This window comes from Pseudorhizobium flavum, assembly GCF_044142885.1.
GTDB lineage: Bacteria > Pseudomonadota > Alphaproteobacteria > Rhizobiales > Rhizobiaceae > Neorhizobium > Neorhizobium flavum.
Genome location: NZ_JBIOKZ010000008.1, coordinates 112,150 through 203,484 on the forward strand (window position 1 = coordinate 112,150; position 91,335 = coordinate 203,484).

The 91,335-nt window shown below is 61.8% G+C and carries 89 protein-coding genes, 4 tRNA genes and 1 other annotated feature (1 of these 94 only partly in view); of the genes, 35 read left to right on the forward strand and 58 right to left on the reverse strand.

The window, feature by feature from the left end:
• Nucleotides 1-2,245 carry the 5' portion of a ComEC/Rec2 family competence protein gene (locus ACEPP2_RS15895; RefSeq protein ID WP_395517149.1) on the reverse strand. 248 nt of this gene lie to the left of the window's left edge, so only the first 2,245 of its 2,493 coding nucleotides appear in the window; its start codon is at nt 2,243-2,245; the stop codon falls past the left edge of the window.
• Nucleotides 2,246-2,520: 275 nt separating this feature from the next.
• On the opposite strand from ACEPP2_RS15895, the gene gltA reads away from it, so the two are divergent.
• Complete coding sequence (gltA, locus tag ACEPP2_RS15900) at nt 2,521-3,810, forward strand: citrate synthase (RefSeq protein WP_077547327.1); 1,290 nt, start codon at nt 2,521-2,523, stop codon at nt 3,808-3,810.
• Nucleotides 3,811-3,841: 31 nt separating this feature from the next.
• Here gltA and lpxB read toward each other — a convergent pair whose 3' ends face one another.
• The 14 genes from lpxB to ACEPP2_RS15970 form a co-directional block, all read right to left on the reverse strand.
• Nucleotides 3,842-5,017 carry a lipid-A-disaccharide synthase gene (lpxB, locus tag ACEPP2_RS15905; RefSeq protein WP_395517150.1) on the reverse strand — a complete coding sequence of 392 codons (1,176 nt, stop codon included), beginning with the start codon at nt 5,015-5,017 and terminating at the stop codon, nt 3,842-3,844.
• Entirely contained in the window at nt 5,017-5,895 is an 879-nt protein-coding gene (locus ACEPP2_RS15910) for an LpxI family protein (protein WP_395517201.1), read from the reverse strand. The genes lpxB and ACEPP2_RS15910 overlap by 1 nt, the downstream gene beginning before the upstream one ends.
• A 6-nt stretch (nt 5,896-5,901) precedes the next feature.
• The gene (gene lpxA / locus ACEPP2_RS15915; RefSeq protein ID WP_281977320.1) at nt 5,902-6,717 is read right to left on the reverse strand and encodes an acyl-ACP--UDP-N-acetylglucosamine O-acyltransferase; all 816 of its coding nucleotides are present in this window, start codon (nt 6,715-6,717) and stop codon (nt 5,902-5,904) included.
• Nucleotides 6,714-7,181, reverse strand: a complete 468-nt coding sequence (gene fabZ / locus ACEPP2_RS15920; protein ID WP_052638227.1) for a 3-hydroxyacyl-ACP dehydratase FabZ — start codon at nt 7,179-7,181, stop codon at nt 6,714-6,716. Before fabZ ends, lpxA begins: the two co-directional genes overlap by 4 nt.
• Nucleotides 7,174-8,238: a UDP-3-O-(3-hydroxymyristoyl)glucosamine N-acyltransferase gene (gene lpxD / locus ACEPP2_RS15925; protein ID WP_395517151.1), complete on the reverse strand. Its 1,065-nt coding sequence runs from the start codon at nt 8,236-8,238 to the stop codon at nt 7,174-7,176. The genes fabZ and lpxD overlap by 8 nt, the downstream gene beginning before the upstream one ends.
• 50 nt (nt 8,239-8,288) lie before the next feature.
• Nucleotides 8,289-10,622, reverse strand: coding sequence for an outer membrane protein assembly factor BamA (gene bamA, locus ACEPP2_RS15930; protein WP_395517152.1), 2,334 nt, complete (start codon nt 10,620-10,622; stop codon nt 8,289-8,291).
• Between the two features lie 187 nt (nt 10,623-10,809).
• Nucleotides 10,810-11,934, reverse strand: coding sequence for an RIP metalloprotease RseP (rseP, locus tag ACEPP2_RS15935; RefSeq protein ID WP_281977317.1), 1,125 nt, complete (start codon nt 11,932-11,934; stop codon nt 10,810-10,812).
• A 45-nt stretch (nt 11,935-11,979) separates the two neighbouring features.
• Nucleotides 11,980-12,813, reverse strand: coding sequence for a phosphatidate cytidylyltransferase (locus tag ACEPP2_RS15940; protein WP_395517153.1), 834 nt, complete (start codon nt 12,811-12,813; stop codon nt 11,980-11,982).
• Nucleotides 12,813-13,556: an isoprenyl transferase gene (locus ACEPP2_RS15945; protein WP_395517154.1), complete on the reverse strand. Its 744-nt coding sequence runs from the start codon at nt 13,554-13,556 to the stop codon at nt 12,813-12,815. Before ACEPP2_RS15945 ends, ACEPP2_RS15940 begins: the two co-directional genes overlap by 1 nt.
• A 44-nt stretch (nt 13,557-13,600) precedes the next feature.
• Nucleotides 13,601-14,161, reverse strand: coding sequence for a ribosome recycling factor (frr, locus tag ACEPP2_RS15950; protein ID WP_281977314.1), 561 nt, complete (start codon nt 14,159-14,161; stop codon nt 13,601-13,603).
• 43 nt (nt 14,162-14,204) lie between these two features.
• Complete coding sequence (gene pyrH / locus ACEPP2_RS15955) at nt 14,205-14,927, reverse strand: UMP kinase (RefSeq protein ID WP_395517155.1); 723 nt, start codon at nt 14,925-14,927, stop codon at nt 14,205-14,207.
• A gap of 95 nt (nt 14,928-15,022) precedes the next feature.
• Nucleotides 15,023-15,949, reverse strand: a complete 927-nt coding sequence (gene tsf / locus ACEPP2_RS15960; RefSeq protein ID WP_395517156.1) for a translation elongation factor Ts — start codon at nt 15,947-15,949, stop codon at nt 15,023-15,025.
• A gap of 165 nt (nt 15,950-16,114) precedes the next feature.
• Nucleotides 16,115-16,894, reverse strand: coding sequence for a 30S ribosomal protein S2 (gene rpsB / locus ACEPP2_RS15965; protein ID WP_052638219.1), 780 nt, complete (start codon nt 16,892-16,894; stop codon nt 16,115-16,117).
• A gap of 189 nt (nt 16,895-17,083) precedes the next feature.
• Nucleotides 17,084-17,617, reverse strand: coding sequence for a hypothetical protein (locus ACEPP2_RS15970; RefSeq protein WP_281977312.1), 534 nt, complete (start codon nt 17,615-17,617; stop codon nt 17,084-17,086).
• A gap of 216 nt (nt 17,618-17,833) precedes the next feature.
• Between ACEPP2_RS15970 and ACEPP2_RS15975 the strand changes: the two genes are divergently transcribed.
• Together ACEPP2_RS15975 and ACEPP2_RS15980 are read left to right on the forward strand one after the other, a co-directional pair.
• On the forward strand, nt 17,834-19,048 hold the full coding sequence (locus tag ACEPP2_RS15975) for an NADP-dependent isocitrate dehydrogenase (RefSeq protein WP_077547317.1): 1,215 nt from the start codon (nt 17,834-17,836) through the stop codon (nt 19,046-19,048).
• Between the two features lie 125 nt (nt 19,049-19,173).
• Nucleotides 19,174-19,800: a glutathione S-transferase family protein gene (locus ACEPP2_RS15980; RefSeq protein WP_077547316.1), complete on the forward strand. Its 627-nt coding sequence runs from the start codon at nt 19,174-19,176 to the stop codon at nt 19,798-19,800.
• A 34-nt stretch (nt 19,801-19,834) separates the two neighbouring features.
• On the opposite strand, the gene ACEPP2_RS15985 is transcribed toward ACEPP2_RS15980, so the two are convergent.
• The 3 genes from ACEPP2_RS15985 to ACEPP2_RS15995 all read right to left on the reverse strand — a co-directional run bounded on the left by ACEPP2_RS15985 (nt 19,835) and on the right by ACEPP2_RS15995 (nt 23,261).
• Complete coding sequence (locus ACEPP2_RS15985; protein WP_395517157.1) at nt 19,835-21,457, reverse strand: ABC-F family ATP-binding cassette domain-containing protein; 1,623 nt, start codon at nt 21,455-21,457, stop codon at nt 19,835-19,837.
• 78 nt (nt 21,458-21,535) lie between these two features.
• Nucleotides 21,536-23,032: a trigger factor gene (gene tig, locus ACEPP2_RS15990; protein WP_152340292.1), complete on the reverse strand. Its 1,497-nt coding sequence runs from the start codon at nt 23,030-23,032 to the stop codon at nt 21,536-21,538.
• 144 nt (nt 23,033-23,176) lie between these two features.
• Nucleotides 23,177-23,261: transfer RNA gene (locus ACEPP2_RS15995), tRNA-Leu, on the reverse strand.
• Between the two features lie 543 nt (nt 23,262-23,804).
• Here ACEPP2_RS15995 and ACEPP2_RS16000 point away from each other — a divergent pair.
• From ACEPP2_RS16000 to trmFO, 3 genes are all read left to right on the forward strand, one after another.
• On the forward strand, nt 23,805-23,951 hold the full coding sequence (locus tag ACEPP2_RS16000; RefSeq protein WP_065814521.1) for a DUF1127 domain-containing protein: 147 nt from the start codon (nt 23,805-23,807) through the stop codon (nt 23,949-23,951).
• 231 nt (nt 23,952-24,182) lie between these two features.
• Nucleotides 24,183-24,326: a DUF1127 domain-containing protein gene (locus ACEPP2_RS16005; RefSeq protein ID WP_065814520.1), complete on the forward strand. Its 144-nt coding sequence runs from the start codon at nt 24,183-24,185 to the stop codon at nt 24,324-24,326.
• Nucleotides 24,327-24,436: 110 nt separating this feature from the next.
• Nucleotides 24,437-25,900 (forward strand): methylenetetrahydrofolate--tRNA-(uracil(54)-C(5))-methyltransferase (FADH(2)-oxidizing) TrmFO, encoded by a 1,464-nt coding sequence (gene trmFO / locus ACEPP2_RS16010; protein ID WP_395517158.1) that lies wholly within the window; start codon nt 24,437-24,439, stop codon nt 25,898-25,900.
• Here the strand turns inward: trmFO and ACEPP2_RS16015 are convergent.
• From ACEPP2_RS16015 to yajC, 4 genes are all read right to left on the reverse strand, one after another.
• On the reverse strand, nt 25,855-26,310 hold the full coding sequence (locus ACEPP2_RS16015; RefSeq protein ID WP_235864218.1) for a hypothetical protein: 456 nt from the start codon (nt 26,308-26,310) through the stop codon (nt 25,855-25,857). The genes trmFO and ACEPP2_RS16015 overlap by 46 nt on opposite strands.
• A 71-nt stretch (nt 26,311-26,381) precedes the next feature.
• Entirely contained in the window at nt 26,382-27,224 is an 843-nt protein-coding gene (locus tag ACEPP2_RS16020; RefSeq protein ID WP_395517159.1) for a phytoene/squalene synthase family protein, read from the reverse strand.
• A 6-nt stretch (nt 27,225-27,230) separates the two neighbouring features.
• Nucleotides 27,231-27,617, reverse strand: a complete 387-nt coding sequence (locus tag ACEPP2_RS16025; RefSeq protein WP_142587344.1) for an Mth938-like domain-containing protein — start codon at nt 27,615-27,617, stop codon at nt 27,231-27,233.
• Nucleotides 27,618-27,686: 69 nt separating this feature from the next.
• Nucleotides 27,687-28,037, reverse strand: coding sequence for a preprotein translocase subunit YajC (yajC, locus tag ACEPP2_RS16030; protein WP_052638212.1), 351 nt, complete (start codon nt 28,035-28,037; stop codon nt 27,687-27,689).
• A gap of 195 nt (nt 28,038-28,232) precedes the next feature.
• Here yajC and ACEPP2_RS16035 point away from each other — a divergent pair, with 195 nt between their 5' ends.
• Nucleotides 28,233-29,105 carry an ATP-binding protein gene (locus ACEPP2_RS16035; RefSeq protein ID WP_395517160.1) on the forward strand — a complete coding sequence of 291 codons (873 nt, stop codon included), beginning with the start codon at nt 28,233-28,235 and terminating at the stop codon, nt 29,103-29,105.
• 51 nt (nt 29,106-29,156) lie between these two features.
• Here ACEPP2_RS16035 and ACEPP2_RS16040 read toward each other — a convergent pair whose 3' ends face one another.
• The 14 genes from ACEPP2_RS16040 to ACEPP2_RS16105 all read right to left on the reverse strand — a co-directional run bounded on the left by ACEPP2_RS16040 (nt 29,157) and on the right by ACEPP2_RS16105 (nt 45,179).
• Nucleotides 29,157-30,701, reverse strand: coding sequence for a peptidoglycan DD-metalloendopeptidase family protein (locus ACEPP2_RS16040; protein ID WP_077547308.1), 1,545 nt, complete (start codon nt 30,699-30,701; stop codon nt 29,157-29,159).
• 135 nt (nt 30,702-30,836) lie between these two features.
• Complete coding sequence (locus tag ACEPP2_RS16045) at nt 30,837-31,478, reverse strand: protein-L-isoaspartate(D-aspartate) O-methyltransferase (protein ID WP_395517202.1); 642 nt, start codon at nt 31,476-31,478, stop codon at nt 30,837-30,839.
• Nucleotides 31,479-31,486: 8 nt separating this feature from the next.
• Nucleotides 31,487-32,263 (reverse strand): 5'/3'-nucleotidase SurE, encoded by a 777-nt coding sequence (gene surE / locus ACEPP2_RS16050; protein WP_077547307.1) that lies wholly within the window; start codon nt 32,261-32,263, stop codon nt 31,487-31,489.
• Nucleotides 32,263-33,546: a serine--tRNA ligase gene (gene serS / locus ACEPP2_RS16055; RefSeq protein ID WP_077547306.1), complete on the reverse strand. Its 1,284-nt coding sequence runs from the start codon at nt 33,544-33,546 to the stop codon at nt 32,263-32,265. Before serS ends, surE begins: the two co-directional genes overlap by 1 nt.
• Before the next feature lie 54 nt (nt 33,547-33,600).
• Complete coding sequence (tatC, locus tag ACEPP2_RS16060; RefSeq protein ID WP_052638206.1) at nt 33,601-34,425, reverse strand: twin-arginine translocase subunit TatC; 825 nt, start codon at nt 34,423-34,425, stop codon at nt 33,601-33,603.
• Nucleotides 34,422-35,084 (reverse strand): Sec-independent protein translocase protein TatB, encoded by a 663-nt coding sequence (gene tatB / locus ACEPP2_RS16065; RefSeq protein WP_395517161.1) that lies wholly within the window; start codon nt 35,082-35,084, stop codon nt 34,422-34,424. Before tatB ends, tatC begins: the two co-directional genes overlap by 4 nt.
• Before the next feature lie 32 nt (nt 35,085-35,116).
• A complete protein-coding gene (locus ACEPP2_RS16070; RefSeq protein WP_052638204.1) occupies nt 35,117-35,323 on the reverse strand; it encodes a twin-arginine translocase TatA/TatE family subunit in 207 nt (68 codons plus the stop codon).
• Nucleotides 35,324-35,353: 30 nt separating this feature from the next.
• Entirely contained in the window at nt 35,354-36,463 is a 1,110-nt protein-coding gene (locus ACEPP2_RS16075; protein ID WP_395517162.1) for an ABC transporter ATP-binding protein, read from the reverse strand.
• Nucleotides 36,464-36,513: 50 nt separating this feature from the next.
• Complete coding sequence (scpB, locus tag ACEPP2_RS16080) at nt 36,514-37,203, reverse strand: SMC-Scp complex subunit ScpB (protein ID WP_244665773.1); 690 nt, start codon at nt 37,201-37,203, stop codon at nt 36,514-36,516.
• A gap of 16 nt (nt 37,204-37,219) precedes the next feature.
• Complete coding sequence (locus tag ACEPP2_RS16085; protein WP_142588389.1) at nt 37,220-38,026, reverse strand: segregation and condensation protein A; 807 nt, start codon at nt 38,024-38,026, stop codon at nt 37,220-37,222.
• Between the two features lie 53 nt (nt 38,027-38,079).
• Nucleotides 38,080-39,096, reverse strand: a complete 1,017-nt coding sequence (gene nagZ, locus ACEPP2_RS16090; protein ID WP_395517163.1) for a beta-N-acetylhexosaminidase — start codon at nt 39,094-39,096, stop codon at nt 38,080-38,082.
• Between the two features lie 102 nt (nt 39,097-39,198).
• The gene (locus ACEPP2_RS16095) at nt 39,199-42,081 is read right to left on the reverse strand and encodes an SPOR domain-containing protein (protein ID WP_395517164.1); all 2,883 of its coding nucleotides are present in this window, start codon (nt 42,079-42,081) and stop codon (nt 39,199-39,201) included.
• A 67-nt stretch (nt 42,082-42,148) separates the two neighbouring features.
• Nucleotides 42,149-43,906 carry an arginine--tRNA ligase gene (gene argS, locus ACEPP2_RS16100; protein WP_395517165.1) on the reverse strand — a complete coding sequence of 586 codons (1,758 nt, stop codon included), beginning with the start codon at nt 43,904-43,906 and terminating at the stop codon, nt 42,149-42,151.
• A gap of 55 nt (nt 43,907-43,961) precedes the next feature.
• Entirely contained in the window at nt 43,962-45,179 is a 1,218-nt protein-coding gene (locus tag ACEPP2_RS16105) for a deoxyguanosinetriphosphate triphosphohydrolase (RefSeq protein ID WP_395517166.1), read from the reverse strand.
• 138 nt (nt 45,180-45,317) lie between these two features.
• Here ACEPP2_RS16105 and erpA point away from each other — a divergent pair, with 138 nt between their 5' ends.
• Nucleotides 45,318-45,650 (forward strand): iron-sulfur cluster insertion protein ErpA, encoded by a 333-nt coding sequence (erpA, locus tag ACEPP2_RS16110; protein ID WP_395517167.1) that lies wholly within the window; start codon nt 45,318-45,320, stop codon nt 45,648-45,650.
• 88 nt (nt 45,651-45,738) lie between these two features.
• A complete protein-coding gene (xth, locus tag ACEPP2_RS16115; RefSeq protein ID WP_395517168.1) occupies nt 45,739-46,533 on the forward strand; it encodes an exodeoxyribonuclease III in 795 nt (264 codons plus the stop codon).
• Between the two features lie 15 nt (nt 46,534-46,548).
• Here xth and exoR read toward each other — a convergent pair whose 3' ends face one another.
• The 5 genes from exoR to ACEPP2_RS16140 form a co-directional block, all read right to left on the reverse strand.
• On the reverse strand, nt 46,549-47,337 hold the full coding sequence (gene exoR / locus ACEPP2_RS16120; RefSeq protein WP_395517169.1) for an exopolysaccharide production regulator ExoR: 789 nt from the start codon (nt 47,335-47,337) through the stop codon (nt 46,549-46,551).
• 484 nt (nt 47,338-47,821) lie between these two features.
• The gene (locus tag ACEPP2_RS16125; protein WP_395517170.1) at nt 47,822-49,060 is read right to left on the reverse strand and encodes an OmpP1/FadL family transporter; all 1,239 of its coding nucleotides are present in this window, start codon (nt 49,058-49,060) and stop codon (nt 47,822-47,824) included.
• A gap of 341 nt (nt 49,061-49,401) precedes the next feature.
• Nucleotides 49,402-52,317, reverse strand: coding sequence for a valine--tRNA ligase (locus ACEPP2_RS16130; RefSeq protein ID WP_395517171.1), 2,916 nt, complete (start codon nt 52,315-52,317; stop codon nt 49,402-49,404).
• Between the two features lie 115 nt (nt 52,318-52,432).
• Nucleotides 52,433-53,236, reverse strand: coding sequence for a PopZ family protein (locus ACEPP2_RS16135; RefSeq protein ID WP_395517172.1), 804 nt, complete (start codon nt 53,234-53,236; stop codon nt 52,433-52,435).
• Between the two features lie 172 nt (nt 53,237-53,408).
• Nucleotides 53,409-54,059: a protein-L-isoaspartate O-methyltransferase family protein gene (locus ACEPP2_RS16140; protein WP_395517203.1), complete on the reverse strand. Its 651-nt coding sequence runs from the start codon at nt 54,057-54,059 to the stop codon at nt 53,409-53,411.
• A 219-nt stretch (nt 54,060-54,278) separates the two neighbouring features.
• Between ACEPP2_RS16140 and ACEPP2_RS16145 the strand changes: the two genes are divergently transcribed.
• Nucleotides 54,279-54,352, forward strand: a tRNA-Cys gene (locus tag ACEPP2_RS16145).
• Nucleotides 54,353-54,700: 348 nt separating this feature from the next.
• Here ACEPP2_RS16145 and ACEPP2_RS16150 read toward each other — a convergent pair.
• Both ACEPP2_RS16150 and ACEPP2_RS16155 read right to left on the reverse strand, forming a co-directional pair.
• Entirely contained in the window at nt 54,701-54,850 is a 150-nt protein-coding gene (locus ACEPP2_RS16150; protein WP_395517173.1) for a hypothetical protein, read from the reverse strand.
• Between the two features lie 164 nt (nt 54,851-55,014).
• Complete coding sequence (locus tag ACEPP2_RS16155) at nt 55,015-55,293, reverse strand: hypothetical protein (protein WP_395517174.1); 279 nt, start codon at nt 55,291-55,293, stop codon at nt 55,015-55,017.
• 176 nt (nt 55,294-55,469) lie between these two features.
• Here ACEPP2_RS16155 and ACEPP2_RS16160 point away from each other — a divergent pair, with 176 nt between their 5' ends.
• On the forward strand, nt 55,470-56,111 hold the full coding sequence (locus tag ACEPP2_RS16160; protein ID WP_395517175.1) for an exopolysaccharide biosynthesis protein: 642 nt from the start codon (nt 55,470-55,472) through the stop codon (nt 56,109-56,111).
• Here the strand turns inward: ACEPP2_RS16160 and ACEPP2_RS16165 are convergent.
• On the reverse strand, nt 56,108-56,401 hold the full coding sequence (locus tag ACEPP2_RS16165) for a hypothetical protein (protein WP_077547289.1): 294 nt from the start codon (nt 56,399-56,401) through the stop codon (nt 56,108-56,110). The genes ACEPP2_RS16160 and ACEPP2_RS16165 overlap by 4 nt on opposite strands.
• A gap of 137 nt (nt 56,402-56,538) precedes the next feature.
• Here ACEPP2_RS16165 and ACEPP2_RS16170 point away from each other — a divergent pair.
• The 9 genes from ACEPP2_RS16170 (at nt 56,539) to ACEPP2_RS16210 (ending at nt 61,850) form a co-directional block, all read left to right on the forward strand.
• Nucleotides 56,539-56,613, forward strand: a tRNA-Asn gene (locus ACEPP2_RS16170).
• A gap of 152 nt (nt 56,614-56,765) precedes the next feature.
• Nucleotides 56,766-57,158: a DUF1236 domain-containing protein gene (locus tag ACEPP2_RS16175; protein WP_395517176.1), complete on the forward strand. Its 393-nt coding sequence runs from the start codon at nt 56,766-56,768 to the stop codon at nt 57,156-57,158.
• A 115-nt stretch (nt 57,159-57,273) separates the two neighbouring features.
• Nucleotides 57,274-57,537: a hypothetical protein gene (locus tag ACEPP2_RS16180; protein WP_281977285.1), complete on the forward strand. Its 264-nt coding sequence runs from the start codon at nt 57,274-57,276 to the stop codon at nt 57,535-57,537.
• Between the two features lie 96 nt (nt 57,538-57,633).
• The gene (locus ACEPP2_RS16185) at nt 57,634-57,888 is read left to right on the forward strand and encodes a hypothetical protein (protein WP_077547283.1); all 255 of its coding nucleotides are present in this window, start codon (nt 57,634-57,636) and stop codon (nt 57,886-57,888) included.
• A 190-nt stretch (nt 57,889-58,078) separates the two neighbouring features.
• Entirely contained in the window at nt 58,079-59,116 is a 1,038-nt protein-coding gene (locus tag ACEPP2_RS16190) for a cysteine synthase A (protein ID WP_395517177.1), read from the forward strand.
• 8 nt (nt 59,117-59,124) lie between these two features.
• Entirely contained in the window at nt 59,125-59,859 is a 735-nt protein-coding gene (locus ACEPP2_RS16195) for an alanyl-tRNA editing protein (RefSeq protein ID WP_142587319.1), read from the forward strand.
• Nucleotides 59,860-59,882: 23 nt separating this feature from the next.
• Nucleotides 59,883-60,758, forward strand: a complete 876-nt coding sequence (gene sseA, locus ACEPP2_RS16200; protein WP_395517178.1) for a 3-mercaptopyruvate sulfurtransferase — start codon at nt 59,883-59,885, stop codon at nt 60,756-60,758.
• Entirely contained in the window at nt 60,755-61,312 is a 558-nt protein-coding gene (locus tag ACEPP2_RS16205; protein WP_395517179.1) for a GNAT family N-acetyltransferase, read from the forward strand. Before sseA ends, ACEPP2_RS16205 begins: the two co-directional genes overlap by 4 nt.
• Nucleotides 61,313-61,382: 70 nt before the next feature.
• Complete coding sequence (locus tag ACEPP2_RS16210) at nt 61,383-61,850, forward strand: DUF1203 domain-containing protein (protein ID WP_395517180.1); 468 nt, start codon at nt 61,383-61,385, stop codon at nt 61,848-61,850.
• Between the two features lie 69 nt (nt 61,851-61,919).
• Here the strand turns inward: ACEPP2_RS16210 and ACEPP2_RS16215 are convergent, their stop codons facing one another.
• Both ACEPP2_RS16215 and ald read right to left on the reverse strand, forming a co-directional pair.
• Nucleotides 61,920-62,591: a PadR family transcriptional regulator gene (locus tag ACEPP2_RS16215; protein WP_395517181.1), complete on the reverse strand. Its 672-nt coding sequence runs from the start codon at nt 62,589-62,591 to the stop codon at nt 61,920-61,922.
• Nucleotides 62,592-62,744: 153 nt separating this feature from the next.
• The gene (gene ald, locus ACEPP2_RS16220) at nt 62,745-63,863 is read right to left on the reverse strand and encodes an alanine dehydrogenase (protein WP_395517182.1); all 1,119 of its coding nucleotides are present in this window, start codon (nt 63,861-63,863) and stop codon (nt 62,745-62,747) included.
• A 155-nt stretch (nt 63,864-64,018) separates the two neighbouring features.
• Here ald and ACEPP2_RS16225 point away from each other — a divergent pair, with 155 nt between their 5' ends.
• Both ACEPP2_RS16225 and ACEPP2_RS16230 read left to right on the forward strand, forming a co-directional pair.
• A complete protein-coding gene (locus ACEPP2_RS16225) occupies nt 64,019-64,480 on the forward strand; it encodes an Lrp/AsnC family transcriptional regulator (RefSeq protein WP_077547276.1) in 462 nt (153 codons plus the stop codon).
• Between the two features lie 117 nt (nt 64,481-64,597).
• Nucleotides 64,598-64,915: a PilZ domain-containing protein gene (locus tag ACEPP2_RS16230; protein ID WP_395517183.1), complete on the forward strand. Its 318-nt coding sequence runs from the start codon at nt 64,598-64,600 to the stop codon at nt 64,913-64,915.
• 10 nt (nt 64,916-64,925) lie between these two features.
• Here ACEPP2_RS16230 and ACEPP2_RS16235 read toward each other — a convergent pair whose 3' ends face one another.
• On the reverse strand, nt 64,926-65,123 hold the full coding sequence (locus tag ACEPP2_RS16235) for a hypothetical protein (protein WP_395517184.1): 198 nt from the start codon (nt 65,121-65,123) through the stop codon (nt 64,926-64,928).
• Nucleotides 65,124-65,227: 104 nt separating this feature from the next.
• Here ACEPP2_RS16235 and ACEPP2_RS16240 point away from each other — a divergent pair, with 104 nt between their 5' ends.
• Entirely contained in the window at nt 65,228-67,213 is a 1,986-nt protein-coding gene (locus ACEPP2_RS16240) for a bifunctional 2',3'-cyclic-nucleotide 2'-phosphodiesterase/3'-nucleotidase (protein ID WP_142587314.1), read from the forward strand.
• A gap of 30 nt (nt 67,214-67,243) precedes the next feature.
• On the opposite strand, the gene ACEPP2_RS16245 is transcribed toward ACEPP2_RS16240, so the two are convergent.
• Nucleotides 67,244-67,804, reverse strand: a complete 561-nt coding sequence (locus tag ACEPP2_RS16245; protein WP_281977281.1) for a DUF2087 domain-containing protein — start codon at nt 67,802-67,804, stop codon at nt 67,244-67,246.
• Nucleotides 67,805-68,002: 198 nt separating this feature from the next.
• A complete protein-coding gene (locus tag ACEPP2_RS16250; protein ID WP_395517185.1) occupies nt 68,003-68,956 on the reverse strand; it encodes a LysR family transcriptional regulator in 954 nt (317 codons plus the stop codon).
• 142 nt (nt 68,957-69,098) lie between these two features.
• On the opposite strand from ACEPP2_RS16250, the gene ACEPP2_RS16255 reads away from it, so the two are divergent.
• On the forward strand, nt 69,099-69,713 hold the full coding sequence (locus ACEPP2_RS16255) for an FMN-dependent NADH-azoreductase (protein ID WP_395517186.1): 615 nt from the start codon (nt 69,099-69,101) through the stop codon (nt 69,711-69,713).
• Nucleotides 69,714-69,800: 87 nt separating this feature from the next.
• Here the strand turns inward: ACEPP2_RS16255 and ACEPP2_RS16260 are convergent, their stop codons facing one another.
• On the reverse strand, nt 69,801-70,124 hold the full coding sequence (locus ACEPP2_RS16260; RefSeq protein WP_077547269.1) for an HlyU family transcriptional regulator: 324 nt from the start codon (nt 70,122-70,124) through the stop codon (nt 69,801-69,803).
• 103 nt (nt 70,125-70,227) lie between these two features.
• Between ACEPP2_RS16260 and ACEPP2_RS16265 the strand changes: the two genes are divergently transcribed.
• A complete protein-coding gene (locus tag ACEPP2_RS16265) occupies nt 70,228-71,259 on the forward strand; it encodes a glycerophosphodiester phosphodiesterase family protein (protein WP_077547268.1) in 1,032 nt (343 codons plus the stop codon).
• A 6-nt stretch (nt 71,260-71,265) separates the two neighbouring features.
• Here the strand turns inward: ACEPP2_RS16265 and ilvA are convergent, their stop codons facing one another.
• Nucleotides 71,266-72,531, reverse strand: coding sequence for a threonine ammonia-lyase (gene ilvA / locus ACEPP2_RS16270; protein ID WP_395517187.1), 1,266 nt, complete (start codon nt 72,529-72,531; stop codon nt 71,266-71,268).
• An 88-nt stretch (nt 72,532-72,619) separates the two neighbouring features.
• On the opposite strand from ilvA, the gene ACEPP2_RS16275 reads away from it, so the two are divergent.
• Both ACEPP2_RS16275 and ACEPP2_RS16280 read left to right on the forward strand, forming a co-directional pair.
• Nucleotides 72,620-74,074, forward strand: coding sequence for a TrkH family potassium uptake protein (locus ACEPP2_RS16275; protein ID WP_395517188.1), 1,455 nt, complete (start codon nt 72,620-72,622; stop codon nt 74,072-74,074).
• Nucleotides 74,075-74,142: 68 nt separating this feature from the next.
• A tRNA-Leu gene (locus tag ACEPP2_RS16280) sits at nt 74,143-74,227 on the forward strand.
• A 36-nt stretch (nt 74,228-74,263) separates the two neighbouring features.
• On the opposite strand, the gene ACEPP2_RS16285 is transcribed toward ACEPP2_RS16280, so the two are convergent.
• Together ACEPP2_RS16285 and wrbA are read right to left on the reverse strand one after the other, a co-directional pair.
• Nucleotides 74,264-74,728 carry an MgtC/SapB family protein gene (locus ACEPP2_RS16285; protein WP_077547266.1) on the reverse strand — a complete coding sequence of 155 codons (465 nt, stop codon included), beginning with the start codon at nt 74,726-74,728 and terminating at the stop codon, nt 74,264-74,266.
• A 599-nt stretch (nt 74,729-75,327) separates the two neighbouring features.
• Nucleotides 75,328-75,927: an NAD(P)H:quinone oxidoreductase type IV gene (gene wrbA / locus ACEPP2_RS16290; protein WP_281977278.1), complete on the reverse strand. Its 600-nt coding sequence runs from the start codon at nt 75,925-75,927 to the stop codon at nt 75,328-75,330.
• Nucleotides 75,928-76,142: 215 nt separating this feature from the next.
• On the opposite strand from wrbA, the gene ACEPP2_RS16295 reads away from it, so the two are divergent.
• The gene (locus ACEPP2_RS16295) at nt 76,143-76,916 is read left to right on the forward strand and encodes a competence/damage-inducible protein A (RefSeq protein ID WP_152338431.1); all 774 of its coding nucleotides are present in this window, start codon (nt 76,143-76,145) and stop codon (nt 76,914-76,916) included.
• 95 nt (nt 76,917-77,011) lie between these two features.
• The gene (locus ACEPP2_RS16300; RefSeq protein ID WP_077547262.1) at nt 77,012-77,848 is read left to right on the forward strand and encodes a universal stress protein; all 837 of its coding nucleotides are present in this window, start codon (nt 77,012-77,014) and stop codon (nt 77,846-77,848) included.
• A gap of 43 nt (nt 77,849-77,891) precedes the next feature.
• On the opposite strand, the gene ACEPP2_RS16305 is transcribed toward ACEPP2_RS16300, so the two are convergent.
• Both ACEPP2_RS16305 and ACEPP2_RS16310 read right to left on the reverse strand, forming a co-directional pair.
• Nucleotides 77,892-78,137 (reverse strand): DUF982 domain-containing protein, encoded by a 246-nt coding sequence (locus ACEPP2_RS16305; protein WP_077547261.1) that lies wholly within the window; start codon nt 78,135-78,137, stop codon nt 77,892-77,894.
• Nucleotides 78,138-78,210: 73 nt separating this feature from the next.
• Nucleotides 78,211-78,852, reverse strand: coding sequence for a hypothetical protein (locus ACEPP2_RS16310; protein ID WP_183950072.1), 642 nt, complete (start codon nt 78,850-78,852; stop codon nt 78,211-78,213).
• 279 nt (nt 78,853-79,131) lie between these two features.
• Here ACEPP2_RS16310 and gpt point away from each other — a divergent pair, with 279 nt between their 5' ends.
• The 5 genes from gpt to ACEPP2_RS16335 all read left to right on the forward strand — a co-directional run bounded on the left by gpt (nt 79,132) and on the right by ACEPP2_RS16335 (nt 86,676).
• A complete protein-coding gene (gene gpt / locus ACEPP2_RS16315; RefSeq protein WP_077547911.1) occupies nt 79,132-79,629 on the forward strand; it encodes a xanthine phosphoribosyltransferase in 498 nt (165 codons plus the stop codon).
• 675 nt (nt 79,630-80,304) lie between these two features.
• Nucleotides 80,305-84,123, forward strand: coding sequence for a vitamin B12-dependent ribonucleotide reductase (locus tag ACEPP2_RS16320; RefSeq protein ID WP_395517189.1), 3,819 nt, complete (start codon nt 80,305-80,307; stop codon nt 84,121-84,123).
• Between the two features lie 486 nt (nt 84,124-84,609).
• A complete protein-coding gene (locus tag ACEPP2_RS16325; protein ID WP_395517190.1) occupies nt 84,610-84,945 on the forward strand; it encodes a hypothetical protein in 336 nt (111 codons plus the stop codon).
• Nucleotides 84,946-84,953: 8 nt separating this feature from the next.
• On the forward strand, nt 84,954-85,490 hold the full coding sequence (locus tag ACEPP2_RS16330) for a DUF6680 family protein (protein WP_395517191.1): 537 nt from the start codon (nt 84,954-84,956) through the stop codon (nt 85,488-85,490).
• A 52-nt stretch (nt 85,491-85,542) separates the two neighbouring features.
• On the forward strand, nt 85,543-86,676 hold the full coding sequence (locus ACEPP2_RS16335; protein WP_395517192.1) for a hypothetical protein: 1,134 nt from the start codon (nt 85,543-85,545) through the stop codon (nt 86,674-86,676).
• A gap of 28 nt (nt 86,677-86,704) precedes the next feature.
• Here the strand turns inward: ACEPP2_RS16335 and ACEPP2_RS16340 are convergent, their stop codons facing one another.
• The 3 genes from ACEPP2_RS16340 to ACEPP2_RS16350 form a co-directional block, all read right to left on the reverse strand.
• On the reverse strand, nt 86,705-87,313 hold the full coding sequence (locus ACEPP2_RS16340; RefSeq protein WP_395517193.1) for a hypothetical protein: 609 nt from the start codon (nt 87,311-87,313) through the stop codon (nt 86,705-86,707).
• A 134-nt stretch (nt 87,314-87,447) separates the two neighbouring features.
• On the reverse strand, nt 87,448-89,001 hold the full coding sequence (locus ACEPP2_RS16345) for a DNA cytosine methyltransferase (RefSeq protein WP_395517194.1): 1,554 nt from the start codon (nt 88,999-89,001) through the stop codon (nt 87,448-87,450).
• Nucleotides 89,002-89,121: 120 nt separating this feature from the next.
• Nucleotides 89,122-90,066: a PAN domain-containing protein gene (locus ACEPP2_RS16350; RefSeq protein ID WP_395517204.1), complete on the reverse strand. Its 945-nt coding sequence runs from the start codon at nt 90,064-90,066 to the stop codon at nt 89,122-89,124.
• Between ACEPP2_RS16350 and ACEPP2_RS16355 the strand changes: the two genes are divergently transcribed.
• A protein-coding gene (locus tag ACEPP2_RS16355; RefSeq protein ID WP_395517195.1) for an IS3 family transposase occupies nt 90,065-91,296 on the forward strand; the annotation gives its coding sequence in 2 pieces (ribosomal slippage) (nt 90,065-90,356 and nt 90,356-91,296; 1,233 coding nt in all). The two genes, ACEPP2_RS16350 and ACEPP2_RS16355, sit on opposite strands and share 2 nt — an antisense overlap.
• Nucleotides 90,349-90,465 (forward strand) — a sequence feature (AL1L pseudoknot). Its footprint overlaps the gene before it by 117 nt.
• Nucleotides 91,297-91,335 lie beyond the last annotated feature (39 nt).

Genomic DNA, 91,335 nt, shown 5'->3' on the forward strand with positions numbered 1-91,335 from the left:
GAGCAACAACCAGTGCCGCCAGATCGCAGGCGCTTCCTGCTAGTCGCGGATCCTCGACCACGACAATACTGACTCCGCCCTCATGGGCTACCGCCACGCACCAGAGCTTGGGCAGGCAATGGAACCGGCCCGCATCAGCTGCGGCGAGAGCGAGCATTGACGACATCTCCGACCGGACACGGTCACGCTGCTCGTCCGTTAGCGCGGCTTTCACAGAAGGATCGCCTGCCGCCGCAATGCCAATGTCACTTGCCGGAGACATGACCGGAGCGACGGGCTCGGGAAGCAGCAGGGCGCGCTGCCACTGGTCGAAGATGAAGGCTGGCGGGCGCGTGCGGTTGGTGGCAACACCAGCGCTCACCAGGGCTACCAGCGCCCCGTCGTCGGAGACCAGGACATCGGATGGGGGCAGTCGGTTCGCCTGCCAACTCAGCGCGAAGGCGAGCGCCATGATCGGTACGCCGACCAGCCGAAGCCGAGTACGCAACAGGGCGAGGATCAGGAAGCCGATGGAGGCGATCGACAGGAACCAGGGGTGCTGCCGGCCGGTGCCGACGTCTCCACCCCAGGCAGCCACGTGTTTCGCGACAGCGATGACCGCCTCCAGCCCCAGACCCATCAGTTTCAGGAGGGGCGCATCGAGCCCGAGCGGCATCAGCAACATACCGAGCAGGCCAGCTGGCATGACCACGAAGGAGATGATCGGCATCACGGCGAGGTTGGCCGCCAGGCCATAGCCGGCAAGCCGGTGAAAGTGCTCCATCGAGTAGATCGCCGTCGACAGGCCGCCGATCAGCGAGGTCGCGAAAATCCCCGCCATCCAGTGCCAGCCGGTCAGCATCGGCGCGAGCCTGCCGCGGGCGAAGATCGAGGGTTCCGAATCCTCCCCTGCGCCGCGCCGGCTCCAATAGGCATAACCCGCGACCAGCGCGGCCGTCGCCGCGAATGACATCTGGAAGCTCGGCCCCATGATCTCGGAAGGGGCCATCGCCAGCATGATGAGCGCCGCCAGCGCGATATTGCGAAGGCTGATTGCCGCGCGATCGAACCACACAGCGATGAGCATCACCGCCATCATCAGGTAGGCTCGCTCTGCAGAGACCGCGAAGCCGGAGACGAGATAGTAGGCAGTGGCCATGAGCAGCGCCCCGGTGGCGGCGATCTTCTTCACCGGCCACGCCTGGGCGAAGCCGGTGAACAGGCAGAGGCAACTGCGCAGTCCGACGAAGAAGATACCGGCGGCGAGCGCCATGTTGAGCCCGGAGATCGCCACGATATGGGCAAGGCCGGAGATGCGCAGGGCCTCCGTCGTTTCTCGGGAGATCGCACGTCTCTCATCGGTGACAATGGCTGCTGCGAACGCACCCGCGTCCCCTGGTACTACGCTGCGGATCCGGTCGGCGATCATGCTGCGTAGGGAGAAGATCCATCTCTCGAGGGCCCGACCCCAGTCCAGCGCTGCGTCCTGCGAAGGGACTGCCGCCTGTGGCGCACCGTAGAAGAAGCCAATCGCCCCGATGCCATCATGAAAGGAGCGGAAGGCAAAATCATTCAGGCCGGGGAGCGCAGGCCCGGAAGGCGGAGACAGACGGGCGCGCCCCCGGATAGCCGCGCCTGCCTCGAATGGCCGGTGCTTGCCGCGGGCGAGAAGAACCACGTCGCGCGGCGGTCGCCTGAGGGTCGGCTGCTCCGTCTGCTGAACACGAATGAAGTAGCGCCACCGGCCTTCACCCGCCGGCTCGCGTCGATGCACCTCGCCTGCAATGGTCGTAGTGACGGGGGAGTCGAGGATAACGGTGGCATGCCGCCACGTCTCGAACTGCGCAAGGGCCATTCCTGCCAGAACAAGCGCCGGCGCAAAGAGAAGCAGCGGGAGCCTTCCGGAACGTTGTTGGACGACGATCGTCGCGATTGCAAACGCGACGAAGAGCACCAGCGGGATTTGCGCCGGCGGATCGCGGGGAAGCGTGAACCAAAAGACCGCACCGGCCCCGACAAGCACGGGCACGAACAGGAAGGCGTGGCCATGGGCGACTTCCTCCTCCAGCAGCCTGCGCACCTGCGCCGGAAGGCGTTCCATCAACCGCGCGACGTCGCCCAGGCTCAACGACGCCGGTCTTCGAATCCGGCTATCGGCAAGGACCGGCGCCGGCCTCTCGCCAGTATCACGGACGCTGCCTGCCGCTGCGGGAGCGGAAACCACACCCGGCCCGGACTGCTCCCGAAGTAGGCCCTGTTGCGGCATCCGCGTCCACCCGCCCCACCGGAGGAAGAATGCAACCAGGGCAGGCGAAATGCAATCCATAACTGCAAGCCGGTTGCAGCAACCTCCAGGTCATGCTCCGTTCCGTTGGCGTCTCGTTAACCGCATCCAAGGCTCGACAGCAGAAGCGATTTCGGCACCGCACAATTAGACCTCCGCAGTGCTTGGCAGCGGCGACCGGATCATATAGCAACACACTACGCTTAATTCTTGTGGCGTTTTGAGACGCCCCGCCGCCAACAGTTTGGAGGATCAGCATGACGGATAAGAGCGCAAATCTGGTACTGGGTAACAAGAACGTCGAGTTGGGCGTGAAATCCGGAACGATCGGTCCGGACGTTATCGACATCGGTGCCCTCTACAAGGAAACCGGGGCCTTCACCTACGACCCCGGATTTACCTCTACCGCTTCGTGCGAATCGAAGATCACCTACATCGACGGGGACGAAGGCGTCCTGCTGCATCGCGGCTATCCGATCGAGCAGCTGGCCGAGCACGGCGACTTCCTCGAAACCTGCTATCTGCTTCTCTACGGCGAACTGCCGACCGCTGCGCAGAAGAAGGACTTCGACTACCGCGTCACGCATCACACGATGGTGCACGAGCAGATGACGCGCTTCTTCACCGGTTTCCGCCGCGACGCCCATCCGATGGCCGTCATGTGCGGCTGTGTCGGCGCATTATCGGCCTTCTATCACGACTCCACCGACATCACCGATCCGCACCAGCGGATGGTGGCTTCGCTGCGCATGATCGCAAAGATGCCGACGATCGCCGCGATGGCCTACAAGTACCATGTCGGCCAGCCGTTCGTTTACCCGCAGAACGATCTCGACTACGCATCGAACTTCCTGCGCATGTGCTTCGCCGTCCCGTGCGAGGAATACAAGGTGAACCCGGTTCTGGCCCGTGCCATGGACCGCATCTTCATCCTGCACGCCGACCATGAGCAGAATGCTTCCACGTCGACGGTCCGCCTCGCCGGTTCGTCGGGCGCCAATCCGTTCGCCTGCATTGCAGCCGGCATTGCCTGCCTCTGGGGCCCTGCGCATGGCGGCGCCAACGAAGCGGCGCTCAACATGCTGACAGAGATCGGCAGCGTCGATCGCATCCCGGAATTCATCGCCCGGGCGAAGGACAAGAACGACCCGTTCCGCCTGATGGGCTTCGGGCATCGCGTCTACAAGAACTACGACCCGCGCGCCAAGATCATGCAGAAGACCACGCACGAGGTCCTGGCCGAACTCGGTCACAAGGACGATCCGCTGCTGCAGGTCGCCATGGAGCTGGAGCGCATCGCCCTGACGGACGAGTACTTCGTCGAGAAGAAGCTCTACCCCAACATCGACTTCTATTCGGGCATCACTCTGAAGGCGATGGGCTTCCCGACGACCATGTTCACCGTGCTGTTCGCTCTTGCCCGTACCGTCGGCTGGATCGCTCAGTGGGCGGAAATGGTCGAGGATCCGCAGCAGCGCATCGGTCGCCCGCGGCAGCTCTATACCGGGGCACCGAAGCGGGACTATGTTCCCGTCTCCAAGCGCTGATCTGCAACCTATCGAAATGAAAAAAGCCCGGTCATCGACCGGGCTTTTTTCTTTCCATCACCTCAAGGACTACGCCCGCCGCCGCCTCTCCAGGCGGCACCTGTGTCTGCAGGCGCTGCCAGGTGAGGTCGAAACCTTCGAGCATCGCGCGCCGCTGCAGGGTGTCGCCAGCCAGTCGCTCCAGCCAGCGGGACAGGCTGCCGGGGCGCACCACCTCGTTCAGATACTCCGGAATAACCGGGTAGTCGGCAATCAGGTTGGGAAGTGCGGCGGACCAGATTTTGATGCGCTTCGACATCAACGTGATCAGCCAATCAGCCTTGTAGGCGGAAACGGCAGGCACACCGGACAGGGCCAGTTCCAGAAGCACCGTGCCGGAGGCAGCCAGCGCGGCATCCGCCTCGGCGAATGCCTTCCACTTCTCCTCTGGCGAAACGGTAATCTCCACGCTGACAGGCAAGGTCGCAGCGATCTCGCCGACCAGCGCCTCCTGCCGCGGCACAGTCGGCAGGAGAGTTCGTACCGGCCCCACCCGCCCGGCTAGCTCCGCCACCGCCTGGCCGAAAATCGGAAGCAGCTGGCGGATCTCGGCGGCGCGTGAACCGGGGAGCAGCAACAGCGTATGCGTGTCGTCCGGCTGCTTCTGTGCCCGGGCGCGGCGGACATCGCGAACCTTGAGAAGGGCGGGGTCGCTCGTCAATCGGTGGCCAATGAAGGTTGTCGGAGGACCACCAAGGCGCTGCATGGCGGCCGGCTCGAACGGCAGTACCGCCAGCACATGGTCGACATAGGGCACCATGGCTTTGGCGCGGTACTCCTTCCACGCCCAGACGCTGGGGCAGACATAGTCGATGATCGGCAGGTCCGGCAGCGCCGCCCTCACTCGTCGTGCGACCCGATGCGTGAAATCCGGACTGTCCACGATGACGAGGACATCTGGGTTTGCGGCGATCACGGCGTCCGCCGTCTGGCGGATGCGGCGGAGAAGTTGCGGCAGACGCTTCAAGACCTGGGTCAGGCCCATGATCGACAACTCGGAGAAGTCGAACAGCGACTGAAGGCCCTCAGCCTGAAGAGCCTCTCCACCCACGCCAGCAAGCTCTACCAGGCCTGGATGGGCTTTCCTCAACGCGGCGACGAGGTCGGCGCCCAGCAGATCGCCGGAGACCTCACCAGCGATGACAGCAACTTTCAATGCGCCCACCATCAAAGCCCTCCCTTCGGAAGCCCGGTGTCGATCCCGCAGACGAATATTCCGGCGTGATCGGCCGCCGCAACCAGCGCCTGCTCCTCCAGTATGAGCGACCGACCAGCCTCGACCGCAATGCCGGCAAGGCCGGCGCGGGCTGCATTTTCCACCGTCGAGAGCCCGATTGCCGGTAGATCGGCCCGGACATCCTGCTGTGGCTTGCACAGCTTGACGAGAACGCCTCTCCGGCGCTGGGAGATCCGCCCTTCCCGGCGAAGCTCCACAACGCGCTCGAGCATTTGATCGGTCCCCTCGGCACCTTCCAGCGCGACGACGCGCCCGCCGACGCTGACAGCGCCTTGCCCGACATCCAGCCGCCCCAGAGCCAGGGCCGCCTCGACCGCCTGCTCAATGTCGCGCAGATCATCTGCCGCTGGCCGGGCGGTCGTCAGTGGGCCGGTGCGCGCTAACAGTCCAGGAGCTATCTCGTGCGCGCCAAGCACCCGGCATCCCATGCCCTCGAACAGCTTGATGACCATCTGGAGGACAGCGTCGTCGCCGCCGGAGACGAGTGTGCGGATAACTGCCGGCACCTGCAGCAACGTCCGGAAGGTCGGGCGGATATCGCGCAGCTCGGGACGCCGCCTGACCGCTCCCGACATCACCACCCGATCGACCCCCTTTTCGCGGATGAATCGTTCGATTCCGGCAAGATCGCCAACGCCTGCGCTCAGCGTCTCGAAGGCTTCGAAACTCCGGTCGGCTTCGTCTGTTAGTGCGACGATGACCGGATCTTCACCCGCCTCGCGGGCGGCTTCCGCAAGATAGAGAGGCAACTGCCCCCAGCCTGCGACGACGGCAAGCCGCCCCTTGCCGATGGGGGCCGGGCGGACCATCATGGTTCAGGCTTTGCCGCGGAACGGAGAGGAAATCGCCCGATCGCTGTCGGCCGCGATGAAGTCGAGGATCTCCACGACTTCGCGACAATCGGCATATTCATCCCGGATCGCCGCAGCATTGGTGCGGATATTTCCTTCGCCCTCGAAGATCTGCTTGAAGGCCTTGCGAACACGATGGATGGTCGCGCGGTCGATGCCAGCACGCGTCATGCCGACGATATTCAAGCCCGCCAGGATGCCGGGATTGCCGTTCAGCATACCGTAAGGGATGACGTCGTAGTTCACGGCAGTCAGGCCGCCGATGAAGGCGTTGCGCCCAATGCGGTTGAACTGGTGAACGGCGGAGCCTCCGCCGAGAATTGCGCGGTCATCGACCTTCACGTGCCCCGCCAGCATGACGTTGTTCGACATGACGATGCCGTTGCCGAGGATGCAGTCATGGGCGACGTGAGAATTAGCGAGGAAGAGGCAGTCGTTGCCGATCACCGTCCTGCCGCCACCGCCGACCGTGCCCATGTTGATGGTCACCCCTTCACGCATCGTGCAGTTGTCGCCAATAGTCAGGGTCGATTCTTCGCCGGCTTCGTGAAGGCTCTGCGAAAGCCCCCCGATGACTGCCATGGGGAAGATGCGACAGCCCTTGCCGATCTCGGTCTTGCCCGTCACGACCGCGTTGGAGACAACCTCGACATCGTCCTTGAGCACGACGTCCTTGCCGATCGTGCAGAAGGGACCGATGGTGACGTTCTCACCGATCGTGGCACCGTCCTCGACGATCGCCATCGGGTGGATGCGGGCGGTAGACGCGATCCGGCTCATTGGTCACCCTTTGGGCGGATCATGGCACCGATATCAGCTTCCGCGACCAGCGCGTCATCCACATAGGCGTCGCAGTGGAACTTCCAGATATTGCCGCGCTGCTTCTGCTTCTTCACACGGAATTCGACCCGATCGCCGGGCACGACTGGCTTGCGGAAACGGGCATTGTCGATGGTCATGAAATAAACGAGGTCGCCGCCCTGCCCTTGCTTGCGGGCGCAGATGGCGCCCGCCGTCTGAGCCATGCCCTCGACCAGTAGGACGCCCGGCATGATAGGCTGCTCAGGAAAGTGGCCGGTGAAATGCGGCTCGTTGGCGGTGACGTTCTTGATGCCTATCGCGGAATCGTCGCCATCGATCTCGATGATCCGGTCCACAAGCAGGAATGGATACCGGTGCGGCAAGAGCTTCATGATCTCGAGAATATCCGCCGACCCGAGCGTCGTGGCCGCCTGTTCACTCATTCCTGTCTCCTCTTCGCTTCGCACGCTCGTCGGACCGCGCCATTGCTGCGGCGACGTCACGGAAGAAATCCTTGAGCGGCCGGGCAGGCACGCCACCTACTCGGGCGCCGGGCGGGAGATCCGACATGACACCGCTCATCGCCGCAATCTGGGCACCGTCCCCCACGGTTATATGGCCATTGACGCCGCTGGCGCCGCCAATCATCACGCCGTTGCCGATGGTGGTAGACCCGGCAATGCCGACGCCGCTGACGATGCCGCAATGCCGCCCGATGCGGACATTGTGGGCGATCTGCACCTGGTTATCGATCTTCGTGCCCTCGCCGATGACCGTATCATCCATCGTGCCGCGATCGATCGTGGTATTCGCGCCGATCTCGACATTGTCCTGGATGATGACCCGGCCGATCTGCACGATCTTCAGCATACCTGCAGGACCCGGCGCATAGCCGAAGCCGTCCTGTCCGATCCGGGCGCCGTTGTGGATGATGACGCCATTGCCGATCAGCGACGCAACGACCGAAGCGCCGCCTGCAATCGTGCAATCGCGGCCGATCTTCACGCCAGATCCGACGAGCGCTCCCGCCCCGATGCGGGTTCCCGTGCCGATCTCCGCCCGGGCGCCGATCACTGCCATGGGCTCCACCTCGACCCCGGGCTCCAACTTTGCAGTAGGATCCACGAAGGCCGAGGGATGGATGCCACCCGCCTGCGACGTGAACGGCGAGGGCCGCATGGCAATCGGATGAAGCAACGCGCCCGCCTGGGCAAAGGCGGTATGGGGAGTGGCTATGCGAAGGACAGCTATATGGTCAGGTATCAGCGACTGCAGGGACGCGTCGCAAAGGATCGCAGAGGCCCTGCAGCTTGCGAGTTCCTCGCGGTCCTTGCGGGAGCGCAGGTAGCACAGTTGCCCCTCGCCAGCACGTGACAGCGGGGCGACGGAACAGATGATCCGGTCTCCGGCGGAAGAATCAAGCAGTTCGGCCCCAAGATGGACAGCCAGCTCGCGCAGGCTGACCCCCTCGTGGGGCGGAAAGAACTCATTTGAATCCATCAGGCCATTTAACTCCAGGTCAGATCTGGCCGCAGTCCTGACAGCCGTGGTCAGAACTGGTTTGCCATGCTGAACCGGAATTCCTGAGTCTCGTCGAAGTCTTCCTTGACGATCGGAAACGCATAGTCGAAGCGAATAGAGCCGAAGGGCGATGCCCACTGGATACCTGCACCGACCGAGGCGCGCCACGCCATGTCGGTTCCCTGCACGGCCTCGCCACGGAGGTCAACATCATTGCCATAGAGCGTTCCGGCATCCGCGAACAAGGCGCCGCGGAGACCGAAGTCCTCCGGGAAGGCCGGCATCGGGAAGGTGACTTCGGCCGAAGCGGTGAAGTAGGTGGTGCCGCCGATCGCGTCGCCATTGGTCATGCGCGGACCGATGCCGTTGTTCTCGAAACCACGAACGAGGCGACCGCCCAACTGGAACTGGTCGAAGACGTTCAGGTTGTCTCCCGTGCCGACGACATGGCCACCACCGACTGCGACCGAACCGATGATGTCGGCTTCCTCGGATAGGAGGTGGAAGTAGCGGCCGCGGCCATAGACCTTGTAGTATTCGGAATCGCCGCCAAGCCCAGCATACTCATGGGTGATCGAGGCGTAGATACCTTCGCGGGCAAGCGTGTTGTTGTCCAGCGTGTTGTAGGTGAGGGTCTGGGATACGGAGGACTGAACAAAGTCACCCTCCTCGACCAGCGCCTCATAGGGTGCCGAAAGACCACTTCTCCAGTCGCCTTCGCCGTCGTACTGGATTTCCTTGTACGTGTAACGGAACGTGGTCGCCAGATCTTCGGTGATCGGGGCGGTGACACGCAGCGTCACGCCCTGCTCCTGATAGTCGTAGTAGCTTTCCGAAGACGTCTGACTACGGAAGATGTCAAAGCCCGCTGCGAGACGATAGCCGAGGAAGTAAGGCTCGGTGAACGAAAGATTGTAGCTGCGGGCGTCATCGAGACCGCCACCGACGGCAATACGGATGAACTGTCCGCGACCAAGGAAGTTCTTCTCCTCGATGGAGGCTTCGAGGATCAGGCCGTCGCCGCCGGCGGAGTAGCCGGCACCGATACCGAACGAGCCGGTCGGCTGGTCTTCGACATCGACAATCACCACGACGCGATCGGGAGCGGAGCCCTGCGAGGTCGAGATGTTGACGGTGGTGAAGTAGCCAAGGGCCTCGAGCCGTCGCTTGGCGCGCGAGACCATCTGCTGATTGAACGCGTCGCCTTCACTGAAGTCGAATTCACGGCGAATGACATAGTCGCGCGTGCGGGTGTTGCCGCGCACTTCGATCCGCTCGACATAGGCACGCTCGCCTTGATCGACGAGATAGGACACGCCGACGGTCTGGTTGGCGAAGTTACGGTCGCCACGGGGCGTCACGCGGGCGAACGGATAACCAGCAGATGCGACACGCTGCGAGATGGCTTCCATTGACTTCTGAACGTCGCCGGCATCGTAGGTGTCGCCGGTCCGGGTCCGGACCAGACCCTGCAGGTCTTCCGAATTCACCCCTTCGACGGTCGATTCGACAACGACATCACCAAAGCGGTAACGCGGACCCTCTTCGACGGTGAAGGTGATGTTGTACTGGTTGGTAGCCTCATCCAGCACCGCCTCGGAGGAGATGATGCGGAAATCCGGATAGCCGTGATTGTAGTAGAACTGGCGCAGCGCATCTTCGTCGGCGCGCAGCTTGTCGGCGTTGTAGACGTCCTTGCGGGTCAGGAACGAAAGCGGACCCGATTCCTTCGTCAGGATCACCGACTGGAGCCGGCCGTCACCATAGGCCTGGTTGCCGACGAAGTTGATGTTGGCGATCTTGGTCCGGTCACCCTCGTTGATGACGAAGGCAAGGTTGACTCGACCCTGACCGACGGAAGCCGTCTGCGTCGTGACCTCGATGTCACTGCGGCCGATCGCCGAATAGGCCTCGCGGATGCGCTCGATGTCGGCGTTGATCAGTTCCTGGTTGTACGGGCCGAGCGGCTGCGTGCGCACGACGGCGGCCAGCTTGTCGTCCTTGATCTTGCGGTTGCCGTTGAACACAACCTGGTTGATCAGCTGATTCTCGCTGACGCTCACAACCAGAGTGCTGCCGGAAACGCTGATCCGGACGTCGGAGAAATATCCGGTGGAATAGAGCCGCTTTACGGATTCGTCGATGTCCGCGTTGGTGAAGCTCACGCCTGGCCGAATGGTAAGATTGGCACGCACGGCGTCTTCGCCGGCGCGCTCGGTGCCCCTGACCTGGACGTTGCGAATGACTGCCGCTTCCGCGACCGATGCAGAGGCAAGTACCGATACGCCCGCGCCCGACCCAACAATGCTAGCAGACAGCGCAAACGCCGATACGGCGTTCAAAAACCTTGAACTGGCCTTCATTTCAAATCTTACCTTTTTCCGTTGTCCCTCGGCGGGTGGAGCCCGACTCCGGCCACACGTGTGTCGTTTTACCTGCTTTTACCCTACAAGCAAGGCATCACGTTAATTTCTATTTACTTCCTTGCAAGGCGTGGCCGAGCGGACACGCGCAGTTCAAAATACGGTAAACAAACAGTTTTCTTAAAATTCAACCGATCCAGCGACCGAACGTGTCGTTCCAGGTCGCGAAAACCATAAGCGTCAGGATCATGGCAAGCCCGAAGCGGAAAACCACATCCTGCACGCGGGGGCTCAAAGGCTTGCCGCGCACCGCCTCCAAGGCGTACATCACAAGGTGTCCGCCATCAAGAACGGGAATCGGGAACAGGTTCATCAGACCAAGCGATACCGAGATGACGGCAGCGAAATTGAGGACTGCGGCGAATCCCAGCGTGGCCATCTGGCCCGTCGTCTCGGCAATCCGGATCGGTCCGCCGATCTGGTCGGCGCTCATGCGGCCGGAGAAGATGTTGCCGAGATAGCTGAAGGTGCCGCTGATGATGTGGCCGGTCTCCCGCACCCCTTCGGCCACGGCTCCCATCGGTGAATACGTCTCGAGACGGAAGTTGCCGCGTTCGGCGTTGGTGACAATGCCGATCTGGCCGAGTTCGACCTTGTTGCCGAACTGGTCGGTTATCTCCGTGCGCTGAGGTGTCACCGGCACGTCGATCTCGCGGCCGTCGCGCTCCACGGTGATAACGATCTGCGTCTGCGGACGGACCGCCACGTAACGGCGCACATCATCGAAGGTGCGGATCTTGTCCCCATCGAGGGCCACCAGGAGATCGCCCGGCTCTATGCCGGCAGATGCCGCTGCGCTTTCCGGACGGACCTCGGCCACGACAGGGTCGGATACCATCTTGCCATAGACAGAGAAGAGCGCGGCAAAGATGACGATCGCAAGGACGAAATTGGCGATCGGGCCGGCGGCGACAGTGGCGGCACGCTTCCACAGCCGGGCGCCTGCAAGGGTCTGTGCGCGTTCCTCCGGCGTGAATCTCTCCAGATTGGCAGTGTCCGGGACGCTTGCCGCGTCCTCATCGCCAAAGAACTTGACGTAGCCGCCCAGTGGTACGGCCGAGAGCTTCCATCGGGTTCCGTGACTGTCGGTATAGCCGAACAGCTCTGGGCCGAAGCCTACCGAGAAGGCGGTGACCCGGATACCGCACCAACGCCCGACGAGATAGTGGCCCATCTCGTGCACGAAGACGAGCACGGAAAGGACGATGATGAAGGGGATGATATAGCCCGTGAGCAGCCCGATGATCGCCATGAAAATCAACCCGTCCTTCCATACGCCGGTGCCGCCGGCTGACGCTCAAAGACCAAAAAGGAACTCACCAACGCTCAGTCCAAGGTGGCCACTTGAGGCATCATATGCAAGCGCCAGAAGAAAGATCGCAAAACAGGCGAAAACGAGACCATCCACCCGGTCCATCACTCCGCCATGACCCGGGATGAGGTGACTGGAATCCTTCACAGCGAAGCGACGCTTGATGAAGGATTCGAAAAGATCCCCGATCTGGCTGGCCACGGAGAGCAGGAGCGCGATCACGGCAAGCCAGGGAGACACGACGCCAATAACGGCAAGACCGACCAGTGAGCCGGCGATGACCGCCGAGACTGTCCCGCCGATCGCGCCGGACCATGTCTTGCCGGGAGAGATCCTCGGCGCGAGCTTCGGTCCTTTCAGGGCTCTTCCGACGAAGTATGCCAGGATGTCGGTCGCCCAGACCACGGCAAAGACGAAGAGGATTGCCGCAAGCCCCGGGCAGCCCCCTTCCCTGATTGCGGCAAGCGAAATGCCACTCAATCCCGCATAGATGACTCCACCCGGCAGCCACCAGGTGCCTCCACCAATGGCGACGATCAGCAGCATGGTGATTGCCAGACCGCCCAGGAAGGGCATGTTCATATCGGTGTCACCAAAGGCGATGTTCGCCGACAGCAGGATGATCCCGACCCAGCCGACGAGGTTGCCCGTGAAGTTGCGCTCGGTCAGGCGAGTGATCGTCGACCACTCGAAGTAGATCAGCAGCGCGATGGCCGCAGCAAGGCCCCGGAACGCCAGGCCACCGACCCATGTCGCCGCAAGAACGACCGCAGCCATGACTACGCCCGAGATCACCCGACGCTTGAGCTCTGTCGCCATCAGACAACCACCGCCGTTGTTGCATCCGAAAGTCCGCCGAACCGGCGGTCCCGGGCGGCGAAGATGCGCAACGCCTCCACGAAATGCTGCCGGTCGAAATCCGGCCAGTAGCACGGCAGGAAGACGAACTCGGAATAGGCTGCCTGCCACAGGAGGAAGTTCGAAAGGCGCTCCTCGCCGCTGGTGCGGATGATCAGATCGGGATCGGGAATGCCGGCCGTGTCGAGGCGGCTCCCGAGTGCATCCGGGGTGATATCCTGCGGGTCGACAAGTCCTGCCTGTACATCCTTCACAAGCCGGATTGCCGCGCGGGTGATTTCGTCGCGCGCGCCGTAGTTGAACGCAATGATCAGCGTCATCGCGGTGTTGTTGCGCGTGGTTTCCTCCGCCTCGAGAAGAAGCGGGAGGATGTCGCTGCGCAGCTTCTGGCGCTCGCCGATGATGCGGATGCGAATGTTCTCTCGATGCAGATCGGCGAGATCCCGGCGGATGAACCGACGCAGCAACCCGAGCAGGTCCTCGATTTCGGCCTCTGGCCGTGACCAGTTCTCGGAGGAGAAGGCAAACAGCGTGAGACATTTCACGCCGCATTCACCGGCCGCCCTCACCGCCTGACGGACTGCCTCCACCCCCTTGTTGTGGCCGATCGTGCGCGGCAGGCCACGCTGTTTGGCCCACCGTCCGTTGCCGTCCATGATGATGGCAACATGCTGTGGAATGATCGGGAGATCGAGTTTGGCCATGGAAGTTCCGATTGTCGGATGCCGGGATTGCGATGCAGGTCTGTCTAGACCTGCATGATTTCCTTTTCCTTCTCGCCGAGCAAGCGGTCGACTTCCGAAATCATATCATCTGTCATCTTCTGGACCCTGTCGGAAAGCGATCGGCTCTCGTCTTGACCGATGTCGCCGTCCTTCTCGGCCTTTTTCAGGCCGTCCATGCCGTCGCGGCGCACATGGCGGATCGCGACCTTGGCCTTCTCGGCGTAGTCATGGGCAACCTTGACGAGCGACTTGCGGCGCTCCTCGTTGAGCTCGGGGAGCGGGATGCGCAGGTTCTGACCGTCAACGATCGGGTTCAGCCCCAGGTGCGATTCGCGGATGGCGCGATCCACCGCGCCGACCATGGACTTGTCCCAGATGGAGACGCCCAGCATACGAGGCTCGGGAACGGTGATGTTGGCGACCTGGTTGAGCGGTACGCGCGACCCGTAAGCCTCGACCGTCACCGGATCGAGAATGTTGGCCGACGCACGTCCCGTGCGCAGCGATGCGATGTCGCTCTTGAAGGCGTTGATCGCACCATCCATCCGGCGCTTGATGTCGTTGAGGTCGATGGCTCCAGTCATCCGTCTACTCCCTGTCTTGTTCTTGGCTGTCGGGCCCGGCTGTTCAGTGGTCTGCAACGATGGTCTTGCGACCACCGCCGGTCAATATCTGGGCAAAACCGCCCTTCTCATGAATGGAGAACACGATGATCGGGATCGAGTTCTCGCGAGCGAGCGCCACGGCCGCAACGTCCATGACGGCGAGCCCCTTCTCGAGGACCTCGCCATGGGTCAGCGTCTCGAAGCGCGTTGCGGTCGGCTCCTTCTTGGGGTCGGCCGAATAGATGCCGTCGACCTGGGTGCCCTTGAAGATCGCTTCGGCGCCGATTTCGGCAGCACGCAACGCTGCAGCCGAATCGGTCGTGAAGAACGGGTTTCCGGTGCCGCCCGCAAAGATCACCACCCTGCCCTGCTCCAGGTGATGCAGCGTTCGCAACTGGGTGAAGCTCTCGCAGATCTCCGGCATGGCGATTGCCGACAGGACAACCGTCTCGATGTCAAGCTTCCGAAGCGAGGTGGCGAGCGCAAGTGCATTGATGACAGTCGCCAGCATGCCCATGTGATCGCCGGTGACGCGATCGCCACCTTTCGAGGCCACAGCCACGCCGCGGAAGATGTTGCCGCCACCAACGACGACACCGACCTCTACACCCATGGCGCGTGCCTCGGCGATGTCGGACGCGATCCGATCAGCGACCGTGACATCGATGCCAAATCCCTGGCTGCCCATCAGGGCTTCGCCGGAGGCCTTGAGGAGAACGCGCTTGTAGATGGGCTTCGGGGACATGGACACTCCTGACGATCAAACGGCTTGCGGATACACGAAGGGCACCGCGTTGTCACGCGATGCCCCGATGCTTTCACAATCAAGATGAAGCGATATCAGCCCTTGGCGGCTGCAGCCACTTCGGCTGCGAAGTCGGACTCCTCCTTCTCGACGCCTTCGCCGAGCAGGAGGCGGACCATGCCGGTGACTTCGATCGGAGCCCCGACTTCCTTCTCGGCTTCCTTGACAGCAGCGCCGACGGTGAGGTCAGGATTGATGACAAAGGCCTGCGAGAGAAGGGCCACTTCCTCGAAGAACTTGCGCATGCGACCTTCAACCATCTTCTCGATGATGGCGTCCGGCTTGCCGGATTCACGAGCCTGCTCGATGAAGACGTTCTTTTCACGCTCGGCTACGGCCGCATCGACTTCCTCGGCACGAATGGCGAGCGGAGCAGTCGCCGCGATGTGCATTGCAATCTGGCGGCCAATGGCGTTCAGGGCGTCCTTGTTGCCGGTCGACTTGAGCGCGACGAGAACGCCAAGCTTACCGAGGTTGTCGGCAGCCGCATTGTGGATGTAGGTGGCGACAACGCCGTCCTCGACCGACAGGAGGGCCGAGCGGCGCAGGCTCATGTTCTCGCCGATGGTGGCGATGGCGTCCTTGATGGTGTCCCTGACCGACTTGCCGGAGGCCGGGTAGGTGGCGGCGCCGACGGCCTCGACCGAACCGTCAGTCGAGAGTGCAACCTGCGCAACGCCGCGGACGAGGTCCTGGAAGGCATCGTTGCGGGCAACGAAGTCGGTCTCGGAGTTGACCTCGACGACGACAGCCTTGGTGCCTGCGGTGGAAATGCCGATCAAGCCTTCTGCAGCGGTACGGCCCGACTTCTTGTCGGCCTTGGCGATGCCCTTGGCGCGCAGCCAGTCGATCGCAGCTTCCATGTCACCATTGTTTTCAGCAAGAGCCTTCTTGCAGTCCATCATCCCTGCGCCGGACTTCTCGCGCAGTTCCTTCACCATTGCGGCTGTGATTTCGGTCATTGTGTGCCTCTTGTTTGCAAGGTTGCCTCAGCCGGAAAAACGTCGGCCAGGGCAGCGTTGGGGACGAATGTACCCGTAAGTATGACAGGGTCATGAAGACCATCTTCGGGGAGATACGCCTCGACCCGAAGCTAGGAGGCGGCAATGACGCCGCCTCCCGCTTGATCAGGCCTGAGCCTCGGCTTCGGCTTCGCCTTCCAGCGCAGGCTCGACCGGAGCTTCGGCGGAGGCGCCGAGATCACGGCCGGAAGCGCCCTGCTGACGTGCGATGCCGTCGATGGCGGCGCGTGCGATCAGGTCGCAGTAGAGAGCGATGGCGCGCGAAGCGTCGTCGTTGCCCGGGATCGGGTAGTCGATCAGGTCGGGATCGCAGTTGGAGTCGATGATGGCGACGACCGGGATACCCAGGCGCTTCGCTTCGTCGATGGCGATCTTTTCCTTGTTCGTGTCGATGATGAACATCAGGTCCGGCGTGCCGCCCATGTCGCGGATACCGCCAAGAGCCTTGTCAAGCTTCTCGCGCTCACGCTCCAGGTTCAGGCGCTCCTTCTTCGTGAAGCCCGAGGCTTCCGAAGCGAGGATCTCGTCGAGCTTGCGCAGGCGAGCGATCGAGTTCGAGATCGTCTTCCAGTTCGTCATCATGCCGCCGAGCCAGCGGGAGTTGACGTAGTACTGGGCCGAACGCTTGGCGCTGTCGGCGATCAGTTCAGACGCCTGGCGCTTGGTGCCGACGAAGAGAACGCGGCCGCCACGGGCAACGGTGTCCGAAATGACCTGCAGGGCGCGCGAGAGCATCGGCACGGTCTGTGCGAGGTCGATGATGTGGATGTTCGAACGATCGCCGAAGATGTACGGCTTCATCTTCGGGTTCCAGCGGTGGGTCTGGTGGCCGAAGTGAACACCAGCTTCCAGAAGCTGGCGCATGCTGAAATCAGGCAATGCCATGCCTTTTTCTCCTTTTCCGGTTGAACCTCCGCAAGGCGAACAGCACCCTCTTCGAAGGTGCCACCGGCGGAACGGCCCGGATTTCTCCCGGACAATCCCATGCCTTACGTGTGGAATGGAGGTGCGCATACAGCCGATCCCGCGAAAACGCAAGGGTCCGACCGGAAATTCACGGGGAGCGGTTTCGGCTCAATAGGTTTCGGTGACGTGCTGCTTCATTTCGGCGAGCACAGAATCCTCGTCTTCGGGCCCGATGCGATGGATGTCGTGGATAACGAACCTGCCGTCCTCGTCCAACACTTCGAAATGAACCTCGTTGACGCTTTCGCGCAGTTCCGGCTGATCCAGGCATCGCCACAGCTTGAAGGTCACCTTCACCCGGGTGATCCCCTGCTGCTGTGAACCGGTGGTAACGACGACATCCTCCAGCGGGCAGCCGTCCTGCGAGGCGGTGACCACGTCATAGCCGAACGGATCGCCGGGGCTGCCGTCATCCGTCTCATATGCCGGCCGCTTCGATGCTTCGCCATAGGCCGCCTGGAAGGGCCGGCTGAACAGCCGGCCGAGTGGTTCCGGATCAAAGAGGTAGACCCATTCGCCGTCCGTATTCGACCAGTTCCGCTCCGTAATGGCCATGACCTCGCGGACGGGATCGGTTGCATCCGCGGCGAACGCCGTCCAAGCAATCGAGATACAGGCTGAAGCCAGGAGGATTTTGCGCATGAGGTCCGTCCGGTGATTCCCGGTTGCAATCATCCGTCATCGTCGCGGTTCATTGCAACGGCTTCCGCGACCAAAGTAGACGCCGCAGGATGACGAAAAGGACATCTCGCGACCGCCTATGGCTTTGCGTTCTGGACCTTGGATGCTATAGCGCAGCCCACATTCTTGTCCAAAACTGCGGGGAATTGCTCCCTGCCAGCATTCGAAGAGGAATCCATGCAAAAGATCAAGGTAGCCAATCCGGTCGTCGATCTCGACGGCGACGAGATGACCCGCATCATCTGGCAGTTCATCAAGGACAAGCTGATCCTGCCCTACCTCGATCTTGATATCGAGTACTACGACCTCTCGGTCCAGAACCGCGATGCCACCGACGACCAGGTGACGGTCGATGCCGCTCACGCGATCAAGAAGCATGGCGTCGGCATCAAGTGCGCGACGATCACCCCGGACGAAGGCCGTGTCGAGGAGTTCGGCCTGAAGAAGATGTGGAAGAGCCCGAACGGCACGATCCGCAACATCCTCGGCGGCGTCATCTTCCGCGAGCCGATCATCATGAAGAACGTGCCGCGTCTGGTTCCCGGCTGGACGCAGCCGATCATCGTCGGCCGCCACGCCTTTGGCGACCAGTACCGCGCCACAGACTTCAAGTTCCCCGGCAAGGGCAAGCTGACGATCAAGTTCGTCGGCGAGGACGGCCAGACGATCGAGCATGACGTCTTCGATGCCCCGTCTTCCGGCGTCGCCATGGCGATGTACAACCTCGACGATTCGATCCGCGACTTCGCCCGCGCTTCGCTGAACTACGCCCTGATGCGCGGCGTCCCCTGCTACCTGTCGACGAAGAACACCATCCTCAAGGCCTATGACGGCCGCTTCAAGGACATCTTCCAGGAGATCTACGACGCCGAGTTCAAGGCGCAGTACGAAGCCAAGAAGATCTGGTACGAGCACCGCCTGATCGACGACATGGTCGCGGCCGCCCTGAAATGGTCCGGCGGCTATGTCTGGGCCTGCAAGAACTACGACGGCGACGTCCAGTCCGATATCGTAGCGCAGGGCTTCGGGTCGCTCGGCCTCATGACCTCCGTCCTGATGACCCCGGATGGCCAGACGGTCGAGGCGGAAGCCGCGCACGGCACCGTCACCCGTCACTACCGCCAGCACCAGAAGGGCCAGGAGACCTCGACCAACTCGATCGCCTCGATCTTCGCATGGACCCGGGGCCTCGCCCACCGCGCCAAGCTGGACGACAATGCCGAACTCGCACGCTTCGCCGCGACGCTCGAGCGCGTCTGCATCGAGACGGTCGAATCCGGCTTCATGACCAAGGACCTGGCACTGCTCATCGGCCCGGATCAGCCGTGGCTCTCGACGACGGCTTTCCTCGACAAGATCGACGACAACCTCAAGAAGGCCATGGCCGCCTGATCGATCCTTCGAAATTTAGAAGCTTTGACGGCGGGACCAGTTCCCGCCGTCGTCTTTTTTGCCTGGAGCGGATTGATCTCTGCAAATCCCGCGACTAGAACATACGGTGAACGGAGGAAGTGGTAATGTCAGATGAACTCATTCTCTATACCAATCCCATGTCACGCGGCCGGATTGCCCGGTGGATGCTGGAAGAGGTCGGCGTTCCCTACCGCCGGGAGGTGCTGACCTTCGGCGGCACGATGAAGGGAGCGGACTATCTGCGGCTCAATCCGATGGGAAAGGTCCCAACCCTGGTTCATGGTGACAGCATCGTGACGGAATGCCCGGCCATATGCGCATATCTGGCGGATGCCTTCCCGCAAGCAGGGCTAGCGCCGCCGCAAAGGGAGCGGGCCGACTATTATCGCTGGCTCTTCTTCGCGGCCGGCCCGCTGGAGGCAGCTGTCAGCAATCGCGCCCTCGGTTTCCAGGTCCCTGAGGATCGTCGTGTAATGATCGGGTACGGGAGCTATGCCGAGGTAGTCGAGACGCTCGAAAATGCGCTCACCGACCGCAGCTACATCGCCGGCAGCAGCTTCACGGCAGCCGACGTCTATGTCGGCTCGCACCTGATGTGGGGCATGCAGTTCGGCTCGATCGACAAGAGGCCGGCATTCGAGGCCTATGTCCGCCACCTACACGATCGGCCGGCGCATCTGCGGGCGACCGAATTGGACGATGCCGACATGAAGGAACTGCAGGCGGGCTAACGCCGCGCCCGGGCGCCGACGGCTTGCGGAGGTGTCAGGCCGCCAGGCCCGGCGCCTCGTAGCCGGTCCGCTCGACATATTCCCGGTAGCCGCCGTCATATCGGTGAACACCGTCGGCCGAGATCTCCAGCACCCGGTTGGAGAGCTCCGACAGGAAGTGCCGGTCATGGCTGACGAAGAGCATGGTGCCCTCATACTCGGAGAGCGCCCTGATCAGCATTTCCTTGGTGTCGAGGTCGAGGTGGTTGGTCGGTTCGTCGAGAACGAGGAAGTTCGGCGGATCGAACAGCATGGCCGCCATGACTAGCCGTGCCTTCTCACCTCCCGAAAGCACCCGGCATTTCTTCTCCACATCGTCGCCTGAGAAGCCGAAGCAGCCGGCGAGCGTGCGCAGCGTGCCCTGCCCGGCCCTCGGAAACTCCGATTCGAGCCATTCAAAGACCGTCTGCTCGCCATCCAGCAGGTCCATGGCGTGCTGCGCGAAATAGCCCAGCTTCACGCTGGCGCCGACCGTGACCGAACCCTGATCTGGCTCGGTCGAGCCGGCGATCAGCTTCAGCAGCGTCGACTTCCCCGCACCGTTGACGCCCATAATGCACCAGCGCTCCTTGCGGCGGATCATGAAGTCCAGGCCCTCATAGATCGTCCGGCTTCCATAGGCCTTGTGCACGCCCTTGAGGCTTGCAACATCCTCTCCGGAACGTGGCGCCGGCTGAAACTCGAACGCAACCGACTGACGCCGGCGCGGCGGCTCCACCCGTTCGATCTTGTCCAGCTTCTTGACCCGGCTCTGCACCTGCGCGGCGTGGCTTGCGCGCGCTTTGAAGCGCTCGATGAACTTGATCTCCTTGGCGAGCATGGCCTGCTGGCGCTCGAACTGCGCCTGCTGCTGCTTCTCGTTCTGTGCCCGCTGCTGCTCGTAGAAGCCATAGTCGCCAGCATAGGTATTCAGCGACCCGGCATCGATCTCGATGATCTTGTTGACGATGCGGTTCATGAACTCGCGGTCGTGCGAAGTCATCAGCAGCGCCCCCTCGTAGGCCTTGAGGAACTGCTCCAGCCAGATCAGGCTTTCCAGATCGAGGTGGTTGGAGGGCTCGTCGAGCAGCATGACGTCCGGGCGCATCAGAAGGATGCGGGCGAGCGCGACACGCATTTTCCAGCCGCCGGAGAGCTTGCCCACGTCGCCTTCCATCATCTCCTGGCTAAAGGACAGACCGCCGAGGACCTCCCGGGCACGGCTTTCCAGCCCATAACCGTCGAGTTCCTCGTACCGCGCCTGCACCTCGCCGTAGCGTTCGATGATGGCGTCCATCTCGTCAATACGATCCGGATCGACCATCGCGGCTTCGAGTTCCCGCAGCTCCGCGGCAACCGTGCTGACCGGACCGGCGCCGTTCATCACCTCGGTCACGGCGCTGACGCCGGACATTTCGCCGACGTCCTGGTTGAAATAGCCGATGGTGACATTCTTCTCGACGGTGACCTGCCCCTCGTCCGGGCTCTCCTGGCCGGTGATCATGCGAAACAGCGTCGTCTTGCCAGCGCCGTTCGGGCCGACCAGGCCGATCTTCTCGCCGCGGTTAAGGGCCGCCGACGCCTCGATGTAGAGGATGCGGTGGCTGTTCGACTTGCTGATGTTCTCGATGCGGATCATGGCGGCACAACTTCGGGAGGGACAATAAAAAAGCCGGATCGTTGCCGACCCGGCTTCTGCATCCATGCAAAATGAAGATTATTCGGCGCTGTCGTCAGCAGCCTTCTTCTTCGGAGCTGCCTTCTTCTTCGGAGCTGCAGCTTCCTCGGAAGCGGCCTCAGCAGCCTCATCCTTGGCAGCGGCCTTCTTCTTCGGCGCAGCCTTCTTCTTGGCAGGCTTCTCAGCGGCTTCGGAGCCTTCCTCGTCGTCCGCCAGCAGCTCTTCCTTGGAAACCTTCTTGTCGGTCACGTCGACTTCCGCGAGCAGCTTGTCGACGACCTTCTCTTCGAAGATCGGTGCGCGCAGCGAGGCAGAGGCGCCCGGCGTGTTGCGGAAGTAGTCCAGGATTTCCTTCTGCTGGCCCGGGAACTGCTGCAGCTGGGCGAAGAGCGCACGCTGCATTTCTTCCTCGGTCACCTCGACGCCACCCTTTTCGCCGATCTCGGAGAGAACGAGGCCAAGGCGGACACGGCGTTCGGCGAGCTTGCGATATTCTTCGCGTGCTTCTTCCTCGGTGGTGTCCTCGTCTTCGAAGGTCTTGCCGGACTGGGCGAGATCGGTGTTGATCTGGCGCCAGATGTTCTCGAACTCGGCGTCGACGAGGCCCTGCGGCGTGTCGAACTTGTACATCTCGTCCAGCTGGTCGAGGATCTGGCGCTTCACCTTCTGACGGGTGACATTGCCGTACTGACCTTCGATCTGGCCGCGGACAATTTCCTTGAGCTTGTCGAGCGACTCAATCCCGAGCTTGGAGGCGAGTTCGTCGTTCAGCTCCAGATCGGCCGGGGCAGCCACTTCCTTGACGGTAACGTCGAAGGTCGCTTCCTTGCCAGCGAGATTCGCAGCCGGATAGTCGGCCGGGAACGTCACGGTGATGGTCTTCTCGTCGCCGGCCTTTACGCCAACCAGCTGGTCTTCGAAGCCCGGGATGAAGCGGCCGGAACCGAGCACCAGTTCGGCATCCTCTGCAGCGCCGCCATCGAAGGCTTCGCCGTCGACCTTGCCGAGGTAGTTCATCGTGACGCGGTCGCCATTAGCGGCCTTGCCCTTCTTGGCTTCGTAGGTGCGGGCGCTTTCGGCGATCTTGAGGATCTGCTCGTTGACCTCGTCGTCGGACACGTCAACGACCTCACGCACGACCTTGATGCCGTCCGTCGGCTTCAGTTCGATCGGCGGGATGACTTCATAGGACAGAGTGAATTCGAAATCGGCCTGGGCGCTGAGGATCTTCTCGGCTTCGGCCTCGTCTTCCGTCATGGTGATCGACGGCTGGGTAGCGGACTTCTCGCCACGCTCGGACAGGATCTTGGTCGGGCGCTCGCGAACGATCTCGTTGACGAGTTCCGCCATGATCGACTTGCCATACATCTTCTTCAGATGGGCGACCGGCACCTTGCCCGGACGGAAGCCATTGATGCGGACCTTGTCCTTGGCTTCGGCGAGGCGCACGTTCATCTGTGCCTCCATGTCCTTGGCCGGAATGACAACCTTGATTTCGCGCTTCAGCCCTTCAGCGAGCGTTTCGGTAACCTGCATTTTAAAACCTTCATATCGTGGCGGCGGTGCTCAGACAGCCGTTGGTTTTCGATGAGCACGACGCCGGAACCTGAGTGACCGGCCGCGACTTCTGGAACGCTGATCTCTAGCCGCTGACGGCTCCCGATCCTGCTCCTGCGGCTCTGGTGCGGGTAGAGAGACTTGAACTCCCACGCCTTGCGGCACCAGAACCTAAATCTGGCGTGTCTACCAATTTCACCATACCCGCGCTCCCGCCGCGCAAAAATCCCCGCAAGGAGGCTTTCGGAGCGCGCGTCTCTATATCACCCGTTTTTTCCGGCGCAAAGGGAAAATGAAGGCTTTGCAACATGCAGAGTGGCCTCGAAGAGATCGTCTTGTTTCCTGTCGCGCAGGCATCATTTACCTTTTCTTAACCATTTGCATATAAGGTGATCCTAATTCGAGGACGCATCCCTTCGGAACAAGCCTTGCCTCTATCCGTTGGTTTCGCGATCTCACCATTCGGCGGCGCTCCTCCTCCTCTCGTGCCGCCGGAGACTGGCGCCTCCTCCTCGACTGCCAGTCCTGCAAATAGCGCCTGCCGGATCCTCCCCCGGCAGGCGCTATTTTTTCAAGGTCCACCTGTCCAATCGTTAATCAAACGTTCACGAGCAGAGCCGCGGGCAATGCGTGTAGCGCATAGGTGGAATACCAAGTTGCGACTTTTAGCTCTTCGCAGTGCAGCATATATTTCGCTCATCAGATTTGGCTGGCGCTCGAGTGCCGGCAACTAGCGAATATGAGGCAGACCATGAACATCGCACGCAAACTCAACAACTGGCGCAAGTACCGCGAGACCGTTAACGAACTCGACCGCATGAGCGACCGTGAACTCCACGATCTCGGCATCGGCCGCAGCGACATCCGTCGCGTTGCCCGGAGCGCCGTCGGCTTCTAACGAAGACGATCACCAAGCATTCAGAACGCCCTGCTTGCAGGGCGTTTTTTGTTCTTAGGCTCTATTGTCTCTCTCGAATTTTGCCCACTGAAGCGGCATCGCCTGCTTCTTCATCAACCTCCTGCTTAAACGCATGGCAGTCGCTCAATTTCTGCACTGCACAATCCAATTATTCGCGCGTATAAGTTCCTCATCGCCGGCAGCGACCGGCTTGAACACCGAGGAAACATCATGAACCCGATCCGCCTTGCCAAGAACTGGCTCAGCTATCGTCGCACGATAAGCGAACTGGGCGGCCTGTCCAACCAGGCGCTCAACGACATCGGCCTGACCCGCTACGACATCCGTCACGTTGCTGCCCGCTCCTTCCGCTAGCCGGAACAGAATGCGCTGAGCCAACCGGCGACGAGACGACTTTCGCAAAGGCACCTGATCGGGTGCCTTTTTCGATTCCGCCCCCGGCTAACGCGTGATAAGAGCGCGCCATGACCGATAAGACCGTTTCTCCCATCCACGTCATCGGCGGCGGGCTCGCAGGGTCCGAAGCCGCGTGGCAGATCGCCCAGTCAGGAATCCCTGTCACCCTGCACGAAATGCGCGGCGTGCGCGGCACCGACGCCCACAAGACCGATGGCCTAGCCGAGCTGGTCTGCTCGAATTCCTTCCGCTCCGACGATGCGACATCCAATGCCGTGGGCGTCATTCACGCGGAAATGCGCCTTGCCGGCTCGCTGATCATGGCCTGTGCCGATCGCAACCAGGTGCCGGCGGGCGGCGCGCTGGCGGTGGATCGTGACGGCTTCTCCGACGCCGTCACCAAGGCGATCTCCGAACACCCGCTGATCACTCTCGTTCGCGAGGAGGTCCAGGGACTTCCGCCGGCGGAATGGGATCTTGCTATCCTCGCGACTGGCCCCCTCACCTCACCCGCGCTGGCGGCTGCGATCCAGGCGGAGACGGGCGAGGATTCGCTTGCCTTCTTCGACGCCATCGCGCCGATCGTCTACCGCGAAACCATCAACATGGACATCTGCTGGTACCAGTCCCGCTACGACAAGGTTGGTCCCGGCGGGACCGGCAAGGACTACATCAACTGCCCGATGGACGAGGCGCAGTATAATGCGTTCATCGATGCGCTTGTCGCTGGCGACACCACGGGCTTCAAGGAATGGGAAGGCACACCCTATTTCGACGGCTGCCTGCCGATCGAGGTCATGGCCGAGCGGGGACGCGAGACACTGCGGCACGGGCCGATGAAGCCGATGGGGCTGACGAACGCCCACAATCCGACGGTCAAGCCCTATGCAGTCGTGCAGCTCCGCCAGGACAATGCGCTCGGTACGCTCTACAACTTGGTCGGCTTCCAGACGAAGCTCAAGTACGGCGCGCAGGCGGAGATCTTCCGGATGATCCCGGGGCTGGAGAACGCCGAGTTTGCCCGGCTCGGGGGTCTCCATCGGAATACCTACATAAACTCTCCCATGTTCCTCGACCGGACGCTTTCCCTGAAGAGCCGCCCCGGTCTGCGCTTTGCCGGACAGGTAACCGGCTGCGAAGGCTATGTGGAGAGCGCCGCTATCGGCCTGCTGGCGGGACGCTTCGCTGCGGCCGAGAGGAAGGGCATTGCACTGGCGCCGCCGCCGGCCACCACAGCTTTCGGAGCCTTGCTTGGCCATATTACCGGCGGGCACCTCGTTTCGCACGACGAGCCCGGCAAGCGCTCCTTCCAGCCGATGAACATCAATTTCGGGCTTTTCCCTGAACTGGAACCGGGTTCGATCGCCAAGCCGGAAGGCGCCAAACGCTTCCGCGGCAAGGACAAGGCGATCATGAAGAAGCAGTTGATGGCCGCGCGCGCCCTGAGGGACTGTGCCGCCTGGCTCGGTCTCGATACAGAGGAGAATCAGGCCCCGTCTTCGGCTACGTCCTTGTCGGCGGAACTGACATAGTTCCCCAGCAGCCATAGCGAGACTTCCGCTGCCTCGGCTTCGGTCCTGAAGGTGAACAGGCCGTCATTGGCCGGTGCGTCGAGGAATTCGGCGCGGAAGCTTCTGGCACCTTCCTGTCCCTGGACCCGCACGCGTCCAGGCTTGATGAGGTGGCAGGCGTAATGCTTGGTATGGCTGCGCATGATACCGGTCTTGCCGTCATGGAGTCGGACGAAGACGGCCCTTCCGTCTGCCGTGGCATGGATCTCCCGAATGGCCTCGTTGGGGAAGGCCCGGCCGAACTCGAGCAGGGCGAAGCCGAAGTCATGCAGGCCATCCTCTCTGTCGTCCCGCCGTGCCATGCGTGTTGCGTAGTAGGCAAAGAGCGCGATCAGCACGAAAATGATCGACCAGACGATGACAGAATTCACGTCGTCACTCCCTGAGGCTAGAGACATGTTCCCGTTAAATGGCCAGCCTTGCGCGAATGTTGGCGCGGCCGTCAGAAACGCTGCAGGAACTGCGCCTTGGCCATGCGCAACTGGCGGCGCCATTGTGCCGGCGGCTCATTCTTCTCGAGCAGGGCGGCACCATGTCGGCCCGCATCCCGCAGTACCGGCTCGGCAAGGGAGACGGGGAGATAGGCGGGAAACAGGCCCTTGGGAACCCGACCGGCAGCGCGGGCCTTTGTCAGGTGCTCCAGGCCAAGACCGGCAAAGGCATCGATTGCAGCTGCGATCCGATCGCGCTCCTGCCCCGCAAGGAACGCATCACGGTCGAGACCGGTGGCGGCGAGTATGTCCAGCGGGATATAGAGCTGTCCTCGCCGGCGGTGCAGCGGCATGAGAAGAAGAAGCCCGGCGATGGCCTGCGCCACCCCGCCATGGCCTGCCGCATGCGCTGTCTGTGCCGCTTCCGCAGGCGCCAGCACGAGGCTCGCCAGCTGGATCAGAGCCGATGCGGTTTCGCCGGCATAGCCTTCCAGCTCGTTGCGGGTGGGAAATGGGTCATTGTAGAGATCGCCTATCCGCGCATCGATCATTGCGAGGAACGTGTCCCTCGGCAGCCGATGTTCTTCGATCGCGGCAAGCAGGGCGGCAGCAACCGGATTGCCGCCGGGATCGCCGTGCGCGGCTCCTTCTATGAGGTCACGCCACCACTGAAGGCGGATCTCGCCTGGCAAAGCCTCATGCACCACGTCCCGTACCCGGGCGATCTCCGCATTGAAGGCATAGAGTGCGGCAAGCGCTCCCCGCTTTTCCTCGGGGGAGAGAAGGCAAGCGAGATATCTGTCACGATCCGTATCGCGGAGCGTCGAAAGTACTATGTCGGGTTCCGAAGCCACCGCGCCTCACACCGCGATCAGGGCGGCTGCGACAGCCCGCGATTCCGAAAGCATGACATTGTAGGTCCGCACGGCGGCTCCGGTACTCATCGGATCGGAGGCGATACCGCGCGCCTTCAGCGCCGATTTCAGCTGTTGCGGCAGCGGTCTCAGCTCGCGGCCGGTCCCAACAAGCAGAACCTCTATGTCCGCCGCTTCCTCCAGGACCCTCGCAAGCGCCTCGCTTGTCAGCGGCTGGCCTTCCTCGAACTCCCAGCCGTGAATACCCGACGGCAGGCAGAGCAACGAGCCGCGGTGGGACATGTCAGCAAACCGGAACCCGCCATTGCCATAGGCATCGATCGGCGCCCGGCCCGGGAAATGGGCGTCCCGGATTTCAATTCCCTTTGGCACTGGTACGTGCCTCCTTAAGTTCTCCGCCAGGCGGAGGAGCGGCGCACCGGAGGCACGCCGCATGAGGCATCAGGATGCGGCCGCGTCGGTCTTGACCGGCTCACCCTTTACCCGCACTTCGGCGACATAGGCGCGCAGCGCGCGAACCTTGACGCCCTCGGCGATTTCCACCTCGACCTCGTTGTCGTCCACCACCTTCGTGACCTTGCCCGCAATGCCGCCACCGAGCACGACGTTGTCGCCGCGACGGATATTGGACAGCATTTCCTGGCGCTTCTTCATCTGCGCGCGCTGCGGACGGATCAGGAAGAAATACCAGACCACCATCAGCGGTGCGAAGAGGAAGAGCATTTCGAGGCCCGACCCGAAGGCCGATGGGGCTGCACCTTCGGCCTGGGCAAATGCTTCAGTGATGAACATCGAGTACTCCATGATTGTCAGGAGCCCAATGCCCCCCTTTTTGCAAGTGGCCGGAATATAATTGGGCCTACCCTGAATGCAACAAAAACAGGCTGCTTCGCGTACCAAATCCACGATTGGCTGGCTTTTGCGTATCGCCGCTGCGTGCTAACCGCTCCCCGACGACGTTGCACGCCAAATCAGCGGGAGGATGCCGTGACCGAGGAACTCAATCAGCGCCTGCTTGCGGAGGTATCGCGCCTCGCCGATGCGCTGGAGCGGCTTGCTGGCCCGCCGCCCGCAGCCAACGACTGGTCCTCGGCCGACTGCTTCGTCTGGGTGCCTGCCAACCTGCGGCTGCAGCCTGTCCCCCGCCCGAACCGTGTGGCACTGTCGCTGATCCGCGGCGTCGACCACGTGCGCGACATCCTGCACGAGAATACGCTGCGCTTCGCTGAAGGCTACCCTGCAAACAACGTGCTGCTCTGGGGTGCCCGCGGAATGGGCAAGTCGTCACTGCTGAAGGCTGTGCATGAGGACGTCCGCGCCTCCACCGATACCCCCCTGAAGCTCGTCGAGGTCCACCGCGAGGACATTGCATCCCTCCCCCTCCTCCTCGATATCCTCAAGGCATCGGACCAGCGGGTTATCGTCTTCTGCGACGACCTTTCCTTCGATCATGACGATACCGCCTATAAGTCCCTGAAGGCGGCTCTGGACGGGGGCATCGAAGGCCGCCCGGACAATGTCCTCTTCTACGCGACCTCTAACCGCCGCCATCTGCTGCCGCGCCACATGATGGAAAACGAGCAATCGACGGCAATCAATCCATCAGAGGCCGTCGAGGAAAAGGTGTCGCTGTCGGATCGGTTCGGGCTGTGGCTCGGCTTCCACAAGTGCAGCCAGGACGACTACCTGGCGATGATCGACGGCTATGCCGACTATTTCCGTCTACCGCTGGAGCGCGAGGTGCTTCACCACGAGGCCCTTGAATGGGCCGCGACCCGCGGCGGACGCTCCGGACGTGTCGCCTGGCAGTATATCCAGGATCTGGCGGGCCGGTTGCGGCTGCCGCTCGAGCGCAGATAACGAAAAGCCCGGACGAGCCGGGCTTTTCCGCTTTCCCTGATACGCAATACTCTATTCAAGGAAAGTGATCGGGTTGACCGGGGTCGCGTCCTTGCGCACCTCGAAGTGGACCTGCGGACGCTTCGCGTCGCCGCTCATGCCGGAGCTGGCGATGGTCTGGCCGCGCGTGACCTTCTGCCCGCGGGATACGCTGAGGCTGCCGGCATGGCCATAGACGGTGACCTTGCCGTCGTCGTGGCGAACCAGGACCGTATTGCCGAGCTGCTTCAACCCGTTGCCGGCATAGATGACCACGCCGTTCTCAGCGGCCTTGATCGGCGTACCTTCCGGAACCGAGATGTTGATGCCGTCGTTCCGGCTGCCTTCGACGTTCTGGCCGAAGCCGGCGATGACCGCGCCGTTAACCGGCCAGCGGTACTTGCCGATGCCCGTCGACTGCGGAGCGGCGGTCGTGACGTCCGACTTGACGGCCGCTTCGGAGACTGACGCCGTCTCGACCGGCTTCTGTGCCTCTGCGGGCGGCGTCTCCGCAACCGGTTTCTGGGCAGCAGGCGCCTCGGCCTGAACGGCTGGCTTCGAAGACACCGATGCAGTCTGGACAGGATCGGTTGCGACGGGCGCCGACGAAGGCGATAGGTTCAGGACCTGACCGATCCGGATGCTTTCGTTCGTCAGCCCATTGGCCGCCTTCAGCTGATCGACGGAGAGACCATTGGCGCGGGCAATCTTCGTCAGCGTGTCGCCGGGCTGGACGGTGTATGTACCGCCAGCGCCGGCAGGCGGAGTCAGCTTGCCCGGTTGGGCGGTGGCCTTGTCGCGGGCCTGCGCCGGCAGGACAGCAACCTTCTGCTCCTGCGGCTGGACAGGGGCCGGAGCCTTGTTCTGGAGGTCGATGTCGCCGGCGGCGACCTTGGCGGAGTTGCTGGCAGGACCGAAAGTCGGAATGATGACCGACTGCCCGGCAACCAGGTTGCCATTGTTGGCGCGCAGGATCTCCCGCTCCGGGACACCATATCGCCGCGACAGCGTCGCTGCCGATTCACCGGCCTTCAGGGTTACACGCGGTGCATTGACCGTCGACCAGCCCGATGTCGTCTTGACGGTACCGGTGGTCAGTTGATCCGATGCAGCGCCTTGCGGCGCCGGTCGCACTGCCCCTGTCTCAGCTGACGGGAACGGCTGCGCGAGAGCCTGCTGGCGCGTCGTCGCATCGTTGCCGACCGCAACCGCTCCTCCGGGAGGAGCAAGTTCCGTGCGCTGCACCGTCGCCGGAGCCGAGGCCGTACGTGCCGCCGAAGGAATGGAAACATAGTCGCCGCCGGCCGCCGGATAAGGCTGCGACGGAGCAACGGTGCGATTGCCGTATCCGCCGGCAGGCGCCGAAGCGACATCGCCACGAGGGACAGGCGCCTGACCATAGGCACCGCTGCCCTGCCGCTGCGGAATGGAAGCGGTAGTGAGGGAATCCGTGTCGGAGAACAGGCCGGAGAAGCGGGTGGCATCGGAACTGCAGCCAGTGGCAACGCTGGCGAGCAATACGGCACCTGCAATCCGGAGAATTGATTGACGGGACTTGAGCGAACTCTTGATACGCATGACTCGACCTAACGTGACGCAACCATCGTTAGGTCAGATTAAAACCTGTTAGTCTTACTGGCGGGTTAAAGTCCGGATATCGAATTTGTTATTTTGCTAATTTGGTAACCATGCCGCGCTGAGCGACGGCAAATGTCAAAGTGCTGCCGCAATATGGGGCACGAGCGGCAGGTAGGGCACGGGGAACAGATCCTCGCGGTCGAAGCGGCTTCCCGTCTTCGTGAGACGCATCATCATACAGGTGCCGTCCTCCCGCATGAGCGGCGCGATCATCGCGCCGCCGGAGACGAGTTGCTCGGCGTAGAAGCGCGGCATCGACGTGAAGGCGCCGGTCACGAGGATGCGGTCGAAGGTTCCCTCGCCCGGCATGCCGTTGATGCCGTCTGCCTGGCGGATGACGATATTGCGCAGGGAAAGCTTATCCATGCGGCGCTGGGCGCCGGTGACCAGCGTCTTGTAGCGATCGACCGACAGGACCCGTTCAGCCAGTCGGCCGAGCACGGCACCGGTAAACCCACTGCCGGTGCCGATCTCAAGCACTCGCTGGCCGGGCTTCACCTGCAGATGGTGGAGGATCCGCACAGCGAGGTCGGCGCCCTCCATGAAGGCACCGCATTCGATGGGGGTGGTCCGTGCCGAATAGGCGTCGGCTGCTGCCGCTGTCGGTACGAACAGGGATCGCGGCGTCTGCTCGACGGCGGTAAGAAGATCAAGATCGGAAATGCCCTCGGCCCGCAGACGCAAGACGAGCGCAGCAAAACCTTCCTTCTCGACCATGCTGGACTTCAATCGGCCACTCCGAATCCAAGCGCTTCAGCGAGGCGATCCTGTACCGAATGGTCCGTCAGGTCCAGTTTGAGCGGGGTCACCGATATCCGGTTGTGCTTCACCGCGTGGATATCCGTGCCCTCGCGGAAGTGGCCAAGCCGCTCGCCGAACCTCAGCCAGTAGTAGGGAAGGCCACGGCCATCCCGCCGCTCGTCGATCGTCAAGCCAAAATCGAGCTTCCCCTGCGATGTCACCTGGACGCCCTGAACATCCTTCGGGGCGCACTTGGGAAAGTTCAGGTTCAGGAAGGTCCCGTCCGGGAGTTCCACATCGCTCAGCTTACGGATGAGATCGGGCGCATAGGCTTCGGCGGTCTCCCATGGGACGATGCGCCCACCCTCGGCGTCGTGCTGGTAGGCCTGGCTCAATGCGAACGAGCGGACGCCCTGCAGTGTGCCCTCGATTGCGCCGGCGATGGTTCCCGAATAGGTGACGTCATCGGCCATGTTGGCGCCGGCATTGACGCCCGACAGGACGAGATCCGGCTTTTCCGGCAGGACCTCGCGAATGCCCATGATGACGCAATCGGTCGGCGTGCCGCGTAGCGCGAAGTGCTTGTCGCCGACCTTGCGCAGGCGCAACGGCTCCGACAGAGTCAGCGAATGCGCAAGCCCGCTCTGGTCGGTTTCCGGCGCAACGATCCAGACATCGTCGGACAGCTGCCGGGCAATGCGTTCCAGCGCCGCCAGGCCTTCGGCATGGATACCGTCGTCGTTGGTGAGCAGGATGCGCATCAGGCCGCCCGCTCGATTCTGGTGATGCCGCCCATGTACGGCAGAAGCGCATCCGGGACGCTGATCGACCCATCCTCGTTGAGGTAATTTTCCATCACTGCGATCAGGCAACGCCCGACTGCCGTGCCCGAACCGTTCAACGTATGAACGAACTTCAACGCCTTGTCGTCCTTCACGCGATAGCGGGCATTCATGCGTCGGGCCTGGAAATCACCGCAGACCGAGCAGGACGAGATCTCACGGTAGGTATCCTGACCCGGCAGCCAGACCTCGATATCGTAGGTCTTCTGGGCGCCGAAGCCCATATCGCCCGTGCAAAGCGTCACGGTACGGAAATGCAGGCCGAGGCGCTTCAGGACAGTCTCGGCACATTCCGTCATCCGCTCGTGCTCGGCAATCGAGCTGTCGGCATCGGTGATCGAGACCAGTTCGCACTTCCAGAACTGGTGCTGGCGCAGCATGCCGCGCGTGTCGCGTCCGGCAGAACCCGCCTCGGAGCGGAAGGACGGCGTCAGGGCCGTGAACCGAAGCGGCAGCTTCTCCTGCTCCAGCGTCTCGCCCGACACCAGGTTGGTCAACGTCACCTCGGCCGTCGGGATCAGCCAGCGGCCGTCCGTCGTGCGGAACAGATCCTCCGCGAACTTCGGAAGCTGTCCGGTGCCGTACATGGCCTCATCACGGACCATCAGCGGCGAGGAAACCTCCGTATAACCATGCTCCGTGGTGTGCAGGTCGAGCATGAACTGGCCGATTGCCCGTTCCAGCTTCGCCAGCGGGCCGGTAAGGACCGTGAAGCGGGCGCCCGAGAGCTTCGCCGCCCGCTCGAAATCCATGTAGCCGAGTTGCTCGCCGATCTCGAAATGCTCCTTGGCCGGGTGGTTCCAGCCCGGCTTCTGCCCGACCACGTGTTTCACCACGTTGTCGGCCTCATCCTTGCCGACCGGAACATCGTCGAGCGGAATATTGGGGATGCGCGACAGGGCATCGTCAAGCGCGGAAACGACCTCCCGCTCCTCCTGCTCGGCCGCCGGCATGGTATCCTTGATCGTGGCGACCTCGGCCTTCAGCCGCTCGGCAAGCTCCGCATTCTTCTGCGCCATGGCAGCGCCGATGTCCTTGGAGGCCGCATTGCGGCGCGACTGCATCTCCTGGAGCTTCTGGATAACGGAACGGCGCTTGTCGTCGAGCGCCAGTAGCGTCACAGCCGCAGGTTCGGCGCCGCGTTTTGCAAGCGCTTCGTCCAGCGCCTGAGGATTGTCACGGATCCACTTGATATCGAGCATCGTTCCTGGCCTTTCGAGCGGAACGCAGCACTCTCGCGGGCAAGGCAGAAGGGCCTAGACCTCGTCCGTATCGGCAAGGTCCGACGCGGCAGGTTCGGCAAGAGCCTCCTCGGCGCGCTTGCGCTCGACGAGTCGCGCGGCGTAGATGGAAATCTCGTAGAGAAGGATAGTTGGCAGCGCAAGGCCGATCTGGGAAAGCGGATCGGGCGGCGTCAGCACGGCTGCCACGACGAAGGCGATGACGATGGCGAACTTCCGCTTGTCGCGCAGCCAGTCGCTCGTCAGCAAGCCCACCCGCGCGAGAAGCGTGGTGACGACCGGCAACTGGAACACCAGGCCGAATGACAGCACCAGCGTCATGATCAGGCTCAGATACTCCGAAACCCGCGGCAGGAGCGAGATTGCCATCTCGCCCTCTTCCGGTGCCTGCTGCATGGCAAGGAAGAACCACATCACCATCGGAGTGAAGAAGAAATAGACGAGCGCTGCTCCCATTAGGAAGAGGATCGGCGACGCGACCAGGAACGGCAGGAAGGCCGCACGCTCGTTCTTGTAGAGACCGGGCGCCACGAACTTGTAAAGTTGTGAAGCGATGACCGGGAACGCGATCACCAGCGCTCCGAACATGGCCACCTTCACCTGGGTGAAGAAGAACTCCTGCGGCGCCGTGTAGATCAGCTCCGACTTTGTAACGTCCATGTCTGCCCAGGTGACCGCCCACTTGTAGGGCACGACGAGGAAGTTGAAGAGATCCTTTGCGAAGAAGAAGCAGACGAGGAAGGCGACAAAGAACGCGCCAAGCGACCACATCAGGCGCGTGCGGAGCTCCACCAGATGCTCGAGGAGCGGCTGCGGCTTGTCTTCGATGTCACCGCTCATGCGTCATCCTTCGGGGTGTCGGCTTTTCTGGCAGGACGCTTGCGCGCTGCAGGCTTTGCTGCCGCGTCGGCGGACGCTGTGGTGGCAGCACTGCTGCTCTTTGACCTCCCGGCTGCGGCGGCCGGCGTCTTAGACGGCGTAGCTTTGGGTTTGGCCGCCTTCCGGACTGGCTTCTCCGCCTTGGCGGGCGTGGTGGACGGCGTTTCGGGCGCTTCGAAGAGAACCGGCGGCGTCGATGGCAAAGTCATGGCAGGCGGAGGCACCTTCACCGGCTCAGGCTGCTCTGCAGGGACAACGCCCTCGACAACCTTCTGCGCCTCGACGTCGGGCTTGCCGGCACCAGCCGGCTTGTCTGCCCGCGTCGATTTCTCCAGGTCGCTGCGGATGTCCTGTCCCATCTGCCGCAGCGGATTGATCGCGTCGCGCAGAGCGTTAGACGGATTGAGCTTCTGCGCATCCGCTATCGTCTTGCGCACCTCGTCCATCTCGGATTCACGCAAGGCCTCATCGAACTGCGTCCGGAACTCGCCAGCCATCTTTCGCAGGGTGCCGGTCATCCGGCCGAACGCCCTCAACATCGGCGGCAGGTCCTTCGGACCGACCACGACGATGAGAATGATCCCCACTACGAGAAGCTCGGTCCAGCCGATATCAAGCATTCAACAAGGCTCCCCGAACCCGGTCCGAAAGATCAGGTCCGCGTGCTTTCCTTGGTATCCTCGGGCTTGTGCTCGACGGTCTTCGTCGTCTCAGGAGTATCGTCCTCGCTGATGCCCTTCTTGAAGCTCTTGATGCCCTTGGCGACATCACCCATCAATTCCGGAATCTTGCCGCGGCCGAAAAGCACGAGCACGATGACCAGAACGATCAGCCAATGCCAAACACTGAAGGAACCCATAACTGCAACTCCAATTTCGCTTGTCTCGATTTATGCTGTTTGATCCGCTTTTTCAAACACCAAAATGTCCTGTGGGGCGACGCTCAGGGTCACGTCACTGATGTCTGGCGGCAGGAGATCCGCCCGGATGCGCGCCCGAACCGGTTCCTCGCGGCCGGAAACCGCCAGATTCAGCAGTTCCACGACACCGAGAAACCGCCGCGACCGGATCCGCGCCTCGATGCCCCCCCCCTGCGGCATAACGCGCACATCCGAAAGACGCACCGCAACCGAAACCTTCGACCCGTTACTGAGGTCGTGCGCCGGCACGGCACCAAGCGGTGTCTCGACCAGCCCACCGCTGACAATTCCCGAAAATTCGTTGATCTCCGAGAAAAAGGCGGCCGCGAAGAGATCCCGCGGCGCCTGGTAGAGCTCTTCGGCACTGCCGGCCTGAACCAGCCGCCCATCCCGCAGAAGCGCGATCCGGTCAGCCATCCGCATCGCCTCTTCCGCATCATGGGTCACAACAATGGCGGTAGCGCGGCTTTCGCGCAGGATTGCAAGCGTATCAGCGCGGATCGTGTCCTTCAGGCGCGAATCAAGGCCGGAGAACGGCTCGTCCATCAGCAGGACCCCCGGTCGCGGGGCCAGCGCACGGGCCAGTGCCACCCGCTGCTGCTCGCCGCCGGAGAGGGCGTGCGGGTACTTCCCGGCATAATGGGCGAGCCCTACCCGCTCGAGCGCGGCTCGGGCAGCAGCCGCCGCCTCATGGGCCGTAAGCGCCGTCAGGCCGAAGCGGACATTGTCCAGCACCGTCATGTGCGGGAAGAGGGCAAAGTCCTGGAACATCAGGCCGATGCCGCGCTTTTCGGGCGGCAGGAAGACCGACGGACCTGCAGCTTCGCGGCCGTCGATCACAACCCTGCCCCGGCTCTGGACCTCGATGCCAGCCGCTATGCGCAACAACGTGGTCTTGCCGGAACCGGATGGCCCCAGAAGGCAAAGAACCTCTCCGGGCTCGGCGGTCAGAGAAATGCCCCGGATCGTCTCCTTGCCGTGGTAGCTGTGATGGATATCCTCGAACGTCAGGCGCGACGCGAATGAAACGCCTGCTGCCCGGCTTGTCTGTCTACCCTGGCTCTGGGAATCGAAGGTCATTACATGCTCGCAGCTTCAAGCCCTTGGCCGGGCTTGCAAGAAAGATGACCTCATTCCTCTTCTTCACCACTCGGTGTCAAGAGACCGAGTTCCTCGAGATCGAGTTGCGTGATCGGATCCTCGTCCTCGGTCAGTTCATCGGACATCGACGGAATTGGCACCTGGAAGTTGGGCGGTATACGTCCCGACAACAGTCCCGCCCCCTTCAGTTCATCGAGGCCGGGCAGGTCCCGCAGTTCCTCCAGCCCGAAATGGTCGAGAAAATCCGGCGTGGTGCCGAGCGTCACCGGCCGTCCGGGAGAGCGTCTGCGGCCCCGGAAGCGGATCCAGCCAGCCTCCATCAGCACATCGAGCGTTCCCCTCGATGTCTGGACGCCGCGGATTTCCTCGATCTCCGCCCGAGTCACCGGCTGGTGGTAGGCGATGATGGCCAGGACCTCAAGGGCAGCCCGCGACAGCTTGCGCACCTCGTTGTCGTCCTTGCGGATCACGAAGGAAAGATCAGGCGCTGTCCGGAACGCCCACCGATCACCGCTCCGCACAAGGTTCACGCCGCGCGCGACGTATCGCTCCGCCAGCCCCTGCATTACCGTCGCAACCGGCGCGCCCTGCGGCAGGCGCTCCGCGAGGAAGGCTTCCGATACCGGCTCGGCGGATGCAAAGACCAGCGCCTCCGCAATGCGTTCGGCCTCCAGGAGAGAAACGGCGTCCCCCTGCTGATCGGCAGACGGCCCCTCCATCTCCTGATCGGGGTGCTCAGAAGGCATCGACGACCACCTCCGGAGCGACCGCGGGGTTGCGTCCCTGCCGCAGGTAGATCGGCTGGAAGGCGCCGTCCTGGCGGATCTCCAGCTTGCCCTCGCGCACGAGTTCGAGGGAAGCGGCAAAGGCGCTTGCCGTCGCGGTCACGCGATCGTCGGCCGGGAGGTATTGGAGAAGATAGTGCTGCAGCACCGTCCACTCCGTGATCTCGCCCAGCATCCGGGTCAGCAGGTCCCGCGCATCCGAAAGCGACCAGACCTTGCGTTTCTCGATGGTCACCTGGGTGATTGCATGGCGCTGCCGGATGTTCGCGTAAGCCGAAAGGAGATCGAACAGGCTGGCGTCATAGGCAGACTGGACACGGTGCGGGATGTGTTCCGGAGCACCGCGTACATGAACATCGCGCCCCACGAGGTTGCGATTGATGAGGCGCGTCGCGGCCTCGCGCATCGCTTCGAGCCGCTTCAGCCGAAAGGCCAGCGTCGCCGCCATCTCCTCGCCGCTCGGCCCCTCGTCACCCTTCGCCTGCTGCGGGATCAGAAGCTTCGACTTCAGGTAGGCCAGCCAGGCGGCCATCACGAGATAGTCGGCAGCAAGCTCGATCCGCACGCGTCGGGCGCTCTCGATGAAGGCGAGATACTGCTCGGCAAGCGCGAGGACGGAGATGCGGGCCAGGTCCACCTTCTGGGAGCGCGCGAGGTGCAGCAGCAGGTCTAGCGGACCTTCGAAACCGCCCACGTCGATCACCAGCGCCGGCTCGTCCGCCGCCCGCTCGGGGGTGTCCTGCCAAAGCTGGTCCATCGGAATGGAACTCGGCGCGATGTTCATCCTCTTCCCCGACCAAGGTGCCGGTGTCAGGCGAGCGAGAGCAGGCTCCAGAACTCCTGACGCAGCGCGACTTCGTCCAAACCGCCGCCGGGACCGAAAGCGGCCTCAACGGCTCTGGCGCGCCGAAGGGCATCGCCACCGAGTGGCCTGGCTTCTTCAACGACAGCCTTCATTTCTTCCATCATCCCGTTGCAATGCAAGATGATATCGCAGCCACCCCCAGCTATTCGCCTGGCGCGCTCGCCGATCGTCCCCTTCAGCGCGTTCATCGACGTATCGTCCGACATCAAGAGACCATCGAAACCGATCCTGCCGCGGATGACCTCTTCGATGACCTTGGACGAGGTCGTCGCCGGCTGCTCCGGATCGATCGCGGTGAAGAGGATATGGGCACTCATTGCCATCAGTTCGTTCCTCAGCGCGCGGAAAGGTACGAAGTCATGCGCCTCCAGTTCTGCCAGGCTTGCATTCACCACGGGGAGTTCGTGATGCGAGTCGGCCATGCCGCGACCATGGCCGGGAATGTGCTTCATGACCGGCAGAACCCCGCCAGCCTTGAGACCATCCGCGGCAGCCTGGCCCATCTCCGACACCACGACCGGATCGAAACCGTAAGCCCGGTCGCCGATGACATTGCTGGCGCCCTGCACGGGTACGTCGAGGACCGGCAGGCAATCGACGTTGATGCCGAGCTTCAGGAGATCGCAGGCATGCAGGCGCGACATCAGCCATGCCGCTCTCAGCCCCTTTTCCCGGTCCTGCGCGTAAAGCGCCCCCAGCTCGGCGGCAGAAGGGTATTTCTCGGCTAAAGGTGCGCGAATGCGCTGGACGCGTCCGCCTTCCTGATCGATCAGCACGGGAGCAGCAGGGCGCCCTACCGCGTCCCGCATGGCGGCGACCAGGTCAGCCACCTGGGAGGCCTCACCGATGTTTCTCGCGAAGAGGATGAAACCCCATGGACGCTCGCTCCTGTATAGGGCGATTTCGTCGGCGGTCAGTACGGGGCCGCTGGCCCCCAGGATCATTGCTTTTGATTCGTTCATGCCCGGATCATAGACGCCCTGCGGGTAAAGGCGAATGCCATCCGCCTGAAACGCAGATCGGGGCCGCAAGGGCCCCGATCTTCAACGTCTATGCGACTTGCGTCACTTCGCGACAAGGCAGCTTCCGCCGGCAGCGCGATACTTCTCGCAGAGCGCCACGGCATCATTCTTGCTGCCCGCCGGGATGCGGACGCGGTAGAACGTCCCCTTGCCGGCGATCTCTGCCTTCTTGATGTCGACACCACGGCCGCCGATCACGGAACCGAACTTCGCCGACAGGTTCTGGTAGGACTTCTGCGCGTCGGCTTCACTGGGCAGGGAGGCAATCTGGATGACGTAGTCGCCCGGAGCAACCGCCGCCACCTGCTCGGCCGGCGCTGCCGCCGCCGGCTCCTGGGTCGGCTGGACATTTCCGCGATCGCTGACCGCCGCGACCACGTCGACTGGCTGTTGGGCTGGACGCATGGTCGGAACCGGCGCCGCCATGGCAGGTGCAGCCGGAGCATCAGCCGCCACATCAGTGATGGTCGACGTATCCGCGACCGGCGCCGATGCCGGGACGATGCCAGCCGCACCAACCGAATTCTCGGCCGGCGCAACGGCAACTGCCGTGTCGGGTACCGCTGCGACTTCAACCGTCTTCACGGAGGCGGCCGGAAGCTTGTTCGCATCCGGGGAAGCCATTGGCTCGGAAACCACGGCGGACTCGACCGGCTGTTCCTGCTCGACCAGCGTCCCGTCAGGACGAACGATCATCGTTTTCACCCGTCGAGGCATGACCGCAACTGCTTGCTGATCGGCAGCGGAGGGCTGCTGCGCAACCCCCTCCTCGCCCGGCAGAAGGCGGTCTTCGCGCATCAGGCCCGGTGCAAGGTCCTCGTCTGCAGCGGCAACCTCCTGCCCTTCCAGCGGCAGCGAGTCCGTCATCAGCGTCCTCTGGACGACATCGACCGGCTCCTCGCTGGTGGAGATCAGCGCCTCCTGCTTCGGCGCCTCGACGGCTGCGCCTGCGACGCGGTCGTAGACTGCCTTGTCCTGGTTCGGGACAGTCTTTCCTCCCGGGTTTTCCGGAAGCACCTTCACAGGATCGGTATCCGCTGCAATGACGATAGGCTCGCCGCTGCCCGCAACGGAGGAGCCGTCGCCTGAGAAGAACGCATAGCCGATCGATCCGCCGATGATGACCACTCCGGCGACCGCGAGCGGTACGGCCATGGAGGACAACCTCCTCCTGTCGCGCGCCGGCATGCGATCGTGAGCCGGCTCCTCGAAATCCGAGTAGGCTTCCTGAGGCGGCAGCGGCGCAGTGAGGCTGCGGCGGAAATCCTCTTCCAGTGCGCGTTCGAAATCGTCAAGGTCAGGATAGGCGGCAGCCGGAGCTGCCTGGTGAGCGGTGCCATCGGCAGCCGGACCGGGCTCTTCACTTGCAGGGTCCAGCGCAGGAGAGCCGCGCAAGAGGGACGCAAGTTCGCCGTCCAGATCAAAGTCATAGTCGTTGCGTTGCGGCGCTACAGGTTCTTCTTCCTCGATGTGGAGGTCAGGAACGTCCAGATGAACTACGGGCTCGGGATGCTCCTCCCCGTCCGTTATCATGGCGGGATCGAACGGAAGATCATCGACTTCCGTCATGTCCGCCGTGGCTGCTACAGCGGCAACAGGATCGGGAGCGCGTGCCACCGAGGGTTCCGGGGCAATCGGCTGGGGAGCGGCCCGTGCGATCGGAGACCAGCTTGCCGTGTGCTTGACCGGCGCAGGCGCAACAGCGGTCTGTGGAGCCAGGGTCGAGGCAACCGGAGCAGCCGGCTTTGGCTCCTCGAACATTGCGTGCTCGTCATCCAGCAGGATATCGGAGAGATCGAATTCCAGATCCTCGAGCGCGAGCTCGAAATCGTCATCGATCGAAAGTTCGTTTACGACTGCCGGTTCGGCCGACTGGGGTGAGGCTTCCGCGCCATCCAGGCTTCCGAACGATGATTCGAGAGCAACGGCCTCATCATGGCGCGTGGGCTCCGCCCGCCTTTCCTGCGCGTTCGCAGCCGGTGGCATTGGTGCGCTAAGCAGGCCTTCCGGCACCGGATAACGCGAAACATCGTCGATCAGTGCGTCGAGTGCGGACAGATCCTCGGAAACAGCCACCTCATCCGCAGCAACGGCCTGAGGGACCATTTCGGGTTCTGGTGCAACGAGGCGCGCTTCGCCTTCTGCGACAGGAACAGAAGGGTTAATGTCGAGCGGGGCCTGCGCGTCGAAGGACGCATCGGCAGGCAGGGTCGCGACGGCCTCCTGGCGAGCCTCATCCACTGCCGGTGCGGCGGCGGGCTCGGGAAGAACCTCAACACCTGTCGGCGCGACAGGCTGCACGTCACGGACGACGTTGAAATTGGCAAGAGGCATGCGGAAGCCGGGCGTATAACCTCGGGTCCGCGTCGGTTCTGGCTGCGCCACCTGGGGCGAAGCCTCGACGGCGCGGAACGGCGTCTCGCCAAGCGTCAGCTCGAGTTCATCCGCGAGATCGAAGTCCGTCGCCTCGTCGAGTTGCGAGAACTCCGGATGGGACCTAAGGACTTCACTGTCCACTTGCAGGTCGACATCGGCGGCCATTGCCTCTTCGGCAAACTGCTGCGGCTCTGCCGGGACCTGGTCGTTCGCAGCCAGCCATTCGGGCTCGGCCGTTTCAATAGGCTCCAGAGACGATGACAGAGCTGCTTCGTCCAGGACGGGGACCGGTTCGACTGGAGCGCCCGCGAGCGCCGGCGGCTCCAAACGGTTTGCAGCTTGATGAGCACGCGGCGAGTCGTAGCGCTCGAATTCGCGCAGCAACTCGTCTTCGAGATTGAAGGCGGGCTCGCGGCGCTCCGTCACCGGCGGCCGCGGCACAAGACGCTCGTCGTAACCGACAATGCGGGCGAGTTCCGCCAACGGATCATCGTCGGCAAAGAAATCCGGAACATCATCCCGGCTACGCGCAAGGTTATCGTCTGCCATTACCTCGTCCACCCACCTACACTTACTCGGGGCATTGCCAGTGCTTTGTGGGGAAATGGTGGCGACGCTAGCGCATTTCATCCGGAGCGGCAGTGCCAGTAATGGCCAGACCCGACTTCAAAACAGACGCGACAGCGTGCACCAGCCCAAGTCTGGCAATGCTCAATTCTCGGTTCTTATCGTTAACAAAACGTAAGTCAGGCTGATCCTTGCCCTTGTTCCAATGGGCATGGAAGAAACTTGCCAGATCATAAAGGTAAAATGCAAGTCGATGAGGCTCCTGCGACTGTGCCGTCGCCTCAATTAGCCGTGGATATTCGGCGATCTTCGCGATCAACTGCATTTCGTGGTCGTCCTGAATGCGGTCGACGGATGCAGCAAGATCCAGCGAATCAATGTCGACATCCGGAAATGCCTCGCGCGCCTGGCGGAAGACCGACATGCAGCGGGCATGGGCATACTGGACGTAGAAGACCGGATTGTCCTTCGATTGCTCCGTCACCTTGGCAAAGTCGAAGTCGAGCGGCTCCGAACTCTTGCGGTAGAGCATCATGAAGCGGACAGAATCCCGGCCGACCTCATCGACGACTTCGCGAAGGGTCACAAAATCGCCAGAGCGCTTCGACATCTTCACCGGCTCGCCGCCACGGTAGAGCTTGACCAACTGGCACAGGAGGACGGTGAGCTTCGAACTTCCGCCCGAGATTGCACGAGCAAGAGCCTCCAGCCGCTTGACGTAGCCACCGTGGTCTGCGCCGAGCACGTAGATCATCTCGTCGTAGCCGCGGTCGAACTTGTCCTTGAAGTAGGCGACGTCGGCCGCGAAATAGGTATAGCTGCCGTCCGACTTGATCAGCGGCCGATCGATGTCGTCACCGACCTCGGTCGAGCGGAAGAGCGTCTGCTCGCGATCCTCCCAGTCCTCCGGCAACTGCCCCTTCGGCGGCGGCAGCGTGCCGCGATAGACATGCCCCTTGAAGGTCAGATCATTGATTGCGGTGCGGATGCGCTGCGCGCCGTCCGCGTGGAGCGCACGTTCCGAGAAGAAGACGTCGTGATGAACGTTGAGCGCTGCAAGATCCTCCCGGATCATCGACATCATCGCGTCGATCGTGCGCTCCTTGACGAGCGGCATCCACTCGTCTTCCGTCATGTTGTGCAGGCGGATCCCGAATTCATCGGCAAGTGCCTTGCCGACCGGGACAAGATAGTCACCGGGATAAAGACCGGACGGGATCTCGCCAATCTCCTCCCCAAGCGCCTCCCGATAGCGGAGGAAGGCGGAGCGCGCCAGGACGTCGATCTGGCTGCCCGCATCGTTGATGTAGTATTCCTTCGTCACCTCGTAGCCGGCAAAGGCAAGAAGGTTTGCTAGGGCATCGCCAACCACGGCACCGCGGCAATGGCCGACATGCATCGGGCCCGTCGGGTTGGCGGAGACATATTCCACGTTCGTCTTGCGGCCAGCGCCAATGGTCGAGCGGCCGAAGTCGGTCCCTGCTCCGATCATGGCTGCCAACAGCCGCTGCCAGTAGGACTTGGTAAGCCTGAGGTTGATGAAGCCCGGACCGGCAACACTCACTTCGCTGACGTCGGCATCCTGCTTCAGCGCGGTGCAGACGAGATCCGCCAGTGCTCGTGGATTGGTCCCGAGCGGCTTTGCCAGAACCATTGCCGCGTTGGTCGCAACGTCGCCATGACTGGCGTCCCGAGGCGGCTCGACGGTGATACGGTCGAAATCGATCTCCGCGCGCTTCTCCCTGACCAGGTCGATGGTTTCGAGCGCGTTCTTGATGCGGGTCTCGAAGTCGGCGAAGAGATTCATGTCATGTTCTCCGCCGGGGCGGATCCTTAATGAGGCGTTGCTGCTGGCGCGCTGCCTAACGCAAATCGGGAGTCCGGTCAAACAGCTCGGCATGGGCCCTGACGGCGTAGGAGTCCGTCATTCCGGCGAGGTAATCGCCGACATGCCGTGCCCGCGCCGGCTGCGACAACCCCTCCATGTGCTGCACCCAGTAGTGGCTGCGCATCAGCGAGGGCTTGTTCATGTAGGCCTGGAAGAGATCGCCCACGATCTGCGCCGCTCCCGCACGGATACGCATGATCTCAGGGTGCCGGTAGATGTGGGCAAACAGCAGTTTCTTGATCAGCCTGTCCGTCTCGGCCATGGCCGGCGAGAAGGTCGCGATCACCCGCCCAGAGGCCCGCACGTCGGCACAAGACCGTGGCCTGATCTCGCTGAGGTTCTGCTGGGCGCATCCGATCACGTCCTCGACCATTCTCGTGATCTGCCGGCGCATCAGCTCGTGCGTGAACCGGCTGGGTTCAAGGTGGGGGTAGCGGTCGCGGACCTCCTTCATCAGCCCGGCGAGGAACGGCACTTCCTCCAGCATCGCGAAATCCAGGTACCCGGCGCGCAGGCCATCGTCGATGTCGTGTGTGTTATAGGCGATGTCATCGGCGATTGCCGCCACCTGCGCCTCGAGGCTCGCGAAGCTCGCCAGTTCCAGATCGTTGAGCTGGCAGTAGTCCCGTATCGGTTGCGGAACGGGACCCCGCGTCCCCTCGCCTTCCGGCGTCAGCAGCGGCCCGTTGTGCTTGACGAGGCCTTCCAGCGTTTCCCAAGTCAGATTGAGGCCATCAAAATCGGCGTAACGCCGTTCCAGCTTTGTGACGATCCGAAGCGACTGGGCGTTGTGATCGAAGCCACCGTAAGGCCTCAGAACCTCGTCCAAGGCATCCTCGCCCGTATGGCCGAACGGCGTGTGACCGAAGTCATGGACGAGCGCCACGCCTTCGGCGAGGTCCTCGTCAAGTTTCAACGCACGTGCGAGCGCACGGGCGATCTGTGCTACCTCGATCGTATGCGTGAGGCGCGTCCGGAAGTGATCGCCGTCCGGGCTGATGAACACCTGCGTCTTGTGCTTGAGACGTCTGAAGGCGGTTGCATGGACGATACGGTCCCGGTCCCGTTGGAACTCGGATCGCGTAAGGCTTCCTCCCTCGGGAAACAGACGACCGCGTGAAGCCCACGGATTGGCCGCATAGGGCGCCTTCTCGCTGCCGCCATAGCCAAGCGCCTCCTTGTCGATCGTCATCAGTCCTGTAACCTCTCGCCCGGTCTCGCGCCTTGCGGCCCATTGACGTGCCATTTAAGCGTTCATACCTATAGTGCAATGCGGCCACAGCCGAGACTATCAAGCTTTCCCGAGCCTTGACCTCGGGCAGGAGACGAGATGACCAACCTGAACGTCACGCTTTCAGATGCGGCAGCCAAGCGTATCCGCGAGATTCTCGCCGGCGAAGAAGGCAAGCAGGCTTTGCGCGTTTCGGTGGAGGGCGGCGGATGCTCCGGCTTTTCCTACAAGTTTGATCTCGCCGATGCACCTGGCGCCGACGACACGGTCATTGCCAATGGCGAGGCAAAGGTGCTCATCGACAGCCTCTCCCTCGTCTACATGGACGGCTCCCAGATCGACTTTGTCGACAACCTTCTCGGCCAGTCTTTCCAGATCCACAATCCGAATGCCGTCGCAAGCTGCGGCTGCGGCACCAGTTTCTCCGTCTAAGGCCGCTCCCGCCGCCACATCTTCAGATCGGGCTTTCAAACGGCGCCGCCTCCGTTAAAAGAGAGCGGGACAGAGGAGCGGCAAGCCGATGAAGATAGCCACCTGGAACATCAACGGAGTGAAGGCGCGGATCGACAACCTCCGTCAGTGGCTGACCGATTCCGCTCCGGACATCGTTTGTCTGCAGGAAATCAAGTCGGTCGACGAGAACTTTCCGCGATTCGAGATCGAGACACTTGGCTATCATGTCGAAACCCACGGCCAGAAAGGCTTCAACGGCGTGGCGTTGCTTTCGAAAATCCGCCCGGACGAAGTGATCCGCGATCTCCCCGAGGGTGATGGCGACGACCAGTCCCGCTACATCGAAGGCGTATTCTCCGTCCATGGCGGGGTGATCAGGGTCGCCTCGATCTATCTGCCGAACGGCAATCCTGCCGATGATCCGGTCAAGTATCCCTACAAGCTGCGCTGGCTGGACCGACTGGCCAGGCATGCCGAAAATTGCCTCGCGCTGGAGGAACCGCTCATTCTGGCTGGCGACTACAATGTGATACCGGAGCCGCACGACTGCTACGACCCGGCCGCCTGGGCGACGGATGCGCTTTTCCTGCCGGAGACCCGGGCTGCATTCCGACGACTTGAGGCTCTTGGCCTGACGGATGCCGTGCGCGCCACCAGCGACGTGCCAAAGCTCTACACGTTCTGGGACTATCAGGCAGGCGCGTGGCAGAAGAACAACGGCATCCGCATCGACCACCTTATGCTGTCGCCGGAGGCCGCTGATCGTTTGCGCTCGACCGCGATCGAGAAGCATGTGCGTGCGTGGGAGAAACCGTCGGACCATGTCCCGGTGACGGCAATCTTCGACTTCGAGCCCGCCTGATCCTTCCGACGCCGCCTACTGCACCCCGCGCGCCGCCAGTTCCTGTGACAGGGCCACCGCTACGCGTCGATCCTGCTCATTGGCAACCGAAAAGGCATGTTCCTGCAGTTGCTGCATCCAGCCGCAGTCCTTGGGATTGCAGTGATTAAGTGCTGCCGTCAGAAAGGCAAGCCCCCTGACGGTGTGCCCTTCCTGGAAAAGCAGGTCTCCGAAAACCGCCATGGCGCCGGGATGGCCGCTCTTGCGGGCCTGGTTGAGCCATTTCTTGGCCTGCTGGACGCTGGTGCCGCCACCCTCTCCGGCCAGCATCATCCGCGCCAGTTCGAACTGCGCGTCCGCAACGCCGAAGGCGGATGCCGCCTGGAAATAGAGCTGCCGCGCCTGCGACAAGTCACGGCGCACCGGCGTCCCCGGGATGCCGCTCCGGTAATAGCTGGCGAGCGACATGAGCGCGTTGATGAAGAAGCCGGTGTCCTCGGAGCCGGGCTCGACACCGGCGGCGGCGATCTCATTGTAGATCTTGAAGGCTTCGAAATCGTCCTTCGTCACGCCGTCGCCATCGGCATACATGTTCGCCAGAGCCCAGCGGGAGCCGGTGTGCCCTTTCTCGGCGGCATAACGGTAGGCTTCGACCGCGTCTTCCTTCTGGCCGTTCTTGTAGGCGTTGAAGCCGAACTTGAAGAGGTCAAACGGGCCCGACTCCTTCGTCACGCCTGACTTGATGTCAAACGCTGCCGATGATCCAGCCATGGCGGAGGCCAGGGAAAGGCCCAGAAGCAAAACTCGCACGGAGCCCATTTTCATCGACGGCATCGTTCAAACTCTTCCGGCGAGCGGGACGACGATGTCCGTCAGCCTTGTTGCAAATTCCACCTGGACACCGCCTCGCTGCGACGTTCCGACCGGCTTTGAGCCGTGGGGGGAATGGAGCTTGGAAGAGTAGCCCGCCTTTTCGGCAAGACTGGGACGCAGGTGTGACCGTAGTGAAGAACCTGCCTTCAGAATACCGAAGCGTAAGGACGTTCCCACATCGCTTCGCCGATACATCAACAACCCGCCCATGATACTCCAACTTTACGCGCCCCGCCCCCGCGGTCCGCCGCTTTCACGCTTATCGCTGCTCCCCGTTTGTGGCGGGAAGTGGACAAATTCGCCTCCCACACTCCGCTGGCTCACTCTCGCAAAGAGATGTTGCCAAATCGTCACAATGGCGTGAGGTGATCGCCAAATATCCGCTCACAAAAAAGCCCGGCACTGGCCGGGCTTTTCTGGATGCAATGAGTACCGATCAGAACCGGACCTTCACCGAGGTCGAGATGGCGGCGACGAGATCGTCATCGAACTCGTAATTTACCCGCTGTCCGTAGGTTTCGCCATCCAGGGTGACCGTACTGGAAGAACCACCGGTGAGAATACCGATGGCGCCGGCGAGCCGGACTTCGACATTCTGGTTCGGCGTGTAGGAAGCGCCTGCACCAAAGGTCCAGGTATCGGTCTGTGTGCCGAAGCCCTGCGAGGTGCCGCGGTCCCAGGTAACGCTGACCGCTCCGCTCCACTGCTCGTTGAACTTGTGGCCAACGCCGCCGCTGATCGTCCACCCGTCCCGGTAGCCGAGGTCGAGCGTGGTTACCCCTCCCGGCCGCAGACACGCAGCCGTGACGCTCGGGTCGTCACAATAGAATCTCACTTTCTGAAGTTGACTCCAGTCTGTCCACTTCACGGATCCGAATGCAAGCCAGCCCGGGGCAATACCTGACTGTACTTTCAGTTCAACGACATCCGGCATCTTCTGAGACCCGTACACGTCGGGACTGGTGCCGTTAACCTGAGACAGGTCTAGCGTGCCGGTGATGTCATTGAGATTCACTTCACTATTATAGACGAGGCTGGCACGGAAGGCATATTCGGGAATCTCATAGGCCACACCGGCGCGCCAGCCCCAACCATCCCCTTCGAGATCGAGGCGGCCCACGCCGTTGCCGAATGGAGTGGCAGCGTCGGGAACAACAAGTCGTTCCTTGAAGCCGTAAACCTCCTGGTAGAAGACACCGCCAATCAGGCGAAGCTGACCCGGGCCAGCGTCGAACCGATAGGAGCAGGTCGCAGCGTAGTTCTCAGACTCAACCTTGGTCTCGATGTTCTCGTTAGCACCCAGCCAATCTGCGCCGGGTTTGGTGTGGGCGCCCCACGGCTCCGAGTAGTCGAACATACAATCGACACTGTCACCAATCCCAGCCTTCACGCCGACCCGAGGGACCCAATAGCTCTCCGAGTCATCGGCAGAGTCATCACCACCACCGATCCCATTGGCTCCCAAACCGTCCGTGGCATCGACGTCCCGTACGTTTTTGACCTTACGCTGGGGGTTCACGTAGGTGACGGCCGATTCCGCCGCAAACCGACCCTGGTCGAACAGAAGGTCGATATTGTAGCCGCCACGCTCAAGTCCGCCTGCCATGGCCGGCGCATGAAATGCGCAACCCGCCGCGAGCACCATCAGACCCTTGGAAATCCGTTTTGTATTCATCTCTTCCCACCTCCCGGTATGCGATGGGTGGGACTGTAGATGGTTCAAGGTAAATGACAACTTTCCGTGACCGGGAGCAGACCCAGCAAAAGGCTCGCAAACTTACGTAAAGTAATTTGGAACCCGAGCAGTTCCGGCCTTCATTAGGACATTATGTTCAAAGAAGCGCCCGCCCATCCCGATCGCCGGAAGAATTTTCCACCCTCAAGGGTAATTGTGTCATTGTGGCAACATTGAGATGTCGGATTGACGTCCACGGAAGGTAATAGAGCACTCGCCTCGGCTCAGGCAAGAAGGGCCCCGCGGCGGGCTAGCCACGGGGCTTTTGGCTTACCAGGCGGTCAACCGGCCTCGGCGATTCTCTGTGCCGCGATCTTCAAGCTCGCCATCTGCACCTCGAGCTCCGCATAGCGCTCTCGCTCGGCTGCCACGACTTCCGGGTCGGCGTTTTGGACGAACTTCTCGTTGGCGAGCTTCTTGGCGACCCGGTTCATCTCGGCCTCGGTCTTGCCGATCGCCTTCTCGATCCGCGCCTTTTCCGCCGCGAGGTCGATGAGGCTTCCAAGCGGAAGACAGGCAATCGCTTCGCCCACCACGACCTGGGCCGCCCCCTTGGGAGCCGTCTGCGCCGTCTCGATGCTCTCGACCCGCGCGAGACGCCGGATCGCCGCGTCGTGCCGTTTCAGCCGGGTCTGCGTCTGCTCGCTGGCGCCCACAACGACGAGCGGCGCTACCGCGGCTGGCGGCACGTTCATCTCGGCGCGCGCCGAGCGAAGACCGGAAACGAGATCGATCAGCCAGTTGATCTCGGCCGCCGCCACCTCATCGGCGAACTCCGGCGCCGGCCAGTCGGCGTGGCAGAGCAGCGTGTCGCGGTTCGCCGTGTGCGCCCACAGCTCTTCCGTCATGAACGGCATGAACGGATGCAGTAGCTTGTAGGTCTCCTCGAGCACATAAGCCGCGCAGGCTTGCGCCTCCACCTTGGCCTTCTCGTCCGCGCCGGAGAAAACCGGCTTGAGAAGCTCCAGATACCAATCGCAGAACTGGTTCCAGACGAAGCGGTAGAGGGAGCCCCCCGCATCGTTGAAGCGCTGGGTCTCGATCGCATCCGTGACGTCGCGGATGGTGCTCGCGAGTTCGGTCAGGATCCAGCGGTTGATGGTAAGCGTCGAGGTTTCCGGGATGAAGTGCGGGTCGCGCTTGACGCCGTTCATCTCGGCAAACCGGGTGGCGTTCCAGAGCTTGGTGCCGAAGTTGCGATAGCCGGCAATGCGCGCGGGATCGAGCTTCACATCCCTACCCTGCGCTGCCATGATGGCGAGCGTGAAGCGCAGCGCATCCGCACCGTATTCGTCGATCAGTTCGAGCGGGTCGATGACGTTACCCTTGGACTTCGACATCTTCTGGCCGTTCTTGTCGCGAACCAGAGCGTGGACATAGACGGTGTGGAACGGCGCGACGGGATTGCCGTCTTCGTCCTGCATGAAATGCAGGCCCATCATCATCATGCGGGCGACCCAGAAGAAGATGATGTCGAATCCGGTCACCAGAACGCTGGTCGGATAGTACTTCTCCAGTTCCTTCGTCTGCTCCGGCCACCCCAGTGTCGAGAACGGCCAGAGCGCCGAGGAGAACCAGGTGTCGAGCACGTCTTCATCACGCGTCAGGATTTTCCCCGGCTTGAAGTTCTCCAGCAGGTCCTCGACGTAGGCCTTCATGGGGCCCTCGTGTGCGATGTAGTGCTGGATGGCGGCGTGCAGCGCCTCCTCCTCGGTCTTTTCCACGAAGACCTGACCGTCCGGTCCGTACCAGGCTGGGATCTGATGACCCCACCAGAGCTGGCGGGAGATGCACCAGGGCTGGATGTTCTCCATCCACTCGAAATAGGTTTTTTCCCAGTTCTTCGGCACGAACTTCGTGCGACCCTCGCGCACGGCAGCGATCGCCGGCTTTGCCAAGGTCTCGGCATCGACGAACCACTGGTCGGTCAGCATGGGTTCGATGACCACGTTGGAGCGGTCGCCAAACGGCTGCATGATCTTCTTGTTGTCGACGTAAGGAACGTCATTTCCCTCGGCGTCCTTGACCGTCACGGCTAGGCCTTCGGCATTGATCGCGTCGACAATGCGCTTGCGGGCCTCGTAGCGGTCAAGGCCGCGATATTCGTCGGGCACGAGGTTGATGTCGTCAACTTCGGATTCCGTCGGCAGTTCGCCGGACTTCGCAATCTCCAGCGCTCGGGCGGCATAGACCGCATAGGGCTCGCCATCTTCGCGCAGGCGCGCCTGCGTATCCATCAGGCGGTAAAGCGGGATGTTGTTGCGGCGGGCGACCTGGTAATCGTTGAAGTCGTGCGCACCGGTGATCTTCACGGCGCCGGAACCGAAGGTCGGATCCGGATATTCATCGGTGATGATCGGGATCAGGCGACGATGCTCCTTCGGCCCAACGGGGATCTCGCAAAGCTTGCCGACGATTGCAGCATAGCGTTCATCCGAGGGATGCACGGCAACCGCACCGTCACCCAGCATTGTCTCCGGGCGGGTCGTGGCGATGGAGATGTAGTCTCGCTCTTCCTGGAGAATGACGTTGCCGTCGGCATCCTTCTCGACATAGGTGTAGGTCTCGCCGCCCGCCAGCGGATACTTGAAGTGCCACATGTGGCCGTCGACTTCGCGATTTTCGACCTCGATATCGGAAATCGCGGTCTCGAACTTGGGGTCCCAGTTGACGAGGCGCTTGCCGCGATAGATGAGCCCTTCCTTATAAAGCGTTACGAAAACTTCAAGAACCGCCTGCGACAGGCCCTCGTCCATGGTGAAGCGCTCGCGCGACCAGTCGCAGGAAGCGCCGAGGCGCTTCAGCTGGTTGAAGATCAGCCCGCCCGACTCGGCCTTCCACTCCCAGACCTTGTCGATGAAGGCCTCGCGGCCCATCTCCCGTCGACCAGGCAGCTGGCGTTCGGCCAGCTGGCGCTCGACCACCATCTGCGTCGCAATGCCGGCATGATCCATGCCCGGCTGCCACAGCACGTCCTTGCCGCGCATCCGCTCGAAACGCACCATGATGTCCTGCAGCGTGTTGTTGAGCGCGTGGCCCATGTGCAGCGATCCGGTGACATTCGGCGGCGGAATGACAATGGTGAAGGTCTCGGCACCGCGTGCGGCATTGGCGCCTGCGCGGAAGGCGTCGGCCTCCTCCCAGGCGGCTGCGATCTTCGGTTCGACGGTGGCGGAATCATAGGTTTTGTCGAGCATTTTCCGACCAGAATTCGAGTTCTAACAGGCTTGGGTGTAAATAGGACCGGCAGAAGCGAGTCAATAAAAAAGCCGCCCCGTCGCCGGAGCGGCCCTTTCTCGGCAAATGCAGGGTTCAGCGGCGCGGGCCGCGTGCCACGCGCTCGATCTCCTCGCGTACCAGGCGCTCGACCAGCGTCGGTAGGTTGTCGTCCAGCCATTCCTGCAGCATGGGGCGCAGCATTTCCTGCGCCATGTCCTCTATCGACCGGTTGCGGATGCCGTCGAACACGGCGGCAAGATCGTTGAAGGAGCGGGCGACCTGCGCACCGGCTTCCTCGGAAATCAATGCCTCCACACGCGCCGGCAGGGAGGCGGGCGCATCGGGTGCGGCATCGACGTTTTTCTGTTGCACCGGTTCATGGACCGGCACTGGATCATGCGCTGCCTCCATGGCCGGCGGCGCCGATGGCGCCGGTTTGGCAGCGGGAAGATCGTTTGGGGAGCGGTCCGAGGACTGCGACGAGAATTCCGGAAGCGGCGCCGGCTGCGGGCGGACGGTGCTTTCCACCGCGCTTTCGCGGCTGATCTGGGGCGCCGGGGCTGCGGGCCTCACGTGGCGCACGTCGCTGTCGCCCTGGCGGGCGGAGGCAGCCCTCACCCGTGCTGCGACGTCGGCCAGAGACAGCGAACTCTCCTGGGCGCGCTCCGTCTCCACAGCGAATTCCGGCTCTATCCGCTGCGGCCTGCCCCGGTCATTGGCGGCCATTTCCGTCACGATATCAATGTCCCCGTCGTCGATCTCGTCTTCGGCATAAACGGGGGGCATGCTATTCGGCAGCGCCGATTCCGCCTGGGGCTCATTGCTCTCGATGATCCGGCGGATCGAGGCCAGGATTTCTTCCATCGAGGGTTCACGCGCTACACTTGGCTGAGCCATTATTCATCCCCGCAACTGCCAATGCAGGTCCTTTTCGAACCTGATTCGATCCGTAGTGTACGGAAGGAGCGGCGTGAAACAATCACAGCAGGCAATGGGATCAGCGGGATACACAGAATTGTTTTTGTTGTGAGTCCCGCCTGCCACAGTTCAGAAGAACTGACCGCCGGCGTCAGAATACGAAGGACGGTTCCTTCTGGAAGCCGGGGAGCTGCTTGACCGAGGTGTTGAAGTGCGCGGTCTCGGAGATCGCGCCGTGCTCCTTGGTGAGGAGCCTTGCCTGGGCAGCATTTCCATGGCCGACCACAGCGACCAGACGACCGCCGTCACGCAGCTGCTCGATCAGCGCGGCCGGGACTTCCTCCACGGCACCGTTCACGAAGATGATATCGTAAGGGGCCTCGTTGGGATAACCCTTCTCCATCTCGCCATGAACGACCGCCACGTTGTCATAGCCCAGTCGCGAGAGGATCTCGACCGCCTGCGAGCACAGCTGCTCGTCGGCCTCGACCGAAACGACGGAGCCGGCGAGTTGCGAAAGCAGGGCTGCGGCGTAGCCTGTCCCGCACCCGACCTCCAGGACAAGGTCAGCCTTGCCGATGCGAGCGAGTTGCAGAAGCTTGGCGAGTGGCGATGCTTCCATCAGATAACGGCCAGGAGCAATTTCCAGGTCTTCATCGATGTAGGCGATCGGCTTCAGCTTCGCCGGCACGAACTCCTCGCGCGGAACAGACAGGAAGGCCTGCAATACCGAATGAGACGTCACATCCGTGGTGCGGATCTGGTTGTCCACCATCTTTGTCCGTGCGGCTTCGAAGTCCATCATCTCGGCTGTCCTGAATATACCTGATTGCGCCGTCTTTACTGGGCGGCGGCGCCTCTTTCAAGACGCAGCCCCGGTCGCTGGAGAAAAACCTTCCGGCTTTCCAGGAAGGACCGGAGCCGCTTCCGTTCAAAAGCTCTCGCGGCCCGCCTTTCCTCTTGCACAGCATTTCGATTCGTTCTAAACGCCCGTCACCACTCGCTCAATCAGCGTTCGGATGGCCTCGTGGCGGAGTGGTGACGCAGAGGACTGCAAATCCTTGTACCCCGGTTCAATTCCGGGCGAGGCCTCCACTCTCTTGATACGCTGCCAGTAAACAGCTCACGGAGCTGCAACTTTCCACGACGTGACATAGGGCGTCCGACACATATTAGAGCCGCGGGGAAGGAAGGCATTGAGGCATGGTTCCGTCGTGACGGCGGAGAATGCTGACCAGCCACCCGAAGAGCGCTAAGTTCATCCTATGGTATTGAAACCGCCGCACCATCGCCTGCAAACGGTCATCCTTGCTGTCGCAGTGCTGGCCGCCGCGCCTGCTGAAGCTGTCGTGGCGCCCACGGAGAACACCCCTTCGGTGGTGCTCGCCGAGGAGCCCTGTGGCCCCGGATGGTACAGGACGTCCAAGGGCACCTGCCGTCGGATCATGCGACAGCCCGTCGTTCCGCAACGCTGGAAGGATCCGCTTGGCGATGATGGTCTGCCTGCTCGACCGGTTCGACCTCGTCCACCTTACCAACGAAGCGTTCCGGACGAACTACCGGGTGCTCCCCCGCCCCACCTGCGGTGGTCACCTCCGCCTCCCCCGCCGCGCTGGCAAGACATGAGACGACCGGTGCCAAGGGTTCAACCGGAGTGATATGCGGTCGAGGGACCAACGAAGCACGCTGCCGGCACCGGAGGAGGCCGGGGAGCGAATTACGGTCGCTGAAGCGGCGTCCTCGCGGCTGCCCGATGTTCAGGCTGGCCAGTAGCGGTCGGAGCGGAAGTCTTCCGGAATGTCGGCCAGTGAAGAAAGTGTGCGCGCGACGAAATCGATCTGCATCGCCAGGTAGCGGATTTCCCGCGGCACAGCGATCCCGACCGCCCTCTCCCGCGTCAGGTAGCGGTCATAGTCCAGCGCATGCAGCCTTCGATCAGCCTCTCTGCGCACATCGAATGGCGACGTCCGCAATGGCGTGGCTACGTCCAGCAACTGCTGGTCCAGCAACCCGCCCTGGATAACCCTCAAATTCATCGCCGTCCCTCATCAGTCCCAGGGTCAGCCTCCGCGATTCGGGGGCAGCGGGACAATGGCGAGATTTCATTCCCGCAATCTTGGAGTCGGGAGCGCCTAGATCTCCGTCAGCCTCCGACCTTGCGCGGGACGAGAATGGTGATATCCATCTGCCGCCAGCCATCGGGAGCCAGCCCTTGCAGGAACATCTAGAATTTGCCGACAGCAAAGCCTCACTCAGCGAAACCTTGAAGGAGGTCATCGCAGGCATAGAAGGATCGTCAGTGACCCTGCGGGAACTGATGAACGCAGTCGGAGAGCAGGGACTGCTCGTGCTGTGCGCGGTAGCATCGCTTCCCTTTCTCATTCCGGTCTCCATCCCCGGCGTCAGCACGGTCTTCGGGTTCGCCATCATCCTGATCAGCCTGGCGATCACGTTCAACAGGCTGCCTTGGCTGCCCAGAAAAATCCTCGACCGGCGCCTCGACACGCAGAAGCTGGTACCGGCGCTGGAAAAGGGCGTGTCGATCGTCTCCCGCTTGGACGCCTACCTGAAACCACGCCTGAGCTCGCTTGTGGAGGGCGCCGCCGCGAACCGCATGAACGGGCTGGCGATCGCGCTTGCCGGCGTGCTTTTGATGTTTCCGCTCGGGCTGATCCCCTTTTCCAATACCCTGCCTGGGATCGCGGTCCTGCTTCTCGCCACGGGAATGATCCAGCGCGACGGACTGGTCGTGCTGGCAGGCTATGCGTTCAACGTCATAACGCTGGTCTACTTCGGAGTCCTTGGCTTCATGGCATTCAGCGCCGGCCAGGGTCTTGCGGCATTTTTCAGCTAGTCCCGTTGCCGCATGCGGCGGCGCTCCCACCACACTGAAAAACGGCGGCGCTTGCGTCGCACATAGGGAAGGTCGTGCGACAGGACGAGCAGGCCGACCGGAACCATCCAGAAGCCGAGGATGGGCAGGAAGCCGAGCGTGCCGCCGGCGAGAAGCACGCTGCCCACCGTCACGCGCCCTGCCCTCGACCGGGGCAGAGGCAGGTGCCAATTGCCGAGCGCGAGCCGGCCGGTCGCAGGATCTACTCCGAAACGCCTCTCATTGCGCCTGTTCTGCAAAATTTCCACCATTAAACCGGACGATTCAGGCGCTGAAATGGTGCGGGATCAGCCGACAAACAAGCGGCGCGCATTTTTTTCCAAAAACCGCTTGGCAAACGGGCAAAGCATTTGTATTACCCCGCTCGACGCCGCGCCGAAGCGCGTGTTCCCTGGTAGCTCAGCGGTAGAGCATTCGACTGTTAATCGACAGGTCGCCGGTTCGAATCCGGCCCGGGGAGCCATCTCTTTTCCTTATTCAAAGAACAACGCCAATGCGGGCATATCACCGCTGGCTGCTGTTTTTTCTGCCGGGCGCCCTATCGTTCTCGTCGCGGAACGAAATCCAAACATCCACGTTCATCGCCCCATGGCTCTACAGGAAAAGGAGATCGCCATGAGGAAGTTCGTTCTTATTGCCGCCGCTGCAGGCCTTGCCGCAACCGGCGCCATTGCTCAGGAAAGCACGGTTAGCGGCGCCGCGGGCGGAGCCGTGACTGGCGCGATCGTCGGCGGTCCGATCGGTGCGGCGGTCGGCGGCATTGTCGGCGCTGCCGCGGGTACTGCGATCGATCCGCCGCCGGAGCGCGTCATCACCTATGTCCGCGAACAGCCCGTCCCCGCTCAGCCGGTCGTGGTGGAGCGTGAAGTCGTCGTTGGCCAGCCCCTGCCCCAGACGGTCGTGCTGACCCCGGTTCCGGAAGCTCCGGAATATGCCTACACCTATGTCAACGAACGCCGCGTGATCGTCGATCCGAACACCTACACGGTCGTTCAGGTCATCGACTGATCCGAACAGGCTCAGTCACGAGAGGCCCCGCGGCATCCTGCCCGGGGCTTTTTCCGTTCATGGTGGCGGCCACCGCCCCCTTCCCTGATTCTTGCTTCGAATGCTGGAGGAAATCATGTCGATCTACTACCGCTACAGCGATGACGCCGCGCCCGGAGCGCTGGTAGTGCGCCTTTACCGCTCGGCCGACGAGGTTCGCGCCTTCATAAGGGAGAAGGCCAGCGATGGAGCAGGCGATTCCATCTTTCCTGGCGAAGAAATGGAGCCAGAGGCTGCCTTCCGTATGGCCGAGAACAAGAACCGTGACAACGACCACCCGATATACGTCGAGTTGATGGAGGGGATTAACTGGAACCCTTCATGGGGAGAGCTGCAGTGACAACTATTTCTATCGCCCGGGAACAGGTCGGCAGCTCGGTGGTTTGATCACCGTACGAAGAAACACCCCCGGGAAACCGGCCAAGGAGGAATAAGAATGCTTACGAAACTGCTTACGGTATCGGCCTTCACCCTCGCCCTCACCACGGGTGCTATGGCACAGACCAGCGACTCCGGCGCGTCTTCAGACTCGTCGGGCAATGGCACGACACAGACCGATGCGGCGACCACTGGCTCGACAAACACGGGCGCAGCTGGCACCCAGGACGATGATCGTTGCAGCGAAACCAGCGCGGAAAAGACGACCTCGGTGCCGTCCGGCACGGTTCCGGAAGCTGCCTGCGAAGACTGATACGCAGCGGTTATTCCTTGAAAGGCTGGCGCCGAGGCGCCAGCCTTTTTTCGTGGTGCGCTGCTTTCGACGGAGGCCGCAAGATTTTATTCCGACCGTGTTTGACATCGCGCAAACCCATTTCTTGTTTCGGCTTCCTTGTCCGCCCACAAGAAGGCTCATAAACTGAACCTCCCACAAGGCTTTCCACATGTCTGTCAATTCATCCGTTCTCGACGTCATCGGCAATACGCCTCTCATCCGTCTCAAGGGCGCTTCGGAGGCGACCGGCTGCGACATCCTGGGCAAGGCCGAGTTTCTCAACCCCGGCCAGTCGGTCAAGGATCGCGCGGCCCTCTACATCATCCGTGATGCGGAGCGGAAAGGCCTGCTGCGGCCAGGCGGCGTGATCGTCGAAGGAACGGCCGGCAATACGGGCATCGGGCTGACCCTCGTCGCCAAGGCGCTCGGCTATCGTACCGTGATTGTCATTCCGGAAACGCAAAGCCAGGAGAAGAAGGACGCATTGCGCCTGCTCGGAGCGGAACTGGTAGAGGTCCCGGCCGTACCCTACCGAAACCCCAACAACTACGTGAAGGTATCCGGCCGGCTGGCCGCGCAACTGGCGAAAAGCGACCCCGCGGGAGCCATCTGGGCGAACCAGTTCGACAATGTGGCGAACCGCCAGGCACATGTGGAGACGACGGCGGCCGAGATCTGGGAGCAGACCGAGGGCAGCGTCGACGGCTTCATCTGTGCCGTGGGGTCAGGCGGCACCCTTGCAGGCGTGGCAGAAGGACTGAGAGACAGGAAGCCGGGGATCAAGATCGGCCTTGCGGACCCGGAAGGCGCCGCGCTCTATGAGTTCTATACCCATGGGGAACTGAAGGCGGAGGGTTCGTCGATCACGGAAGGGATCGGCCAGGGCCGGATCACCGCCAACCTGGAAGGCTTCGCGCCCGACTATGCCTATCAGATCCCGGATGCGGAATCCTTGCCGGTGATCTTCGACCTGGTCGAAAAGGAAGGCCTGTGCCTGGGTGGTTCGACCGGCATCAATGTTGCCGGCGCCATTCGACTCGCGCGCGATCTCGGACCCGGGCATACCATCGTGACCATCCTCTGCGACTATGGGAACCGCTACCAGTCGAAGCTCTTCAACCCGGATTTCCTTCGTTCAAAGGGGCTGCCCGTACCGCAGTGGCTGACCCGCCGGCACGGGATCACCGCACCTTTCGAAGCCGTCTGAGCCCGCCAATGCCCGCCCATACTCTCTTCCGCGACGACTTCTACCTGGCGACTGCGGAGGCCGTCGTGACTGGCATCCACCCGGATGGCGGCCTCGAATTCGACCGGACGTGCTTTTACGCGAGATCGGGCGGTCAGCCGGGCGACACTGGCCATGTGGAGCGTTCGGACGGCAGCAGGATCGCGCTTGGCGAGACGAGGCATGGGGCAACGAAGGATATCATCCTGCATATGCCCCTGGAGCGGGAGCCCCAGCCACTCCTGGGCGAAACCGTACGCCTGCAGATCGATTGGCAGCGGCGGCATCGCCTGATGCGAATGCATACCGCCTGCCACCTGCTTTCCGTCGTGTGCCCCTCCCCGATTACCGGAGCGGCTGTCGGCGAGGACGAATCGCGCGTGGATTTCGACATGAGCGACGGGGTCGACAAGGATGAGGTCACCGCCCGCCTGATGGAGCTCGTCGACCAGGATCACCCGGTTTACGTTCAGTGGATCACCGACGAGCAGCTTGCCGCCAATCCCGGTATCGTAAAGTCGAAGAACGTACGGCCGCCGATGGGGCTCGGCCGCGTCAGCCTTGTCTGTATCGGCGAAAACTCCAGCGTTGACAGCCAGCCCTGTGGCGGCACACATGTTTCCCGTACAGGCGAAGTGGGGCGCATCCACATCGCCAAGATCGAAAAGAAGGGCAAGGAGAACCGGCGCTTTCGCATCCGGTTCGGAGACGCCGCTGGCGACTGACGCCCTGCCGCGGGAGAAGCACGGTGCCAGAACATAGTCCCTTCATCATCTCGTCCGAGCAGCTTGCTGCGGAACTGGGCAGCCCGGAGCTGCGGATCGTCGATGCGTCCTTCTACCTGCCTGCACAGAAGCGTGACGCGGAGGCGGAATATGCGGCTGGTCACATATCGGGCGCCGTTCGCTTCGATCACGACAAGGTGGCGGATCATTCTACCGATCTTCCCCACATGGTGCCCTCCCCGGATGTCTTCGCCGATGCCGTCGGAAGAATGGGAATTCGGGAAACCGACCGGATCGTCATTTACGACGGTCCCGGTCTATTCTCCGCTCCGCGCGCCTGGTGGCTGTTCCGCACCATGGGTGCGCGAAACGTCTTCGTCCTCGATGGCGGGCTTGACGGCTGGAAGGCCGAAGGACGCCCGCTCGAAACGGCGGTCCCGCGCCCGCAGCCGGTCGTTTTCCAGCCCACGTTCGACGCGGACAGGGTCATCGACATCGAGAGCATGAGAAGGATCGTCGAGAATGGCTCGAGGCAGGTTGCCGATGCACGGAGCTCCGGACGGTTCTCGGGAACAGAGGCCGAGCCGCGGCAAGGCCTGAGGTCCGGTCACATGCCGGGCGCGCGAAACCTGCCTTCGGGGGCGTTCGCGGAAAGGGGTCGGCTCAAGCCTCTGAGTGAACTTCGAACCCTGATCCGGGAGGCAGGAATCGACTTCGACCGCCCGGTCGTCACCAGTTGCGGCTCGGGCATCACCGCGGCGATCATAACGCTGGCGCTTGAGTCGCTCGGCCACAGCAACAACGCACTCTACGACGGCTCCTGGACGGAGTGGGGAGCCCTTCCCGACACGCCGGTCGTCACCGGTCCCCCGTCTGAAAAATCAGTGCAAGATCAATGACCAGAAGACCCGCGCCGCTCACGGCGCATGTGACGCAGCTCGAGATGACGTCTCCCCCGAAGGCAAGCCTGCCCGTCCCGGTGAACCTCCAGACGGCCATCATCAGGGCGCCTGACATTCCGCTGCACTATTACCGCTATCTCTACAGGCGGGTCGGCAAGCGATGGCACTGGTATCAGCGGCTTCGGCTGCCGGACGAGGATCTGGCCGCGATCATCCATGATCCTCGCGTCTCCGTCACCGTGCTCTACGTCAACGGGGCGCCCGCAGGCTTCTTCGAACTGCGCAAGGCGGATGAGGGTGTGGTCGAACTCTCCTATTTCGGTTTGTTCGAGTGGGCGATCGGTCTTGGCATCGGCAAGTGGTTCCTGCTTCAGGCTCTCTACGCGGCCTGGCAGGACGATCCGAGGAAGGTGACCGTGACGACGAACACGCTGGATCATCCGCGCGCCCTGCAGCTCTACCAGATGATGGGCTTTTCGCCCGTGGCAACGTACGACGCGCTCGTCCAGCCAATGAGCAGCGCGGAACTGCTGAAGGTGCTGGACGCCTGACCGGCAGGAATCGGGTGGCGCAGGGTCTGTAAACCCCGCATTTTCATCGCGACCAACAAGGGAGCTCGCGATGAATGTCGTCTTCAATGCCATGCCGACAGCGGAAGCCATGACCCTCTGGCAGGGAGGTTCGGACGCCTATGGGCTTCTACCGGAGACGCGTACGTCCGATGGAGCCGGCTATCCCTGCCGCCATTGCCTGAGGAATATCGGTGCCGGGGAGGACGTGCTGGTCCTTGCCTACAGACCGTTTGCGACGCTGCAGCCCTATGCGGAAACGGGACCGGTCTTTCTTCACAAGATCCCGTGCCGGCGGCATGACGCATCGGAAGCGCTGCCGGCCATCCTGACAAGCCCGGACTATATCGTCCGGGGCTACGACCATGATGACAGGATCGTCTACGGGACAGGTGCGGTCATCGCCACCGGGGCGATCCCGGCACGGGCGGCGGAAATCCTTGCCCGAGACGATGTCGCCTATGTGCATGTCCGCTCGGCCCGCAACAACTGCTACCAGTGCCGCATCGACCCGGCCTGAACCCGGCCTTGCCGTCTCCTTCGACGTCGAAAGGCCGCCCGCTGGTACGGCCGGCGGCCTTTCCGCCCTTCACGGCCGGGGGTCTTGTCGTTCCCTATCGGTTCCGCGGTCGAGGTCGTCGGCGACCTGCAGCAGCAGCCGGACGATCTCGCCGGCCTGGCGGCCATCGGCTTCGAGCCTGCGGCCGATCACCTCCCTGAGGTTCAGCAGCGCAGCATCGACGCTGCGGGGGAGAGCCGCGCCATCGTCCCGGCTTCGGCGCTCCTGCTTTTGCCGCATGCGCTCGGCAAGCTGCGACAGCCGGTCGAGGATGGTCACCGCGAAGCTGCGGTTCTCGTCAAGATGGACCTGCCCCTCCGCGGTGATCGCGTAACGCTTCTTGTTGCCCTCCTGCTCGGCGACGACATAACCTGCCTCCTCCAAGTAGGTGAGCGTCGGGTAGATGACCCCCGGACTGGGTGCGTAGAACCCGTAGGTCAGGTCCTCGATATGTTTGATGATCTCATAGCCGTGACGGGGCTCCTTCTCGACCAGCGCCAGGACGACCAGGCGCAGGTCGCCCTGCATGAGGAAGCGGCCGATGCGGCCATCACCCTCGTCGCCAAATCCCCGCCCATGCCCGCCGCCATGGCGCCCGCCGCCGCGCCGGAAGGGTCCGCCGGGCATCGCCAACATGGCCTCGACCTTGAAGCGCCGATGCCGACCGTGGCCGTCACAGTTTCCATTTCTGTCCTTGAACATCTCGATCTCCTTCGTATTCGATATATCTAAGTTATACCTGTTTAGCTCCAGATCAAGTCCTCACGGAACAAAAAGGCGCCGAGGGGAGAACCCGCGGCGCCAATGGTCTGCATAACTGCGGCGTTCTCTCGTGCCGCTATCTTCGATATATTTTCACGCTACGTTGAGCAGGCTCTCCGGGGCAAAGGCTTCATAGCCCAGAGCATCCGCAACGGCGCGATTGGTGACCCGGCCGCGATGGACGTTGAGGCCGTTGCGCAGATGGCGATCCTCGGCGATGGCCCGCAGGCCATGATCTGCCAACGCCAGACCGTAGTGCAGCGTCGCATTGTTGAGCGCCTGGGCCGAGGTGATGGGCACGGCACCCGGCATGTTGGCGACGCAGTAGTGAATGACGCCGTCGACCTCGTAGGTCGGGTCGGAATGCGTCGTCGCCTGCGAGGTCTCGAAGCAGCCGCCCTGGTCGATCGCCACATCGACGATCACGGCCCCGCGCTTCATGCCGGACAGCATTTCCCGCGTGACGAGCTTGGGCGCGGCCGCTCCCGGGATGAGAACCGCACCAATGACGAGGTCGGCGGTAAAAACCTCCTCCTCAAGCGCCTCGATCGTCGAGTAGCGAGTGCGGACACGACCGTTGAAGATATCGTCCAACTGGCGCAGTCGCGGCAGCGAGCGATCGAGTATGGTCACTTCGGCGCCGAGGCCGACGGCCATCTGTGCGGCGTGTGAACCAACCACACCACCGCCGATTACCGCCACCTTGGCCGGCAGGACGCCGGGTACGCCGCCGAGCAGCACGCCACGGCCTCCATTGGCTTTCTGCAACGCGGTCGCTCCTGCCTGGATGGATAGCCTGCCCGCCACTTCCGACATCGGGGCCAGCAAGGGCAGTCCGCCCCGCTCGTCTGTCACGGTCTCGTACGCCACGGCGGTGACCCCTGAGGCAAGAAGGCCTTGGGCCTGCTCCGGGTCCGGTGCCAGATGTAGATAGGTGTAGAGTATCTGGCCTTCGCGCAGTTGGGCCCATTCCTGCGGTTGCGGCTCCTTCACCTTCACGACCATGTCCGCGGTTTCAAAGACTTCCTGGGCGCTCCTGGCGATTCTCGCCCCCGCCGCGACATAGGCACTGTCGTCGGCACCGATACCGGCGCCCGCCTTCGTTTCCACCAGCACCTCGTGGCCGTGCGCCACATATTCGCGCACCGCCGCAGGCGTCAGCCCCACACGGTATTCATGGTTTTTGATTTCCTTCGGACACCCGACACGCATGCACGTTCCTCTCTGTGTTGTCGCCTGAGGCATAATTTAGCGAGGATGAAACCAGAGCAGATAACGCGGGCAATGTCCTTGCGAAGGTCCCTTGGCAAGGCCCCATTTCTCGAAGATATTTGCGCCCATTGATAACAGAACGCGAATTTGTTGCGATGAGAACCCTGGATGCCATTGATCTTGCGATGATGCGGATACTTCAGCAGGATGGCCGCATATCCAACGCAGAGCTCGCGGCCCGGGTCGGGCTGTCCCAGTCAGCCTGCTCGCGAAGACTTGCCACGCTCGAGACTGAAGGGACGATCAGCGGCTATCACGCCCGCCTGTCGAACAAGGCGCTCGACTACAAGATGATGGTGATCGTCCACATCTCGCTCTCCGGCCAGTTCGCTAGGACGCTCGCCGAATTCGAGGCCGCCGTAAAACGGTGCCCGAATGTACTCGTCTGCTACCTGATGTCGGGCGAGTACGACTATATCCTGCGCGTCGCCGCCAAGGATCTGGAAGACTACGAGCGCATCCACCGGGACTGGCTGTCTGCGCTTCCCCATGTGGTGAAGATCAATTCCAGCTTCGCTCTCCGCGAGGTGCTCGACCGTCCCAATGTCGGGCTCTGACGCGGACACGTCCAATTTTAGGAAACGCCCTCACCGGACCGCAACGAGTTGGCGCTAAAAGAGGATCGGGCAACACAATGGGGCGGGGGTCCGATGATGGGCGCGAATACTCTCGGCATGAGCAACCGTAGCGCGGAACGCGTGAGGACGCGCATCTACGGAACCGTAACGCATCTCAACCAGTCTGCGACCGGCAAAGTCGTTGACCTTTCCGCGACCGGTATCGCGCTGGAGCTGGATAGACCCTTCAGCGCCGCGCAGGGAAGCAAGGTGAAGATCGAGAGCGAAGAACTCGGCTTCATTGAAGGGACCGTGAGGTGGTACCGCGGCAGCAGGATCGGCATCCAGTTGCACCTGAACAGCAATGCGCTGGCCCAGGTCTCCTCCTATTTCCGGTTCTTCCACCGGGACGTGAAGCCTGTCGTGAGCCGCTGACACGGCGGTCCTATTGCCGATCCACCTGAACCTTGAAATCGTAAGGCTGGACGCCCTTGGCTCCGAATGAGCGACTCAGGTCGTTCCAGTAGCTCCGGTTCAGGTCGACACCGAGCGTCACGGTGCCGGTGCTTGACGTGGTTGCCTGGTCGAGCTGGCGAAGATCCAGCTCTGCCGGGTTGGCGTTGCTCCCACTGAAAACAAGCACCTGCGCCGCATCGGGCACCTTCAGCCGACCCTGTCATTTTGCCGATGTACTTCCGTGCCATTGCGCATAGTCTTTCCTCGCCATCTGCAATCCAGGAGCTGACCATGCCGTCCATCTCACTGCCTTCCCTGACACGTCGTTCGCTGCTCGGCGGCCTCGCCGCCACGTCGGCGCTGGTTGTGCTGCACCCGTTCGCGGCGCGCGCACAGGCGAACCAGGCGCATCTTCGCATCATGGAAACGACCGACATCCACGTGCATGTGCTTCCCTACGACTATTATGGCGACAAGCCGAACGACACGATGGGCCTCGCCCGCACCGCATCACTTATCGATTCGATCAGGGCGGAGGCAGGCAATTCGATGCTGATCGACAATGGCGACTTCCTGCAGGGCAATCCGATGGGCGACTACATCGCCTATGAGCGGGGCATGAAGGAGGGAGACCAGCATCCCATCATCCAGGCGATGAACGTGCTTGGCTATGATGCAGGGACGCTCGGCAACCACGAGTTCAACTACGGGCTCGATTTCATGTTCAAGGTCCTGGGCGGCGCCGGCTTCCCCTATGTTTGTGCGAATCTCGCCAAGGGCATGCTGGCTTCCGATCCCAAACAGGATGAACTCTTCTTCAAGCCCTACGTGATCCTCGAGAAGCAGATCCGCGATGGCTCGGGCGCCGAGAGCCCGGTCAAGGTCGGCTTCATCGGCTTCGTGCCACCGCAGATCATGGTCTGGGACGCCAAGCATCTGGAAGGTAAGGCACAGACGCGCGACATCGTGGACGCTGCCAAGGCCTGGGTGCCGGTCATGAAGGAGGAAGGCGCCGACATCATCATCGCGCTTTCCCATTCCGGGATCGACGGCTCTGGAATGAGCGAGCGGATGGAGAACGCCTCGCTCTACCTCGCAGGCGTCAACGGCATAGACGCGGTGTTCACCGGCCACCAGCATCTCGTCTTCCCCGGCCCGAAGGATTTCGAAGGCATCGCCGGAGCGGATGCGGAAAAGGGAACACTGATGGGCAAGCCTGCCGTCATGGCCGGCTTCTGGGGCTCGCATATGGGCCTGATCGACTTCCTGCTGGAGAAGGACGGCAATGGCTGGAAGATCGTTGACTTCACCACAGAGGCGCGCCCGATCTACCACCGCGATGAGGATCGTAAGGTCGTCGCCGACGTCAAGGACAAGCCCGAGGTGACGGCGGCCGTCAAGGAAGAGCACGAGGCGACGCTTGCCTATGTCCGCCGCCCGGTCGGCAAGACATCCGCTCCGCTTTATTCCTATTTCGCGCTCGTCGCCGACGATCCGTCGGTACAGATCGTCTCCAATGCCCAGACCTGGTACATCAAGGACATGCTCAAGGACGGCGAATACAGGGACCTTCCGGTCCTTTCCGCCGCCGCCCCCTTCAAGGCCGGCGGCCGCGGCGGCGCCGAGTATTATACCGACGTCCCCGCCGGCGACATCGCCATCAAGAATGTCGCCGATCTCTACCTTTACCCGAACACCGTGCAGGCCGTGCTGATCAGCGGTGAGCAGGTCAGGAACTGGCTCGAAATGTCAGCCGGGATGTTCAACCAGATCGAGCCGGGAGCGAAGGACGCGCCGCTTCTCAACACAGCTTTCCCGTCCTACAACTACGACATCATCGACGGCGTCACCTATCAGATCGACCTGTCGCAGCCGACGCGCTTCGACAAGGATGGCCAGCTAGTCAACGCGGATGCGCACCGTATCGTCGACCTGCAGTTTGAGGGCAAGCCGATCGATCCGGCGCAGAAATTCGTGGTGGCGACCAACAACTACCGCGCGGGCGGTGGCGGCAAGTTTCCGGAGATCGCTGGCGACAAGGTCATCTTCGTCGCTCCCGACACCAATCGGGACGTGATCGTGCGGTACATCGTCGAACAGGGAACGATCAATCCGTCGGCAGACGCCAACTGGTCGTTCAAGCCGATGGCCGGCACCACGGCGATCTTCGAGAGCGGACCGAAGGGTCGCACCTATGTCGCCGACATCAAGGGAGCGAAGATCGAGGAGGCCGGCGACGGCGCCGAAGGATTCGCCAAGTTCAGGCTCGTCCTCTGACGCCACCCACCAGAGACAGGAGGGCCGCCGTCAGGCGGCCTTCCGCCGGTCCTGCCCGAGCAGCCGCAGCAACAGGGCAAGCTCCGGCGGCGGCTCCTTCTCGACCCGCCGATAGTCGCTGCCGTCGCGGTTGCGCCGCATCAGGCCCAGGTCGACGAGATCGCGGCGCAGCAGTGCCGGATCGCCGAAGAGGTGCAGCCTGTCGAGATACTCGCTGATCTGCCGTTCGCTGAAAAGCCGGTCCGCAGGGATCTTCGACCACAGGAACCAGAGGCAAAGTTCCTGCTGGGCACGCTTGCCCGGCCAGCGTGCCAGCCGCCCCTCGGCATCGAACACACGCGCCGTCTTCTTCACCCGCGCTTCGTCGGCGATGGGCGTCGTGTCCGCTTCCAGCCGCCATTCGTCCAGCGTATCGGCAGTCATGATCGTTGCACGAAAATGCTGGTAGTTGCGGTATCCGCCCGCACGGCTCAGGAGATTGAGCATCTCGACATGGCTTGGCTTGTGGTCGAGCTTGCCAATCTGCTCGCGCAGCGATCGTGCGAAGGCCGAAATATCGGCAACTTCCATCGGAAAGATGGTTCTGGTCATCTCTTATCCTCGATGTGCCGTTCCGCTGGGGATGTCACTGGTCGCCGGCTTGTCGACTTCGGCACAGGATAAGTGCTGAGGATCTTCAACGATGCAGGTTTAGCTTCCCTTCAGGGACGGCGACGCCTCGGTGAACTGCTGACCGTGCGACCTGTTTAATCCGAGCGATGCACCACGTCAATCGGGTGGGAATCCGTGTCATTCTGCCGCCGGCCTGTGTCTGCCGCCGTCGAGACCCGGTATTTCGTCAGGGCTTGGGCAATTCGACAACTGCTCCCGGAACGCCTGGATCAACCAGTTTGCCGCCGGCCCCGGAGGGTTGGCGATCTTGCGTAGCGCGTAGATCGGGTACTCGCCCTGTTCATAGGCATCGAGCTGCAGGGCCACCAGCCGACCGGCCTGGAGATCCTCCCGTACCAGCGAAGCTGGCAGGCCGCCCCAGCCGAGCCCGCCACGGATGAGCTGGTACTTTGTAGCGATGTCGCTGACACGCCAGGTCTTGTAGGACAGAACATTGAAGTCGCGCCCCTTGGTCAGCCCCGATGCGTCGGTCACCACGAGTTGCGTTTCCTCGCGGACATCGTTCAAGGTCAGTGGTCCCTCGATCTGGCCCAAGGGATGGTCGGCGGCGGCAACCGGAACCATGAAGGAGTGGCCGATCCTTTCGGCATGGATCGTCTCGTCCGGCTTCAGCAACGCACCCCCGAGGCCAATCCCAGCGCGGTCGCTTGCGACCATGTCCATGACCATGCCCAGTTCCCCAACATTGAGGTTCAGGGCCACCGAGGGAAAGCGGCTGCCGAAGACGCGCAGGATGCTTACCACCGCCTCCGCGGGCACCATGACGCTGATGGCAATGGAAAGTTCGGGCTCCAGTCCCTGCTTCATCCCCCTCGCCCGCGAGCGCATCACCTGAAGATCAGCGACGATGCGACGCGCATCGGACAGCATGGCCCGGCCCGCTTCAGTCAGCTTCGGCTGGCGGCCACTGCGTTCGAAGAGGGGCACCTCGAGTTGAGCTTCAAGATTGGCGATCGTGTAGCTGATGACCGACTGAGCGCGGTTCAACCCGCGTGCGGCTGCTGAGAAACTGCCCGCCTCGGCAACCGCGAGAAAAACCTGCAACTGGTCCAGCGTCGGGTTCGCCTCCATACTTTCCCATCCACTCCATCGATAGATACCTTCGATATTATCCCGGTTTTATCGATGGTCGTCCATGCCTATTTCTGTTTCGACCGCGGCCGACCAAGCGTCCGCCTTTTCAGAAATGTCACACATCAGTGGGAAACAGACCATGTCCTCCATCCTCCTCGTCACGTCCAGCCCGCGCGAAGATTCACTGTCCACAAAGGTGGCGACTGAATTCGTGGAGAAGCTGAAGTCGCGCAATCCAGGCGAAACCGTCATTCATCGCGATCTGGGACAGAACCCGATTGCTCATCTCGACACCGTGACCACCTCCGCTATCCGCAAGCCCGCCGCCGATCGTAATGCGGAAGAAGCCGCGGCGGCGGCAGAGTCCGACGAACTCGTGGCGGAGCTTCTCGCCGCGGATACCGTCGTGCTCGCGACGGGACTGATCAACTTCAACATCTATTCGACGCTGAAGTCCTGGATCGACAATGTCGCCCGGGCAGGCATGACATTCCGCTACACGGCCGAAGGCCCGGAGGGTCTGGCCACCGGCAAGAAGGTCTACATCGTGCTGTCGGCCGCCGGTATCTATTCCGAAGGCCCCGCCATGGGGATGAACCACGCCGTTCCGTACCTGAAGACCGTTCTTGCATTCATGGGCATGACGGACGTCGAAGTCATCTACGTCGAAGGGACAGCCTTCGGACCGGAAGCCTTCGACAAGGCCCTGGCACAGGCTGACGCGCGCATCACGGAACTCGCCGCTGCCGCCTGACATCGTGACGAGCGGCCGCCGGACGCAGCCGCTTCCTCCCGGCATGACCGATATCTCGGATTGGTCCCGCCTGGGCTTGATAGGCGGTTAGACGGAGCGGGACTTCTCGCCGTCCGAAAAGAGCGACGCGCCATTCTGGTCGATGATCTGGCGGGCCTTGCGGTAGGTACAGTCGAGCGCGTCATCGAGCGAGGTAAAGACATCGGCCCGGATGAAGTTACGCACCAGGACCTCGCCGGCCACTTCCTTCTCGATCCGGCCGGCCAGCCGGAACTGGTTTCCTTCGCGGATCGGCGTCGGGTGGATCATGCAGTCGCCATGCGCCTGCGGTTCGGCTGCCGGTGCAGGTGCCTCCGCCGATTTGGCGCCGCCGGAAAACAGGGAGAGGATACCAGAGAAGAAAGATGCCATGCCGGTTGCCTAGCATAGTCTTCGGGGTCTCGGAAGGCATCGGTCCACAAGATACCGCATTCGGGTGCATCTTGATCCTCCGTCACGAGCAAACGGAGAACCCATGCGCTGGACCCTTCTTGCCATCGGCCCGGTCGCCGCTGTAGCGGCCCTCTGGGTCGGCAATACGTCGCTGTTCAGCGACTATCCCGCCGACAGCGCGCTCCGGCTGATTGCCCATCGCGGCCAGCATCAGGTGTTCGATCGTGAAAACCTCCGGAGCGATACGTGCACTGCGAGCCGGATACTGCCACCGACGCATCCCTTCCTGGAAAACACGATCCCGTCCATGCAGGCCGCCTTCGCGGTCGGAGCGGATATCGTGGAGCTTGATGTCCACCTGACCCCCGACAAGCAGTTCGCAGTCTTCCACGACTGGACGCTGGAGTGCCGGACCAATGCAACGGGTGTCACGGAAGAGACCCACATGGGGCTGCTGAAGACGCTGGATGTCGGCTACGGCTACACGGCCGACGGCGGACAGACGTTTCCCTTCCGCGGCCACGGGACCGGAATGATGCCGACGCTGCCGGAGGTGTTCGAAGCCCTGCCCGAAGAACGATTCCTGGTCAATTTCAAAAGCCGTCGCGCGGAGGAAGGCGAGGCCTTGGCCAAACTGCTTCGCGGCCATCCCTCCTTCCGCGAGCGGACTTTCGCTGTCTATGGAGGGCACGAGCCGACGGCGGCGGCGAAAGCCGATATCAAGGGCCTTCCCGGTTTCAGCGCCTCCGACACCAAGACCTGCCTTCTTGACTATCTGAAGCTGGGCTGGATCGGCCATGTGCCGCAGGCGTGCCGAAATACCCTCGTCATGGTGCCGGCGAACTACGCCTTCCTGCTCTGGGGCTGGCCGGAACGCTTCTACCAGCGCATGCGAAGCGCCCGCTCCGACGTGATCCTGATGGGCCCCTATGAGGCCGGCGATGTCGGCACCTCCGGAATAGACCAGCCGGCAGACTGGGACCTCGTTCCGCAAGGCTTCCCGGGCTTCGTGTGGACGAACCGCATTGAGCTTGCATCGGAGCAGTTGACGCGGCGAGGGTTCTGCGAGCTTCCCTCCCCGCCACGCGCCTGCGCCGACGTCACCAGCCGGTGACCCGCCTCAGATGATCAGGTTCGCCAGGATCTCATTGTCGGTAATGTCCTGGTAGCCGATGTCGGCCGCCTCGAAACGCTCCAGCAATCCACTGAAGTTCTCCGGCTTCTTCGTCTCTATGCCGATCAGGATGGAGCCGAAGTTGCGGGCCGACTTCTTCAGGTATTCGAAGCGGGCAATGTCGTCCTCAGGCCCGAGCAGGTTGAGGAAGTCCCGCAGCGCGCCGGGACGCTGGGCCAGCCGCAGGATGAAGTATTTCTTCAGCCCGGCGTATCGCATGGCGCGCTCCTTGACGTCGGGCAGACGCTCGAAGTCGAAATTGCCGCCGGTCACTACGGCAACCACCGTCTTGCCTCGCAGCCGCTCCGCGCCGAGCATGTCCAGCGCCGTGATCGACAGGGCGCCCGCCGGCTCAAGAACCAGGCCCTCGATGTTGAGCATTTCGCTGATCGTCACGCAGATGGCATTCTCGGGCGCGAGCAGCACCTGGTCGGGCCGGAAATGCTTCAGCGCCTCGAAGTTGAGGTCTCCGATTCGCGCGACGGCGGCTCCGTCGACGAAGTTGTCGACCTTCGCCAGACGCACCGGGCGCCCCTCCTCCAGGCTGCGTCGCAGGCTGGGGGCACCGAGCGGCTCTACCAGGACGAAGCCATCGTCGGATACAACGTCGCCGAGATAGGCCGTCACCCCGGATGCCAGGCCGCCTCCGCCAACCGGAACGATCACCAGGTCGGGCCGCGTGCCGTCCGGCAGTTGCTGGAGGATTTCGGCCGCTACGCTCGCCTGCCCTTCGATGATATCGGGGTGGTCGAAGGGCGGGACCATGAGCCCGCCGATCTTTTCGACATGTGCATGAGCCGCCGCATAGCACTGGTCGAAGATGTCGCCGACGAGGCGGATGGTGATGAACTCGCCGCCGAACATGCGCGTCTTGTCGATCTTCTGCTGCGGCGTCGTCACGGGCATGAAGACGACGCCCGGCACGCGGAAGTGACGGCAGACGAAGGCAAAGCCCTGGGCATGGTTGCCGGCAGAGGCACAGACGAAGGTCTGGCCGCCCGCGCCTGCCGCCATCGCCTTGCGGAAGAAATTGAACGCCCCGCGGATCTTGTAGGAGCGAACGGGCGACAGGTCCTCGCGCTTCAGCCAGATGTCAGCGCCATAGCGACTGCTGAGGTGTTCGTTCAGTTGCAGCGGCGTCTCCGGGAAGATCTCCCGCAACGCAGCCTTCGCCTCGTCCACAGCCTCTTTGCTCACAACCGCTCCATCCATTGAATTTGCCAGGGCATCCCGCTATGCCATAGCGAGCCTGACGAGACAAAACCATCTTTCCCACGCCACGCCAAACCGGGACATTCAATTGAACGCCAGTCTGCTCCGGCCGGCCATCTACATCGCGTCGCTCTGCGGGCTGTACCTCGCCACGGCAATGTTCGTGCCGGCCATGGTCGACCTGTATTACGGCCACCCGGACTGGCAGGTCTTTGCGCTTTCCGGATTCATGGTGGGCGGCCTGTCGCTGATGACAGCGCTGGCTACGCGTGGGCAGCCACCGGCCTTCAACAAGCGTCTCGGCTTCCTGCTCGTCAATCTGCTATGGGCGGTGTTTTCGCTGGTCGGTGCGGTGCCGCTGTTCCTGGCGGAATATGAGTTGAGCTTCGCACAGGCCCTGTTTGAATCGGTTTCAGGAGTGACGACGACAGGAGCCACCGTCATCGTGGGCCTGGATACGCTGCCACGGGGCATCCTGCTGTGGCGCTCGCTCCTCTGCTGGCTCGGCGGGATCGGGATCGTCGCCCTTGGGATCTTCATCCTGCCGTTCCTGAAGGTGGGCGGCATGTCCGTCTTCAAGCTCGAATCGTCGGACACGGCAGACAAGCCGTTTGCCCGGCTGGCGAGCTTCACCCGCGCATTTCTCGTCATCTACGCGCTTCTGACGCTCGTGTGCATGATTGCCTACGACATTGCCGGAATGAGCCATTTCGACGCGCTGAACCACGCGATGACGACGGTCGCAACCGCGGGTTTTTCGACGCGCGATGCCTCGTTCGGATATTTCAACAACGAAGCCATCTTGATGATCGGCACGATCTTCCTGACGATCGGTAGCCTGCCCTTCTCCGTCCTGATCCTGCTCGCCGTGCGCCGGCGCCTGAACACGCTGCGCGAGCCGCAGATTCTGGTCTTCATCGGATATCTGTTCATCTTTTCGGTCATCCTGGCCGTCTACCATCACCTGCGTAACGGAGTGGGGCTCGGAACGGCACTGATCCATGCCTTCTTCAACCTTGCCTCAGTGCTCTCGACGGCAGGTTTTGCCAGCGAAGACTACACGCTGTGGGGACCGTTCGCGCTGATTCTGGCCTTCTTCGCGACGGCGATCGGCGGCTGCTCCGGCTCGACGGCGGGCGGCATCAAGACCTATCGCTTCATCATCATCTTCAACATCATCCGCAGCGGCTTGAAGCGCCTGATCTATCCGAACGCGATCTATCCCGTGCGCTATGGCAATATCACGGTGGATGCGGATGCCCAGAGGGGCATATTCCTGTTCGTCAGCCTGTTCCTGACCCTGTGGGTGATCGGCAGCATGATCATGGGCGCCATGGGCTACGACTTCATGACCGCCACCTCCGCTGTTCTGACATGCCTGTCGAATGTTGGCCCAGGGGTCGGCGCTCTGGTCGGCCCTGCTGGAAATTTCTCCACCATCGGCGACCCCGCACTTTATCTGCTGTCACTGCTCATGCTGCTCGGGCGCTTGGAGATCCTCACCGTCCTCGTGCTCCTCACTCCGATCTACTGGCGTCAGTAGATCGGGACGCTTTTAACCTGCCGCAGCCTTTTCAATCGCTCGCAGGCGCATTATTCACTTCGCCTGAAGCGGACGTGGCGAAACTGGTAGACGCAAGGGACTTAAAATCCCTCGACCTCGGTCATGCGGGTTCGATCCCCGCCGTCCGCACCAAAGAAGTGGCGATGGACCGCGCTACTGCCCCTGTGGTTAGTCCTTGTCTATCCCGGCCTCCTGTTCATCGGGCTTGAACTGGCTCATCGCGCGCAAGGTCAGGAAGGTAACCAGGGAAAGGACGACGGCGGTGTCGTACGCGCCGAGGCCGACAGCCGTTCCGATCGCACCCGTCGCCCAGAGGCTGGCAGCAGTGGCCGTGCCGCGCACGCTGTTCTTGACCACCAGGATAGCCCCGCCCCCGATGAAGCCCATGCCGGTGATCAGACCTTCCACGATGCGGGCCGTTGCTTCCGGATTCCCGTGTACAATCGATTCGGCTGCCTGGATGAAGCCGCAACTGGCTATCGCGACCAGGGGGAAGGTCCGCAGGCCAGCGCTACGCTCGTTCTTCTCCCGGTCCCAGCCGATCGGAAGAGCCAGAACATAGGCTACGAGCAGGGTTACCAGATGGGGAACCATGTCAAAGTTCACGCCGATCGTATCAAGCCAGTCCATCATATTCGCCCTCTTTCAGGGCTCCTGCCCTGCCTCGCGAAATTAGGATGACGCTTCGAAACGGCAAGAATCGACGGCATCTGCCTGCGGCCATCTGCTTCCCACGCGCCACCTGAGCGAAAAAGATGTTCCAGGCGTACCGGAAGCGCAGCAACTGCACTCGCCGGCACCGGCGCCAGATGCGAAACAGTCCATGCCCGATTGAGAAAGCCGGGCTTTTCCCCTTATTGCCCTGCCCCACGGTGGGGCATTTTTTTGGCCCCGAGCCCAGGAGATGCACCGCTGTGGGACGAGGCCGGCCAAAATTAGGGGCCAGTCAACCAGCAGCAGCGATCGCATTCGACAGGCGACGCGTGGCTTCCATCTTCCCTGCTGTCGCGTCCCCATCAGCGCGGCCGGGAGCCTCGGCAGCCCCCCAACCCCCAGCGTCCGGGGCTCCCGTCAGTTTCCAGCAAGGCTCGCCACCTATACGTCCGCTTGCCGGCTCGCCGGTCTTCGGAAGGAGCCGGCTGCCCCGCCAGGCATGGCGGCTCCTTCCGATGCGATCACCAACGCAAAACGCGGCCCGGAGGCCGCGTTCGAGGTAATCGGGACCTTCTGGCTTAGGCCGAAAGCTTGGCTGCCAGCTTTGCCACGTAGTCACCCTGATAGCGGGCGCCATCCAGTTCGACCTGGGACGGCTGGCGCGAGCCGTCGCCGTCGGTGATCGTGCTTGCACCGTATGGCGAGCCACCCTTGACGGTTTCGACGCCCGACTGGCCCTGGAAGGAATAGGGAAGGCCTGCAACGACCATGCCCTGGTGGAGGAAGGTCGGAAGGAAGCCGAGGATGGTCGATTCCTGGCCGCCGTGCTGCGTCGCGGTCGAGGTGAAGGCCGAACCGATCTTGCCGACAAGCTTGCCCTGGGCCCACAGGCCACCGGTCTGGTCCCAGAAATTGCGCATCTGCGAGGCAACCGTTCCGAAACGCGTGCCGGCGCCGACGATGATCGCATCATAGTCGGCGAGCTCTTCGACCGTCGCAATCGGCGCTTCCTGGTCGAGCTTGTAGTGCGACGCCTTGGCAACCTCTTCGGGCACCAGTTCCGGTACGCGCTTGATGGTCACATCGGCGCCGGCGCCGCGTGCCCCTTCGGCAACAGCCTTGGCCATGGTCTCGATGTGCCCGTAAGCCGAATAATACAGAACCAGTACCTTTGCCATCTCTGATCTCCTTGGTGACGCCCATGCGGGTCAACTCCCCTCCACCTAAGCTGTTCCGGGGGCCAGATCAGCCCCGCCGGAAGTCGACGCAGTGTTCGCAAAACAGAGACGACGCTTGTCCGTATGCGGGCTAAAGCTGAACAGCAGCCGAAACCGCTTCCTGGCGAGCGGGGTCTGTCGTAGAAACGCTGCATAGTCTCGGAGCCCGCAATCACATGTCTTCTCCATCTGTCGTAACCGCTGCCATGCTCGCCATCGGCGACGAACTCCTGTCGGGGCGCACCAAGGACAAGAACATCGGCCATCTGGCGGATGTCCTGACCGTCGCAGGGATCGACCTGAAGGAAGTGCGAATCGTCGCCGACGAGGAGGACGCGATCGTCGAAGCGCTCAATGCGCTCAGGCAGCGCTACGACTATGTGTTCACCTCGGGGGGCATCGGCCCCACTCATGATGACATCACCGCTGATGCGGTCTCCAGCGCTTTCGGACTGCCATGCGTGCACGATGCTGAAGCGATGCGCCTTCTCGGAGCTATGTACGCCCGGCGGGAGATGGAGTTCACAGAGGCGCGCCAGCGAATGGCGCGCATGCCGCAGGGCGCGCGGCATATCCCCAACCCGGTTTCCACGGCCCCCGGGTTCATTGTCGAGAACGTCTATGTCATGGCGGGCGTGCCGCAGGTGTTTCAGGCCATGGTGGACAACATACTGCCCGAACTCAGAACCGGATCGCGGATGCTTTCGCGGGCACTGCCCTGCCCCTTCGGCGAGGGGGATATCGGCACGCCGCTCACCCGGATCCAGAAGGAACACCCGGCGACCAGCATCGGCTCCTATCCGAAATACGACGGGATACGTTTCTCTACGGAGATCGTCGTGCGCGCCCGCAACGAAAGCGAGCTTGAGGCTGCAGCACAGGCGATCGAGGAGATGATCCGGTCGCTGCAGGCAAGCCGGCTGCCACCCGGCATTGGCACGGATGCCTGACCGCAATCGCGATGACGATTGACCGATATCAAGGAAAGCCACAGGTTAGGAACCGAGACTGGGTCGACATCCATCGCGCACACAAGGGGGAAACCATGACCTACAAGACGATCCTCGCCGTACTCGACACGCCCGACCACGCGCAGCAGATCACCGACTACGCACTGGCACTCGCCAGCCGCTTCGATGCCCATGTGCTTGGGGTGCATGCCGAAACGCTCGCGGCAGTGCCGCTGATCGCGCCGATGGAAATTCCGGATCCGGCAGCGATCGAAGCCCTGCAGGAGGCAGCACGGCGGGAGACGAAAGAGGTGGAAGCCATCTTCCGCGAACGCGTGGCACGAGATGGCCGCTCGGCGGACTGGCGCAGCTTCGTTTCATCCTCCGGCTACGCTGCCGCCGCCGTGATGGAGACGGTTCGCGCCGCTGACCTTATCGTCGCGAGCCAGGGTGATCCAAATCATGAGAACCGCTCGGAGTTGGAGAATCTTCTGTTCGACAGCGGACGTCCGGTCCTGCTTGTGCCCTATGTCATGAAGGCGCCGCGCGATATCCGACGCGTCATGATCGCCTGGAACGGCTCGCGCGAAGCCGCACGGGCGGCCTTCGATGCCCTTCCTTTCCTGAAGACGGCCGAGAGCGTCGAAATCTTCTGCCTCGATGCGCCCGAGCGCCCGAACCAGTCGAAGGAATTCGCCGGCGTCGAGCTTGCAGCTGCCCTGGCACGCCATGGCGTCAACGTCACGCTCACGACGCAGGAAAGCGGCGGCATTTCCGCCGCCGCGGCGATTGAGAACCGGCTCGCCGACAAAAGCGTCGACCTCTTGGTGATGGGCGCCTATGGCACGTCCCGCTGGTGGGAGATGCTGTTCGGTGGCGTGACCCGCAGCCTGCTGGAATCGATGACAGCTCTCTCCTTGATGTCTCGATAGGGGAACGCCCTGGAGCGCTTCCTGAGCCGCCGCAATCGACGGCTCAGTTCCGCAGGATCCCGGCCTCCTCTGCGGCCTTGATGAAGGCGGCCTCTGCCTCGGCGGGGTCACCTTCGCCCTCCAGTGCCTGCATGCAGCGCTTGCGCGCCACCGCAAACCATTTGCCGTTTTTGGTCGGCCAGCAGGTCGAGAGACATTCGAACGCTTCCCGGCTGTTGCTCACGCACCGGAAGTGATCCTGGCTGTCGATCATCAATTCCACGCTGCGGTCCCAAAGGTCGACAGGCATTCTCGGCTTTCCTTGTTCTACAACCATCAAAATCGCCCGGGAGCGGTGCCCCCGGGTTAATTTCGATCTTCTCCTATCGTTCCAGTTCGGAGCGAATTTCGTCGATCTTGCCGTCGGCACTTCCGACACCGAGAACGGCCTTGGCTTCCTCCAGCATTTCATCGGTCACTGGATCGTCCGTGAACGCGCTCAGGGCATCTCGCAATGCCTCGTCACCGAGGATCGCATCCGTTTCCGAAGGGGAGACGCCATTGTCGATCTCAAACTGGGCATAATCCATGGCGTAGGCCGATACGGCCTCCATGCGCGGATCATTGCTGTTGAGATAGGCGTGATAATTCCGGTTCAGGGAGTTCAGCCCCTTGAGTTCGGAGCGGCTGACGGACACCTCCTCACCACCTTTGTCTGCACGCCGGGCAGTACTCTTTTCGCTCTGGCCAGGCGCGAGGTCGCGCGCGCTCGCCTTGCCGGCGTCGCTACGGTCGGAACTCCGGTCCGAACCTTGGCCATGACCGCCGCCATTGCCGTTGCCATTGCCACCGCCGTTACCGCCACCATTGCCACCGCCGTTCCCGCCGCCGCCGCCATTGCCGCCGCCATCACCGCCTTTCGCCCAGACGGTATCCGTAAAGCCCGGCAAGTGGCTGCCGACCGCAACCGAGGACAGGAGGACGACAGCCAGTGCTGCAGATTTCGTGAGAGATCGGATGATCATGTTTATTCTCCTTTCGACCTTTCACCCCCGCGCTGAGCTTGTGTAGCAAGGGCCGAAAATCGAGAGCCGTCGGACCGATGCCCGAGCGCATCGGCCAAAGGTCCAACGACGCTTGCCCGCTGGCACTCCCTAAAGGCCAGGTGCCTTCCAGCGCTCCATCGCTCAGCGAGAGACAGGCAGGCTGCTTCACCTGCCTGTTTGCGTCGCACCGTCTTGCCAGTGTGCCGGACTCGCGGCTATTAGCGACAGCCAACGCAGCTCTTGCTAATGGCAGCCACCATGTCTCTTCCTGAAAAAGCCTTCCCCGTCTCCTGGGACCAGTTCCATCGCGATGCCCGGGCGCTTGCCTGGCGCCTCGCCGGCCTCGGTCAGGAGTTTCACGCCATCGTCTGCATCACCCGCGGGGGCCTGGTGCCGGCGGCGATCATCTCGCGCGAACTGAACATCCGCCTGATCGAGACGGTCTGCATCGCCTCCTACCACGACTATACGAGCCAGGGAGAGATGAACCTGCTCAAGGGGATCACTGCCGAGCTCGCCACGAATGGCGGCGAAGGCGTGCTGGTCGTGGACGACCTGACCGACACGGGCAAGACCGCATCGGAAGTGCGCGAGATGCTGCCCAAGGCACATTTCGCCTGCGTCTACGCCAAGCCGAAGGGCGTCCCGACCGTCGACACCTTCATCACCGAGGTGAGCCAGGATACCTGGATCTACTTCCCCTGGGACTTGGGGTTCACCTATCAGGAACCGATCGCCAAGGGCCACAAGGGCTGAAGGAGAAGGCGCCTCTGCGCCCGCCTCCTCGCTCCGCAGCACCGAATTGACGTTGCTGTCAAGACGCGGCCCGTCGCTATTTTTCGCGGCGGGCTTTTCCACAAGCCGCGTCGCAACGCCCAATATATCTCAACTGCCTGATCTACCGGGTGTTGCGCCCGATAGTCCGCCAACGCGGCATCCCCTGCTCTTCCGGTGCGCCCGCCACTGGCTCCACAACCGTCTGAAATTCCAGCAGAAAATTTCTTCCCCGTTTTCCACAGCACCAGACACAATATCTTGTGGTTAAGAAACCGTGTCGAACTATGCCTTGACGAATCTCCCGGCTCGCGGGAAATTGGCCAGGTGTTGCGGCGGCAACCGGCCACGGACTTCCGAGCGCCGGTTCCTTCATCGAGTTTTTAGGCGGAACGACAACGGCAGACCCTGCTATGAGGGGCGGTCTGGCGGAGGGTTTTTTCGCGCGCCTCGAGGCTTGCCGAAACATCCGATGGGGACTGGTGAAAACCACCTGTTAGTACTATATTTAGTATTGCAGCCCACCCTCATCACAATATACAGGTCGGTATCCCAGTGATTCACCTGGATGATGAAGTTTCCCCGGCTGCCCATGATGGCGAGCAGCTGGACCGAATATCCGTGCCCTGACGGGCCAGCAGACGAGGGACAAAGGCAATGCGCATCGAACGTCGTTTCACCACGCCCGAGACAGGCGCCTATGGCGGGATCGAATTCCGCAAGGCGGTCAGCGAGATCCGCAATCCGGACGGCTCGATCGTCTTCCGGCTCGCGGATATCGACGTGCCGGCGCAGTTCTCCCAGGTTGCGACCGACGTGCTTGCCCAGAAGTACTTCCGCAAGGCGGGCGTGCCGAAGATCCTCAAGAAGGTGGAAGAGAACGACGTCCCTTCGTTCCTCTGGCGGTCCGTCCCCGATCTCGACGCGCTGAAGGCCTTGCCGAAGGAAGAGCAATACGGTTCCGAAACCGATGCGCGCCAGGTCTTCTCCCGCCTTGCCGGTACCTGGACCTACTGGGGCTGGAAGGGCAAGTATTTCACGTCGGAAGAAGATGCGCTCGCCTTCCGCGACGAGCTTGCCTACATGCTCGCCACCCAGCGCGTCGCGCCGAATTCGCCGCAGTGGTTCAACACCGGCCTGCACTGGGCCTACGGCATCGACGGCCCCGGCCAGGGCCACTTCTATGTCGATCCCTTCACCGGCAAGCTGACGAAGTCGAAGTCGGCCTACGAGCATCCGCAACCGCATGCCTGCTTCATCCAGTCGGTCGAGGATGACCTCGTCAACGAGGGCGGCATCATGGATCTGTGGGTCCGCGAAGCCCGTCTCTTCAAGTATGGCTCCGGCACCGGCTCCAACTTCTCCTATCTGCGCGGCGAAGGCGAGAAGCTGTCGGGCGGCGGCAAATCGTCGGGCCTGATGAGCTTCCTCAAGATCGGTGACCGGGCTGCCGGCGCCATCAAGTCGGGCGGCACGACTCGTCGCGCGGCCAAGATGGTGGTGGTCGACATCGATCACCCGGATATCGAGGAATACATCAACTGGAAGGTCAAGGAAGAGCAGAAGGTCGCCGCCCTCGTCACCGGTTCCAAGATCGTCGCCAAGCACCTGAAGGCGATCATGAAGGCCTGCGTCAACTGCGAAGGCCCGGACGACGACTGCTTCGACCCCAACAAGAACCCGGCGCTGAAGCGCGAGATCCGCGCCGCCAAGCGCGACCAGGTTCCGGAGAACTACGTCAAGCGCGTCATCCAGTTTGCGCGCCAGGGCTACAAGGACCTCGAGTTCAAGACCTATGACACCGACTGGGATTCCGACGCCTACCTGACCGTTTCCGGCCAGAACTCCAACAATTCCGTCTCGCTGAAGGACGACTTCCTGCGCGCCGTGGAGAATGACGGCGAGTGGAACCTCACCGCCCGCAAGGACGGCCGCGTCATGAAGACGCTGAAGGCGCGCGACCTGTGGGAGCAGATCTCCTACGCCGCTTGGGCTTCCGCCGATCCGGGCCTGCACTTCAACACGACGATGAACGACTGGCACACCTGCCCGGCCGCCGGCCCGATCCGCGCGTCGAACCCGTGCTCGGAATACATGTTCCTCGACGACACGGCCTGCAACCTCGCCTCGCTGAACCTGTTGCAGTTCAAGGACGCGACGACGAAGCGCATCGACATCGCCGATTACGAGCATGCGGTGCGCCTGTGGACCGTTGTGCTGGAAGTCTCGGTCATGATGGCGCAGTTCCCGTCGCGCCAGATCGCCGAACTCTCCTACGAGTACCGCACGCTCGGCCTCGGCTATGCCAATATCGGCGGTCTGCTGATGTCCTCTGGCATCCCCTATGACTCCACCGAGGGCCGCGCCATTGCCGGCTCGCTGACCGCCATCATGACCGGCGTCGCCTATGCGACCTCGGCAGAGATCGCCTCGGAACTCGGCCCCTTCCCGGGCTTTGCGCCGAACCGCGAGAACATGCTGCGCGTCATCCGTAACCACCGCCGCGCCGCCCATGGCGAGACCACCGGCTATGAAGGCCTGTCGGTCAACCCGGTCGCACTCCTCCACTCCGACAATCCGGACCAGGACCTCGTCGCCCATGCCCGCGCCGCCTGGGACAAGGCGCTCGAGCTCGGCGAGAAGCACGGCTACCGCAACGCCCAGACGACCGTGATTGCGCCCACCGGCACGATCGGCCTCGTCATGGATTGCGACACGACCGGCATCGAGCCCGACTTCGCGCTGGTGAAGTTCAAGAAGCTCGCCGGCGGCGGCTACTTCAAGATCATCAACGGCGCCGTTCCGGAAGCGCTGCGCACGCTCGGCTACTCGGAATCGCAGATCGCCGAGATCGAAGCCTATGCGGTTGGCCACGGCAACCTCAACCAGGCGCCTGGCATCAATCCCGGCTCGCTGAAGGCCAAGGGCTTCACCGACGAGAAGATCGAGGCCGTCAATGGCGCGCTGAAGTCGGCCTTCGACATCAAGTTCGTCTTCAACCAGTGGACGCTCGGCGCCGACTTCCTGAAGGAGACGCTCAAGGTCTCCGACGAGCAGCTCGCCGACATGAGCTTCAACCTCCTGGAGCACATCGGCTTCTCGAAGAAGGAGATCGAGGCCGCCAACATCCATGTCTGCGGTGCGATGACGCTGGAAGGCGCGCCCTTCCTGAAGGCCGAGCACCTGCCGGTCTTCGATTGCGCCAATCCCTGCGGCAAGATCGGCAAGCGCTATCTCTCGGTCGAAAGCCACATCCGCATGATGGCAGCCGCCCAGCCCTTCATCTCGGGCGCCATCTCCAAGACGATCAACATGCCGAACGAGGCGACCGTCGAGGATTGCGGTGCGGCCTACATGCTCTCCTGGAAGCTGGCGCTGAAGGCCAATGCGCTCTACCGCGATGGTTCGAAGCTCTCCCAGCCGCTCAACGCCTCGCTGATCGACGAGGATGACGCCGAGGAAGCGATCGAGGACCTGATCCAGCAGCCGGTCGCCGCCCAGGCGGTGACGGTCACGGAAAAGATCGTCGAGCGCGTCATCGAGCGGGTCACCCGCGAGCGTGAAAAGCTGCCGAACCGCCGCCAGGGCTATACCCAGAAGGCCAATGTCGGCGGACACAAGGTCTATCTGCGCACCGGCGAATTCGGCGACGGCCGCCTCGGCGAGATCTTCATCGACATGCACAAGGAAGGGGCCGCCTTCCGTGCGATGATGAACAACTTCGCCATCGCCATCTCGCTCGGCCTGCAATACGGCGTGCCGCTGGAAGAATATGTGGAGGCCTTCACCTTCACCAAGTTCGAGCCGGCCGGTATCGTCACCGGAAACGACGCCATCAAGAACGCCACGTCGATCCTCGATTACGTGTTCCGCGAACTCGCCGTCTCCTATCTCAACCGCCATGACCTGGCGCATGTGGATACGTCGGACTTCTCCAACACCGCGCTCGGCAAGGGCATCCAGGAAGGCAAGACCAACCTGATCTCCACCGGCTGGACGCGCGGCCACAAGCCGACGCTCATCCAGGGCGGCCAGTCGGGCTCGTCGGAAGCCAAGGGATCGGCCACCGCCGCCCCTGCCAAGGCCTCCACCGGCGGCAATGTGACGGCATTCGCCGGCTCCGCCGCCCGCAAGCTGGAACCGGCCGTCGCCGCCTCCACCTCCGAAATCGTCGCCTTCAAGCGCGATTACGAGGAACGCGCCAAGGAACTGGCCGAGGAGATCGCCGAGGAGGTTCTGGACGAGCTTGCGACCGAAGAGCAGCAGGCCTCCACCGCCCTCTTCTCCGACAAGGCCGCCGCCGACGCCGCCGCTGCCAAGACGGAAGCCAAGAAGGTGGAAAACGAACGCCGCATGCGCTCGATCGCCCAAGGCTACACCGGCAACATGTGCTCCGAGTGCCAGAATTTCACGATGGTGCGGAACGGCACGTGTGAGAAGTGCGACACGTGCGGCGCGACGAGCGGGTGCAGCTGATCGGCTGATGGCCATCTTTGTGTGAGGGAAACCAAAGTTTGGTCACCCGAAAGCATAGTTCTTACTCAACGCATGCAACAGATTGCCTCTCAGCTTCGGCTGGGAGGCATCTCACCCTGAGAGGGTTCGAAGACCTACGTTAGGCAAGCATGAAGTGACAGGCCGTAAGGGCCCTAGAGAGCAAGGGAGATCATGCCAGTTTCTGCGTTCATCTCGTATTCTCATGCCGACGACAAACACCTTCAGATGCTCCACAAGCATCTCGCAATGCTTCGAAGAGAAGGAGCGTTCAAAGCGCAGACCGATCATCAGATCCTGCCAGGTGGGCGGTTATAGGAGAGAAATTCTGGTCGAGTTAGGCGGGAGTCACTCCAAAGGAACAGCTGAGATTGCTTTTTTGAGGTGGCACGTAGCTTTGGGATCGGGTCCTGAAAAGAGGATCCTGTTCAAGGTCGATGTTAGTCAGGCCAACTGAGGAACGTTCGTTTGCGCGGCGTTTTTAAAATGGAATACACGGGGAGCGCTGGACAAGGCGGCGGCGCTATAGCGTTCATTGACGGTAAGGTTGCCGGAGCAGACATGGGCGGCGGCATCTATAGCGGGGAATATGTCACAACACCCGCAGGTACGGTCACTGGCTATGTGGATCTCAGCTTTCACGATGGCGGGGTCCTTGTAACAGGAACATCAGTTCCGGCTGGCACGCCCCCAATACGGATTCCGTTCTCGATACCTTCTCAGGAAACAGATGGTAGCATTGTGCGGATCGAAACTCCCGCTGGTCCGGTGAATCTCCGTCTGACCCTGATCTCCGGCATGTAGGGGGGGAGATGGAGAACGCTACCATGCTCGGCTGGGCTGTCGTGTTCGCGACTTTCGCGGGCCCCATTTCGGCTGTTTTCGTAACCCGTTGGGTAGATGAACTTCGCAGCAAGCGTTCTCGCAAGCTTGACACCTTTCGTGTGTTGATTCGCACACGCCGAACGCAGTTGAACCCAGAATTCGTTGCCGCACTGAATATGGTGGAGATCGATTTCTTCAACGCGCCTAAAGTTCTGGCCGTGCATCTAGAATTGATGCGGCACTTAAACTCATCAATCGCCGATGCTTCCTGGTACGAGCGTACACAGCGACTAGTCGCTCGACTCCTCTACGCTATGGGTCAGAACGTCGGGTACGCGATGGAGCAACTTGACATACTGGACGGCGGCTACATTCCGAAGGCAATGGTCGATGATGAGATAGAGCAAAATCTCCTTCGACGCTCGCTTCTGTTAATGCTGGACGGAAAAAAGCCACTTCCAGTTGCGGTAGTCACAGAGTGGAGTGGCAGCAGCGGAAGATTGCATGACGTGCCTCCGCCCTAGCGATCGATCTAGTGTAAAAACGGTCGATCGTGGATTTGAGAAAGCCTTTGTAGTGCAGTCACCACCAAATTTGCTTGTGAGCCTTTTTGATTGGCATCCCCGTGACGGGGTTAAGCCAGCGGAGAATTTCCTCACAGAAGCTTTCGTCCACTCGCTAAGGTCAAACGAAGACTTCCGCCGCCGCTGGCTGGAGCGGCTAGTCAATGCTGAATTCGACAATGCCGCCGTGGTTATCTCAACTCGGGCGTCTTACTCGGACATCGAGAGACAGAGCTCCATATTTCCAGACATTGAAATCCAGGGTGACCTCTCGGATGGCAGCCCATTCCTCGTTCTTGTTGAAATCAAATGGGACGCACCGTACCAGCTCGCGCAACTCAAGAAGTATGACCGACTGCTCGCTCGAGAGGAGAATGGCTACCTCTGTTTCATATGTGCGAGCGGGACCGATCACCGGAAGGCGAAAGCGGATCGAGACAGGTTCGAGAACTCCACCTTCAGCGCCTTCCTGTGGGAAGATGTTTTTGTCGCCCTGCGGGAATCTATCCCTGATCATGCATCAAAGGAGCTCCTAGGCTTCATGCAACACTATGGCCTTACCCCTGGCGAGCCGATCTCCCAGAACATTATCGACGGCTACCTTGTTGGGAAGTCCCTTGTTAGTCGGCTGAACCGATACTGCGAGAAACTGCTCCGAGAGTTCGATTGGGATTTCCTTCCCGAAACGCATCGCGACATCGACGCTGCTCGCGTCAAAAATGCGTATGGTAGAGTCGCGATTGAATTCGCGCCTCCTTACTGGGACGGTGCAGTCACAGTCGGATTTCTCTACGACAATTCTGATCACGCAGTGCCATTCGCAGACGGCAGCCAAAACAGCGTTGACCTTATTTTCCGCATCGAGGCGGCTCCGAAAGCGCCGGCGCGAGAAGATGTAAATGCGGTCATTCGTCCACGGGTGTCTTCTGTTCGAGCCAAAGGTGGCGTCGTCCGGCTTGATAAAGACGGGATCAATGGCAATCGGCACACCCTCTTCATTGCTCAACGAAGTTTGTCCGATTTCTTGGCCAGTCCGGTTGAAGGAGATCAGTTAGTGGCGATACACAACCAGTTGAAGGCATGGGCAGAAGCCCTCTTCGGCGATCAAAGAGTTGAAGAAGCTCTTCTTAAGTTTGCACCAGCGTAATGGCTAATATGCATCCGCGCATGAAACGCTAACTTATTGCCGAACCGCTCTTTGGAACTGTAGATCCAACCTGCGATCGACCCTCGATTGCTTGAACGGCTTCTTGTGTAAGGAAAACGTACTCCTCGATGGACTGCTGATCGGGTGCGAAGTCATATGAATGTATTGCTCGCTTGTAAGTTGAGTAAAGCGACTTTATTACCTCTGCCATTTCCGGCGAGATTGCTCCGGCCATGCAGAGCTGTTCGGCACTCTTACGAGCACTCCGGAGATCGAGCCAGATGCCGTGCTTGTTGCTCAAGTCGACTAGGGCGTCTTGGACTAGCTTCCACGAGAAAACGATTGCACCGGTGGGGTCCGTCTCAACCATCTTCATCATGGTTTTATCCAGCTTCCGCTCCGCCGGAGCGGCATGAGCACCCTCGGCAGACTCAGCAAGATTCTCGGCAGCGTCGATGATCTCCGCCTTCATCTGCTTGTCGAAGGCGAGTCGAGTCCCTCCGAAGTTCATATGGTCCAAACGACCTAGAAGCTGAGAGATCTCCCGGCGCAGCAACAGAACCACCCCAACAACAGCGAGTGGCCAACTTATCGCACCTATCAAAGCCGCTATAGCGTTGATAAATTCTGCCGTCATTTCCCACTTCCCCTTGAGGCCTGGCATTTCCGCTGACTTGGCCAACGACAAAGTTGGTATTGTTTGGTAATTACACTCGATCTTCGGCTTTTCGCGACCATCAGTAGCGGTTGGCGTTCCCAATGAAGTAGATTTCAAGCAGGCTCAGTGGCAGTGCAACTGGCCAGCCTTTCTATCCATGTGGCAGCATTTGCCGGGAGGCGAAATCCTTCCGGCATCCTCCCCAGCCGCCGAGCAGAAGCCTTCGCAATCGAGCGCAGAATAGGGTTCGCAGACGACTGCCTCCGTGGCAGCCCACTTTCTCGCTTTTCATGTTTCAGCATGACACGGTAATGCCGGGCGATCTCACGCCCAATGAACTCCATGACGGGTACAGGCATCGAATTCCCGAGGGCGCGATATCGAACGATGTCGCTCGGCAGCTTTCCTTTGAACGGGATGTCTGTCCAATAGTCGGGAAATCCTTGTAGACGCTCCGCCTCCAAGGGTGTCGCCCGTCGAATGATCCACTCATCGGCTGCTTCGGTTGTCTTAGTGACGATGACAAAGTCCAGCTCATTACCCTGCCCAGCCGCTCGAGAGAGGCCAGCTGCGCTATGGCTCAAGGTGCCGACGATGGGAGGAAACAGCACGACGTGGGAACTGACGTCGTTGATCCGATCCAGAGATTGATCGGCGTACGGGGCAATCTCCTCGATAGGAGTGCCATCCTCGATCGGCAGGCTGACCTGGACCGTATCGATGTCGCCATCGAAGTCCCTCCGTTCCAGTCTAATCCTGTCCAAGGTTAGCTGCTTCAGCCTTTTGTGGACTTCTGGATCTTGCCTTCTTTCGTATTCGCTACGGAATTCAAGGCCGCTTGGACCTCGATAGGTAGGGACGACAGCTTCACGTGCCGACGGCGCAAAATTCCCCTTACGGCCTTCCCGCTCAAACAATATTTCGACAGGATCTCCAACGGCACCTCGTGGTCCAAAGCTAGCGACAGCGAAAACTCGCTTCCTCCGTTGGGCGACTCCCCAGTATTGAGCGTCGATTGTCCTCCAGGCAATTTTACAGCTCTCTGGTCCCAACACCTCACCAGCGTCAGGCCATCCTTGCCTTGGCGGCTCGAGCGCACATCCTGATCGGGAAATTGCTCCCAAAAAGCTTCCGAAACCGTTGGAACTATCTTTCTTCCCGAGGATGCCATGCACATTTTCCCATACTACGAATTTGAGATCATTTATCTCGCGCATCCGATCCGCGAGTTCACAGAAAGCCAGGAGCAAGTTGCTCCTTGGATCTTCCATTCCTTTGCGCATCCCGGCGACTGAGAAGCCCTGGCACGGGCTGCCACCTTCCAGGACATCTACTCGCCCGAGCTGTCTTAGATCGTCATCTGTAATTTGTGCGATATCGCCAAAATTCGGGATGCCCTGTTCCGGGATATGCCTGTAGTTCGACCACTTGCGGCCGCTCTTCCCTGTAAAACTCTCAGGAAGATATTTCGGCCTCGATGCTCCGCGGCGGTGATGAAGTACGTGCGACTGAAAGGGCTCTGGCTCGCAATATCCTACGAACTCGTAGTCGCTCGAGTCCCAGGCGGCACCGGCTGCTGAAATACCGGAGAACGTACTCAGTACCCGGATCTTCTCCCGGTGGCTTAGCTCCGGATCATAGATGGATAGGTGAATTGAATCTCTCATAGGCTACCCCAGCTCTCCGTGTTGGGCTTAGGTACCAACGTTTTCCGAACAGAGGCTGAAGTAGCTCGCTCAAGTTGTCTCGGCTTCATGGGAGACGGCAATCAATCTTGCACGTTGCGCCTACTTAATGCCGAGCTCTACACCCTTAGTGGCCCGTGGCTTCCCAAGCCGATCCTTTAGCCAACACTCGGCTTTCTTCGGTACGTAGGAGAAGGCCTTGCACTTGAGGTCACCGATACAGGCTGTGAAACAGGACAAATAGTTACTCCGACGGAGCCGCTTATAGTCTCCGCCCGGCAGGTCCATTCCAGAGAAGCTCGTAAAATCAGAGACGATCACTTCAGCTGCCTTACCAGAAGCGTAGGACGCCATGGCGTTCATATTTCGTATCAGCGCGACGATGTCGTCTTTCAGGAAGCACACCTTGTGCGCGATGTTGTAGGTGATTGCTTGGCACTTCCCCTCTGCTTGGCAGATGTCCCGACATTCGGGGTAGCTCACATCACGAACCATTTTATAGTCGAAGCCAATTGCGTCGTGGCCGGGCGCGTCCATGAACACTTTGATAGAGGGCGCGGGAAGATCTACGCTGGTTTCCGCTGTCCGTGTCGTGCCAATAGCGTCTCGCTTACCATAACATAGGATCTGATAGACTGAGGGCGCGATTTGGTCTGCCAGGTCCGCCGTTTGCAGCGGTAACGCGTCTGCTGAACGCTCTCCTTTCGTTGGATCTACTGACTGCGTCTGCATGAACGTCTCTGCGACCGACGCTCGTATTGCGAAGTTCACGTTCTGAGCGGTGATACCGATCTCGTCAGCGGCGCTCTTGGAGAACGTGGCGGACGTGATCCCGAGCACAAAGCCGTCGCGATCAACGACCGGGCCACCCGAATTACCCGGCTGGATAGGCGTAGAGACCTGAATGTACCGGGTATCATTACGAAGCCCGGCAAGGGCGTTGATATTCCCAGTCGTGATTTTCACGGAGTCCGAAAGCAGATCGGCTAACGGATTGAACCGCCCCGGGTTTGCCGGAGACCCCAACTCGTGAGAAGTAGGGTCTATGACAAGCAAAACGACGAACAAATTTTCTCCTGAAGTCCGCGCCCGCGCCGTTCGGATGGTGACGGAACATGAAGCCGAATACTCATCGCGCTGGGCGGCGGTATCATCGATAGCGACCAAGATCGGCTGCTCGGCGCATACCCTCCATGAATGGGTGAAGAAGGCCGAGGTCAACAGCGGCAAGCGTGCAGGTCTGCCAAGCGACGTGGCTGAGAAGATGAAGGCTCTGGAACGGGAGAACCGGGAGCTTCGTCAGGCGAATGAGATTCTACGCAAAGCCTCGGCGTATTTTGCCCAGGCGGAGCTCGACCGCCCACTGAAGCGATGATTTCCTTCATCGACGAACACCGTTCGGTGCTCGGGGTCGAGCCGATCTGCAGGCTGCTGCCGATTGCCCCGTCCACCTATTATGAGGTCGTCGCCAAGCGCACGGACGTGGGTCGCCTATCGGCCCGCGAACGGAATGATATTGCCATGAAAGTCGAGATACGCCGGGTGTTCAACGAGAACTTCCAGGTCTATGGCGTGCGGAAAGTGTGGCGACAGTTGCAGCGAGAAGGCTTCGATATCGCTCGCTGCACCGTCGCAAGGCTGATGAGAATGATGGGTCTTCAAGGCATCATTCGTGGCAAGCCAATCAAAACCACTGTATCGGACAAGTCTGCCCCGTGTCCGCTCGACCGCGTCAACCGCCACTTCAAGGCTCCCGCGCCGAACATGCTGTGGTTATCCGATTTCACCTATGTCGCGACCTGGCAGGGCTTCGTCTACGTGGCCTTTGTCATCGATGCCTTCGCCCGCCGCATCGTCGGCTGGCGGGCCAGTCGAACGGCGCACGCGGGATTCGTCCTCGATGCTCTCGACCAGGCACTGCATGATCGGCGGCCCGTCAAACGTGGCGGGCTGGTTCATCATTCCGACCGCGGCTCGCAATACGTGTCCATTCGCTTTTCCGAACGGCTGGCGGAGGCGGGCATCGAGCCGTCTGTCGGAAGCGTCGGCGATAGTTACGACAATGCTCTCGCCGAAACGATCAACGGTCTTTACAAGGCCGAGGTCATTCATCGGCGAGGACCATGGCGCAACTTCGAAGCCGTAGAGTTCGCCACGCTCGAATGGGTCGACTGGTTCAACCACCGCCGTCTTCTGGAACCCATCGGGAATATACCGCCAGCAGAGGCAGAACGACGATACTACGCCATGCTGGACGCACCAGCTATGGCCGCATAACTTAAACCAAACGGTCTCCGGCAAACCCGGGGCGGTTCA

Excerpts from the sequence above, each read along its gene's own strand:
- ACEPP2_RS16215 (WP_395517181.1), bottom strand. The coding sequence starts at position 62,591 with ATGTTCAAGGACAGAAATGGAAACTGTGACGGCCACGGTCGGCATCGG.
- lpxD (WP_395517151.1), bottom strand. The coding sequence starts at position 8,238 with ATGGATTCAAATGAGTTCTTTCCGCCCCACGAGGGGGTCAGCCTGCGC.
- ACEPP2_RS16195 (WP_142587319.1), top strand. The coding sequence starts at position 59,125 with ATGCCCGCCCATACTCTCTTCCGCGACGACTTCTACCTGGCGACTGCG.
- tig (WP_152340292.1), bottom strand. The coding sequence starts at position 23,032 with ATGCAGGTTACCGAAACGCTCGCTGAAGGGCTGAAGCGCGAAATCAAG.
- xth (WP_395517168.1), top strand. The coding sequence starts at position 45,739 with ATGAAGATAGCCACCTGGAACATCAACGGAGTGAAGGCGCGGATCGAC.
- ACEPP2_RS16205 (WP_395517179.1), top strand. The coding sequence starts at position 60,755 with ATGACCAGAAGACCCGCGCCGCTCACGGCGCATGTGACGCAGCTCGAG.
- nagZ (WP_395517163.1), bottom strand. The coding sequence starts at position 39,096 with ATGAACGAATCAAAAGCAATGATCCTGGGGGCCAGCGGCCCCGTACTG.
- ACEPP2_RS16040 (WP_077547308.1), bottom strand. The coding sequence starts at position 30,701 with ATGCGTATCAAGAGTTCGCTCAAGTCCCGTCAATCAATTCTCCGGATT.
- surE (WP_077547307.1), bottom strand. The coding sequence starts at position 32,263 with ATGCGCATCCTGCTCACCAACGACGACGGTATCCATGCCGAAGGCCTG.
- ACEPP2_RS15940 (WP_395517153.1), bottom strand. The coding sequence starts at position 12,813 with ATGGCGACAGAGCTCAAGCGTCGGGTGATCTCGGGCGTAGTCATGGCT.
- ACEPP2_RS16285 (WP_077547266.1), bottom strand. The coding sequence starts at position 74,728 with ATGATGGACTGGCTTGATACGATCGGCGTGAACTTTGACATGGTTCCC.
- ACEPP2_RS16295 (WP_152338431.1), top strand. The coding sequence starts at position 76,143 with ATGTCTTCTCCATCTGTCGTAACCGCTGCCATGCTCGCCATCGGCGAC.
- ACEPP2_RS16230 (WP_395517183.1), top strand. The coding sequence starts at position 64,598 with ATGAGCAACCGTAGCGCGGAACGCGTGAGGACGCGCATCTACGGAACC.
- ACEPP2_RS16225 (WP_077547276.1), top strand. The coding sequence starts at position 64,019 with ATGAGAACCCTGGATGCCATTGATCTTGCGATGATGCGGATACTTCAG.
- ACEPP2_RS16085 (WP_142588389.1), bottom strand. The coding sequence starts at position 38,026 with ATGGACCAGCTTTGGCAGGACACCCCCGAGCGGGCGGCGGACGAGCCG.
- ACEPP2_RS15945 (WP_395517154.1), bottom strand. The coding sequence starts at position 13,556 with ATGGCCAAACTCGATCTCCCGATCATTCCACAGCATGTTGCCATCATC.
- trmFO (WP_395517158.1), top strand. The coding sequence starts at position 24,437 with ATGACCGATAAGACCGTTTCTCCCATCCACGTCATCGGCGGCGGGCTC.
- ACEPP2_RS16305 (WP_077547261.1), bottom strand. The coding sequence starts at position 78,137 with ATGCCTGTCGACCTTTGGGACCGCAGCGTGGAATTGATGATCGACAGC.
- tatB (WP_395517161.1), bottom strand. The coding sequence starts at position 35,084 with ATGCTTGATATCGGCTGGACCGAGCTTCTCGTAGTGGGGATCATTCTC.
- ACEPP2_RS16140 (WP_395517203.1), bottom strand. The coding sequence starts at position 54,059 with ATGGACTTCGAAGCCGCACGGACAAAGATGGTGGACAACCAGATCCGC.
- wrbA (WP_281977278.1), bottom strand. The coding sequence starts at position 75,927 with ATGGCAAAGGTACTGGTTCTGTATTATTCGGCTTACGGGCACATCGAG.
- scpB (WP_244665773.1), bottom strand. The coding sequence starts at position 37,203 with ATGGAGGGGCCGTCTGCCGATCAGCAGGGGGACGCCGTTTCTCTCCTG.
- ACEPP2_RS16310 (WP_183950072.1), bottom strand. The coding sequence starts at position 78,852 with ATGATCATCCGATCTCTCACGAAATCTGCAGCACTGGCTGTCGTCCTC.
- ACEPP2_RS16250 (WP_395517185.1), bottom strand. The coding sequence starts at position 68,956 with ATGGAGGCGAACCCGACGCTGGACCAGTTGCAGGTTTTTCTCGCGGTT.
- ACEPP2_RS16320 (WP_395517189.1), top strand. The coding sequence starts at position 80,305 with ATGCGCATCGAACGTCGTTTCACCACGCCCGAGACAGGCGCCTATGGC.
- ACEPP2_RS16005 (WP_065814520.1), top strand. The coding sequence starts at position 24,183 with ATGAACCCGATCCGCCTTGCCAAGAACTGGCTCAGCTATCGTCGCACG.
- serS (WP_077547306.1), bottom strand. The coding sequence starts at position 33,546 with ATGCTCGATATCAAGTGGATCCGTGACAATCCTCAGGCGCTGGACGAA.
- ilvA (WP_395517187.1), bottom strand. The coding sequence starts at position 72,531 with ATGGATGGAGCGGTTGTGAGCAAAGAGGCTGTGGACGAGGCGAAGGCT.
- tatC (WP_052638206.1), bottom strand. The coding sequence starts at position 34,425 with ATGAGCGGTGACATCGAAGACAAGCCGCAGCCGCTCCTCGAGCATCTG.
- ACEPP2_RS15975 (WP_077547317.1), top strand. The coding sequence starts at position 17,834 with ATGCAAAAGATCAAGGTAGCCAATCCGGTCGTCGATCTCGACGGCGAC.
- fabZ (WP_052638227.1), bottom strand. The coding sequence starts at position 7,181 with ATGAGTGAACAGGCGGCCACGACGCTCGGGTCGGCGGATATTCTCGAG.
- lpxA (WP_281977320.1), bottom strand. The coding sequence starts at position 6,717 with ATGAGCCGGATCGCGTCTACCGCCCGCATCCACCCGATGGCGATCGTC.
- ACEPP2_RS16265 (WP_077547268.1), top strand. The coding sequence starts at position 70,228 with ATGCGCTGGACCCTTCTTGCCATCGGCCCGGTCGCCGCTGTAGCGGCC.
- ACEPP2_RS16330 (WP_395517191.1), top strand. The coding sequence starts at position 84,954 with ATGGAGAACGCTACCATGCTCGGCTGGGCTGTCGTGTTCGCGACTTTC.
- ACEPP2_RS16190 (WP_395517177.1), top strand. The coding sequence starts at position 58,079 with ATGTCTGTCAATTCATCCGTTCTCGACGTCATCGGCAATACGCCTCTC.
- ACEPP2_RS16075 (WP_395517162.1), bottom strand. The coding sequence starts at position 36,463 with ATGACCTTCGATTCCCAGAGCCAGGGTAGACAGACAAGCCGGGCAGCA.
- ACEPP2_RS16130 (WP_395517171.1), bottom strand. The coding sequence starts at position 52,317 with ATGCTCGACAAAACCTATGATTCCGCCACCGTCGAACCGAAGATCGCA.
- ACEPP2_RS16125 (WP_395517170.1), bottom strand. The coding sequence starts at position 49,060 with ATGAATACAAAACGGATTTCCAAGGGTCTGATGGTGCTCGCGGCGGGT.
- ACEPP2_RS16345 (WP_395517194.1), bottom strand. The coding sequence starts at position 89,001 with ATGAGAGATTCAATTCACCTATCCATCTATGATCCGGAGCTAAGCCAC.
- ACEPP2_RS16245 (WP_281977281.1), bottom strand. The coding sequence starts at position 67,804 with ATGACCAGAACCATCTTTCCGATGGAAGTTGCCGATATTTCGGCCTTC.
- ACEPP2_RS16210 (WP_395517180.1), top strand. The coding sequence starts at position 61,383 with ATGAATGTCGTCTTCAATGCCATGCCGACAGCGGAAGCCATGACCCTC.
- argS (WP_395517165.1), bottom strand. The coding sequence starts at position 43,906 with ATGAATCTCTTCGCCGACTTCGAGACCCGCATCAAGAACGCGCTCGAA.
- gpt (WP_077547911.1), top strand. The coding sequence starts at position 79,132 with ATGTCTCTTCCTGAAAAAGCCTTCCCCGTCTCCTGGGACCAGTTCCAT.
- ACEPP2_RS16260 (WP_077547269.1), bottom strand. The coding sequence starts at position 70,124 with ATGGCATCTTTCTTCTCTGGTATCCTCTCCCTGTTTTCCGGCGGCGCC.
- ACEPP2_RS16255 (WP_395517186.1), top strand. The coding sequence starts at position 69,099 with ATGTCCTCCATCCTCCTCGTCACGTCCAGCCCGCGCGAAGATTCACTG.
- ACEPP2_RS15910 (WP_395517201.1), bottom strand. The coding sequence starts at position 5,895 with ATGGTCCGCCCGGCCCCCATCGGCAAGGGGCGGCTTGCCGTCGTCGCA.
- frr (WP_281977314.1), bottom strand. The coding sequence starts at position 14,161 with ATGACTGGAGCCATCGACCTCAACGACATCAAGCGCCGGATGGATGGT.
- ACEPP2_RS16095 (WP_395517164.1), bottom strand. The coding sequence starts at position 42,081 with ATGGCAGACGATAACCTTGCGCGTAGCCGGGATGATGTTCCGGATTTC.
- ACEPP2_RS16045 (WP_395517202.1), bottom strand. The coding sequence starts at position 31,478 with ATGGTCGAGAAGGAAGGTTTTGCTGCGCTCGTCTTGCGTCTGCGGGCC.
- ACEPP2_RS16300 (WP_077547262.1), top strand. The coding sequence starts at position 77,012 with ATGACCTACAAGACGATCCTCGCCGTACTCGACACGCCCGACCACGCG.
- bamA (WP_395517152.1), bottom strand. The coding sequence starts at position 10,622 with ATGAAGGCCAGTTCAAGGTTTTTGAACGCCGTATCGGCGTTTGCGCTG.
- pyrH (WP_395517155.1), bottom strand. The coding sequence starts at position 14,927 with ATGTCCCCGAAGCCCATCTACAAGCGCGTTCTCCTCAAGGCCTCCGGC.
- ACEPP2_RS16105 (WP_395517166.1), bottom strand. The coding sequence starts at position 45,179 with ATGACGATCGACAAGGAGGCGCTTGGCTATGGCGGCAGCGAGAAGGCG.
- ACEPP2_RS16240 (WP_142587314.1), top strand. The coding sequence starts at position 65,228 with ATGCCGTCCATCTCACTGCCTTCCCTGACACGTCGTTCGCTGCTCGGC.
- ACEPP2_RS16180 (WP_281977285.1), top strand. The coding sequence starts at position 57,274 with ATGTCGATCTACTACCGCTACAGCGATGACGCCGCGCCCGGAGCGCTG.
- ACEPP2_RS16175 (WP_395517176.1), top strand. The coding sequence starts at position 56,766 with ATGAGGAAGTTCGTTCTTATTGCCGCCGCTGCAGGCCTTGCCGCAACC.
- ACEPP2_RS16155 (WP_395517174.1), bottom strand. The coding sequence starts at position 55,293 with ATGAATTTGAGGGTTATCCAGGGCGGGTTGCTGGACCAGCAGTTGCTG.
- gltA (WP_077547327.1), top strand. The coding sequence starts at position 2,521 with ATGACGGATAAGAGCGCAAATCTGGTACTGGGTAACAAGAACGTCGAG.
- erpA (WP_395517167.1), top strand. The coding sequence starts at position 45,318 with ATGACCAACCTGAACGTCACGCTTTCAGATGCGGCAGCCAAGCGTATC.
- exoR (WP_395517169.1), bottom strand. The coding sequence starts at position 47,337 with ATGAAAATGGGCTCCGTGCGAGTTTTGCTTCTGGGCCTTTCCCTGGCC.
- ACEPP2_RS16135 (WP_395517172.1), bottom strand. The coding sequence starts at position 53,236 with ATGGCTCAGCCAAGTGTAGCGCGTGAACCCTCGATGGAAGAAATCCTG.
- yajC (WP_052638212.1), bottom strand. The coding sequence starts at position 28,037 with ATGTTCATCACTGAAGCATTTGCCCAGGCCGAAGGTGCAGCCCCATCG.
- lpxB (WP_395517150.1), bottom strand. The coding sequence starts at position 5,017 with ATGGTGGGCGCATTGAAAGTTGCTGTCATCGCTGGTGAGGTCTCCGGC.
- ACEPP2_RS15985 (WP_395517157.1), bottom strand. The coding sequence starts at position 21,457 with ATGATCCGCATCGAGAACATCAGCAAGTCGAACAGCCACCGCATCCTC.
- ACEPP2_RS16070 (WP_052638204.1), bottom strand. The coding sequence starts at position 35,323 with ATGGGTTCCTTCAGTGTTTGGCATTGGCTGATCGTTCTGGTCATCGTG.
- ACEPP2_RS15980 (WP_077547316.1), top strand. The coding sequence starts at position 19,174 with ATGTCAGATGAACTCATTCTCTATACCAATCCCATGTCACGCGGCCGG.
- rpsB (WP_052638219.1), bottom strand. The coding sequence starts at position 16,894 with ATGGCATTGCCTGATTTCAGCATGCGCCAGCTTCTGGAAGCTGGTGTT.
- ACEPP2_RS16165 (WP_077547289.1), bottom strand. The coding sequence starts at position 56,401 with ATGGTGGAAATTTTGCAGAACAGGCGCAATGAGAGGCGTTTCGGAGTA.
- ald (WP_395517182.1), bottom strand. The coding sequence starts at position 63,863 with ATGCGTGTCGGGTGTCCGAAGGAAATCAAAAACCATGAATACCGTGTG.
- tsf (WP_395517156.1), bottom strand. The coding sequence starts at position 15,949 with ATGACCGAAATCACAGCCGCAATGGTGAAGGAACTGCGCGAGAAGTCC.
- rseP (WP_281977317.1), bottom strand. The coding sequence starts at position 11,934 with ATGGCGATCATCGGGCTGCTCACGGGCTATATCATCCCCTTCATCATC.
- ACEPP2_RS15970 (WP_281977312.1), bottom strand. The coding sequence starts at position 17,617 with ATGCGCAAAATCCTCCTGGCTTCAGCCTGTATCTCGATTGCTTGGACG.
- ACEPP2_RS16000 (WP_065814521.1), top strand. The coding sequence starts at position 23,805 with ATGAACATCGCACGCAAACTCAACAACTGGCGCAAGTACCGCGAGACC.
- ACEPP2_RS16185 (WP_077547283.1), top strand. The coding sequence starts at position 57,634 with ATGCTTACGAAACTGCTTACGGTATCGGCCTTCACCCTCGCCCTCACC.
- ACEPP2_RS16340 (WP_395517193.1), bottom strand. The coding sequence starts at position 87,313 with ATGACGGCAGAATTTATCAACGCTATAGCGGCTTTGATAGGTGCGATA.